At 50.6% G+C, this 112349-nt stretch carries 121 protein-coding genes, 1 pseudogene, 3 riboswitches and 1 other annotated feature (2 of these 126 only partly in view); of the genes and pseudogenes, 42 read left to right on the top strand and 80 right to left on the bottom strand.

Annotated elements, in window-relative coordinates:
- The 19 genes from folD to EIZ37_RS03460 all read right to left on the bottom strand — a co-directional run.
- Positions 1–31, bottom strand: the beginning of a protein-coding gene (gene folD / locus EIZ37_RS03550; protein WP_235827878.1) for a bifunctional methylenetetrahydrofolate dehydrogenase/methenyltetrahydrofolate cyclohydrolase FolD. Its footprint begins 824 nt before the window's first position; 31 of the gene's 855 nt are visible here — the first part of the coding sequence; the start codon lies at positions 29–31; its stop codon lies beyond the left edge, outside the window.
- A gap of 274 nt (positions 32–305) precedes the next feature.
- Positions 306–1259, bottom strand: a complete 954-nt coding sequence (locus tag EIZ37_RS03545) for a Kae1-like domain-containing protein (protein ID WP_134683176.1) — start codon at positions 1257–1259, stop codon at positions 306–308.
- Between the two features lie 13 nt (positions 1260–1272).
- The gene (gene nusB / locus EIZ37_RS03540) at positions 1273–1680 is read right to left on the bottom strand and encodes a transcription antitermination factor NusB (protein ID WP_134683175.1); all 408 of its coding nucleotides are present in this window, start codon (positions 1678–1680) and stop codon (positions 1273–1275) included.
- A 14-nt stretch (positions 1681–1694) separates the two neighbouring features.
- Positions 1695–1907: a DUF2273 domain-containing protein gene (locus EIZ37_RS03535; protein WP_134683314.1), complete on the bottom strand. Its 213-nt coding sequence runs from the start codon at positions 1905–1907 to the stop codon at positions 1695–1697.
- A gap of 20 nt (positions 1908–1927) precedes the next feature.
- Positions 1928–2494 carry an alkaline shock response membrane anchor protein AmaP gene (gene amaP / locus EIZ37_RS03530; RefSeq protein WP_134683174.1) on the bottom strand — a complete coding sequence of 189 codons (567 nt, stop codon included), beginning with the start codon at positions 2492–2494 and terminating at the stop codon, positions 1928–1930.
- Between the two features lie 130 nt (positions 2495–2624).
- Positions 2625–3047: an Asp23/Gls24 family envelope stress response protein gene (locus EIZ37_RS03525; protein WP_134683313.1), complete on the bottom strand. Its 423-nt coding sequence runs from the start codon at positions 3045–3047 to the stop codon at positions 2625–2627.
- Positions 3048–3115: 68 nt separating this feature from the next.
- Positions 3116–4471, bottom strand: coding sequence for an acetyl-CoA carboxylase biotin carboxylase subunit (accC, locus tag EIZ37_RS03520; RefSeq protein WP_134683173.1), 1356 nt, complete (start codon positions 4469–4471; stop codon positions 3116–3118).
- Positions 4472–4487: 16 nt separating this feature from the next.
- Entirely contained in the window at positions 4488–5009 is a 522-nt protein-coding gene (gene accB / locus EIZ37_RS03515; protein WP_134683172.1) for an acetyl-CoA carboxylase biotin carboxyl carrier protein, read from the bottom strand.
- A 267-nt stretch (positions 5010–5276) separates the two neighbouring features.
- Complete coding sequence (locus EIZ37_RS03510) at positions 5277–5921, bottom strand: SpoIIIAH-like family protein (RefSeq protein WP_134683171.1); 645 nt, start codon at positions 5919–5921, stop codon at positions 5277–5279.
- 12 nt (positions 5922–5933) lie between these two features.
- A complete protein-coding gene (spoIIIAG, locus tag EIZ37_RS03505; protein WP_134683170.1) occupies positions 5934–6569 on the bottom strand; it encodes a stage III sporulation protein AG in 636 nt (211 codons plus the stop codon).
- A 38-nt stretch (positions 6570–6607) separates the two neighbouring features.
- Complete coding sequence (gene spoIIIAF / locus EIZ37_RS03500; RefSeq protein ID WP_167568654.1) at positions 6608–7261, bottom strand: stage III sporulation protein AF; 654 nt, start codon at positions 7259–7261, stop codon at positions 6608–6610.
- Positions 7262–7270: 9 nt separating this feature from the next.
- On the bottom strand, positions 7271–8476 hold the full coding sequence (gene spoIIIAE / locus EIZ37_RS03495; protein WP_134683168.1) for a stage III sporulation protein AE: 1206 nt from the start codon (positions 8474–8476) through the stop codon (positions 7271–7273).
- Between the two features lie 43 nt (positions 8477–8519).
- Positions 8520–8909: a stage III sporulation protein AD gene (spoIIIAD, locus tag EIZ37_RS03490; protein WP_134683167.1), complete on the bottom strand. Its 390-nt coding sequence runs from the start codon at positions 8907–8909 to the stop codon at positions 8520–8522.
- A 14-nt stretch (positions 8910–8923) separates the two neighbouring features.
- Entirely contained in the window at positions 8924–9127 is a 204-nt protein-coding gene (gene spoIIIAC, locus EIZ37_RS03485; RefSeq protein ID WP_134683166.1) for a stage III sporulation protein AC, read from the bottom strand.
- Between the two features lie 15 nt (positions 9128–9142).
- Positions 9143–9661: a stage III sporulation protein SpoIIIAB gene (spoIIIAB, locus tag EIZ37_RS03480; RefSeq protein WP_134683165.1), complete on the bottom strand. Its 519-nt coding sequence runs from the start codon at positions 9659–9661 to the stop codon at positions 9143–9145.
- Complete coding sequence (spoIIIAA, locus tag EIZ37_RS03475; RefSeq protein WP_134683164.1) at positions 9649–10611, bottom strand: stage III sporulation protein AA; 963 nt, start codon at positions 10609–10611, stop codon at positions 9649–9651. Before spoIIIAA ends, spoIIIAB begins: the two co-directional genes overlap by 13 nt.
- Positions 10612–10788: 177 nt before the next feature.
- Positions 10789–11280, bottom strand: a complete 492-nt coding sequence (locus EIZ37_RS03470; protein ID WP_134683312.1) for a CD1247 N-terminal domain-containing protein — start codon at positions 11278–11280, stop codon at positions 10789–10791.
- Positions 11281–11371: 91 nt separating this feature from the next.
- Positions 11372–12382: an NADPH dehydrogenase NamA gene (gene namA, locus EIZ37_RS03465; protein ID WP_134683163.1), complete on the bottom strand. Its 1011-nt coding sequence runs from the start codon at positions 12380–12382 to the stop codon at positions 11372–11374.
- A gap of 106 nt (positions 12383–12488) precedes the next feature.
- Positions 12489–12752, bottom strand: coding sequence for a YqhV family protein (locus EIZ37_RS03460; protein ID WP_134683162.1), 264 nt, complete (start codon positions 12750–12752; stop codon positions 12489–12491).
- Between the two features lie 161 nt (positions 12753–12913).
- Between EIZ37_RS03460 and comA the strand changes: the two genes are divergently transcribed.
- From comA to EIZ37_RS03445, 3 genes are read left to right on the top strand one after another with little or no spacing between them, the layout of a single operon-like run.
- Entirely contained in the window at positions 12914–13738 is an 825-nt protein-coding gene (gene comA, locus EIZ37_RS03455; protein ID WP_134683161.1) for a phosphosulfolactate synthase, read from the top strand.
- On the top strand, positions 13729–14445 hold the full coding sequence (locus EIZ37_RS03450) for a 2-phosphosulfolactate phosphatase (protein WP_134683160.1): 717 nt from the start codon (positions 13729–13731) through the stop codon (positions 14443–14445). The genes comA and EIZ37_RS03450 overlap by 10 nt, the downstream gene beginning before the upstream one ends.
- 35 nt (positions 14446–14480) lie before the next feature.
- A complete protein-coding gene (locus tag EIZ37_RS03445) occupies positions 14481–14951 on the top strand; it encodes a DUF441 domain-containing protein (RefSeq protein WP_134683159.1) in 471 nt (156 codons plus the stop codon).
- Here the strand turns inward: EIZ37_RS03445 and EIZ37_RS03440 are convergent.
- The 5 genes from EIZ37_RS03440 to EIZ37_RS03420 all read right to left on the bottom strand — a co-directional run bounded on the left by EIZ37_RS03440 (position 14902) and on the right by EIZ37_RS03420 (position 18160).
- On the bottom strand, positions 14902–15240 hold the full coding sequence (locus tag EIZ37_RS03440; protein ID WP_134683158.1) for an antibiotic biosynthesis monooxygenase family protein: 339 nt from the start codon (positions 15238–15240) through the stop codon (positions 14902–14904). The genes EIZ37_RS03445 and EIZ37_RS03440 overlap by 50 nt on opposite strands.
- Positions 15241–15463: 223 nt before the next feature.
- A complete protein-coding gene (gene efp / locus EIZ37_RS03435) occupies positions 15464–16021 on the bottom strand; it encodes an elongation factor P (RefSeq protein WP_134683157.1) in 558 nt (185 codons plus the stop codon).
- A gap of 42 nt (positions 16022–16063) precedes the next feature.
- Positions 16064–17137 carry a M24 family metallopeptidase gene (locus EIZ37_RS03430; RefSeq protein WP_134683156.1) on the bottom strand — a complete coding sequence of 358 codons (1074 nt, stop codon included), beginning with the start codon at positions 17135–17137 and terminating at the stop codon, positions 16064–16066.
- A 39-nt stretch (positions 17138–17176) separates the two neighbouring features.
- Positions 17177–17626, bottom strand: a complete 450-nt coding sequence (aroQ, locus tag EIZ37_RS03425) for a type II 3-dehydroquinate dehydratase (RefSeq protein WP_134683155.1) — start codon at positions 17624–17626, stop codon at positions 17177–17179.
- A 69-nt stretch (positions 17627–17695) separates the two neighbouring features.
- Entirely contained in the window at positions 17696–18160 is a 465-nt protein-coding gene (locus tag EIZ37_RS03420; protein ID WP_134683154.1) for a YqhR family membrane protein, read from the bottom strand.
- Positions 18161–18292: 132 nt separating this feature from the next.
- Here EIZ37_RS03420 and EIZ37_RS03415 point away from each other — a divergent pair, with 132 nt between their 5' ends.
- Together EIZ37_RS03415 and EIZ37_RS03410 are read left to right on the top strand one after the other, a co-directional pair.
- Positions 18293–19234, top strand: coding sequence for a DUF1385 domain-containing protein (locus EIZ37_RS03415; protein ID WP_205683773.1), 942 nt, complete (start codon positions 18293–18295; stop codon positions 19232–19234).
- 33 nt (positions 19235–19267) lie between these two features.
- A complete protein-coding gene (locus EIZ37_RS03410) occupies positions 19268–19597 on the top strand; it encodes a hypothetical protein (protein ID WP_134683153.1) in 330 nt (109 codons plus the stop codon).
- 40 nt (positions 19598–19637) lie between these two features.
- Here the strand turns inward: EIZ37_RS03410 and EIZ37_RS03405 are convergent, their stop codons facing one another.
- Together EIZ37_RS03405 and mntR are read right to left on the bottom strand one after the other, a co-directional pair.
- A complete protein-coding gene (locus tag EIZ37_RS03405) occupies positions 19638–20573 on the bottom strand; it encodes a patatin-like phospholipase family protein (protein WP_134683152.1) in 936 nt (311 codons plus the stop codon).
- Between the two features lie 139 nt (positions 20574–20712).
- Positions 20713–21141 carry a transcriptional regulator MntR gene (gene mntR, locus EIZ37_RS03400; protein WP_134683151.1) on the bottom strand — a complete coding sequence of 143 codons (429 nt, stop codon included), beginning with the start codon at positions 21139–21141 and terminating at the stop codon, positions 20713–20715.
- Between the two features lie 184 nt (positions 21142–21325).
- On the opposite strand from mntR, the gene EIZ37_RS03395 reads away from it, so the two are divergent.
- From EIZ37_RS03395 to dat, 4 genes are all read left to right on the top strand, one after another.
- Complete coding sequence (locus EIZ37_RS03395; RefSeq protein ID WP_134683150.1) at positions 21326–22339, top strand: hypothetical protein; 1014 nt, start codon at positions 21326–21328, stop codon at positions 22337–22339.
- 97 nt (positions 22340–22436) lie between these two features.
- Positions 22437–22802 carry an ArsR/SmtB family transcription factor gene (locus tag EIZ37_RS03390; protein WP_134683149.1) on the top strand — a complete coding sequence of 122 codons (366 nt, stop codon included), beginning with the start codon at positions 22437–22439 and terminating at the stop codon, positions 22800–22802.
- Positions 22803–22897: 95 nt separating this feature from the next.
- A complete protein-coding gene (locus tag EIZ37_RS03385) occupies positions 22898–23959 on the top strand; it encodes a flavin-containing monooxygenase (RefSeq protein WP_134683148.1) in 1062 nt (353 codons plus the stop codon).
- Positions 23960–24109: 150 nt separating this feature from the next.
- Entirely contained in the window at positions 24110–24964 is an 855-nt protein-coding gene (gene dat / locus EIZ37_RS03380) for a D-amino-acid transaminase (protein ID WP_134683147.1), read from the top strand.
- A 266-nt stretch (positions 24965–25230) separates the two neighbouring features.
- Here the strand turns inward: dat and EIZ37_RS03375 are convergent, their stop codons facing one another.
- From EIZ37_RS03375 to EIZ37_RS03360, 4 genes are all read right to left on the bottom strand, one after another.
- A complete protein-coding gene (locus EIZ37_RS03375; RefSeq protein ID WP_134683146.1) occupies positions 25231–25503 on the bottom strand; it encodes a YiaA/YiaB family inner membrane protein in 273 nt (90 codons plus the stop codon).
- Positions 25504–25693: 190 nt separating this feature from the next.
- Positions 25694–26524, bottom strand: a complete 831-nt coding sequence (locus EIZ37_RS03370; protein ID WP_134683145.1) for a lipoate--protein ligase family protein — start codon at positions 26522–26524, stop codon at positions 25694–25696.
- A 93-nt stretch (positions 26525–26617) separates the two neighbouring features.
- A complete protein-coding gene (locus EIZ37_RS03365) occupies positions 26618–27517 on the bottom strand; it encodes an SDR family oxidoreductase (RefSeq protein ID WP_134683144.1) in 900 nt (299 codons plus the stop codon).
- A 123-nt stretch (positions 27518–27640) separates the two neighbouring features.
- Entirely contained in the window at positions 27641–28177 is a 537-nt protein-coding gene (locus tag EIZ37_RS03360; protein ID WP_134683143.1) for an NAD(P)H-dependent oxidoreductase, read from the bottom strand.
- Between the two features lie 245 nt (positions 28178–28422).
- Between EIZ37_RS03360 and EIZ37_RS03355 the strand changes: the two genes are divergently transcribed.
- Entirely contained in the window at positions 28423–28809 is a 387-nt protein-coding gene (locus tag EIZ37_RS03355; RefSeq protein WP_134683142.1) for a winged helix-turn-helix transcriptional regulator, read from the top strand.
- Between the two features lie 44 nt (positions 28810–28853).
- Here EIZ37_RS03355 and gcvPB read toward each other — a convergent pair whose 3' ends face one another.
- Genes gcvPB through gcvT form a run of 3 tightly spaced genes read right to left on the bottom strand, consistent with a single transcriptional unit; the run spans position 28854 to position 32790 of the window.
- Positions 28854–30323 (bottom strand): aminomethyl-transferring glycine dehydrogenase subunit GcvPB, encoded by a 1470-nt coding sequence (gcvPB, locus tag EIZ37_RS03350; protein WP_134683141.1) that lies wholly within the window; start codon positions 30321–30323, stop codon positions 28854–28856.
- A complete protein-coding gene (gcvPA, locus tag EIZ37_RS03345) occupies positions 30316–31668 on the bottom strand; it encodes an aminomethyl-transferring glycine dehydrogenase subunit GcvPA (protein ID WP_134683140.1) in 1353 nt (450 codons plus the stop codon). Before gcvPA ends, gcvPB begins: the two co-directional genes overlap by 8 nt.
- A gap of 15 nt (positions 31669–31683) precedes the next feature.
- A complete protein-coding gene (gcvT, locus tag EIZ37_RS03340) occupies positions 31684–32790 on the bottom strand; it encodes a glycine cleavage system aminomethyltransferase GcvT (RefSeq protein WP_134683310.1) in 1107 nt (368 codons plus the stop codon).
- 182 nt (positions 32791–32972) lie between these two features.
- Positions 32973–33103, bottom strand: a riboswitch (glycine riboswitch).
- A riboswitch (glycine riboswitch) is annotated at positions 33104–33198 on the bottom strand.
- A gap of 220 nt (positions 33199–33418) precedes the next feature.
- Here gcvT and EIZ37_RS03335 point away from each other — a divergent pair.
- The 4 genes from EIZ37_RS03335 to EIZ37_RS03320 all read left to right on the top strand — a co-directional run bounded on the left by EIZ37_RS03335 (position 33419) and on the right by EIZ37_RS03320 (position 39623).
- On the top strand, positions 33419–35164 hold the full coding sequence (locus EIZ37_RS03335) for a DEAD/DEAH box helicase (protein WP_407921111.1): 1746 nt from the start codon (positions 33419–33421) through the stop codon (positions 35162–35164).
- Positions 35165–35206: 42 nt separating this feature from the next.
- Positions 35207–36289, top strand: coding sequence for a YqhG family protein (locus EIZ37_RS03330; RefSeq protein ID WP_134683138.1), 1083 nt, complete (start codon positions 35207–35209; stop codon positions 36287–36289).
- Positions 36290–36428: 139 nt separating this feature from the next.
- Positions 36429–37289, top strand: coding sequence for a hypothetical protein (locus tag EIZ37_RS03325; protein WP_134683137.1), 861 nt, complete (start codon positions 36429–36431; stop codon positions 37287–37289).
- A gap of 172 nt (positions 37290–37461) precedes the next feature.
- Positions 37462–37679 (top strand) — a binding site (T-box leader).
- An 81-nt stretch (positions 37680–37760) separates the two neighbouring features.
- Positions 37761–39623, top strand: a complete 1863-nt coding sequence (locus EIZ37_RS03320) for an arginine--tRNA ligase (protein ID WP_134683136.1) — start codon at positions 37761–37763, stop codon at positions 39621–39623.
- Between the two features lie 66 nt (positions 39624–39689).
- On the opposite strand, the gene mgrA is transcribed toward EIZ37_RS03320, so the two are convergent.
- The 8 genes from mgrA to EIZ37_RS03280 form a co-directional block, all read right to left on the bottom strand.
- Entirely contained in the window at positions 39690–40697 is a 1008-nt protein-coding gene (mgrA, locus tag EIZ37_RS03315) for an L-glyceraldehyde 3-phosphate reductase (protein ID WP_134683135.1), read from the bottom strand.
- Between the two features lie 141 nt (positions 40698–40838).
- Positions 40839–41093, bottom strand: coding sequence for a YkuS family protein (locus tag EIZ37_RS03310; protein ID WP_134683134.1), 255 nt, complete (start codon positions 41091–41093; stop codon positions 40839–40841).
- Between the two features lie 26 nt (positions 41094–41119).
- Entirely contained in the window at positions 41120–41281 is a 162-nt protein-coding gene (locus EIZ37_RS03305) for a YqzE family protein (protein WP_134683133.1), read from the bottom strand.
- A gap of 206 nt (positions 41282–41487) precedes the next feature.
- Entirely contained in the window at positions 41488–43341 is a 1854-nt protein-coding gene (locus EIZ37_RS03300) for a stalk domain-containing protein (protein WP_134683132.1), read from the bottom strand.
- Between the two features lie 145 nt (positions 43342–43486).
- Positions 43487–44251, bottom strand: coding sequence for a LamB/YcsF family protein (locus EIZ37_RS03295; RefSeq protein WP_134683131.1), 765 nt, complete (start codon positions 44249–44251; stop codon positions 43487–43489).
- 131 nt (positions 44252–44382) lie between these two features.
- A complete protein-coding gene (locus tag EIZ37_RS03290; protein WP_134683130.1) occupies positions 44383–44733 on the bottom strand; it encodes a YlbG family protein in 351 nt (116 codons plus the stop codon).
- Between the two features lie 50 nt (positions 44734–44783).
- Positions 44784–45245: a YlbF family regulator gene (locus EIZ37_RS03285; RefSeq protein ID WP_134683309.1), complete on the bottom strand. Its 462-nt coding sequence runs from the start codon at positions 45243–45245 to the stop codon at positions 44784–44786.
- Positions 45246–45780: 535 nt separating this feature from the next.
- Positions 45781–47691: a hypothetical protein gene (locus EIZ37_RS03280; protein ID WP_134683129.1), complete on the bottom strand. Its 1911-nt coding sequence runs from the start codon at positions 47689–47691 to the stop codon at positions 45781–45783.
- Between the two features lie 50 nt (positions 47692–47741).
- Between EIZ37_RS03280 and EIZ37_RS03275 the strand changes: the two genes are divergently transcribed.
- Positions 47742–48164, top strand: coding sequence for a protease complex subunit PrcB family protein (locus tag EIZ37_RS03275; protein WP_134683128.1), 423 nt, complete (start codon positions 47742–47744; stop codon positions 48162–48164).
- A 155-nt stretch (positions 48165–48319) separates the two neighbouring features.
- Here EIZ37_RS03275 and EIZ37_RS03270 read toward each other — a convergent pair whose 3' ends face one another.
- The 4 genes from EIZ37_RS03270 to EIZ37_RS03255 all read right to left on the bottom strand — a co-directional run bounded on the left by EIZ37_RS03270 (position 48320) and on the right by EIZ37_RS03255 (position 51456).
- Positions 48320–48748 (bottom strand): hypothetical protein, encoded by a 429-nt coding sequence (locus tag EIZ37_RS03270; RefSeq protein ID WP_134683127.1) that lies wholly within the window; start codon positions 48746–48748, stop codon positions 48320–48322.
- 46 nt (positions 48749–48794) lie between these two features.
- Positions 48795–49490, bottom strand: coding sequence for a thermonuclease family protein (locus tag EIZ37_RS03265; RefSeq protein ID WP_235827877.1), 696 nt, complete (start codon positions 49488–49490; stop codon positions 48795–48797).
- A gap of 352 nt (positions 49491–49842) precedes the next feature.
- Positions 49843–50886 (bottom strand): MerR family transcriptional regulator, encoded by a 1044-nt coding sequence (locus tag EIZ37_RS03260; protein ID WP_134683125.1) that lies wholly within the window; start codon positions 50884–50886, stop codon positions 49843–49845.
- Positions 50887–51012: 126 nt separating this feature from the next.
- Positions 51013–51456 carry a CBS domain-containing protein gene (locus EIZ37_RS03255; RefSeq protein WP_134683124.1) on the bottom strand — a complete coding sequence of 148 codons (444 nt, stop codon included), beginning with the start codon at positions 51454–51456 and terminating at the stop codon, positions 51013–51015.
- Between the two features lie 187 nt (positions 51457–51643).
- Between EIZ37_RS03255 and EIZ37_RS03250 the strand changes: the two genes are divergently transcribed.
- On the top strand, positions 51644–51994 hold the full coding sequence (locus tag EIZ37_RS03250; protein ID WP_134683123.1) for a YugN family protein: 351 nt from the start codon (positions 51644–51646) through the stop codon (positions 51992–51994).
- 88 nt (positions 51995–52082) lie between these two features.
- Positions 52083–53228, top strand: a complete 1146-nt coding sequence (gene ftsW / locus EIZ37_RS03245) for a putative lipid II flippase FtsW (RefSeq protein ID WP_134683122.1) — start codon at positions 52083–52085, stop codon at positions 53226–53228.
- A gap of 83 nt (positions 53229–53311) precedes the next feature.
- On the opposite strand, the gene EIZ37_RS03240 is transcribed toward ftsW, so the two are convergent.
- Positions 53312–53650 (bottom strand): Asp23/Gls24 family envelope stress response protein, encoded by a 339-nt coding sequence (locus tag EIZ37_RS03240; protein ID WP_134683121.1) that lies wholly within the window; start codon positions 53648–53650, stop codon positions 53312–53314.
- 93 nt (positions 53651–53743) lie between these two features.
- Positions 53744–55381: a thiamine pyrophosphate-binding protein gene (locus EIZ37_RS03235; protein ID WP_134683120.1), complete on the bottom strand. Its 1638-nt coding sequence runs from the start codon at positions 55379–55381 to the stop codon at positions 53744–53746.
- Between the two features lie 127 nt (positions 55382–55508).
- Between EIZ37_RS03235 and sleB the strand changes: the two genes are divergently transcribed.
- Complete coding sequence (gene sleB, locus EIZ37_RS03230; protein WP_134683119.1) at positions 55509–56258, top strand: spore cortex-lytic enzyme; 750 nt, start codon at positions 55509–55511, stop codon at positions 56256–56258.
- A 59-nt stretch (positions 56259–56317) separates the two neighbouring features.
- Here the strand turns inward: sleB and EIZ37_RS03225 are convergent, their stop codons facing one another.
- Positions 56318–56572, bottom strand: coding sequence for a hypothetical protein (locus tag EIZ37_RS03225; protein WP_134683118.1), 255 nt, complete (start codon positions 56570–56572; stop codon positions 56318–56320).
- Between the two features lie 179 nt (positions 56573–56751).
- On the opposite strand from EIZ37_RS03225, the gene cax reads away from it, so the two are divergent.
- Positions 56752–57795 (top strand): calcium/proton exchanger, encoded by a 1044-nt coding sequence (gene cax, locus EIZ37_RS03220; RefSeq protein WP_134683117.1) that lies wholly within the window; start codon positions 56752–56754, stop codon positions 57793–57795.
- 18 nt (positions 57796–57813) lie between these two features.
- On the opposite strand, the gene EIZ37_RS03215 is transcribed toward cax, so the two are convergent.
- A complete protein-coding gene (locus EIZ37_RS03215; RefSeq protein ID WP_134683116.1) occupies positions 57814–58104 on the bottom strand; it encodes a YlaN family protein in 291 nt (96 codons plus the stop codon).
- 107 nt (positions 58105–58211) lie between these two features.
- On the bottom strand, positions 58212–59168 hold the full coding sequence (gene glsA / locus EIZ37_RS03210) for a glutaminase A (RefSeq protein WP_134683115.1): 957 nt from the start codon (positions 59166–59168) through the stop codon (positions 58212–58214).
- 116 nt (positions 59169–59284) lie between these two features.
- On the opposite strand from glsA, the gene EIZ37_RS03205 reads away from it, so the two are divergent.
- A complete protein-coding gene (locus EIZ37_RS03205; RefSeq protein ID WP_134683114.1) occupies positions 59285–59791 on the top strand; it encodes a molybdopterin-binding protein in 507 nt (168 codons plus the stop codon).
- A gap of 44 nt (positions 59792–59835) precedes the next feature.
- Here the strand turns inward: EIZ37_RS03205 and nadE are convergent, their stop codons facing one another.
- From nadE to EIZ37_RS03160, 9 genes are all read right to left on the bottom strand, one after another.
- On the bottom strand, positions 59836–60672 hold the full coding sequence (gene nadE / locus EIZ37_RS03200; RefSeq protein ID WP_167568652.1) for an ammonia-dependent NAD(+) synthetase: 837 nt from the start codon (positions 60670–60672) through the stop codon (positions 59836–59838).
- Between the two features lie 6 nt (positions 60673–60678).
- On the bottom strand, positions 60679–61326 hold the full coding sequence (nadD, locus tag EIZ37_RS03195; protein ID WP_134683112.1) for a nicotinate (nicotinamide) nucleotide adenylyltransferase: 648 nt from the start codon (positions 61324–61326) through the stop codon (positions 60679–60681).
- Positions 61327–61347: 21 nt separating this feature from the next.
- Positions 61348–62820: a nicotinate phosphoribosyltransferase gene (locus tag EIZ37_RS03190; protein WP_134683111.1), complete on the bottom strand. Its 1473-nt coding sequence runs from the start codon at positions 62818–62820 to the stop codon at positions 61348–61350.
- A 27-nt stretch (positions 62821–62847) separates the two neighbouring features.
- Complete coding sequence (locus EIZ37_RS03185) at positions 62848–63402, bottom strand: cysteine hydrolase family protein (protein WP_134683110.1); 555 nt, start codon at positions 63400–63402, stop codon at positions 62848–62850.
- Positions 63403–63413: 11 nt separating this feature from the next.
- On the bottom strand, positions 63414–64172 hold the full coding sequence (locus EIZ37_RS03180; RefSeq protein ID WP_134683109.1) for an NUDIX domain-containing protein: 759 nt from the start codon (positions 64170–64172) through the stop codon (positions 63414–63416).
- Between the two features lie 163 nt (positions 64173–64335).
- Positions 64336–64473 carry a sporulation histidine kinase inhibitor Sda gene (gene sda, locus EIZ37_RS03175; protein WP_134683108.1) on the bottom strand — a complete coding sequence of 46 codons (138 nt, stop codon included), beginning with the start codon at positions 64471–64473 and terminating at the stop codon, positions 64336–64338.
- Between the two features lie 223 nt (positions 64474–64696).
- Positions 64697–65425 (bottom strand): divergent polysaccharide deacetylase family protein, encoded by a 729-nt coding sequence (locus tag EIZ37_RS03170; RefSeq protein WP_235827883.1) that lies wholly within the window; start codon positions 65423–65425, stop codon positions 64697–64699.
- Positions 65426–65826: 401 nt separating this feature from the next.
- Positions 65827–68091 carry an Ig-like domain-containing protein gene (locus EIZ37_RS03165; protein WP_134683107.1) on the bottom strand — a complete coding sequence of 755 codons (2265 nt, stop codon included), beginning with the start codon at positions 68089–68091 and terminating at the stop codon, positions 65827–65829.
- Positions 68092–68166: 75 nt separating this feature from the next.
- Entirely contained in the window at positions 68167–69372 is a 1206-nt protein-coding gene (locus tag EIZ37_RS03160; RefSeq protein WP_235827876.1) for an MDR family MFS transporter, read from the bottom strand.
- A 130-nt stretch (positions 69373–69502) separates the two neighbouring features.
- Here EIZ37_RS03160 and EIZ37_RS03155 point away from each other — a divergent pair, with 130 nt between their 5' ends.
- On the top strand, positions 69503–70390 hold the full coding sequence (locus EIZ37_RS03155; RefSeq protein WP_134683106.1) for a LysR family transcriptional regulator: 888 nt from the start codon (positions 69503–69505) through the stop codon (positions 70388–70390).
- 11 nt (positions 70391–70401) lie between these two features.
- Here EIZ37_RS03155 and EIZ37_RS03150 read toward each other — a convergent pair whose 3' ends face one another.
- Positions 70402–71067 (bottom strand): phosphatase PAP2 family protein, encoded by a 666-nt coding sequence (locus EIZ37_RS03150; RefSeq protein WP_134683105.1) that lies wholly within the window; start codon positions 71065–71067, stop codon positions 70402–70404.
- The gene (locus tag EIZ37_RS03145) at positions 71068–71520 is read right to left on the bottom strand and encodes a YaiI/YqxD family protein (RefSeq protein ID WP_134683104.1); all 453 of its coding nucleotides are present in this window, start codon (positions 71518–71520) and stop codon (positions 71068–71070) included.
- A gap of 92 nt (positions 71521–71612) precedes the next feature.
- On the opposite strand from EIZ37_RS03145, the gene EIZ37_RS03140 reads away from it, so the two are divergent.
- Positions 71613–71927, top strand: coding sequence for a hypothetical protein (locus EIZ37_RS03140; RefSeq protein ID WP_134683103.1), 315 nt, complete (start codon positions 71613–71615; stop codon positions 71925–71927).
- An 81-nt stretch (positions 71928–72008) separates the two neighbouring features.
- Here EIZ37_RS03140 and rnz read toward each other — a convergent pair whose 3' ends face one another.
- Positions 72009–72959, bottom strand: coding sequence for a ribonuclease Z (rnz, locus tag EIZ37_RS03135; protein ID WP_134683102.1), 951 nt, complete (start codon positions 72957–72959; stop codon positions 72009–72011).
- A gap of 122 nt (positions 72960–73081) precedes the next feature.
- Here rnz and EIZ37_RS03130 point away from each other — a divergent pair, with 122 nt between their 5' ends.
- Genes EIZ37_RS03130 through EIZ37_RS03120 form a run of 3 tightly spaced genes read left to right on the top strand, consistent with a single transcriptional unit; the run spans position 73082 to position 75673 of the window.
- Positions 73082–74077, top strand: coding sequence for an ABC transporter substrate-binding protein (locus EIZ37_RS03130; RefSeq protein WP_134683101.1), 996 nt, complete (start codon positions 73082–73084; stop codon positions 74075–74077).
- 5 nt (positions 74078–74082) lie between these two features.
- A complete protein-coding gene (locus EIZ37_RS03125) occupies positions 74083–74886 on the top strand; it encodes an ABC transporter ATP-binding protein (protein ID WP_134683100.1) in 804 nt (267 codons plus the stop codon).
- The gene (locus EIZ37_RS03120) at positions 74867–75673 is read left to right on the top strand and encodes an ABC transporter permease (RefSeq protein WP_134683099.1); all 807 of its coding nucleotides are present in this window, start codon (positions 74867–74869) and stop codon (positions 75671–75673) included. Before EIZ37_RS03125 ends, EIZ37_RS03120 begins: the two co-directional genes overlap by 20 nt.
- A 48-nt stretch (positions 75674–75721) precedes the next feature.
- Here EIZ37_RS03120 and EIZ37_RS03115 read toward each other — a convergent pair whose 3' ends face one another.
- Together EIZ37_RS03115 and EIZ37_RS03110 are read right to left on the bottom strand one after the other, a co-directional pair.
- The gene (locus EIZ37_RS03115) at positions 75722–76669 is read right to left on the bottom strand and encodes a tetratricopeptide repeat protein (protein ID WP_134683098.1); all 948 of its coding nucleotides are present in this window, start codon (positions 76667–76669) and stop codon (positions 75722–75724) included.
- A gap of 69 nt (positions 76670–76738) precedes the next feature.
- Complete coding sequence (locus EIZ37_RS03110) at positions 76739–77119, bottom strand: ATPase (RefSeq protein ID WP_134683097.1); 381 nt, start codon at positions 77117–77119, stop codon at positions 76739–76741.
- A 228-nt stretch (positions 77120–77347) separates the two neighbouring features.
- Between EIZ37_RS03110 and yhfH the strand changes: the two genes are divergently transcribed.
- From yhfH to EIZ37_RS03090, 4 genes are all read left to right on the top strand, one after another.
- On the top strand, positions 77348–77479 hold the full coding sequence (yhfH, locus tag EIZ37_RS03105; RefSeq protein WP_134683096.1) for a protein YhfH: 132 nt from the start codon (positions 77348–77350) through the stop codon (positions 77477–77479).
- Positions 77480–77657: 178 nt separating this feature from the next.
- Positions 77658–78086, top strand: coding sequence for a DUF2621 domain-containing protein (locus tag EIZ37_RS03100; RefSeq protein ID WP_134683306.1), 429 nt, complete (start codon positions 77658–77660; stop codon positions 78084–78086).
- A 65-nt stretch (positions 78087–78151) separates the two neighbouring features.
- Positions 78152–78385: a hypothetical protein gene (locus EIZ37_RS03095; RefSeq protein WP_134683095.1), complete on the top strand. Its 234-nt coding sequence runs from the start codon at positions 78152–78154 to the stop codon at positions 78383–78385.
- A 179-nt stretch (positions 78386–78564) separates the two neighbouring features.
- Positions 78565–79347 (top strand): SDR family oxidoreductase, encoded by a 783-nt coding sequence (locus EIZ37_RS03090; protein WP_134683094.1) that lies wholly within the window; start codon positions 78565–78567, stop codon positions 79345–79347.
- 14 nt (positions 79348–79361) lie between these two features.
- Here EIZ37_RS03090 and EIZ37_RS03085 read toward each other — a convergent pair whose 3' ends face one another.
- Complete coding sequence (locus tag EIZ37_RS03085) at positions 79362–79928, bottom strand: DUF502 domain-containing protein (protein WP_134683093.1); 567 nt, start codon at positions 79926–79928, stop codon at positions 79362–79364.
- A gap of 111 nt (positions 79929–80039) precedes the next feature.
- Between EIZ37_RS03085 and EIZ37_RS03080 the strand changes: the two genes are divergently transcribed.
- Both EIZ37_RS03080 and EIZ37_RS03075 read left to right on the top strand, forming a co-directional pair.
- Positions 80040–80873 carry a sulfurtransferase gene (locus EIZ37_RS03080; RefSeq protein WP_134683092.1) on the top strand — a complete coding sequence of 278 codons (834 nt, stop codon included), beginning with the start codon at positions 80040–80042 and terminating at the stop codon, positions 80871–80873.
- A gap of 6 nt (positions 80874–80879) precedes the next feature.
- Positions 80880–81662, top strand: a complete 783-nt coding sequence (locus EIZ37_RS03075; RefSeq protein ID WP_134683091.1) for a DUF817 domain-containing protein — start codon at positions 80880–80882, stop codon at positions 81660–81662.
- Between the two features lie 171 nt (positions 81663–81833).
- On the opposite strand, the gene EIZ37_RS03070 is transcribed toward EIZ37_RS03075, so the two are convergent.
- Both EIZ37_RS03070 and EIZ37_RS03065 read right to left on the bottom strand, forming a co-directional pair.
- Positions 81834–82274: a Dps family protein gene (locus tag EIZ37_RS03070; protein WP_134683090.1), complete on the bottom strand. Its 441-nt coding sequence runs from the start codon at positions 82272–82274 to the stop codon at positions 81834–81836.
- Positions 82275–82422: 148 nt separating this feature from the next.
- A complete protein-coding gene (locus tag EIZ37_RS03065) occupies positions 82423–84027 on the bottom strand; it encodes a peptide chain release factor 3 (protein ID WP_134683089.1) in 1605 nt (534 codons plus the stop codon).
- A gap of 192 nt (positions 84028–84219) precedes the next feature.
- Here EIZ37_RS03065 and EIZ37_RS03060 point away from each other — a divergent pair, with 192 nt between their 5' ends.
- The 3 genes from EIZ37_RS03060 to EIZ37_RS03050 all read left to right on the top strand — a co-directional run bounded on the left by EIZ37_RS03060 (position 84220) and on the right by EIZ37_RS03050 (position 88276).
- The gene (locus EIZ37_RS03060; protein WP_134683088.1) at positions 84220–85740 is read left to right on the top strand and encodes a carboxypeptidase M32; all 1521 of its coding nucleotides are present in this window, start codon (positions 84220–84222) and stop codon (positions 85738–85740) included.
- Between the two features lie 189 nt (positions 85741–85929).
- Positions 85930–87162, top strand: a complete 1233-nt coding sequence (locus EIZ37_RS03055) for a DUF5050 domain-containing protein (protein WP_167568649.1) — start codon at positions 85930–85932, stop codon at positions 87160–87162.
- Positions 87163–87280: 118 nt separating this feature from the next.
- Positions 87281–88276 (top strand): phosphotransferase, encoded by a 996-nt coding sequence (locus tag EIZ37_RS03050; protein ID WP_134683086.1) that lies wholly within the window; start codon positions 87281–87283, stop codon positions 88274–88276.
- Between the two features lie 43 nt (positions 88277–88319).
- Here the strand turns inward: EIZ37_RS03050 and EIZ37_RS03045 are convergent, their stop codons facing one another.
- Positions 88320–90143 carry a bifunctional homocysteine S-methyltransferase/methylenetetrahydrofolate reductase gene (locus EIZ37_RS03045; protein ID WP_407921110.1) on the bottom strand — a complete coding sequence of 608 codons (1824 nt, stop codon included), beginning with the start codon at positions 90141–90143 and terminating at the stop codon, positions 88320–88322.
- Between the two features lie 97 nt (positions 90144–90240).
- On the bottom strand, positions 90241–93696 hold the full coding sequence (gene metH / locus EIZ37_RS03040) for a methionine synthase (RefSeq protein WP_134683084.1): 3456 nt from the start codon (positions 93694–93696) through the stop codon (positions 90241–90243).
- A gap of 164 nt (positions 93697–93860) precedes the next feature.
- A riboswitch (SAM riboswitch) is annotated at positions 93861–93959 on the bottom strand.
- A 188-nt stretch (positions 93960–94147) separates the two neighbouring features.
- Here metH and EIZ37_RS03035 point away from each other — a divergent pair.
- From EIZ37_RS03035 to argS, 4 genes are all read left to right on the top strand, one after another.
- On the top strand, positions 94148–94249 hold the full coding sequence (locus EIZ37_RS03035; RefSeq protein ID WP_134683083.1) for a YjcZ family sporulation protein: 102 nt from the start codon (positions 94148–94150) through the stop codon (positions 94247–94249).
- Between the two features lie 166 nt (positions 94250–94415).
- Positions 94416–94601, top strand: a complete 186-nt coding sequence (locus tag EIZ37_RS03030) for a hypothetical protein (RefSeq protein WP_134683082.1) — start codon at positions 94416–94418, stop codon at positions 94599–94601.
- Between the two features lie 134 nt (positions 94602–94735).
- The gene (locus tag EIZ37_RS03025; protein WP_134683081.1) at positions 94736–95221 is read left to right on the top strand and encodes a hypothetical protein; all 486 of its coding nucleotides are present in this window, start codon (positions 94736–94738) and stop codon (positions 95219–95221) included.
- A 377-nt stretch (positions 95222–95598) separates the two neighbouring features.
- Positions 95599–97311 (top strand): arginine--tRNA ligase, encoded by a 1713-nt coding sequence (gene argS, locus EIZ37_RS03020; protein ID WP_134683080.1) that lies wholly within the window; start codon positions 95599–95601, stop codon positions 97309–97311.
- Positions 97312–97355: 44 nt separating this feature from the next.
- Here the strand turns inward: argS and EIZ37_RS03015 are convergent, their stop codons facing one another.
- Positions 97356–97757: a hypothetical protein gene (locus tag EIZ37_RS03015; protein ID WP_134683079.1), complete on the bottom strand. Its 402-nt coding sequence runs from the start codon at positions 97755–97757 to the stop codon at positions 97356–97358.
- A gap of 162 nt (positions 97758–97919) precedes the next feature.
- Here EIZ37_RS03015 and EIZ37_RS03010 point away from each other — a divergent pair, with 162 nt between their 5' ends.
- Positions 97920–98441, top strand: coding sequence for an acyl-CoA thioesterase (locus EIZ37_RS03010; RefSeq protein ID WP_134683078.1), 522 nt, complete (start codon positions 97920–97922; stop codon positions 98439–98441).
- On the opposite strand, the gene EIZ37_RS03005 is transcribed toward EIZ37_RS03010, so the two are convergent.
- On the bottom strand, positions 98436–99293 hold the full coding sequence (locus tag EIZ37_RS03005; RefSeq protein ID WP_134683077.1) for a deoxyribonuclease IV: 858 nt from the start codon (positions 99291–99293) through the stop codon (positions 98436–98438). The genes EIZ37_RS03010 and EIZ37_RS03005 overlap by 6 nt on opposite strands.
- Positions 99294–99384: 91 nt before the next feature.
- Between EIZ37_RS03005 and EIZ37_RS03000 the strand changes: the two genes are divergently transcribed.
- Positions 99385–100026: a DUF1361 domain-containing protein gene (locus tag EIZ37_RS03000; protein ID WP_134683076.1), complete on the top strand. Its 642-nt coding sequence runs from the start codon at positions 99385–99387 to the stop codon at positions 100024–100026.
- A gap of 64 nt (positions 100027–100090) precedes the next feature.
- A pseudogene (locus EIZ37_RS26305) lies at positions 100091–100842 on the top strand (SDR family oxidoreductase).
- A gap of 671 nt (positions 100843–101513) precedes the next feature.
- Here EIZ37_RS26305 and EIZ37_RS02985 read toward each other — a convergent pair.
- The 9 genes from EIZ37_RS02985 to EIZ37_RS02945 form a co-directional block, all read right to left on the bottom strand.
- Positions 101514–101969 (bottom strand): GNAT family N-acetyltransferase, encoded by a 456-nt coding sequence (locus EIZ37_RS02985; RefSeq protein ID WP_134683073.1) that lies wholly within the window; start codon positions 101967–101969, stop codon positions 101514–101516.
- Positions 101966–103114, bottom strand: coding sequence for a GDP-mannose pyrophosphatase NudK (gene nudK, locus EIZ37_RS02980; RefSeq protein WP_134683072.1), 1149 nt, complete (start codon positions 103112–103114; stop codon positions 101966–101968). Before nudK ends, EIZ37_RS02985 begins: the two co-directional genes overlap by 4 nt.
- A gap of 174 nt (positions 103115–103288) precedes the next feature.
- Positions 103289–104347: an HD-GYP domain-containing protein gene (locus tag EIZ37_RS02975; RefSeq protein ID WP_134683071.1), complete on the bottom strand. Its 1059-nt coding sequence runs from the start codon at positions 104345–104347 to the stop codon at positions 103289–103291.
- Positions 104348–104508: 161 nt separating this feature from the next.
- Positions 104509–104823: a hypothetical protein gene (locus EIZ37_RS02970; RefSeq protein ID WP_134683070.1), complete on the bottom strand. Its 315-nt coding sequence runs from the start codon at positions 104821–104823 to the stop codon at positions 104509–104511.
- A 96-nt stretch (positions 104824–104919) separates the two neighbouring features.
- Positions 104920–106443 (bottom strand): solute symporter family protein, encoded by a 1524-nt coding sequence (locus tag EIZ37_RS02965; protein WP_134683069.1) that lies wholly within the window; start codon positions 106441–106443, stop codon positions 104920–104922.
- Between the two features lie 171 nt (positions 106444–106614).
- Positions 106615–108147, bottom strand: a complete 1533-nt coding sequence (locus EIZ37_RS02960; protein WP_134683068.1) for a solute symporter family protein — start codon at positions 108145–108147, stop codon at positions 106615–106617.
- Positions 108144–108494 carry a DUF485 domain-containing protein gene (locus EIZ37_RS02955; RefSeq protein WP_134683067.1) on the bottom strand — a complete coding sequence of 117 codons (351 nt, stop codon included), beginning with the start codon at positions 108492–108494 and terminating at the stop codon, positions 108144–108146. Before EIZ37_RS02955 ends, EIZ37_RS02960 begins: the two co-directional genes overlap by 4 nt.
- 150 nt (positions 108495–108644) lie before the next feature.
- Positions 108645–109406, bottom strand: coding sequence for a LytR/AlgR family response regulator transcription factor (locus EIZ37_RS02950; RefSeq protein ID WP_134683066.1), 762 nt, complete (start codon positions 109404–109406; stop codon positions 108645–108647).
- Positions 109403–111169 carry a LytS/YhcK type 5TM receptor domain-containing protein gene (locus EIZ37_RS02945; RefSeq protein WP_134683065.1) on the bottom strand — a complete coding sequence of 589 codons (1767 nt, stop codon included), beginning with the start codon at positions 111167–111169 and terminating at the stop codon, positions 109403–109405. The genes EIZ37_RS02950 and EIZ37_RS02945 overlap by 4 nt, the downstream gene beginning before the upstream one ends.
- Positions 111170–111348: 179 nt before the next feature.
- Between EIZ37_RS02945 and asnB the strand changes: the two genes are divergently transcribed.
- Positions 111349–112349: the 5' portion of an asparagine synthase (glutamine-hydrolyzing) gene (gene asnB, locus EIZ37_RS02940; RefSeq protein ID WP_134683064.1), read on the top strand. 844 nt of this gene lie beyond the right edge of the window; 1001 of the gene's 1845 nt are visible here — the first part of the coding sequence; the start codon lies at positions 111349–111351; the stop codon falls past the right edge of the window.

The raw sequence follows: 112349 nt of genomic DNA, 5'->3' as shown, positions 1-112349 counted from the left end.
CGACTTCTTTTCCACTCAGTATGGTTGCCAAAACGGCTCCTCCTCCACTTCGTTTGTCTGTCCTTAGTCTATCGGAAAGCTGCTGTCGGTGTAAAGGCGATTTTCGGATTTTCACCGCTTTCATTCCATTTTTAGGGAAATATTTGACAAAACGTTAAGAAAAAAGCTGCCCCGCTCAGTCATGCTTCTGACTTGGAACAGCCAACCAAATGCCATTTTTCTAGGGAGTGAACTTGGCAAACACTTAGCTCTTTCGTAAGGAAAGACCTATGACCGCTCAAGTCGATTTTCCTGTTTTTTACACATTATGTATGGTGCTGCATCCAGCCCAACATCGCGACCCCGTAGGCATTATCGCCCGAATAGACCGGATCACAAAAGAAGAGCTTGGCACCGACAGCCGGATGTTCCAAGCGCTTGACCAGCCGCTCTCGGATGTACTGATTGGCTGCAACACCACCCACGATCAGTATTTCCTCAGGATAGCCCGCTTCCCGCGCATTGCGCAACACTTTTTCCAACGTATTGGCGATGCATTGCTCCGTAGCACGCGCGATCTCCGCAGGCCTCACCTGCTTCTGCGCAATGGTACGCAGCAACGAGGCTTCTGGTCCGGAAAAGCTGAACGTCAGATCTTGCACCGAGGAAGGCACACGATATTCACCGACTGCCGATTGAGCCAGCTTCTCCAAAGCCGGCCCTGCCGGAAACGAGAGCCCGAGCGCCACGCCAACACGATCAACCAGCTGACCGGCATGTAGATCCTGGGTTCCCCCAACTTTCTCGATCGCATAGCCATGCTGCTGTCTGGTACAGAGCAGCAATTCGCTGGTCCCTCCGGATAGATGGACCGCTAGGAAACGATCCTGCTTGGGCTTTTCCACGGATGTGTATTCACCCGCTGCGATGTGACCTTCCTGATGTGTCGTCAAGTACAAGGGCACTTTTTGAAACACGGACAGCGATTTTCCGAGTCCTTCCCCCACTTTAAACACCGGCATATAGGAGCCGTCGACCGGACGCGGCTTTTCACTCGCACATACGCCGACAATCTCCCATTCGGCTAGGGACATCTCCTCACTCAGCTCCGGGAGATTCATGACATGCTGAAAGACGGCTTCCGATTGCTGCAGCCCGCGCTTTCCCTCCTTCACGCGAAGCAGGCGTTTCGCTTCTGCTACAATCTGTCCGTCTTTTGTGGCGAGACATAAGGATGTACGGTAATTGCTTGTATCGATTCCCAGTATTACCTTTGTCATGGCTGCCCCCTTTTTACGCTTCGGGGGTTTCCATGGCTTGCAAATAGCTGGACAGGACGCCATTTACAAAACGGTAGGATTGATCGTCGCTAAAGAGCTTGGCCAATTCAATCGCTTCGTTCACGACGACTTTCTTCGGAATTTCTTGTTCATACATCAGCTCGAAAAAAGCCAACCGCAAAATCGCCCGGTCTACATTGGCAATCCGGTCGAGCTGCCAGCCGCGCAAATATTTGCTGATTTCCTGATCGATTTGCGGAAGATGCGACAAGGTTTCTTCGATGAGCCGCTTCATATATGCATTGTCGGCTCCTTGCTCCTCTTCCATCACCATGGAAATGGCATCTTCCAAATTTACTTCTGCCATGTCAATTTGAAACAGGCACTGTACTGCTTTTTCCCGTGCTGTTCTGCGTTTCATGTCCGTTTCACCTACTATTTAAATTTCCCAGGTAAAATGCGATCCAGGATGTCGCGTAAATCTTCTTTATGGTCCAGTTTCCGACCGAGATAAAATCCGGTGGAAATAAAGACGAGAAACACAAGCGTATCCCAGAAGCCCACCAGCAAATACAAAAGCCCAAAGAAAAAACCGGCAGCCACTCCCAGTAGTTTCCCCTTATGCTCCCATAAAATCTCCCACATCATCGATTTCACCTTCTAACCTTCTACTCTACCCGTCTGGTGCGGATGGAAGCCTGTTCGGAATTCGCTACTTCAGTCACGACAACTGCCACCTCGGTGATTTCTACGCCCGCGATTAATTCTACCTGTGTCTTGACATCACTCTGCAGCTTGTGCGTCATTTCCGGAATCGGCGTCTCTCCGTCGACCGATACGCGAAGGGAAATGATGTTGCCGCTCTCCAAAGCCTTCACGGCCGTTTTCAAATCACGCACGCCTTTGACTTTGCGAGCAGTGCGTTCTGCAATCGTTTGGATCGTTTGCAGCGTAATATTAATTTCCCCAAATTCGCTGCGTTGGCGAATTCCTTTTTCCGTTTTCGGTTTGCGGTAGGAAAACGCGCTGAAAAAGAAGCGCAGACTGATGATCAAAAAGATGATCGCGACAACCAGATAAGGGATATTGGGACCATACCCGGTATAGATCTGCTGTACAAGCGCTTGGGCATATGAAGAAGGGATGACTTGCAAGGCAAGACCGATGCCTGCAGCGGATAGGATGATTAATGCAAAACTGTAGAGGGTCAAGATAAAACGGTCAAACAAGTTCATTCTTCTCTCTCCTTCGCCAATGGGCTCGAAAAGAAGAGCCGCCTTTCAAACGTCTCTCATATGAGGAAAATGCCCCCGGGAAGTGGGGGCATGATCAATCATAGGAAACGGACTCGTCGGGAGGACACCTCTACCGGACCCGATGATACTCCTCTGCTGCTGAAGCCGGTGCTGGCTGCGCTTTTTCTTCCGCTTTCAGCTCCACATCGATGATATGTACATTGACTTCAACCACCGACAATCCGGTCATGCTTTCAATTGCGTTGCGTACGCTGTCTTGAATGTTGCGCGCTACCTCCGGAATGCGGTGACCATATTTCACAATAATGGATACATCCACAGCCGCTTCACGGGAGCCAACTTCCACCCGTACCCCGCGCGCAATATTTTTTCGACCTAAACGTTCAGCTATATCTCCAACAAAACCACCGCTCATATGGGCTACGCCTTCCACTTCGGAAGCGGCCATCCCCGCGATGACTTCCAATACTTCGGGAGCGATTTGGACCTTACCAAGTTCGGTTCTCTCTAAGTCTGGAGTAAACTCTTCCATCATTCGCACCTCCCACTGGATTTACCTTCCATTATACCAACAGCCCTCTTGATTTACAAATGGCGAGACTACTGCTCATCCAGCTTCAATTCATACGTATCCAGGAATTTCGTATCGAAATGGCCGCTGATAAACACTTCATGCTCCATCATTTTCCGATGGAACGGGATCGTAGTCGAAATCCCGCCGACCACGAATTCATCAAGCGCACGCTTCATGCGGTCAATCGCTTCCTGGCGTGTTTTTCCCCATACGATCAGCTTCGCAATCATCGAGTCGTAATAAGGAGGAATGGAATATCCGCTGAATGCCGCGCTGTCCACCCGCACCCCAAACCCGCCTGGCGCCAAATATTCGGTGATGCGCCCAGGGGACGGCATGAAGTTTTTGGCAGGGTTCTCCGCATTAATCCGGCACTCAATCGCCCATCCGTTCAGCTTGACATCCTCCTGGGTAAAGGAAAGCGGATGTCCGGCTGCGACCATGATCTGTTCTTTGATCAGATCGATGCCTGTCACCAGCTCTGTGACTGGATGCTCTACCTGGATACGCGTATTCATTTCCATGAAGTAGAATTTGCCGTATTTATCCAGCAAAAATTCTACAGTTCCTGCTCCGTGGTAATTTACCGCTTTGGCAGCTGCCACAGCCGCTTCGCCCATTTGTCGGCGCAGTTCTTCGCTGAGCGCAGGCGATGGAGCTTCCTCGATCAGCTTTTGGTGGCGGCGTTGGATCGAGCAGTCGCGTTCTCCCAAATACACCACGTTGCCCTGCTTGTCACCCATCACCTGAATCTCTACGTGACGAGGGCCTTCCACGAATTTCTCCAGATACACGCCTGGATTGCCAAAGGCTGTTTTCGCTTCATTTTGCGCCTGGCGAATCGCTTTTTCCAGGTCTTCATCATTGACGGCAACGCGCATGCCGCGTCCGCCGCCGCCTGCTGTCGCCTTCACCATCACCGGATACCCAATTTCCCGGGCGGTTTGCACCGCTTCCGTGATGCTGTCGATCAGTCCTTCCGTTCCCGGAACGGTCGGCACGCCAGCCCGTTTCATCGTATCCTTCGCCGTCGATTTGTCACCCATTTTCGTAATGGACTCCGGATCTGGTCCGATGAAGGTGATATTACAAGCCGCGCAAATTTCCGCAAAGTCTGCGTTTTCCGCCAAAAAGCCGTAGCCTGGATGCACGGCATCCACCCCGACCTTGGTCGCGACACTCATGATATTGGCCATATTGAGGTAGCTTTCCTTGGAAGCTGTAGGGCCAATACAGTATGCTTCGTCAGCGAGCTTCACATGCAGCGCATCGCGATCGGCCTCCGAATAAACGGCGACCGACTGGATGCCCAGCTCCCGGCACGCGCGGATAATGCGGACAGCGATCTCGCCGCGGTTGGCAATCAATACCTTTTGAAACATCCCGCATTCCTCCGTTTTACTCTGGTTTGACCAAGAACAGCGGTTGGCCATACTCGACAAGCTGACCGTCTTCTACCAGCACTTTTACGATCTCGCCTGTTACTTCCGCTTCGATCTCGTTGAAGAGCTTCATCGCTTCCACGATGCATACAACCTTGTTAGGCACCACTTGATCGCCTGGTTGCACATATGCCGAAGCGCCTGGCTCTGGAGAGCGGTAGAAGGTTCCCACCATCGGGGAAACGATTTTATGGAACGCGCTTTCGTCCACTTTTGCTTCTGCCGGAGCTGCCGCTGCTGGAGCTGGCGCTGCCGGTGCAGGAGCCGGTTGTACTTCTGGTGCCGGTGCAGCCGCAACAGCAGGTGTCGCTACTACAGGTGCAGCAGCTTGAAATACGGCAGGAGCCGGCATTGCTGCCACTTCTGCATTTGCTTTTTTGATGGTCACTTTGGAACCATCCACTTCCAATTCAAACTCATGAATAGTCGATTGATCGATCAATTTGATAATTTCACGGATCTCATGAATCTTGAACACAACAAGCACTCCTTTGTCTGTGATTGTGATGGGTCACACCATGATCTCCAAGCTTTTGCTGGATCAGTAGGAGAAAATAAGAGCAGGTCATAAAGAAAGCTTTGCTCGATCAGGCTCTTGGCGCAGCCTTTGCGTGGCAAGTCCTTCTTTTCGACCAACATAATCATGGTAGCGGTTTGCCAGCACAACGTCAAGAAAGGATTTCCTCTCTTGACTTGGAGCACAAGGGAGAAAATCCTTTACCATCCTTCCCTAAAACTACTTATTTCATAATGCTTTGTACTGAACAGAAATATTTTTTCCGGGGACATTCAAGTGTTGCTTCACTTGAGCGATAATATCCACGACTTCTCCTGCTTCCAATTTATCCTTTTGCACAATCACGGTGACCTTATCTTTCAGTACGGATACCACCGCGTCTTTGTAGCCGCTAGCTTTCAGCATTTCTTCCACGGTAATCGTAGCCTGCTGAATGGTAGACAGCTCCTCGTGTCTCGCTTTCGCCTCCGCTACCGCTTGCGGGGTTGCCTCCGGATTCATCATGACCTGCATTTGCTCATCTTTTTCCTTTTCAATCATGGTGTCGCGATTCATTTTATATCCGGTGAATACATCGTTTGGTGTATCAGCCAAGACCGCAGCCTCTTGCTTTTCGGTACCTGTCGCTTGCTCTTCCGTGCTGGCTGTCGGTGTTTGCACGGTGATTGGCTGATTGTCCGTACCTGTCACTGCTCCTGCCGGTTGCTCGCTTTGCTTGGTTTCCACGATTACATTCGGGAATTCATCTACTTCCGTCTGCTGCTGCGATACGGACAGCTGATCTTGCGGCCCTTTCACCAGGTAATATCCGGAAAGCACGACCATCACTGCCAACATTGTCAAAAGCCATACTGTTTGTTTGCGTAATACCATTCTCATTACCCCCTAGCCTTTTTTTGGCAATACCGAAATTTTGTACATCGGCACTTCAAGTGCCCTTTGGATCGCTTCCGTAATCCACAACTTGACTTGGCTGTTGTCAGCCCCTTTCGCTACCACGACAACCCCCCTTACTTTCGGCTTCAAAGTTTTCAGGACGACAGGTTGTTCCTGCTTGCCGGAAATGATAATGGTCTCCTCATTGCGGGATTGCTCGCTTTGGTTGCGCGTCGCCTTCTCTTTGTCTGTTTCCTGAAGGTTGGTCGAGTGGGTCTCGGTATTCTTCTCCACGACAAGCTCGGGTGTGGAATCCAGATTGACAAATACCTCGACCTCCCCGACACCGACAACCGTCTCCAAAATATCCCGCAGTTGGGTCTCGTAGCGGTTCTCGTATTCGGCAATGATGTCATTTTGGCTTGACGGCCCCAATGCGGTAACGGCAGGAGGGTCACCGCCGTTTGCTTGGGTGACATCCGCACTATCTCCGAATCCGATCGGCACGTCCGGTTCTACCCGCAAAAAGTCGGTTACGATCATCAACGCGATCCCTATCCCGAGAAGCACGATCACGTAATGGATCGGCTTCAGCTTTTTTTCAGATCCATCGAGCTGCAACGCCTTTTTTAAGAAAGAAAACATCGTTTCACCTCTCCTCTGCCCGCCGCCAACATTTGCTTTTACTTGCTCTTTGTGTCTCGGATCACTTGCACCTGGTCTGCCTCAATGCTCCAATTTTGCGCAAGCCATTTGGCCATTTGCATATCTTCTGCTCGCAGCTGCTGTTGACTGTTCGATGCGGAATCTACCTGCGGCTTTTCTGATAGATTGATTGACACTTCCTCAATTGGTCTGATCACCTGCACGGACTCTTCTTCACCGGCTCCTTTACTGCCCGCTTCTGCCATGGTCAGCGTGATTTGCTTGATGACCGGCGCCTCCGGGTTATCTCCGGCAATTTGTACATCAACCGCGGCGGGCTCCTCCCCATACGTTTCTTTCACTTGCAGGCGAACGGCGGTTTCAATCTGCTGCTTCATATAGGACGTGACCTGCTGCGTTTGCTGGCCCATCAGCTTTTTGGCCAAAGGCTGCCAGTCTGCTTTGGTCGCGTTTTGAAAGTCTTCCTGATAGCGGCTCAGCTTGAAAGCCAATTCGTCCTGGGATAGATTGAAGATCGAGAATACAGGTGTGAGTATGGTCAGGAGCAGGATAAGACCCATCACCATTTTCACGTACCGCTGCATGCTGGTATTGGGCAGGATCAGATCCAGAAAGGCAGCGAGCAATACTAGCAGGATGATCTTTTTCAACCATATGTTTAGCCAGTCCAACTCATTCACCTACCGCACCATCATCGATATATTTCCGGCTGCTATGATAATCGTGACCGCCAAGAAGAACATCAGACCAACCGTAGCGAGTGCTGCAAAGACGAATAACAAGCTTTTCCCGATGGTCCCCAGTGCCGAAATGATCGGGCTGTTCCCCAAAGGCTGCAATACCGCGGAGGAAAGGTTGTAAATCAAGGCGATGACCAAAATCTTCAGGGCAGGGAAAGCGCACAGGATCAGCAGGATGATGACTCCAGCCAAACCAATCGCGTTTTTCACCAGGAGGGACGCGCTCAGCACCGTGTCCGCTGCATCCGAGAACATCCGCCCTACGATCGGGACAAAGTTGCCGGTCACGTATTTGGCCGTTCGCAGTGTCACACCATCCGTGACGGAAGCGGTCGCACCCTGAATGCTGACTACCGCCAGAAAGATGGTCAAAAAGGAACCGAGGGCACCCATCGCGATGTTGCGCAAAAGGCTGGCCAGCTGCGTCACCTGGTACCTTTCCGAAAACAGGCTGGCAATGTAGAGCATGGTTGACAGGAACAGCAGAGGGAATACGATCGTCGAAATCAAAATGCCGCTTGTATTGATCATGAATATGATCAGCGGATGAAACATGGCTGCCGAAGCCAGATTCCCGACCGATGCCAGCAGCGCCACAACCAGGGGCAGCATCGCCAGCATGAAGTCGGACATATCGGTAATCGCCTCCTGGGCATAGGTGATGGCGACATGGAAGCTGTTGATCGCCAGCACCATCAGGACCAGATAGGTAATGGCATAGGCGACAGTGGTGACCGTATTTCGTTCAAACGCATTCTGCATCGTCTCCAGAATCATGGCGAAAACGGTGATGATAATGATCGAGGTCAGCAGCTTTCCGTTTGTCCATATTTCATGCAGGATGAACTTGAGCATGCCTTTAAAGATCCCGGTGATGCTGATTTCCCCATCCTGCATCAACAGCTGGACAAACCCGGGAGATTTGATGTCCGGGAGATACCCTTTGTACTCCGCTAGCGTCTTTTGCCAGAATTGCTCGACCGAATCGATTTGCAGATTCTCAACCTGCTGCTGGACAAGCTGATTAATCGGGCCATCCCTCGCTTGACTCGCTTGATCGGGGGCTTGCTCGGCGGTGGCGGCCGACGGTGCATAGACCAGCATGATGAGAAAGATGAAGAAAAAGTACCGACCTGCACGCGACATCGCCCTCCTCCTTTCCGACTTGTGCAGCATGATTTGCTGCTTGTTACGCTGGCAATAATCCGATGACGGTCTCGATGATGATCTGGATGATCGGAACAGCCATCACGAGAATCAGCACCTTTCCTGCCAGCTCGATTTTCGAAGCAATCGCACCTTGTCCGGCATCCCTGGTCATCTGCGCGCCGAACTCCGCGATATAGGCGATCCCGATGATCTTGAGGATCGTCTCAAGAAACACCATGTTCAGGTCTGCTTGTACCGCAAGCTTTTCCAGAATTCGAATGACTTCCGCCACCTTGTCGATCAGGAAGTAAAAGATGATCGCGCCAGCTGCCACAGCCAACAAAAAGGCAAACATCGGCTTCTGTTCCTTGATGACCAGAGCAAGGATGGTCGCTACCAGCCCAATTCCGACGATTTGCACGATTTCCATCGGAATCCCCCTTCCTAGTTGAACAGAAAGACGCGTTTCACCTCGGAGAACAAATCACCCAAGTAATGGGCGACCATGTACAGCACGATGATGAATCCAACCAAGGTGGCCCAGTGGGCAATATCTTCTTTTCCTGACTGCTTCAAGACGGTTTGAATAATTGCAGTGATAAATCCGACTCCGGCAATCTGAAAAACGGGAGTCAAGTCAAAATCCACGGTGAACACCTCGCTTTACAGCATCAGGATGACGACTAACAATCCACCCAAGAACCCCAGGCTTTTGAACATGTTTTCGTATTTGCCCTGCTCCTGCCTAGCTTCTTCCTCGACACCCCGCAGGTGGGTCATGGCCAGCCGCAGATGCTTTTGCTGGTCTTGTCGATCCGAGCTACCCAAGACAAAGCCGAGATTCAGCAGGATGTCCTTTTCCGTCTTGCGCATCGCGCTCTGGGTCCAATGCTTCTCGATGGCTTTTTGCCAGCATACCTGGGTGGGCTCAGCATCCTCGGCGACTAGATATTCCGCTGAGGTTAGAAAGATTTTTCCAACTTCACCCGATACACGGTAGCCGATTTTGACGAAAGCTTTATGCAAGGTCGTGGCCCCGTATACGATCTCGGTCTCAAGCATTTGCAGGGCGATCAGCAAGGTGCGCAGCTGCAACGGGCGGAGGGCATAATACCGGCCCATATGCCACCCAACCATGGAGGCGGAAAAGAGGATGATGATCGAGCCGATCAGCTTGACCATGCGACACTCTCCTTTCCGACGGGAGACAGAGAGCTGTCATAAATGCCTTGTATCGTTCCCGCTCCTTGTGCCCGATTCAGAACCAGGTAGCGGCTAAAGGCCCCATGCTGGATCAGCTTGCCGATCATGGGGCGCTGGACGATCTCCTTCAAATCGGCTCCGTGCGCAGAGCAGATGACCGATACGCCGGCATGGATGGCTTCCCAGATCGCCTCACCGTCTTCCGTGCGGCCGATCTCATCCACGATGACCACATCGGGAGACATCGAGCGGATCATCATCATGATGCCAATCGCTTTCGGGCAAGCATCCAGGACGTCCGTCCGCGGGCCGACATCTCGCTGCGGCACTCCATGGAGACTGCCGGCCAGTTCCGAACGCTCGTCCACAATCGCCACTTTCCTGCTGGATGACCATTCGTTCCCGTAGCTGAGCGAGCGCGCGATATCTCGCAGCAAGGTCGTTTTCCCGCATTGCGGCGGTGAAATAATCAGCGTGTTGTGAATTTTCCCTTGCTCAAGCAGGAAGGGAAGCACTTTTTGCGCTGCTCCCTTTTTTTCTCGTGCAATCCGTATATTAAAACTGGTAATGTCCCGTATGCCCTTGACTTCTCCCTGCTCCAGGACTACCTTTCCCGCGATGCCGACGCGGTGTCCGCCAACAACGGTAATGTAGCCGCGTTTCAGTTCCTCTTCCAATGCGTATAACGAATGCTGGCTGATCTGATTGAGCAGCTTGCCCACTAGCTCTTCCGTCACGATCCATCCTTGTCGTACATTCGCGGTCAGTTGTCCCGTCGGAGTCACATAACTCGCTTGCTGCCCGTACCGGACCTCCAGTGGTTGATTCTGGCGTAACCGTATTTCTTCCACATGGTTAAGGACAGCTGCTGGCAAGGTGTTCATTATCGAGCGAATGGGGGCAGGCAAGATGGCGATCACTTCATTCATAGTGCCTTTGACACCTCCTCATCCCAAGCCTCGTGTTGTCCACGCGACTTACACTCATCCTATGCGGAAACGGACGAGTATTATGCCATCCTGGCCGAAAAAAGCAATAGAAAAAAGCGTTTGCTGCTCGCATCTGAAGCGAAACAGCAAACGCCTGTCGAAAGCCAAGCTTTTCGATTAAGTTGGATTGATCGGCGCACAGTCGTCCCAAGTAGGCTCGATCACATAGTGCTGGTACCCTTCATGATCTTTTCCTTCATGCAGAAAGATCACTTCCTGGCAAGAGGGGCACTCGAATTCATAGGAAGTTTCAAACTCATCTTCGTTTCGGCGTTCATCGTAAATGAATGCATCCTCACTGTCATCCAGGTCATAGTATTCTTCCAGATCGTCTTCATCGACCACTTCGTACAGCTCGTCATCATCCTCGTAAAGCAACAGCTCCAAATCAGCTAGGTCCTCATCCACCGCTTCCACATACGACTCTGCTTCTTCCATTCTGGCATCGAGCGCAAGCATCTCTCCATACATGTCATCCAGAATTTGGATGACTTCGGAAAGGATCTTTCCTTCTCGAGTGCTCTCCTCGATTTCCAGACCATCAGTCAAGCCACGCAAATATGAAATGCGCTTTTCCAACGTTTCCACTGCTTGCCCCTCCTTTACCATACTCACTGATAGGATTCCTCCAAAAAGGGACGGCTACTTATGGAAAACAAAAGAAAAGCAAAAAAATCGGTGAAACAGGGTGGAACACCTGTTAAAATGCCCGTGCGTACTGTTTTGGCACTTGGAGTTCGACACCCAGCTGTTTTGCCGCGTGTATCGGCCAATATGGATTACGCAGCAGCTCTCTACCCAGGAAAACGAGGTCTGCGCGTTTGTTTTGGACAATTTCCTCCGCGAGCTCTGGTGTTGAAATTAACCCGACGGCTCCAGTCAAAATACCCGCCTCTCGACGAATTTGCTCACTAAAGCCGGTCTGGTAGCCGGGATAATCGTTGATCCGGAATGGAACCACACCACCGGATGAAACATCGACCAGATCGACATCGTTATCCTTCAACAATCGGGCGAGCGTGACCGTATCCTCTACATGATGCCCTCCCTCCGCATATTCCTCAGCGGAAACACGAACAAATAATGGCCCATCCCATACGCTACGGGTCGCAGCTACGATTTCCAGCAAAAAGCGCGCTCGGTTGTCAAATGTGCCGCCATATTCATCATCCCGCTGATTGCAAAGCGGCGACAAAAATTCATTGATCAAATACCCATGTGCGGCATGTATTTCAATCACGTCGAAGCCCGCCTGCATCGCGCGGACAGCGGCCAGCCGGAAGTTTTCGATTACGCGGGCGATACCGTGGCGATCCAGTGCCTCTGGAACGGTGTAATCGGAAGAAAACGCGATTGCGGATGGAGCGTCGTGTGCACCGCGAACCGTTGACTTTCTGCCAGCGTGGGCCAGCTGGATGCCTGCTTTTGCCCCGTGTCCATGAATCTGTTTGACGATTTCAGCCAGCGCTTGTGCCTGCTCGTCATTCCAGATCCCGAGGTCCTGCTCTGTGATTCGTCCATTTGGCTGTACGGCGGTCGCTTCCAGTATCAAGAGACCCGCACCCCCGATCGCTCTTGTCGGATAATGCACGCGATGCCAATCATTGGCCATACCGTCTTCCCCCGCCGAATACTGGCACATAGGAGACATGACGATCCGGTTTTTCAGTTCCAGATTTCGAATTTGTATGGGTTGAAACAGTTTGCTCATCTTTATCCACTCCCTATTTTTCTCCTATCATAAAACTTTCCCGAAAAAAAACAAAGAAACCGCTGCACTTTGCAACGGTTCACCAATCCATTTTTACCAGGCAGCACTACTGCCTTGCCCCGATATATATGCACAGCACACCTGTAAAGATCCATGTAATTTTCCACATGCTGATCCGATCCGCCATGCCTACCAGACCAATTGTTGTCGTCAGCAGGAGAACAAGCGGACCTACCAGAGCCAGTCCCGAATTGATCACCAGCGCTTTTTCCACTTGATTAAATTTTAGGATCAGCAAGGCTGCAATGATTTCGATGCTTCCCGACATAAGCCGCAATGACGCCATGCCGATGATCGCTTTTTCCAACATGTCCTTATGTCCCCTCCCTTAGGATCACTCTATGCCTGTACAAAAAAAAATAGTCGCGCTTTTCGACCTGTTTTTAGGCGAATGCCTAGCGAGTGGAAAATCACGCCTACTCCCCTTGCCGACATACAATGTACCAAATGCCCAGGAAATGAGGAGTCAACATGCGAGGAAATGAAACTGCATTTTGGCCAGAAAGCTGGATGGATCCATCTTTTCAGCGTACGACAAAGCCCCGCCGCACAGGTTTGTCCATGGTGATCGACAAAGGTTTGGGGTTGCATGCCTTTCAAGATCTGCTGCAGCTCTCCTCTCCTTATGTGGATGTATATAAGCTCGGATTTGGTACGTCTGCCCTGTACCCCTTGGATGTATTGCGAGCCAAAATCAGCCTGGCGCGGGAATACGGAATCGAGATCATGCCGGGTGGCACTTTCTGTGAGGTTGCTTGCAAGCAAACTTCCTTTGATACGTATCTGGAACGTACCTTGGTCCTTGGGTATAATGCGATTGAAATATCGGATGGGACCTTTCCCTTTTCCCGCGAGGAGCGCGACCGCATGATTTCCATGGCAGCGGAAGCAGGATTGACTGTCTATGCCGAATTCGGCAAAAAAGCGGAAGGCTTTACAGCTGAGCTGGATGAACTGGTTGGCACACTGGAAGCAGATCTGCAAGCAGGGGCTTCCTATACGATTGTAGAAGCCCGCGAAAGCGGAAATGTAGGGATTTTCAATCAGTGCGGCGAGGTGGACGACGCTTTCCTGCGAGAAGTCGTTCATGCTTGTGGGGTCAAGAGAGACAAATTGATCTGGGAGGCTCCGCAGAAGAATCAGCAGCTTGCCTTGCTGCGCACGCTTGGGTACAACGTCAATCTGGGGAACATCGCCACCACCGATATTTTGTCGGTAGAAGCGTTGCGGCGTGGTCTGCGGGGGGATACTGCCTTTGAAGTAATCGCAGAGAGGAGCAAAAACTCATGCGGCTAGAGGTGGTGCCTACCGTCGGCGAGATCAAGCTCGAGCAGATTTCCAATCGGGTGGTCATCGTCATTGATGTCCTCCGCGCTTCCAGTACAATCGTCACCGCCCTTCACCAAGGCTTCGAAGCTGTCATACCGGTAGAAACCGCAGGTCAGGCCCTTTCCTTGCGCAATGAAGCTTCCATTTTGGCAGGAGAACGATATTGCAAAAAGCATCCGTCCTTTGACTTGAATAACTCGCCGACTTCACTCTTTCAGCAGGAATATGGCGGTAAACATCTGATTTTGAGTACAACCAACGGCACTCGTGCGATTCAAAAAGCGGATCGCGCACATGCCGTGCTGATCGGGTGTCTGCTGAATGCAACTTCGTGTATGAAGCACGCGCTCACCTACCGTCTCGACATCACGCTCTACTGTGCCGGAACACGTGAGGAATTTGCGCTGGAGGACGGCTTGGCTGCCGGTCTGATGATTGAAATCGCCAAGCAGTCCGTCCCGCAAGCACAGATATGCGACCTTGGCGAGGCGCTGCATGCCACCTATCTTCAGCTTGCACCGAAGCTCCCGGAGCTGTTAGCCGATACGACAACCGGCAAACGTCTCGTTCGCCACCAGTTCCAAAAGGACATTTTGTTTTGCGGCCAGATTGACTTCTGCACAATCGTTCCCACGGTGAAAGAGGGGCGCATACTCCGACACCTTGTCTCATAGAGTGATAGGAGACTAGGGACAGGGGTTCGATACGTATGGCATTTATGAATGGAGAAGTGATGCTCGTCATCCTGATTGTCATCGGGCTTGTAGGCCGCTCACCGATTATTGCCACCGCCGCCAGCATCCTTTTGGTACTGAAGCTGACCTCCCTGGAGCGCTTCTTCCCAACCGTTGAGCGACGCGGTCTTGAGCTTGGGTTATTATTTCTGACCATATCCGTACTCGTGCCATTCGCCAATGAAAAAGTGACATGGAAGGACATCACCCCTCTCTTCACGACAGTCATTGGCGTATTGGCCTTGGCGGGCGGCGCCCTGGCAACTTATATGAACGGAAAAGGCTTGGATGTATTGCGGACAGAACCGCACATCATTGTTGGACTCGTGATCGGATCCATTTTGGGCATCGTGTTTCTGCGCGGCATCCCTGTTGGACCGTTGATGGCAGCTGGCATTACAGCGTTTCTGATGAAGGTGTATGAGTGGTTTGGGGGGCGCTGGTGAGACTTACCTGCTCGAAATGTTCCACAGTAGGAAAAGGTTCATAATAGTGATGCAGCAGCTGTTTCCATTCCTGATATTCTTGGGAACCACGAAAGCCTATGGTGTGATCTTCAAGCGTTTCCCAGCGGACAAGCAGCAGGTATTTGCCCTTTGCCTCCATACACCGGTGAAGCTCGTGGAGGATATACCCCGGCATGGAAGAAATGATGGCGGATGCCTGCCGGAAAGAATCTTCAAAAGATTCTTCTTGTCCTTCTTTTACTTGGAGCATGGCCGCTTCTAAAATCATCGAAATCTCTCCTTTTTGTTTTTGTTCAAACACGGTGGTGGCGGAAGGGAAGAGTAAACATTGTGCACACCCCCCGCGATTTGCTGCGGAGCGACCAGTCCCCCCTACAGCGGGGCGTAGAATGAAGCGGCGTTTCGAAACATGCTCTCCCGCCGCAGCCCCTAAATAAGTTGAAAAAAACCTTGGCTCTCGTGGGAAAGCCAAGGTTTTTGTGTGAGTTTCCTTATGCGCGGGAAACGTATGCTTCTGTGCGCGTATCGATGATGAGCTTGTCCCCTTCGTTTACGAAGAGAGGTACGTTTACAACGAAGCCCGTTTCCAAAGTTGCTTTTTTGGTCACGTTAGAAGCGGTGTCGCCTTTCACGCCTGGTTCGCATTCTGTTACAACGAGTTCCACCGTATTCGGCAATTGGATACCGATGGTTTCTCCGTTGTATTGCATGATTTGAACGTTCATGTTTTCTTTCAGGAAGCGCAATTCACGTTCGATTTGTTTGGAAGTGAAGTTGAGTTGCTCATACGTTTCCGTGTTCATGAACGTATACTCGTCACCGCTGTTGTACAAATATTGCATCGTGCTGGTTTCAATACGAGCTGGGCTTACTTTTTCACCGCCGCGGAAAGTCATTTCCGTTACGTTGCCGTTACGCAGGTTACGCAGCTTGGAGCGTACGAATGCAGCGCCTTTTCCAGGTTTTACGTGTTGAAATTCAAGTACGGTATAGATGTTTCCATCCACTTCGATGGTCAGGCCAGTCCGAAAATCGTTAACAGAAATCATGATAGTCCTCCCAAAAAGATCAATAAACATTCCTAGTATAAATTAGACAGGCAAAATGAGCAACTCTTTCGTCGACTGCGTCAAAATTTCACAACCGTTTTCCGTGATCAGTACATCATCCTCGATGCGCACGCCACCAAGATCGCTGATGTAGATGCCCGGCTCTACCGTGACGAGCATTCCTGGCTGCAGAACGGTTTCGCTCACCGCGGAAAGATTCGGCTGTTCATGGACCTCTACGCCCAAGCCGTGTCCCGTGCTGTGTCCATATGCCGCTCCATATCCTGCAGCCGCGATGATATCCCGCGTCAAGGCATCGCCTTCTTTTCCGGTCATCCCCGGTTTGATATGGTTCACACAGTTCAGCTGCGCGCGCAGGACAATGTCGTAGATTTCCCGCATTTTGTCGCTTGGTTCGCCCACGCTAACCGTACGGGTGATGTCAGAGTTGTATCCTTTGTATGCGGCACCAAAATCAAGCGTTACCATCTCGCCAGCCTGAATGACTTTTTCACTCGCCCGACCGTGCGGAAGCGCTCCGCGTACACCGGACGCTACGATGGTTTCGAAGCCCACGCCGGTTGCCCCTTGCTTGCGCATAAAAAACTCCAGTTCGAGCGCCACATCGATTTCACGAACACCCGGACGGATAACATTGAGCACATGAGCAAACGCATCATCGGCAATTTTTACTGCCTGCTTGATGATTTCCAGCTCGGAAGCATCCTTGTAGATACGCAAATTCTCAATCATTCCGCTTGTCGGTACCAGTTCGACGGAAGAGAAAGCCTCTCTCCATGCTTCAAAGGTACCTAGCGTAATCAAATTCTTTTCGACTGCCAGGCGCTTTACGCCCAATTTTTGCAGCTGTTGTCCGATCGCCTCAATGGCTTTTCGCTCATTATTCACCACTTGAAAAGCAGGAGCCTCTGCAGTCGCTTGGTCGATATAACGGAAGTCCGTGACAAATACCGCTTCATCCTTGGTGATGATCGCCCAGCCTGTCGACCCCGTAAACCCACTAATATAGAAGCGATTCTCCATGTTTTCCGTGATCAATGCGTCTAATCCTTGCTCAGCTAACGCTTTGCGCAAACGTTCCAATCTCCCTTGCATATGCCTCCCCCTTCTGCTCTCTTGAGCAACGCTTCGTTGCTACGAACGATTTTGCTGCTCGATTTTACGTACTAACGCTCGCACTGCCCATTCATACCCGTCCGATCCCAAACCGACGATCTGGCCAACCGCCACCGGTGCGATGACGGAATGATGCCGGAATGGCTCTCGTGCATGAACGTTGGAAATATGTACTTCAATAACCGGAAGTGAAACGGCAGCAATCGCATCACGCAGTGCATAGGAATAGTGTGTAAAGGCACCCGGATTAAACACGATGCCCTGATGCACACCCTTGGCTTGGTGAATGGCATCGATCAGTACGCCCTCGTGATTGGATTGTACATGCTCCATCTGAGCGCCCAGTTCACGCGTCACTCCTTGCAGCCGCAAGATGATGTCGTCCAACGTTTCACTACCATACACACCTGGCTCGCGTTTTCCCAACAAGTTGAGATTCGGACCGTTAAGCACTAATAAGGAGACCATGTTTTCGTTTCCCCCGGCAAAATTTTTTTCTCTGCCATTTTACCATAGAGAAGAAAACATTGGATAGGACTATTCCTCCTCCGTCTTCTCTGCCAATATCGTCATGCCGATAAACAGCCCGAAGGACAGAAACCAGGCCAATTCCGTGCTGATTGTGCCTTCCTGCCAATTTCCCATCCGAAAAAAGAACCCAAACACAAGGAACATGCCAAAGCCATATACGAGCCCTCCCCACCAGAGCCTGATGCGCGATACGAATAAGGAATAGATCGCGGCAGCCCCTGTAGCCAACAGGAACACGGTAATGATACCGACGATCGTACCGAGAAAGTTATGTTCCCCCCATAGGCCCAAGAGCGGACGTGAAAACGAGCGATTACTATAAGGCGTGAAGCCTAGAAAATGAGCGATCATCCGTAATATCCCCCACATGACTGTGCCCCAAAATCCAACCTCGACAATTTTCCGCCAGGCCTTTTTTTCCCTGGTTTCTTTTTTCTCACTGGCATCATATCTGGACTGTGCCGTTTCCATTTGCGATCACCTCTTCCCTAGTATGTTCCCTGCTCTTCGTTTTCAGTTATGATCCAGTCGGTTTCCTATGATCTGCTTGTAGCGATTAGCCTTACTTTACGCTAGAATAGAAGGTAAGGAAGGTGATCTCAATTGTCGCAACCAAATACGCCCGCGTACGGCGGTCAAGCCGTCATCGAAGGAGTCATGTTCGGCGGTAAATCCGTCACGATCACGGCCATACGCAGAAAAAATCAGGAGATCGAATATTTCGAGGCTCCCAGAGAAGACAAAAAATGGGTCGCCCGTTTAAAAAAGATTCCGTTCATCCGTGGGATCGTTGGATTGATTGATGCCAGTGCAAACGGTGCGAAGCATTTAAATTTCGCAACGGAGAGATACAGCATGGAGTCCGAGGACGAGTCAGCTGACAGCGGACCATCCCGCCTCACCCTGATTCTTGGCGTCGCAGTGGTCGGCGTGCTTTCGTTTCTCTTCGGGAAATTCGTCTTTACCTTGGTTCCCGTATTTCTTGCCGAATTTCTTTTGGGCAGATGGGTGCCGCCGGGCATTCCGCAAAATCTGGCGGAGGGCGGCTTTAAAATCCTGCTGTTGCTTGGTTACATTTATGTGATCGCACAAGCCCCTTTGATCAAACGGCTGTTCCAGTATCACGGGGCCGAGCATAAAGTGATTAACGCGTTTGAAGCCGGGGTAGAATTAACAGTAAAAAATGTGCAGAAGTTTTCTACATTGCATTATCGTTGCGGCAGCAGCTTTATCATCTTTACCGTCTTGGTCGGGGTCGTTGTCTATTCTTTTTTCAGCTATGACAGCCTTTGGGAACGCGTGATTCAACGGATTCTCCTCTTGCCTGTCGTCATGGGGCTTTCCTATGAAGTGCTGCAATGGACGAACAAGTTCAGAGAAACTCCGGTGCTTCGCTTCCTTGGCTATCCTGGACTCTGGCTGCAAAAAATTACAACAAAAGAGCCGGATGACAGTCAGGTAGAAGTCGCGATCGCATCCTTCCAAAGAATGCGTGAACGCGATTCTGCCTTGTCCAAGCAAAAAGAATTCGCCACGACTGGATAACGCAAGCATATTGTAACCTCAGAGGTGAGATCCATGAAGAGCCGTGTTCATCCGTTTTTTGGCATTCTGATTCTTCTCGCGGTGATCGGATTTTTCCGGGAGCTGATCGAAAATCCGATTAACCTTTTGGTCATCATTGGTCTATCCGCTCTCCTGTTTTATCTCGTCAATAATTACATGAAAAGCGGTCGATTTCTTCCCGGGTTTCAGTTAAAGAAGCCGAAGCAGCCGACCAAAATGACGAAGAGCGTGACAAGGAAAACCGGCCATTCACCTCGCAAAGAAAATCCGTTTCGTGTGATTGAAGGAAGCAAGGGAAAAACAAAGGAAAACAAAGAAAAAGAACCAAAGATGTACCAATAAGGAAGCAGGCTGCTTGAGCACTTTTGCCAGGCAGCCTTTTTTATACGAAGTTCCGTTTTGGGCCATTCGGATTTCGAAACTCGGTCACATACCGTTGGAAATCCCACTTCTGCAAAAAACATCTCGCTGCCTTTTTCCCCGATTGGAACAGTTTTTCCCGCACTTTTCCGGAAAGTTTGAACTGGGTCGTTTTCACACCAAGCGTATGCACAAAAATTGTCCGGACTGCATGCGCCCTCTGCACATACATACGGTCGTGGGCTTCTAGCATTGTTGCTACGAGCGCCTTACTAAAGCTGAACAGACCCGTTACTTTCGTATAGTCCATATCAATGGTTTCATCGTGCAGCCGAAATCCGATCGTGGGCCACCTCGGGACCCCTTCTACATCAAACAGCCATACGGGAAAATTGCTGAGCAGCCCGCCGTCGACGATATAATGAAGGTTTTTGTTTTGCTTGAGCAGCACGGGTTGAAAAAAGTAGGGGATGGATGAGCTCATCCGGACGGCACGGGCGATGGGAAACGAAAGGGGATCAAGACCAAAGGAAGGAAGGTCATCAGGAAGGATTAGCATTTTGCCTCCGGTGATGTCAGAGGCAATGATTCGCAATTTTTCCGGGGGCAGGTCGCCAAAGGTCGATACACCTTTGGCACGCAGCAGGGATTCGACCATCTGTTCAAAAGGATTGCCCGGGTACAGTCCCTTTTGCCGGCACAAATTGTATACCGGCCCAGCGAGCGGAATACGCCCCCAGCCTGTGCGTTTCAAAAAGGCGAGATAGTTCATGTCCATGAAAATCCGATACAATTCTTCACTGCTGTAACCGGCTGCAACCAAGGCAGCAACTACCGAGCCTGCGGAGGTCCCAGCCACTTTCTCCCAGACATAGCCTGCCGACTCCATCTCCGCAAGCGCACCGATGAACGCAATTCCCTTTACCCCACCGCCCTCAAATACTGCGTCGGCTTTCACTGTAACGCCTCCCTATGCCAGGATGAGTCGATCAATTTTCTTCCATTTTATATCGGGAGCTTCCTCCAGGAAAATAGGGTGTGGTTTGACTTTGTGCAAAAAACATGAAAACGAAAAAAGCCGACCCATTGGCCAGCTCTCATTCCTCTTTCTGTTCTTCTTCTCTTTTGATCCGCTGCAGCTCTTCCACCCTGCTCGGATCCGCTTGGAGGTAGTTCACCAAATACCCGAGACAATTGATGGATTCCCAGCTCAGGTGGTGCTCAATTCCTTCCACATCCTGATAAATATGTTCTTCATCGACCCCAATCAATCGAAGAAAATCCTCAAGTAAACTATGTCTGTCCACGAGACGCTTGCCGATTTTTTTCCCTTTCGAGGTAAGTACCAGCCCTCGATATTTTTCATATACCAAATAATTGTCCTTATCGAGCTTTTGCACCATTTTGGTGACAGACGAAGGGTGTACTTCAAGGGCTTCAGCGATATCAGAGACACGGGCATAACCTTTTTCTTCAATCAAGCTGTAAATTCGTTCTAAATAGTCTTCCATACTTGGAGTTGGCACGCTCATCCCTCGTTTCAAACCCTTTCTTGCTAAAAAGCCATAGCTGCACCTAAAAACGCATGTAAATTCATAATACCGTTTTCTTAGGACGGGTTGCAAGGGAAAGATGCATCAATTCCTGTGGTTCTGAACAAGCCACCTTCCATCATAGACTTGTACCAAGTTGGAAAAAGGATGATGGCTGATGAACAGAACGGTCTGGCAAATTGCGGCAATCTATTCAGCCTCCGCCCTGGGCGTTTCCTACCTGGGAGGAGCGGAGTGGTTGCGATTCTTCTCCTTTTACGGTACATGGGGGCTCATCGGAATCGCCCTCGGCACCATCGGACTTACGTGGCTTACAGACAAGACCATACTCATGGCGGTATCTCATCACCGTACAACTCTGGACCGCTTTCTGGCTCTGTTAGTGGGGGAAAAAGCGGCTCCTACCGTAACGTTTCTGCTATACACGCTGATTCTCATATACGCAGGTCTTTCTGTAGGAGAAACTGCCGCATTGCTTACACGGGACGCTACTTTTGCCCTGTTGCTGTTGATTGGCGTCTTTGCCTCTGCCTGTTTGCTGCTGCGCATTCCACAATCCCGTTTGATCTCCCTATTCACCTTTCTTTTCATTGTCGCCCTTTCCATACTGATCATGCTTTTCCTGCTGCAGCCCCATGTGCCGCTGCCGAGTCTCGCCTATCAATTGAACGCGAATTGGTTCCTGTATGCATGCTTTTATGTCGCCTTCCATTATGTGTTTCAGCTGGTGATTTTATTTGCCCAGATCGGTCAAGAACCAAAGCTGGCGACATTGCGCAGCGGCATCTGGCTGGGAGGGGCACTGCTACTATTGCTGGTCGGACTGGGCAATCTGAACATTCTCTCCCATTGGCATGAGGTGAACACGAGCAGCCAACCGCTCATCCAGATCCTGAGCCAATTTTCGACTATGAGCAAATACGGTATATGGATTCATTCCTTCCTGCAGCTGTTACTGTTGCTGGCTTTTTGGTTCTATGGCTTGGCAGCTCCCCTTGCCCAAAAACATGATTTGCGCCATACACCACTTTATCTGCTGTTTGCGGCGACCGCCTTGGTATTTTCGCCACTCCCCTTCTTTAGCCAATGGTACAGCATGATCGTTTATGCGATTACGACCTATGCCGGGATCGCTCTGCTCTTCCTTTTGCTCTGGAAACGGTCCAAATAAGAATCTTTACAGTTTTACCTTACACGAGTCTTTGTTTCCTTGTTCAAAACGTTTTATAATGGAAAGGTACTAGGAAGTGTGAGGTGATCGAAAGCCAATGGAAGAGAATAAAACAGATGTATGTGAGATCCAATGCGTAGATGAAAGCAAAGTCCTTCATCTTAAGCCGAAAATGAAAGAAGCAGATGGAGTGGCCAAAATCTTTAAGGCATTGGCTGATGATACCCGCGCGAAAATCATTTATGCGTTGGCCCTGGAAGATGAGCTGTGTGTATGCGATGTTGCCAACATTATCGGCAGCACGATAGCCAACGCATCTCATCATCTTCGCTTGTTGCGCACCATGGGTCTGGCAAAATATCGGAAAGAAGGCAAGCTCGTCTACTATTCACTCGATGACGACCATGTGCGCCATTTGATATTGACAGGTGTAGCCCATGCCCAAGAGCATGAAAACAACTAGCCTCGCAGAAAATTTGCGAGGCTTTTTCCTACCTCTAACATTCAAACAATTGCTTTAATGTTATAATGTAAACAAAAAAAGGAGTGTTGCACGCGATGAACATCTATGACGTGATTGTGATCGGAGCCGGCCAGGCAGGACTGGCCATGAGTTATTATCTGCAGCAAGAAGGCCTCTCCTTTTTAGTGCTGGATCAGCATCAGCAGGTAGGAGAAAGCTGGCGTCGCCGCTACGATTCCCTCGTCCTCTTCACGCCACGGACCTATAGCGGCTTGCCCGGACTGCCCTTTCCCGGAAATCAAGATGAGCTGCCGACAAAGGACGATGTCGCTCACTATTTGCAATTGTATGCAGCCTATTTCCAATTCCCTATACGACACCAGCAAACTGTTATTTCTGTCACCCTGCAGCGCGGAACGTATCTCGTGAAAACAGATGCAGCGGATTCTTATCTGGCAAAGCAGATCGTGGTTGCAACCGGTCCTTTTCACCGCCCGCTTGTACCATCATGGTCAAAGCGCTTAGCCTCCTCTATCAACCAGCTGCATACCAATGAGTTTCGCAATTCTGCTCAGCTTGTCGATGGACCAGTCCTGATTGTCGGGGCTGGCAATTCGGGTGCACAGCTGGCTGTTGAGCTCGCGGCAGAGCGTCATGTCTATCTCGCCTTCGGGCAAAATCGCGCTCATTTCCCCCTCATTCTCTGGGGAAAGAATCTGTTCTGGTATCTGGATAAGCTCGGGTTTTCAAACATCACGATCAATTCCAGGCTGGGCAGATGGCTCGCTGCAAAGCCCGACCCGATATTCGGGTACAAAGAGGAAATCAAGCAGCTGATCGCACAAAACCGTATGACGATTAAGCCTCGCGCACGATCTGCAAATCATGACAGCGTTCACTTTACCGACGGCAGCCAGCTTTCCGTCCCCAACATTTTATGGGCAACGGGTTATCAACCCGACTATACGTGGTTGGATGTCCCCGGTGTGCGTAATCCTGATGGCAAACCTATCCATGATCGCGGAGTCACTCCCCTCCCCGGCCTATATTTTTTAGGATTGCCCTGGCAATACCGTCGTTCCTCCGCTTTATTGGGCGGGGTGGGTGCGGATGCCGCTTATTTATCCGAACAAATCCGTCACCATTCTTCTTCGTGAAAAATCACAAGCTCGGACGTGTTCTTTTCATCAATGCTACAGCAATGACGCTCTCTCATTGACCCTGACAAGTTCATCTGCTATCTTGGAGAAAACCACTATGCTTCATTTTTCAAATGTGGACGCTGACATGCATGAGGAGGACAAACCATGTTGTACGTAGATGGGAAATGGGTAGAACCGGGTGAAGCCGTTATTCAACCTGAGGATCGCGGATATAACTTCGGTGATGGTGTCTATGAAGTAGTACGTATCTACCAAGGACAGTTCTATCATTGGGATGGCCACATGAAAAGGCTGATTCGCAGTGCAAAAGAGCTGCACATGACATTGCCATGGTCTGAAGAGGAACTGCACGCCATCGGGCTCGAACTGCTGAAGAAGAATCAGATTGGCTCTGCGGATGATGCCATTCTCTATATGCAAGTTACGCGTGGTGCTGCCCCTCGCCAGCACGACATTCCCACTGGAGACATTCGCCCTGTCTTGATGGCGTTTGCCCGTAAAAAAGAGCGCCCGCTGCATGATCTGCAGCATGGGATCACGGCCAAATTGGTGGCTGACATCCGCTGGCTCCGCTGTGATATCAAAACGTTAAACCTGTTGGGAGCTGTTCTCGTCAAACAAGAAGCGAAAAACGCAGGCGCTGCGGATTGTATCCTGCATCGCGACGGCATCGTAACCGAGTGCAGTGCAGCCAATCTGTTCGCCGTTAAAAATGGCGAGCTGTACACCCACCCTGCCAACAACCTGATCCTTCACGGCATTACTCGTCAAGTGATCATCGACTTGGCAAAAGAAAACGGGATCACCGTGCATGAAGAACCATTCACTACAGGCTTTGCGCAAGAAGCTGACGAGCTGTTCCTCTCGGGAACGACGACAGAGGTCATGCCGATCATCACCGTTGATGAAAAGCCAGTTGGCACTGGACAAGTAGGCCCTGTTGTCCGCAAGCTGCAAGAGCTGTTTGAAGCGAACATCAAGCAATCCGTAAACGTATAGGTGGATGTCTCGTAACCTCGCATTCTAGATAAGAAATTCCATTCATTGGATCGCGATCAAAAATAAAAGGCAGCGGCATTTATGGACTCAACCAGTCCGACATGCCGCTGCCTTTCTTGCGTTTTTATCCATTTTCCCTTCCATGTGAGGTGGATCAGTTGTCGAGTTTATCCTTTTTATTACGAAAGAAAAAAGCCAGCAGAAACACAATTGACGTGTTTTCCGCTGACGTAAGCAAACCGTTCATGAACGAAGGTGACACTCCACTATTCGGTTTTCTGATTTCTTTGCCGTTTTTCTTCCATTTCGGCGCTATACAATCCTACTCCGGCGTTCTTATCATCTTCCTGATTATCCCGAATAGTTTTTTGCAGAACAAAGGAGGACATGACCAAGAATAAAGCAGTGACTGCATAATATCCTTTTACTGGCAAGGTAGCATCCAATGTATAAATACCAATAAACATCGCTAAAAAAGCCAAAACGAATGATGCCCATGCCATAAACGTAAATGCTTGTGTATTACGCCGATGTTTCATAATTTGTGTTTTCCCCTCTTTTCCCCTGTCATCATTTGGATGTTACCATGAAATTTCTATTCTGTTAAGATCAAACATTTTTTGAACAGCCAACCTGTAAGAAAATAGGAGGAGGATTCGCCCTCGGACAGGCTTCGCGTAAACGAAAAGCTCTCGGGATACCGTATCCTGAGAGCTTTCTACCAGAAACCTATCTGCGGAAATTCCATTCATGAGTGGAATAACGCTCACGAGCCAGCTGCTCGGCCAATTCCCACTCCTCGTCGGTCAGCCCTTGCTCGATCAGCTCAATGCCTAACCCGGACGCGAAGCCTTTGCGGAAAGCTGCCACCGCTTCCTGCAGGCTGACGGGAGTCGGACTCACATCATTGATCGTCACCGCTTTTTGCCGGAAGCTGTCCATCATGCGCTGCTTGACCCGATCGGATGGGAACTTCAGCAGGGAGAACAGCAGCTCGACATCCATATCCAGCAGGATAGAGCCATGCTGCAAAATGACGCCCTTTTGCCGCGTCTGCGCGCTGCCCGCCACTTTCTTTCCCTCTACGACCAGTTCATACCAGGACGGTGAATCAAAGCACGCGGATGAGCCGGGAGAGCTGTATTTTTCCTTTTCTTCCTCCGAGGCCAGCGATACCATCTCGGCTTGCAGCCCCAATGCTTGAAACCCATACAGGAGACCGAGACTGATCACTTTATACGCTTCTGTCACGCTGGATGGCATCTGTGGATGCTTTTCCGATACGATGACACTGTACGTAAGCTCCTTATCATGCAGGACGGCCCGGCCGCCGGTTGGACGCCGGACAAATCCGATTCCTTGTCTCGTCACTTCTTCCGTGTCGATTTCTTTTTCCGCTTTTTGGAAATAACCAATGGACAGTGTCGCCGGATTCCAAGTGTAAAAGCGTACGGTTGGCGGTACTTTTCCTTCGCTATGTGCCGTAAGAATTGCTTCATCAATCGCCATGTTCATATCCGGTGACATTGCGTCACTCATTATAAATCGCCATTGTTCCATCGAACGTCCCTCCTCTAGCACTAGTCCATTGTACGCCTTCTGAGATTGCCGTACAAGATGGAACCGCTAACGGGAGTGCCGCTCGGTTACACCTCAAGACCCGACGATGTTTCCACCGTTTACATGCAGCACCTGTCCTGTCACATAACTGGAATCATCGGAAGCCAAATAGACATAGGTAGGTGCAAGCTCGAATGGTTGACCTGCCCGCTTCATCGGCACGTCGGTTCCAAATCTCTTGAGTCTTTCCTCAGGAAACGTTGCGGGGATAAAGGGGGTCCATATCGGTCCTGGAGCTACAGCGTTCACGCGAATGCCCTGTTCAATCAATGACAAGGACAATGAACGCGTGAATGTTACGATGGCTCCTTTTGTAGCGGAAAAGTCATTCAGTAGTTTTTCACCGTCGTATGCGGTGACCGAAGCGGTATTGATGATCGCGCTGCCCGCAGCCATATGGGGGAGCACTGCTTTGGTCATGAAGAAAAACGAGAAAATATTGGTACGGAATGTGTCCTCAAGCTGGCCTGCGGAAATATCAAGCACACTTTTCTGCGGGTATTGCACCGCGCAGTTGTTCACCAAAATATCTATTCGTCCAAACGATGCAACGGTTCGGTCAACTACTTCCTTTGACGCATGCTCATCGCGAAGATCGCAGGCAATCGGCATGCAATTTCTGCCTAACTGCTGAATCCGCTGTCTCGTCTCCTCCGCATCCACGGTTTCATCCAAGTAAGCGATGACGACATCTGCCCCCTCTTTTGCGAAAGCGATGGCCACAGCTCTCCCGATACCGCTGTCTCCCCCCGTGATAATAGCCACTTTATCTTTTAATTTTTGCGAGCCCACGTAAAACGGATTATCGGCAATCGGCCTGGGCACCATCACATACTCAAAACCAGGTTGGCGATCCTGATGCTGCGGGGGAAAGGTATTCGGGACCGTCTTGCATTCGGTTTCAAACGAATAATACGGATAGCCGGGAATCACAGTACTACCTCCTCCATTCCATCTATCTAGCCCAATGTATTCCATCTCTTTTTGGAAGGTTCTCTTGAGCCAGCGTCAGGAATGAAGAACAAAATGGATGGAGAAAGCGAATATTCAGTTGGTTCACTGGCCGCGAGCAAGCGCGTACACTGAGCTTTGTATATGCTCGACATATCGTTTTGCTTCGCTCGGCAGTTCCGCCTGAGAAGGCCCATAACTTACAAATGCGGGCAAGAAGGTACCGTTGCAACGGGTAACGGTTGCTTGGAACGGTCTTAGATACTCGCTCATCGTAAACCAGTTGTGCCCTCCAGCCCGATATACGTTTTCGCCGCCTCCGGTCGTTGTCGCCACGATAAACTCTTTTCCTTTCAAATGATCGCCCCCGGGTCCGAATGCCCAGCCATGTACCATCACATCGTCAAACCACTTTTTCAGGAGGGGCGGACAGCTGTACCAGTAGAAGGGAAATTGAAATACAATGCGATCGTACTGAAGCAGCAGTTGTTGTTCTCTTTCTACATCAATCTGCCAATCCGGGTACTCCTGATACAGATCACGCACCCGCACATCAGGGAGCTTGCTTACCTCATTCATCAACGCTTTGTTCAAGACAGAATCCGCCAGATTTGGGTGTGCAACTATCACCATAATTTTCATGACCATCGTCCTTTCTTTTTTTGATGCTGTGTCAACACACCCTCATTATTCGAAAGAAAGCAGATGCTGCCAAGTACGCAGTTTCTTCATACTATGTACGGCTTTTTGTACCATCAATGCATGTTCATAGTACGAAAAAACGTACTAAGTACGAAAAAGAATCGTACTTTTCTGTATTCGGATACTCTGCTAAAGTTGCCATAGGGAATATTCCCCCATCATCTTACAGGTTGGGAGTTGAAAGCATGCCAGAAAGAGCTGACGATTCAGGAAAACGAGAGGGTATTTTAGCAACTTTGCATGTCATCGGCGGAAAATGGAAGCCACTCATCTTGTTTATCCTGTTGCACGAGGGCACGAAACGCTTTGGCGAGTTGAGACGCTCCCTTCCCAATGTTACGCAGGGCATGCTGACCAATCAGCTTCGCGAGCTGGAACGCGACGGCCTTGTTGTACGCCGTGTCTATCAAGAAATCCCTCCGAAAGTGGAATATGAACTGTCTGATCACGGCAGGTCATTGGGAACGGTATTAACCGATATGTGCAGCTGGGGCTATCATCATCTCGATTACATGGAAAAAGCGGATTCAGCTAGAGATATCGAAGGATCTACACAAATGAAAAAAGGATAGGGCAGCAGAGAATAACCCCTGCCGTTCTATCCTTTTCTTTACATTTATGCCTCTGGTTGATAACGCAAGATTGGTTTGCGTGCTGCCGTGGCTTCGTCCAGACGTTTCACTACCGTCGTATGTGGTGCCTCCTGTACGATTTCCGGCGTTTCTTCACATTCACGCGCGATTTGCAGCATGGCTGCGATGAATTCATCCAGTGTTTCCTTGGTTTCGGTCTCGGTCGGCTCAATCATCAAGCATTCATCCACGATCAATGGGAAGTAGATGGTTGGCGGATGGTAGCCGAAATCCAGCAAACGTTTGGCGATATCCAGCGTACGTACACCCAGCTTTTTCTGGTTCACGCCGGACAGTACGAATTCATGCTTGCATACACGGTCAAATGGGAGTTGGTAAGCGCCTGCGAGCTTGCGCATCATGTAGTTCGCATTCAGCACCGCATATTGCGATACTTTTTTCAGGCCGTCTGCTCCCATCGTGCGAATGTACGAATACGCCCGCAGCAGGATGCCGAAGTTGCCGTGATAGCCTTTCACGCGGCCAATCGATTGCGGTACATTGGTTTCCCAATAATAGGTTCCATCTTCGCGCTTTGCCGCGATCGGCGTTGGCAGGAAAGGCTCGAGAATCTTTTTCACGCCGACTGGTCCTGCACCTGGACCTCCGCCGCCGTGTGGTCCTGTAAAGGTTTTATGCAAGTTCAAGTGCACGACATCAAAGCCCATGTCGCCTGGACGGGCAATTCCGAGAATCGCATTGGCATTGGCACCGTCATAATACAGAAGCCCGCCAGCTTCGTGCACAATTTGCGCCATCTCGACGATATCCTCTTCAAAAAGCCCCAGTGTATTCGGGTTGGTCAGCATTAGCGCTGCCGTATCAGGGCCTACTGCTTCACGCAATGCCTGGATGTTCACGAGACCTCTCTCATCGGAAGGGATCGTTACGGTATCCAAGCCAGCCACTGCAGCAGATGCCGGGTTGGTACCATGAGCGGAGTTCGGTACGATCACTTTCGTCCGGTGATGCTCTCCACGGCTTTCATGGTATGCACGGATCATCATCAATCCGGTCCACTCACCCGCTGCACCAGCAGCAGGCTGCAGGGTCACTGCGTCCATGCCCGTAATTTCCGCCAAGTCCTGCTGCAGATTGTACATCACTTCCAATACGCCTTGCACCGTTTCTTCCGGCTGATGCGGATGAGTCAAAGCAAAGCCTGGGTAGCGTGCGACATCCTCATTGATTTTTGGATTATATTTCATCGTGCAAGAACCGAGCGGATAGAAGCCGTTGTCTACCCCGTGATTGCGTCGGGACAGCTCGGTATAGTGGCGAACAACTTGAAGCTCGGATACTTGTGGCAGCTCAGCCGGTGTCTGACGGATCAAGTGGTTTGGCAACAGACTGGCGACGTCTGCCTCCGGTACGTCCAGCTCCGGCAGGCTGTAGCCAACACGACCTGGTTTGCTCAATTCAAAAATGAGTTCTTTTTCTTTTCCATTAGCCACGCACGATCACCTCCAGTTCATTTGCCAATGCCTCGATTTCCTTCTTGGTGCGCAGCTCGGTTACCGCAAGCAAGGTATGGCCAGCAAGCTCCGGATAATCTTGGCCCAGATCATAGCCGCCGATAATCCCTTTTTCCAGCAGTTTTTTATTTACTTCCACAACCGGTTTGTTCACTTTGATCGCGAATTCATTGAAAGATGGCGCTGTAAAGGTAATCTCCAGCCCTTTAGCCTGCAGTACCTGCTTGGCATAATGCGCTTTTTGCAGGTTCATCATCGCCATCTCTTGTACGCCTTGCTTGCCGAGCGAGCTCATCGTGATCGCGGCAGCCAACGCCAGGAGCGCTTGGTTGGAACAAATGTTGGACGTGGCCTTTTCGCGGCGGATATGCTGCTCGCGTGCTTGCAGGGTGAGAACGAAGCCGCGCTTGCCGTTTTCGTCCTTGGTCTGACCGACGATGCGTCCAGGCATTTTGCGCATCAGCTTGGAAGTAGTGGCAAAATATCCGCAGTGCGGACCGCCGAAGGAAGCCGCAATCCCAAACGGCTGCATGTCACCCGCGACGATATCTGCCCCCAGCTTGCCCGGTGCCTCGAGAATGCCCAAAGCCAAAGGATTGGAGGATACGATCAGCAAAGCGCCCTTGGCATGTACGATCTTTTCAATCGCGGCCAAATCCTCGATATTGCCAAAGAAGTTCGGGTATTGGATAATCACCGCTGCGGTCTCTTCATCAAGCATGGCTTCCAATGCTGCCAGATCGGTCACGCCTTCACTGTTATAACCGATTTCCTGCAATTGCACGCTTTGGCCGTACGCGTATGTTTTCAGCACACCGCGCGCTTCCGGATGTACGGCACGAGAAGTGATTACTTTTTTCTTGCCAGTGTGGCCAGCTGCCATCATCGCTGCTTCTGCGAGAGAAGTCGCACCATCGTACATGGAGGAGTTGGCTACTTCCATGCCCGTCAGCTCGCAAACCATGGTCTGGAATTCAAAGATCGCTTGCAGCTCGCCCTGGCTGATTTCCGGCTGATACGGTGTATACGCCGTGAAAAACTCGCCGCGCAGCAGCATGTGGTTGACCACGCTCGGTGTGTAGTGCTGGTACACACCCGCGCCGAGGAAATTCACATGGGTGCTGAAATTGACGTTCTTTTGGGCCAGTGTTTGAAAGTAGGTCACCAACTCGGGTTCAGATAGCGATTGAGAGATTTGCAGTTCTCCTTGAAAACGCACTTCTTCTGGAATATCGGTAAACAGATCGTCAACACTGTTGATCTCAAGGAACTCAAGCATCTCGCGTTGATCCTGATCCGTCATCGGCAAGTAACGGTATTTCACGTGGGTATTCCTCCTCTATGATTTTTGCGGACGTTTATAGAAAGGTGTTGCAACCACTTTGGCGCGCAGGCGTTTTCCGCGAATTTCCACTTCCACCTCAGTATCCAATCCGGTGTAAGCCGCTTGCAGCAGCGCTAAGCCGACGTTTTTCTTCAATGTCGGGGATTGCGTCCCTGTCGTTACTTCACCGATGCGCTCGTCTCCCACGTATACAGGATAATGGGAGCGGGGGATGCCGCGATCGATCATTTCAATCCCTACCAGCTTGCGCGGTGCGCCATTTTCCTTCTGCTCTTTCAATACTTCTTGCCCAATGAACGGGATCGTTTTATCCGTTTTCACCGCAAAGCCGATGCCTGCTTCAATCGGGGTGATGTCTTTGGAAAGCTCCTGCCCGTATAGCGGGAGGCGTGCTTCAAAGCGAAGCGTATCGCGTGCGCCCAGACCGCATGGGAGCAGACCTTCTTCCTTCCCTGCAGACATTAATGTATCCCACAACTCGATCGCTTTCGCCGCATCAAGGTAAATCTCAAAGCCGTCCTCACCGGTATAGCCGGTGCGTGACACCAACGCCGGGATTCCTGAGATGTCTACATTACGGCGAAAACGGAAGACGCCGATTTCAGACAAATCGCTGTTCGTGAGCTTTTGTAAAATCTGCACTGCCAGCGGTCCCTGGATCGCAATCTGGGCAGTCTCTGGTGAAACATTGGTAATTTGCACATTGCCAGACAGATGCTCCTGCATCCAGGCGAAATCCTTGTCAATGTTGGAGGCGTTGATGACCAGCAGATAATGATCATCTTCGTACTTGTACACCAATAGATCATCCACTGTACCGCCATCGGGATAACACATGGCGCTGTACTGTGCTTGCCCCGCAGCCAGCTTTGACACATCGTTGGTGGTCAGCCGCTGCAGGTATGCCAGGGAGTCCGGTCCTTTTACTTCTACTTCCCCCATGTGCGAAACATCAAAGAGTCCCGCTCTCGTGCGGACCGCCTCGTGTTCTTCTGTGATGCTGGAGAATTGAACAGGGAGATCCCAACCGCCAAAATCGATCGTCTTGGCGCCATATTTGGCGTAGACGGGGAACAACGGGGTTCTTTTCAAATCCGACATCTCATACACCTCCAACAATTTATCCATCCTTACCTTCCCCGATTGCATCCAACCTGAAACGGTCATGACCGTTTCAAGACCGCAAGCGGTCACATCCTCTTCCATGTAAAACGTCGAGACGTTTTTTACACAGAAAAAAAGGACAGCAAGAAGAAAGATGAATCATATCGCTATGATCCCTTTTCTTCTCCTCTGTCCTTGGTACCTGAGAGTTACCTTCTCAATCGCGGAAACGGGGCGGTGATGCTCCCTTTTTTCTGCCGATCGTACAAGTTTCCCCTTTGGTGGCTCATTCGAGCGCTCTCCAGAGATGCGTCCGGTAGAGGTACTTTTGCCTGAGAGATTCACCGGTTTACGGCTTGCTCCTTCGGCGCCACAGCTGTCGTGGTCTCTCCCTGCTACCATCATTCGCGTGTATGTACATAACTTTTCCCTAGTGCTGCATACTAGAATGAGAAAACTTGGGCTTGCTCTCTTTCGCGGATGCTTGGATCAAAGCCGTCTTCCTCATTCATCTTTATCCTACCATGCCGGAAATCGATTGAAAATACAATTTTCTAGTTTTCTCAGCAAAATCTTAATGATAATTTCATCCAATGTAAAATTGTATGCGATTTATGCGCTTTCAATGCTTTCTTTTGATCCTTCTCAGAAAGGACGATTTGTTTTGACGAACATTCCTGTTACTTTCGACAAAACCTGGCTCCCTTCTTTTACCGAACTCATACAGCAGGACGGACCTTGGCATAAGTGGGAGCTGTTCCAATTGGCGATCGAAGCCGAGGAAGCGAAAGCCGTATCCGACTTTGATCAGCTGCAATGCCTGAAATACATGTCCAATCTGCAACCGTTCCCCCACCAGCTGCAAACAGCGGAACGGGTACTAAATGAAATGCGCGGCCGCGCCATCTTGGCCGATGAAGTGGGGTTGGGAAAGACAATCGAAGCCGGATTGATCATGAAGGAATATATGGTTCGCGGACTGGCCAAAAAGATTTTGATCCTGGTACCCGCCTCGCTTGTCATTCAATGGACGAAAGAGCTGAACCAAAAGTTCGGCATTCCTGCCGTTGCCCAGAAAAAGGAGTATATGTGGCGCCAATATGATGTCGTGGTAGCCTCGATCGATACCGCCAAACGCGACCCGCATCGACGCCACGTGCTGGACATCGAGTACGACATGCTGATCATCGACGAAGCGCACAAGCTGAAAAACAAACGGACACGGAATTACCAATTCGTCAAAGAGATCAAGAAAAAATACTGCCTGCTGCTCACCGCAACTCCGATCCAAAATGAGATGGATGAGGTGTACAACCTGATCAATCTGTTGAAACCCGGACATCTTGGCCACAGCAGCAGCTTTGCCAGTACGTATGTAGAAGGAAAACGACAAGCGAAAAACAATGAAAAGCTGCGGGAAGAGATCGAAAAAGTCATGATTCGCAACAAGCGCAGAGATGGTGGCATTCACTTCACACCGCGCCGCGTACAGTCGGTACCGATCGAGCTCTCCCCTGAGGAAATGGCTTTGTATGAAGGTGTGACCAGCTTCGTCCGCGAGCATTACCGTTCGGAAATGGGGACCTTCAACTCGCTCGCCCTCATCACTTTGCAGCGGGAGGTATGCTCCAGCCGGGAAGCGGCCTTCATGACGCTCTATAATATGTATCAACGCACACCGGAAGACTCTCCGCTCCGCCCTTCCATCCTGGAGCTGGTGGAAATGATCAAGAAAATCGAGACCCATTCCAAAGCCGCCAAAACGGTTGAATTGATCAAGCAAATCAATGACAAGGTGATCATCTTTACCGAATACCGCGCTACACAAAATTACCTGCAAAAGTATTTAAGCGAACACAATATCACCTCGGTTCCGTTCCGCGGCGGTTTTAAACGAAGCAAAAAGGATTGGATGACCGACCTGTTTCAAAATCGCGCACAGGTGCTGATCGCTACTGAAGCGGGCGGCGAAGGGATCAATCTGCAATTTTGCAATCAGGTGATCAATTATGATATGCCCTGGAATCCGATGCGGGTCGAGCAGCGAATCGGACGCGTCCATCGGCTCGGCCAAGAGCGCGATGTCTTCATCTACAATCTCTCCACATCGGGTACGATTGAAGAGCATATCCTCAATCTCTTGTATGAAAAAATCGATCTGTTTGAAATGGTCATCGGTGATCTCGATGACATCGTCGAACGGCTGCATTTGTCCAACAGTCTCGAAGAAAACCTGATCAGCATTATCATGGATTCCCACTCCTCCAAAGAAATGGCGCTGAAATTGGACAATATGGGACAAGCGATCCGTACGGCGAAGGCTGCAAAAACCCGATCGAGCCTGCTGCCAGAAGCGGTTCATGGGCCCTAATCAGATGAACCCTTTTCACTCGTTACAAGGAGGAATCTTGCCGTGAATCAACAAGAGGTGCGATCCTACATCGAGCGGTATTTCGCCGCTTTTTCCACCCATGTCGTCGAAACGCATCCGCATTACCTCACCGTGAAACTGCCCGTAGAAGTCGACAAGGATATCGGGAATCGTCCCTTTTACTGGAGCTGGGTCGAAAAAATGAATCTCCCCTACCAGCCCATGGTTCTCACGTTTATCTTCCAACCCGATCAGGTCGGTACGGACATCCGTGGGGAGCAGATTCATTTTGGGGCCCAGCGCTTGCAGCAAATCTTTCAATCGGCGGCTAACCATGGCCGCTTCGTGTGCATGTACGAACATCACCCTGCCATGCTGAGTGCTCTCGGCCCAGGGGCGCGCCGTTCCAACCCGCTCACTCCATGGCTGGGGCTCAACGTAAAGATCTCCTTGATTTGCGATAAAAAGAAAGATCTGCTCCTCTATTTGGGGGTGAATCTTTATCAACCAAGAGTGGTGCACAACTTTTATCCCTTTTTGCAAAGACTCCAGCTGCAGCCGTCCATACCGGCTTATTACTATACGCAGGCGCAAACAATCAGCCTTGGCCAAGCAGTAGGCTTACTGGAACAGGAAATCAACCGGGTGATTCAACAGCAGGACAGCCGCTGGGCGACGGAAGCTCGTGAACGGCTGCATGATGAATTGGAGATTTTGGAGGCGTACTATGCCGAGCTCGCTTTACGTGAGCAAACAAAAGACGAAGCAGAGCAATCTGACGAAACAGAGGAGGAAGCTGTCAATATCCCCGTGGAAGAAGCTGTCGACGAAAATCGTCTCGTTGTAGAGTGCCCGGAAGACAAGGTTGTCGAACCGGTTGCGCTTCCCACAAGCATTGACGAGGTTCGCGCAGGCGGCGGAAGGCTCCTCGACTTTTTGCGTGCGCATTCCATCCCGGAAACACCCAAATCAAAGATCAATCAAGGCGAATGGAAAAAAAGCACGCCACAGGAAGAAAAGAAAAGGCGGATGGAAGAGCTTCGCTGGCAGTATGAACCCCGCATCGAAGTAACCATGATCAATGGGGGGATTTTTTATCTCCACAATATGCCCCCCTTTCATTGAGAGAAAAAACAGGGAAACCGATGAAATATGTAAAACAACAGCGAGAAAAAAACATAGCTTCCTGACAATAAGCAACAAATCTTTCTGGTGTGGCAAGGATAGAATGGTAGGTAGTACGGAGCAAGGATGGTGAGTGAGCTTGATACGTTTCACAATGCTACTGCTTCTCTTCACACTGCTGCTGCCGGCAACCGCCCCATCCGCCATAGCGAAAGGTCCATGGGACGATCAACTGCAGCAGGACATTGCCCAATGGATGCGTACCATCAGCGCGCAGGATGCAGGGTTTGCCTCCTGGAGAAATGCCACGCCTACGGTAAGAACGCTTGGGACCAATCAGCATCAATGGCTGGTTACCTTGACCACGCAGGGGAAGGAAGTCGGTTACATGGTCGTGGCCGAACTCCCGGAAAAAACGGATAACAAAAATACAGCCGATGCTCAAAAGTTTGTTTTTGTCTTGCTCGAGTATGGCTCTGGTGAATACCTACTGTTTGATGAAACGCTTGCGCCGCCTGACGAAGATGCCGTTCCCGTCTATGACGGCTTCTCCTCCTTTTGGAAAGTGAATAAAGAGAAAGTGACCCACTATATCGATGCCAAAACCGGGGAGCGCTACCCAACAACGTTTCAGCCTGATCCGGAAATGATCGTGCGCATGGATCCACGCGATTTGGCAACCGCCGAAAAACGGCTGGTCCAGCAGCGCAGCTTCAGCAGCGTCGAAGAGAATCCGTTTGATCACATCGATTGGCTGCCAGCTGCCTTGGCAGAACCACCTACTCGTACAGCGGTCTCCTGGAAAAGCCTCATGGATCGGCAGGAGCCACGGTCTGCTGTGCTGACCGTCTCCCTGTTCCACGATCAGGTCACTTCCCCTTTTTCCATCGGTTCTGTCCATGTCTGGAATGAAGATGTGGCGTATGTCGGAATCTGGAATGAAGGACTCCGCTTTTTGCCTTTTTCCTATGCCAGCGAGGTAGGGCGGATTGTCAATTAGCGCGGGAACAGCCAGTCAAAACACTCGTCATTCGTGTTGGACTGGCTGCTTTTATTTACCTATCCCTATTCCTTGGGTTCATAGTCCTGGTATGGACGACTTCTTTCTATGCGTTTTTTTCCATTTCCTGTTGATTTTCTACCCAATTGGATATACTATCTTAGAAAATACTGCAAATTCAATGACTGGGATAGTAACTGCTGAGCAACGTTCAAGCGAGCCGGGTATGGTGTGAGCCGGTACAAAGTCAGCATGTGAAGCGCACCCATGAGATTGACTTCTGAAAGATTGAGTAGGAAGTCACGGCAAAGACCGTTATCTGATCGAGTGGTTAAACAACAGTTTAACAACAAGAGTGGTACCGCGAAAGCATCAGCCTTCGTCTCTTTATGAGATGAAGGCTTTTTTGCGATTGCAGGAACCCCCCGCTATCTTGCGAGTGCTGCACCAACATTGTAAGGAGGAGTTTTCATGATTAGCCAGTCGATCCTCAGGGGTATCGAAACGTCTACGAAACGTTTGTTTCACGAGCTCGGCCTCCCATATCCTGATGACTTGAACATGAATGTCGAACAACCAGCTCATATGGAACATGGCGATTACTCCACCAATATCGCCATGCAGCTAGCGAAACGATTGCGGATGGCACCCATGCAGATTGCGCAAATGCTGAAAGAGAATCTGGAGCAGGACGGACACATCGACCGCTTGATTCGAAATATCGAAGTAGCCCCTCCTGGTTTTATCAATATGCACGTGGACTGGGGACAATGGGCGCAGCGTGAATTTCGTCTGCCTGCGAGTTCGAAGGAAAAAGTCGTCATTGAACACACATCCATCAACCCAAATAAGTCTGCTCACATCGGGCATTTGCGAAACTCATGCATTGGCGATACGCTCGTACGGCTTTTGAAGCGAGTCGGCTACAACGTGGAAGTGCATAATTATATTGATGATTTGGGAAATCAGCTAGCGGATACAGTGGTCGGTCTATGGAATGTCCCCCATAAACAAGAGCACACACGTTTTGGCGATTTCTGTTGGGAGATTTATTCACAGGTAAATAAGGAATATGAACAAAATCCGCCGCTCATCGAGCAAAGAACCAATGTCCTGCATGCGCTGGAGGAGGGAAATGAGAATCTATCCTGGTTCGGCTTGCTTGTCGCAGAGCGCATCGTCCGGGAGCATCTCGCTGAAATGGGCGAATTCGGAATCCGCTATGACTTGCTGGTATGGGAAAGCAATATTGTCAGAGAAGGCTTTTGGGATGCGGCCTTCCATTTATTGAAACAGACCTCCCATTTTTATCAGGAAACATCCGGAAAGCTGGAAGGATGCTGGGTACTCAAGCAAGCTTCCTCCGAAAAAGAAGATCGTGCTGCCGAACATCAGTTCGATAAGGTGTTGGTTCGTTCAAACGGAATTTTGACCTATACGGCAAAGGATATTGCTTATCATCTCTGGAAATTTGGATTGCTCCAAAAAGACTTTCGGTATCAGCCCTTTTCAGAGGGCATATGGTCAACCCATCACGCGGGAACTGACCGCTCTTTTGGGAATGCGGATATGGTCATCAATGTCATCGACTATCGACAGGAATATCCGCAAGCGATGGTCAAACAAGCGCTGACGGTTTTAGGTTATCCCCAGCAAGCAGAGAAACTCCGGCATGTCAGCTATGGCGTGGTCTCACTGAGTCCATCTGCTGCAAAGGAGCTAGGGATTGATACCTCTGACGGCAAAGCTTCCTACGCGATGTCCGGGAGACAAGGCATTGGGATCAAGATATCGGAATTGCTTGATCTCATGGAAAGCACGATCGAAAGCAAACGTTCTGAAAAGCAAGGTCTCTCGAGCAGAAGTATCGCGGCGGCAGCCATCCGTTATTACCTTCTCCGCTTCAGCTTATCAACCGAAGTCGTGTTCGATATCCAACAGGCAACCGAAACAACCGGAAATTCCGGGGTATATGTGATGTACGCTCATGCCCGCGCCGCCAATATTTTACGGAGAGCTGAAGATGAATGGAATCTGAAACCAGAGGCTCCTCGGGAAATCAATGAGATGGAAAAAGCAGAGCACGCCTTGCTGCGGCATTTGGCGAACTGGCAGGATACACTTTTCACTGCAAGCAACGAGTTGTCGCCAAACGTGATATGCACCTACGCTTTTGAGCTCGCAACCCTGTTCAACAACTTCTATGCATCCTGCCCCATTTTGAAAGCACATGATGAGAAGAAAGCGTATCGACTTTGGTTGACCTTGCGCTTCAAAGAAACAATGAATGATGCCTTATCCGTGCTTGGTATGCCTGCTCCTAACCGCATGTAAAAGAAAAAAGAAACCGGGTGAGTGTAGTGGCTCCCCGGCTTTCTTCCCGTATCGATGCGCGATTGATTAAAGCGATTGGTTGGCCTTCATGATGATCTCGTCAATTCGTGTCAGTTCTTCGCTTGTAAACTCCAGATGATACAAGCTGCCAACAGCGTCTTCGATTTGCGAGACCTTGCTTGCCCCAATTAATGCAGAGGTAACCCTGCCTCCCCGCAAAACCCACGCCAATGCCATCTGTGAAAGCTTCTGCCCTCTCTCAGCAGCCAGCTGATTCAATTGCCTGGCTATTTCCACTCGTGCCTCACTAATATCCTCCGGACGCAAAAATTTGCTTTGACCCGCAGCACGGGAGTCCGGAGCGATGCCTTGGAGATAACGGTCGGTTAATATCCCTTTTTCCAGTGGTGAAAAGACTATCGAGCCGATTCCCTCTTCCTCCAATACATCCTGAAGACCGCCCTCTATCCATCTGTTGATCATGGAGTAATTTGGCTGATGAATCAGGCAAGGGGTTCCCAATCTTTTTAAGATTTGCGCAGCTTTCCGGGTCTCTTCAGGCTTATAATTCGAAATCCCCACGTATAACGCTTTCCCCTGCCGGACAATGAGATCCAATGCAGCCATCGTCTCCTCCAGCGGCGTGTCCGGATCCGGCCGATGATGGTAAAAAATATCCACGTACTCAAGACCCATCCGCTTCAGACTTTGATCGAGGCTAGCAATCAAATTTTTCTTTGAACCCCACTCCCCGTATGGCCCGGGCCACATGCGGTACCCTGCCTTTGTGGAGATGATCATCTCGTCTCGGTAAGGGCGGAAATCGCTATGCAGCATTTTTCCGAACATTTCTTCTGCTGAACCAGGAGGGGGGCCGTAGTTATTAGCCAGGTCAAAATGGGTAATGCCCAGGTCGAACGCTTTTCGGAGCATCGCCCGTCCATTCTCATAGGAGTCGCTTCCACCAAAGTTATGCCAAAGCCCTAATGAAATAGCGGGGAGCTTAACACCGCTATTCCCGCAACGGTTATAGATCATCGAGTCGTATCTGGATGCGAGCGCTTCATACACCATGCCACCAGCCTCCTTTTCTATATAAGGTTCATTATAGAGCATGGGCGCATACCATGGTGATTTCAGGCATAAAAAAAAGGCAGCGAAAATCGTGCCTTTTTTCCATTCGCAGAATGCTGCTCTTCCAGAAACCACAGCCTCTTAGCGGTGATGATCAGGCGAGCAACGTATATTGACTTCATGAAACACTTCATTCGCCGTCATTCCGTGCGCATTGATCACAGGTGCTCCTGTGATTTGTTTGCTCTGGTCACTCATAAAATTGACATCCTGACCTGTAATGACGACCGCATCCACCAGCTGTTGCCAGTTTCCCAAATCAACCACATCGTATCCGTTGTCGCGAAGCATTTTTCTCACGGCTGTCAATGAGCCTTCTACAGCAACTCTCGGCATACGCTACCTCCCTGTGTGTTCGGCGATTATTTACGCAGGAATAGTTTTATGGACATCGGAATCGCGCCAAACCAGCGCGAGGTCCATCCTTCTTTCGGGGGCTTCCGTTTTTTCCGTTCCTCAACGGGGGTTTCCATGTACTCGACAAACCATTTCGTCAAGTATTTCAGATAATCTTGAAAGGACATGGCGCTCTCTCCTTCCTTCGTGCGCAGGCACCTGGAGAATCATACACCCATTAGTCTCTCCGGAAGAGCGATAGTTCAACCATGCCCAATCCAATTTTCACTTTTATCCATGCACCCGGATTATGCGGGCCGCCACCAACCCTTACCGAGTGGTTCACGGTCCCTAATCGGTTTCACGAGAATAAGTTCCCCCGTTTTTGCAGCCCTTACTCTTTGTTATTTTGGACCATGATCGAAATCGTATGCGAATCCGCATTGTATTCCGTCCGGTAGCGGAGGACATCCCGAAAAAGCTCCATGGGCACCATCGTCCGATCTTTGATTTCGGTGACCGGCCTGGTCAGTTGGTATGTCTTTTCCCCCAAGCGAACCTGGCTGCTGCCATCCTGGAGCCACAGATCATTTGCTCCTGCGCGCAATCGGATCGCTTGCTTTTCCTCGGACCAGTCTATCCGATAGCCAAGCTTTTCCATCACTTCGCGCAGCGGCAGGTAGACCGTGCCTCCATGCTCACGTGCGGGAACGGTCGGATAGAAGCTCATGCCATTGAGGACGGTATCCACGTAGTAGACGACCGAGGCAGGAGAGAGTCCAGCTTGGTTCGGCCGCTGGATATTCGGGACAAAGTAAGCTGCTTCTCCGCGCAGCGTTTGTCCCAGCGCCTGATCCAAATGCTCCGGCCCGATGATCTTTCCATGGTAATCGCGCTGCACCCGTTTTAGGAACGCAGCAAATTTTTCATCGCCGATTTGTCTGCGCAAGGCATCGTACATGGTCGCCCCCTTGGCGTACCACGTCCAGGAAAATTCATCATTGGTCGCAAATTGATGCAGCTGTTTGGCTAGCTTCCCTTGCGGATATTGCCGCGCCAGTTGCTCTGCCTCCGCATGATACTTTTTCAGGACACTGTCTGCAGAGGCTTGTCCATACCGCTTTAGGTTGTAATAATACACACTTAGCTCAACCAGCCCTTCGTCTACCCAGCCTGAGGAGGCCTCCAGGGTACCGACACTGTTATACCACCACAAATGAGCGACCTCATGCGGCAGCCAGTGATCGACCGAATGATCCGCAAACAAATTGCGGCGGAATATGGCTAGATTGGAATACTCCATGGCGTGCGTAAACGTATTCGTTTCCGCGATGGCCACATGCGGATACGGCAGGGAACCAAATGTCTGGATATATACCGGAAACACTTCTTCGGCAATCGCTTTGATCCGTTTGATCTGCTCTTTGCTGGTCGATGCGATATCTACCTGCAGATTCGGCTCAAAGGTAATCGTCTCCACTTGATACAGCGGACTGCCGACCAGGGAAAAATTCAAAATGTGCTTCGCTTTGTAACGGAGCTCCTGCCGTCCATCGGCAACCTTGCGCTCCTCCCCTTTTCCCCAGGAGGTAACCCATTTGTATCCTTCCGGCGAGGAGAAGGTCACATCGTAATCGCCAAAATGATAGACGAATGGATCGCCGAAGCTGCCGCGCTGCGGAGGCTCGTACCAATATCCCTGTTGATTCAAGGCGCCCAGCATCGGGTACCAGTTGGTCAATGTCCAAATATCATCACGAACGCCAAAGCGCGTTCCACCCCGAGGCACGTTCGTTTCAAAATCAATGGTCAAGGTTGTCCGCTTTTCATTCGTAAAACGATTCGGAAAAACGATCACCGAGTTTTTCCGTTGAAAGGAGAGCGACTGATCTTTGTGGCGAATGGATGTGATGGCGGTCGGACTCCACTGATAGTCATATAAAAAAAGCCGCAAATCCGTCGTCTGCGGATTGTCAAAGGTAAGCTGCATGCTCCCTTTAATTTTCGCTTCATTCGTCAGCAAAGAAGCCTTGATCGTATAGGTCGGGTGCAAATCCTTCACATAGGAAGGCAGCGGCGGGTCATAAGCGAACGGATCCGCTCCTAATTGCTGCGGTTGAGATGCTGCCGGAAAAGTGGATGCAAACCATTGCTCGATCTGCGGCCACTTGAGTACGATTCCTGCTCCTCCGAATAGCAGCAGCAACGTGATGCAAATCAGCATGCTTGTTTTCTGGATTGTATTCATGCGAACTCCCTAGCTAGCCAGACTTTTCTCTACACATTGTAACAAATTTCGCATGGTCATTGTAGAAATATGCAGAAACTTCTACATGAAAAAAGCTGCCCGCTCCGCTTAGCGGATACCAACAGGCAGCCATGCTTCTCATTCGTCACGCGTATGGGACTGCGGAAATCTCGACATCATTTTGTTTGGCCCATTTATGTAGATCCATCAAAAACGGAATGACATCCGCGTTTTCACAATGCACACACAGTGTATCCGCAGCCAATTCGAGCATGCTGCCGTCCACCGTACGAACCATCTGTTCCAGCACTAAGCGGCTGGCCTGCTCCATCCGTTCCTCCTTGCTGATCAGGACGCTGCCTTCAAGCTCACGCGGGGCCAATCGCCCATTAGGCAGATAGGCACGATCCGCGAAGACCTCCTCCGCAACGACCAAGCCGTGTTCCAACCCGACATGCACGATTGCACTACCGGACAATGCATACAGGGTTAATTCCTCATCTACATCGGCAATGGCTCGAACGACAGCCTCCGCCAATTCGGGACGTTCGGCCGCTTCATTATAAAGGGCTCCATGCAATTTGACATGATGAAGCCTTCCTCCCAGAGCACGTGTCATACCATGCAGAGCAGATACTTGATACAATACGATATCATAGACCTCATTCAGGCTAAGATTCATCGAACGACGTCCAAACCCTTGCGCATCGGGATAACCTGGGTGAGCACCAATCATGACACCGTGTTGCAGCGATGCCTCCAAGATCCGGCGAATGTTATGGGGATCTCCAGCATGCAGGCCGCAGGCCACATTCACAGAGGTAATCCATTTTAAGATGCCCAAATCTTCGTTCATGCGAAACCGGCCGGTTGCTTCTCCCAAATCACAATTGATATCCAATCTGCTCATTGTACTCCCCTGCCTTTTGCTATCAAACTTTTTGTAAGCGCATACATTTTTGTGGTTGTTTTTGTCTTTTAAGCATAACACGTTGGTATCGTAAGAAAAAGAAAAAGCTGCCAGTTCCGGCAGCTTTTTCCCTAACGTACGCTTCCTACTTCCGCATTGCTTGCGCGGGCGCTTTCCATCAAGCTATCCGCCAAGGCAATCAGCTGATTTTTTTCTTGCTTGTAGTCGTATTCCTTCGCCTTATCCGGCTTGGCGTTATTATACTCCACCGGAATTTCATGGCGATGGGAACGCTCGATGCGGGTAACAAACGGAAGCCGCTCCATGACCCGAATGGCTTCATCGATCTCCGCTGCGTCCACATACATGGAGACGTAGTTCAGCCGTTTGGAAATGTAGTGGATCGAGCCGAATTTACGCAAATTTTTTGCCATGCGTGCATGCTTGATCCATACTGCTACGCCTAATCGTTTATCCCTCATGCTACTTTACAATCCCCTTCCCACTGACGAATGCATCTGTTCCTTTGGCCTCAGGATGTTTTCTTTTTCTTGATGCTGCAGCCGCAGCTTCCTCCCGTGCCACATCCGCCTGCTTTTGTCTCCAGGAACGGGTTGTTGCTTGGGACCTTGATTGTATGGGAGACAGAATCAGCGATGGTGCGGCTCACTTGATAAAGCAAGTTGTCCAAAGCGTCCTCTGCGCGTTTAAATGCTTGTACGGTGTCAAGCATCTCCAATGATCGCTTCAGCTGACGAACTTCTGTCGAGATTTTATCGAAGTCGGGGTGATATTTCCCGAAACGTTGCACATCTTCATAGGCTTCCTTCTTTTTTTCAAAAAGCGCCAGCAGCTCCTGAGCCTGCGCATCCTCTTCCATGCGCTTTTTCGCTGTCAGGTAGGCTTCCACCTCGCTGGATTGATTTATCATTTGTGATAATTCATGGGATTCCATGATCAATTCAACCATATCAACACTTTCTACTGTTTCAATCACTTGCTTGACCCCCTTTCAGGCGAATAGGAACACGCCTTTTCTAATTGTATCAGAAAGTATAAACTTCAAAGCTATTCATCCTGATACAACGTGAAAAACTTCCTCTAAAGAAGGACTCGACAACTTCTTCGAGCAGCTTCTCATAAAGTTTTTTCTTATTGTATCAGAATGTATAAACGTCAAAGCTGTTCATCCTGATACAACGTGAAAAACTTCCTCTAAAGAAGAACTCGACAGCATCCTCGAGTAGCTTCTATGAAGTTTTTCTTATTGTATCAGAATGTATAAACGTCAAAGCTGTTCATCCTGATACAACGTGAAAAACTTCCTCTAAAGAAGAACTCGACAGCATCCTCGAGTAGCTTCTATGAAGTTTTTCTTATTGTATCAGAATGTATAAACGTCAAAGCTGTTCATCCTGATACAACGTGAAAAACTTCCTCTAAAGAAGAACTCGACAGCATCCTCGAGTAGCTTCTATGAAGTTTTTCTTATTGTACCACGAAATTGACAAATTTGTTGCAGTTTCGTATTAGAGATAAGCTGGAAGGACAATTTGGGCGCGGTGAATCTCTTCCAGCCTGCATGTTTTCTTCTTTCGTCCAGTATCGATGGTGACCACCCAGTAGCCCATCTCTACCTCCAGACGCTGTGGAATCCCCTTCCACTCTTCGCCATTTTTTTGTTCGATACGCAGCTCCAAGCCCAATTCTACCGCACGTCTGCATAGATCACGCAAGGTTTGCGGATGATACGTCTGATAATGGCTCGTCCACATTTTCGGCAGAGCACGCAATGCTCCGAGACTTTCCTCTGGATCCGGAAACGTGTTTTCCACCTGGTAGCCGGCTGTCTCCCGTTGATCCGAAAAGAGTCCGACTGCCTCTCTTTCCGCTTCCTGATGCTGCTTCGCTTTTTTTTGGATCACGCCTTCCGACAGTATGACCTCATACCCGCATCGCCGCAGAGCTGCTGCGAGCTCCTTTTCGGTGTCAGGCCGGATCAGCACATCCGTAGAGGAGATTCGTTCTCCGAAATAAGGGAGCAACATGGGGATTTCCATCATCTCCTCGAGCATGTGCGGCTCGGCGACGCGTACGCGGATCACGTGTTCAAAATGGATTTGTTTCGCCTTTTCACTCCACCGCCGCAGCAGCTCGGCCACCTCTTCCGGGATCGGATAGGCAGAGCCTTCCTGCAAAAAGGCGTATGCTTGCTCCCAGCTGGAACCCTGAGAGAGAAACGTGCGCAAGCGCTGGGAATCGAGCTCAGCTTGGATCCATTCTCCTGAAAATGACAAATTCGCAATCTGACTGAGCTGCCATAATTTTTGCAAAGAGACCAGAGGGGGTACAATCATTTGTCCTGTCGGCTGAACGTACCAACCGTCCTCCGATGCCCTGCGTGTAAGCAGATTCCATCTCCAGTAAAGCTGGTTATCCCGCTCCCCTAGCTGGATCCAGCCTAGTCCAAGCAGCGGGTGCAGCCAATGATTCAGCAAGTATTGCAGGGCTTCATCAGGCACTGAAAAGCCGAGCTGGCGCAGGTGGTCAAGACCAGCCTCTACACTTTGCCATCCTTCTCCTTCGATTCTCTTCATCCGATAAGCAAATGCTTCCAGCCAAGTCTCGGCAGGAAGGTAGGTATCCACGATGAGCTGCCACTCCCGACTCCAGCGAATCGCTGCAGGCAGACCCAGCCATTCGTCTACCCGGTCTGCGACGAGCAGTAGCCGATTGTCCTCCATACGCAAAAGTCCCATCCGTAAAGCCAGATCCAGCATGATCGCGGTCTCCGGTTGATAGCTTTCGTGGATGGCCGGAGAGAAATAGCGGTAGAACCATTCTTCCACATGAGCATTCTGCAAGGAAAATCGCTGCTCCAGCTTTTGCAGCATCCGGCGATGAATCAATTTCTTTTGGGTCAGGGGAATCTCATGCTCCCTGACAAATAATAAAAGCCCAAAAAGATCCAGATGAATCCCCCTGCCCGATGCGATATAATAAGAGAGCGCTTGAGATTCCATCACAGAAACAGGCGTATTTTCTTTGTACGTATCACTTTGATGACCAGCCATCAAGATTTCTCTGATCTCTTGAGGCATGATATAGCCGACTTCACTCCATAGCTTACGTACTGTTAGAATAAAGCCGATTCGGCGCAGCCGTGTCAATCCGATCCCGTATCGCACCTGATGATCGGCAGCAAAACGGTCCCACTGTTTTTTCGTAAAAAAACCAAGGGGAGCCTGCAAAAGAAACAGACGAACCACAGCCTGCTCCGCCTCCGAACAGGATTGCCACAATTGCTCCACATAGGCTGTATCTGTCAACCGACTCGGCAGATCCAACTCACTGCGAAACCCCAGTCGCTGATCTTGCTCCGCCAGCATCTTGTCTTTGGTGGATTCCGACAACATCAAAAGCCCATTGTGTATACGCATTTGTTTTCACCTCAACTAAAAAACATAACGGAATCGGAGGGATCATCCTTATGAACTCCATTTTTTCTATTTTGTTATCGATGACGGTAGCTTTGTTTGGCGGCGCTGCTGGAATGGGAGAAGAGAATCCGACCCCACCTGCAAAAGAAGCTCCGGCCCATGCTTACGATATCGTGCCTGCTCCTTACTCGGATTCGATCAAGCAGGCATTGAATGAAATCCGCACAAAAGGCGGTTTCAAAACGATCCACGAAAACGGGAAATCCTATATTGTCATCAGTGCCGGTCAACGGCCAACCGGGGGCTATCAATTAACGGTTACAGACGTACGCAAGCAGGCAGATGGTTCCTGGCTCATCCAGACGGCTGTGAAAAAACCAGCCCCTGGGCATATGGTAACACAAGTCTTGACCTATCCAACCATTGTCATTGCCCTGCCTGATGCCCAAGCAAACGTATCCGTACAATTCTAATCGGATTAGAAAAAACTTGGCTACGCCAAGTCTTTGGCGGAGCTTAGTTGCTCTAATGTCGATGAGAATTTTATAAATTCTTTTCGACTAAAAACGGACGAAAAGCAGAGGCTTGGACCTCTGCTTTTTTTGGTGTCCATCTATGATGATCCAGCCTATTTTACCTCAATGGCAAACGACTGTTTCACACCATACGAATCGTGATTATTATGGGCCAACTCGACGACAACCTGATGCTTTCCTTTGGGAATATCCTTATAGATGTAATTGTTGTCAAAAATCTTCGCCACTTTTTTGTCATCCAGATAGAGATGAACATGCCCTTCCCCATCCCGGTTTTCCTTCCCCATATTTTCCAAGGAAAAACGGAAAGAAGTCACGGTCAATTGCAGATGCAAATCACCATCATGCAGCGTATGACTCACTTGCAAGGTGGGCTTGGCTTTTTCGCTTACTGGGCTCACCTGCTCGACGGGCTGCGACTGTGTGACAGTGGCGGTATGCTGTGCATACAAATATACCTCTACACCGACAAGAACGGCAAGCATCGGTAACAGGCTCAGCCATTTCTTTTTTGGAATCATCGGGAACAACTCCTTTGGAATCTTTCTTTCCACTTTGTAGCATTCCCTATTTCCGTTTTTCTATTCCATACCGTTTTGGTGCGCGAAATCCTGCTGCGCGTGCTTCCTCCTCGGTGGAAAACCACACTTCTGCTTTTGTTTGCTCATAGCTCGGCGAATCCGGCGTATGGTAGATTTTCTCTCCATTTCGCGTGATATTCCCTTTGATGCGCTTTTCTCCGTTGGCTCCCTGATCGGTGGCGTTCTTCTTTGTGGATGACGGCTTCCCTGCGGAATTGACATTCTTTTTGCTTGTGTCATCCGCCCATAATCCGCGTTTTTCCTCACGTGCCTGCTTCATCGCCGCTGCAAATTGTTCGGAAAAGGCTACATTTGGCGGGATGGTCAGCGTCTTTGCATACCCTTCCTCGATCAGCTTGCGATTGACAAAGGTACCATCCGGCAAGTACACATACGCCAGCAGACGCTTATATTTATCACGAAGCTGTACATCGAACTGCAAGCGTACCTTTTTGCCTTCCAACAGCTGCTTGGTATAGGAGCTTGCTTCTTTGGCATACGGTTGGACGGGAGTATTCGGCTTCACGCTTTCCGGCGTATCGACGCCAATCAAGCGGACGCGTTCTCCCCCTTCCATTTCAAAGGTATCGCCATCCACCACGCGGATGACGTTCGTTTCCATGCTTCCATTTGCCTGCAGTCCTTCTTTCGCACCACAACCGGCCAGGACAAGCAGTGCCATGAAAAAAACACACCATAAATGAATGAACGACTTGCAGCTATGTAATTTCATGGTGGACATCCCCTTCGCTTGCTTTCACGCTTTGCGCAAAAGCCGCTTTAAAAAAAGTAAAACGACCCGATAATGAAGGTCGTTTTCGCTTACCCCTATCCTACCATCAGTCTCGATCATTCAGCAAGAAAAGAAGAACTACCACTACAATAATGATCCAGATCAGCTCATCGTTATCACGGTTAAAATCCAAAAAGCCCATGAGAGATCCTCCTTTCCGTCTCGCTACAGCCTATGCACACACCTCGGCCGATGTCATGCGAAGACGGGCCTAAAATCGCGAAAAAGAGGATCTGTTTGCTTATCCCTGGGCACAAAGAAGATGGACATACGTAGTGAGCTTCTCGGCTTCTGTGGAAAATCCGAGTCTGGTGAGCTCCTGCAGAAGCACGCTGCGGTCTGCGTAATATTCGTCCTCGATTTCCCGGATGGTCTCGTCCAAGCCAGCTTCACGCAAGCTTGCCACATGCGCTTCACGGGCGGAATGGTTGATAAACATGAAGTCGGCAATCGCCAATCTGCCTTTGGGCTTTAGCACACGCTGAAATTCGCTCAAAGCCAAAAGCTTCTGCTCGTCGGTCAGATGGTGCAGAGCGTAGCTGGATACGACAAAATCAAACGTATGATCCAGATAAGGGATCGCAAAAAAGGTCCCCAGCTTCGTTTCGACCGCCGGATTTTTCGCTTTGCAAAGCTTGAGCATTTCCCTCGACTGGTCAAAGGCGCACATGGCAATGCCGCGATCACAAAAACGCTTGGCAAGGTTTCCTGTACCCGTGCCGGCGTCCAAGCCTTTTTCTCCTTTTACAGGGGCGATACGCTCCACAACCTGCTCCAGTACTTGCTCATATTTCTCATGCGGGAGTCCATGCTGCGCTTGACCCACAAGCTCATCGTAATGGGGGGCTAGCTGGTTGAAGTTCCAGCGGTCCACCCAATCTTTCCTCGTTTGCCGCAACCGTTTGTTGGCCTCCGCCAATTCAAACATAGAGGATGGAGCCAATTGGCTGTCCTGCTTCAGACGGGTGATCATCGTCTCGGTCGTATGAATCACATTTTTCATTTCAATCCAGCGGTCATACATATAAGCGCGCTGCAGCTCCAAATAGGCAAGCAACGATTCCTCTTCCTGATCGAGTCTTTCGAGCAGTCCTTTAATGTCTTCAATCGGCATCCCCACCTCACGCAAGGAAATCACCGTTTGCAGACGCCATGCATCCTCCTCGCTGAATGTACGGTATCCGGAGCTTTCCTCTTTTCGCGGTCGGATCAATCCCTTTTCTTCATAAAATCGAATCGCGCGGGGGGTGATTTGCAGACGTTTTGCCATTTCCCGAATATGCATGATCGGTTCTTTCTCCTTGTCAATCCCTGTTTTGCCCTTAATCTTAAACCTTTCCGTAACGTGAATGTCAATCCACACATAAAAAAACGACCTGACGAATTCGCCAGATCGTTTGAATCGATCTCATTAGTGACGAGAAGCAGGCTCCGAGATTTCATACAGGGCCTCGCTCGCTTCATCATGGTGCACTTGGCGTACAGCCATGTCACCGATCGCCACAATGCCGACCAGCTTGCCGTTTTCAACTACCGGCAGACGGCGCACTTGATGCTGTGCCATGATGCGTGCTGCTTCATCTACTGTCATCTCAGGTTTCCCCAAAATGATGTCGCGGGTCATTACTTCGCTGATGGCCGCAGAGCCTTCACGTTTTTCAGCCAACCCACGAATGACAATGTCACGGTCGGTAATGACCCCGATCACGTCGTTCTTCTCATCGACAACCGGAATGATCCCTACGTTCCAATCGCGCATTTTCACGGCTACTTCATACACATTATCCTTCAGCGTCACCGTCGCCAAATCTTTTGTCATGATTTCACGCAATGTGCGGTTTTCCACTTGTGCCATGGGGAATCTCCTCCTTTACTGATGAACGTTCGTATTGTTTCCTCTCTCCGGTGCTTTCATGCATGGGAAATTGCCACGGCGCTTACTCACATATTCATTGCACTAAATCGTAAAACCTACTATCATAAGAAAGTGAAAGTTCTTCGTACATACGAAAGATCGACCTAGTTTCAAGGAGGAAGACTAAATGGTAATCAAGGAAACAGGGATCGGCAACAAAGAAGCATTCCTTTCCGATCTCGATCATGTCATGACTGAATTGGGATTCATCCGCTGGGCCTGGGATTACAACCATGCTACATACGATTGCAAATTCGAGGATAAGGCAAACGCTTACTACCTGCGTGTGGAAGGCAACGCGGTGAAAGGCAAGCTGGAGGATCCTCACACGCTTCTGAAGCTGGAAGAGCCTTATATGGGCAAAGGGGTATTCCCGCATGGACTGGAATATGAAACACCTGTTCCAGATCATATTTTGCAAGCCGCAAAACGAAAGCTGCAAATCCTTGCTGACAAACTGTCCCATCTGAGCGCGTAAGTCACACTCAGATCGGCGAATACTGGACTCACTACCAGACAGAGAGGAGCTACACCCTCTCTGTTTTCCATAGGAGGGATTTTTCTCCATGAAAACGCGCGGCGTGCCCGATTTTGTTCTGCTTATTTTGACCGCACTTCTGCTAGGCATCGGCGTGACGATGGTGCTTAGTGCCAGTTCGATTTATGCGTATACGGGCGTCTATACGTCCCGTGGCTGCGGGATTTGCAACGGGGACGAGCTGTTCTTTGTGAAAAAACAGATTATGTGGGCCGTGCTCGGGATTATCGCGATGCTGGTTGCCATGAACATTCCGTTTTCTTTTTATAAACGAAATTTTCGCTGGATCGTGGTAGGCAGCTTTGTCTTGCTCCTGCTCGTCCTGGCGGTTGGATCGGAAGGAAAAGGTGCGCAATCATGGTTTAAATTGGGCGGCGCCAGCATCCAGCCTGCCGAGATAGCCAAGCTTGGCATCATCCTTTATTTGGCCGCAATCATTGACAAAAAAGGCGACCGGTTCCGGCAATTCAAGTCCGGTTTGATCCCTCCGCTTGTGGTCACCGGCATCTTTTTTGTGCTGATTGCCATCCAGCCTGACCTGGGTTCGGCAGCAGTCCTGCTGGGTACCGCCGCTCTGGTCATGATCTGCGGCGGAGCGAGGATCTCCCATCTGTTCATGCTGACCGTACCGATCGGCAGCTTGTTTTTGGCAAGCTATGTGACGCTGTATTCCCACGCTTTATCTCGTTTGACGACCTTCATGGATCCATGGAGCGATCCGATGGGAGCCGGCTGGCAATTGAAGCAATCCTTGTTTGCCCTGGCGCATGGCGGTCTCTCGGGAGTGGGCTTTGGGAAAAGCGTGCAGAAATATTTGTATTTGCCGGAAGCTCACACCGACTTTATTTTTTCCATCATTGCCGAAGAGCTTGGTTTTATCGGAACCGTCCTGTTTTTACTGTTGTACATCCTGTTTCTCCTGCGCGGCTTGCAGATTTGCTTGCGCTGCAAGGATACCTTTGCCACGTTGGTTGGAGTAGGCATTGTCTCTATGATCGGCCTGCAAGCCCTGATCAACATCGGCGGGGTAACGGGGGCATTGCCTTTGACAGGGGTTACCTTGCCCTTTATCAGCTACGGCGGTTCTTCGCTGTTAATCACTTTGGTTTCCACAGGGATCTTGCTGAGTGTCTCCAGGGAAGTCAGCAAACAAAAAGCAGCAGCGAATGCGTAAATTCGTTTTAAAAGCCGTAAACACGAAAAAACGGTCAGTCACCCGATCCGGTGCTTCTGACCGTTTTTTCTTTTTGTTTTTCCTCATGCCAAAAATTCCACCCTGACATCGACCGCAACGACAGGGATTCCGGTCAAATGCTCGACGTCCGCCTTTACTTTTTTCTGCAACTCTCGGCAGGCCTGATCAATCTTAGTGCCATAACGCGTGCCAACGCGCAGCTCCAAGGTGATCTCTCCTTCCTCCACCTTGACCGAGATGTTTTTCCCTGACTGCTGAGCCCCTGTAAGTCGTTTGGCAATATCTTGATACAGATTGCCCGCCTTCAAGACAATTCCCGTTACCTCCTGCGCAGCCAATCCCGCAATCACGGCGACCACTCCATCGGCTACGCGGATTTCCCCTCGATTCCATTCCTCCATGCAAAGCCCTCCTCCGTCAGGCTACGATACATTCGGGACTGCGCCGCAGTACGGTCCACCGCCAATGTTCTCTCTATTTTCATTATAAGCATATCAGGCTTGGGTGTGAATCAACAGCTGTTTGTTCAAAGGATCAAGGGTCGGTGGAGTGGTCTGGACTTCTACCAAGGCGGGTTTTCCAGCCTGTAATGCCGTCTGCAGCCCCTCTTCCAATTGGCCCACATCATTGATGCGATAGGCATGTATGCCGCAAGCTTCGGCAAGCTTGAAAAAAGACGGATTCATCATCGAAGTGGCAAACGGAGTCATGCCAGCACGCTTCATTTTCACCTCTTCCAGCCCCAGTCCATGATTATTCAAGACAATCACCGTAATTGGCAGATCATATTCGACCATCGTCATCAGCTCACCGAGGGTCATCATTAATCCCCCGTCCCCGACAATGGCTACGACCTGCTTATCGGGAGCCGTCAGCTTGGCTGCGATCGCAGCTGGCAGCCCAAATCCCATCGTCCGCCATTTCCCCGAAAACAAAGGGACCTGCCCTTCCGCACGAAAGGCTCGGTTGAACCATATCGTATGCTCCCCTGTATCGAGGGTGACAATGGCGTCTGTCTCCACCAGCTGGTCGAGGGCTGTCATGACCTTCTGCGGCTTGACCCGCTCTTCGTTTGTCTGCGCGGTCTTTTCCTCGAGTTCTTTCATCCCTTCCTGATGAAGGGCATGAATGACGTAGCGCCAGTTTTCATCGGGTTCATACGCCTGCAGCCGATCCTCCAGGAATAAAACGGCTTCCTCCAAATTTCCGCGAACCGGTATCAGCTTTTCTGCCGCATGAAAGGATGACAGATTTTCATCGATTTGAATGATCGTTACATGAGCAGGGATGTACGAGCGCGGAAACCAGGTGGCGCCAAAAATCATAAGCAAATCAGCCTTGGCCAACGCCTCCAGCCCTGCATGATTGCCTCCTTCACCCAAGCCGCCTAACACCTGCGGATGCGAGCTTGCAATCGCTCCCTTTGCACCCAGCGACAGAAGGATGCCGGCCCCAAGCTTTTCTGCCAAGCGTTGGACAGACGAAATGCTCGACCTCGCGCCAACCCCGCACAGTATCATCGGTTTGCGGGCGCTGCGGGCGATTTCCGCCGCTTGGCTGGCCGTAGTCCGATCCAGCCGCACCGCCGAGTGAAGCGCAGGCAATGCGGAGATCACCGGATGATTCGTTTCTTGTGCCCATATGTCCTGACATACCGCGAGATGGGTGACCCCTTTTTGCTGCGCAGCGGTCATGTATGCCTTGTGCAAAACCTCTCCGATGGCACGCGGATCGGCCACTACCGTAGAGAAATGGGAGATCGGTGTGAGCATGTTTTCCTGCTGTACATACTGCTTGTATCCGCCGCCCAGCTTGTAGCTCTCGATTTGGCCGGTAATCGCGATGACCGGAACATGGTCTGTGTGCGCATCCGCCAATCCGTTCAGCAAATTGACGAAGCCAGGTCCGCTTGTCGCTGTGCATACAGCCGGCCTTCCTGTCAGCTTTGCCTCTGCAGAAGCCATCATCGCGGCAGACGCTTCATGCCTGCACTGGATGAAACGGATATCCATTTGTTTTCCGAGGACATCGAGCCATGGCAAAATGGCATCGCCTGCCACCCCGTATATGCGCCTGATTCCCCATTCCCGAAGCTGTTCCGTAATAAAAGCCGCGACTGTTTTTGCCTGCATGCGTAAGCCCCCATTCTTCATCCTATCTGAGGTTCATTTTGTTCAAATCGCCAACATTTTACACCAGCCATCATGGCGGAAATGGGCACAATAAGTCCCAATGAGACCAGTTGAAGGAGGCATTGGCATGAAATCGAGAAAAATCATGTATCTGTTTGTTTCCGTCTTGTTGATCGTTGCTGCCGTGTTCGCCATCGGGGCTCCTCAAGAAACCGATGCGTTCAGCAAAAGTATTGTGAAACAAGGGGCAACCGGTGCAGATGTGCGGGAGATGCAATATCGCCTGAAGCACCTTGGCTTCTACACCGGGCCTGTCAATGGGAGCTTTACGACACGTACCTACAACGCACTCCGCAACTTCCAATATGAGTTTGGTCTCAAAGTCGATGGCATACTGGGCAGCAAGACGAAGCTAAAACTGTACAACGCTACGAAAAATTACCGTCCGACAGCCGAAGACTTAGGAAAAGCGAATGCGGGGAACGCTTCTACCGTCAAAACCGAGAGTGCAAGGGGCGGGTATTCGTCCAATGATGTGCGCTTAATGGCCAACGCTGTTCATGGTGAAGCACGCGGGGAGCCGTATGTGGGACAAGTAGCCGTAGCCGCTGTTATTTTGAATCGCACGCACAGCCCTGGTTTTCCTGATACTCCGGCAGGCGTGATCTTTGAGCCGAGGGCCTTCACTGCGGTAGCGGATGGGCAAATATGGCTCACGCCCAACGCGACATCGAAGAAAGCCGTACAGGATGCGATCAAGGGATGGGATCCAACCGGCGGTGCGATCTACTACTTCAACCCGGATACCGCCACATCCGCCTGGATCTGGAGCCGGCCGCAAATCAAAAAAATCGGCAAGCATATCTTCTGCCGATAGAGAACCCGCACGAAAAATTGGCACGCTTGGATGATCAAGCGTGCCGTCTTCTTCCTTCGTTATTTTTGATTTTGCATATGCTGCGCCATCTTGACAAAACGTTCTTCACTTTCGGTGGTGCCGCAAATGCCGCATTGCACCAGGAAGGAATCGCCTTTGTAGGGCTGGTGAAACGCATCCAATTGCTCCTGCGCCACCTCGGTTACCACCTCTCCTGTCTGCGGATTGAGTCGCACGTAATGCGGAGTCTGTTCAATGATCGTAAAACGCATACGATTCGATTTACAGGTTGGGCAGAGATATGGTTGTGTCAATGTTTGTGCACCTCCACGACAAGTCTCTTACCTTTCTAGTGTGTCTTAAGACGCTTGTACTATTCCGACTTCGGGACTCCCTGCTCGTTTACTTGAAAATTACGTGACATTTTCTGCTTGTTTTTGTAAACTAAATACCATGCTAAAAGTGCTAATAAATGGTAATTGAGGTGAACTCATTGAATCAGCGTTTGTTTTTTACCCTGATCGGTGCGAGCTTGATCTTGGCCGCCTATACCCACTTTTTTACTCACAATGAATTTCTCAAGTTTGGCGCCGCTGCCCTTGCTATCGTTGTACTGGCAGCATGGCTGGGCAAATCGACGGAAAGCGTGGCCCATTATGCGGGAGACCGTGTCGGCGGTTTTCTCAACGCGACCTTTGGGAATGCCGCTGAGTTGATCATCGCCTTTTTCCTTGTGAAAGAAGGACTCTTCGATATGGTGAAAGCCTCTATCACCGGCGCGATTATCGGGAACATGCTTTTGGTTCTCGGCTTGAGCGTTCTGTGCGGAGGACTCAAATTCAAGGAACAGACCTTTAACGGGCGCCTGGCCGGACACAACTCTTCCCTGATGATGCTGGCACTGGTGGCTCTGTTTATCCCCGCCGTTTTCATGCAGGGATTGGAGACGCCGAAGATTAATACATTAAGCGTCGTGATCGCTGTCATTTTGATCATCGCCTATATTCTCTGGCTCATTTTCTCCATGATGACGCATAAAGAGTTTCTCTCGGATATCGAGCCGCATGATACAGAAGCCACCTGGTCCAAGGGCGTATCGATCCTCATGTTGACATTGTCAACGATCTGTGTGGCTTTTGTTTCCGAATGGCTGGTACATAGCGTGGAAAAAGTTTCGCACGATCTGGGTTTATCTGAGCTTTTCGTCGGGGCATTCGTGATCGCGATCATTGGTAACGCTGCCGAGCACAGTGCAGCGCTTCTGCTGGCGATGAAAGGGCGCATCGGTGCTGCCGTGGAAATCGCCATCGGTTCCAGCTTGCAGATTGCTCTCTTCGTAGCTCCAACGCTTGTCCTGATCAGCCTGCTCTTCGGCAATCCGATGAACATCGTGTTTACAACCTACGAGCTTGCAGCGATAGCGGTAGCTACCTTTATCACGATCTCCATTTCCCGGGATGGTGCCACCAACTGGTATGAAGGTGTGCTGCTTCTAGGTGTCTATATCATTTTGGGTACCGCATTCTTTTTTGCATAAAGAAAAGCGAGGGATTGATTATCCCTCGCTTGCTTGTTTTTGTTTCTCATATAATTCAGCCAGCTTGCGTTCAAGCTCATCGAGAATATCCCGACCAACCTCATCTTCGATCAACCCTAATCTCACAGCAAATTCCACTTCACGGGAGAGGCCGAACATCTGTGTATCCAGCACCTCTTCATACAATGGACATTGCGGCATGGTGAGGTTTTCCATCTGTACATCAATCAGCTTGTATATCTTATCCGCATCGGCTCGCAACAATGCTAGTGCCTTATTTTCCAAGTCGGGAATACTTAATTCTGCCAAAACCTATCCCTCCGTTTGCCACATCCTTATCTTCCATAGTACGCGATTGTCGCCTATTTGAAAAGAGGAAGTGACCTGCCTAGCTGCAATTCGATATGTACGAACCGTTAAAAAATGCTGAGATTCCACAGATTGGACAGCTCTTGAAGCAATTTTACCCCTGCCAGCGAGTTTCCTTTTTCATCGAGGCCGGGGCTGTAGACGCCGATCCCCATCTGCATTGGGACCGTTGCCATGATTCCTCCCGCCACCCCGCTTTTCGCCGGGATACCTACCTGGATGGCAAATTCACCAGAGGCATTGTACATCCCGCATGTCACCATGAAGGTCTTGCAGATCCCCGCAATCCTTTCATCTATCAGTCTTTCACCCGTTACGGGATGAGCGCCGTCCGCTGCCAATACACTGGCCATCCATGCCACATCTTGGGTATTGACCTCGATCGAGCAATGGCGAAAGTAAAAATCGAGCGTATCCTCGACATCGCCTGTCAACACTCCGCTGTCCTTCATGAAATAGGCAAGAGCGCGATTTCGATTGGCAGAATTTTTTTCCGAAAGATAGACGGCATGATTCACACAAATCTCTGGATTCCCCGTCATTTTACGCAGCAGGGAAAGAATCCGCTCCGTTCTTTCTTCACAGCCATTGCCCTTGACCATATCGCATACAACGATTGCCCCGGCATTAATCATCGGATTCAGCGGCTTGTGCGGCTTAATCGCCTCCAGTTTCATGATTGAATTGAATGGATCTCCGGTCGGTTCCATCCCCACTCGCGAAAACACATATTCACATCCGTGATCAGCCAATGCGATGGCGAGTGAAAAGAGCTTGGCAATGCTTTGCAGGGTAAAGCGAGTTTGCGTATTCCCTGCTGCAATCACGCTGCCATCCATGAGCACGACGGCTGCACTCAGGTGGTTCGGATCGCTTTTGGCTAATTCCGGGATATAGCTGGCTACTTTGCCTTCTTTCACATGCCGGGAAGCTAGAATCACCGCTTGCTCCAGCTGTTCTTGATAGCGCTGTTGAATGTGTTGTTTCGTCTCGATTCCGGTCATCGCAGTCCGCCTTCTCATATCGTCTTTGGTGCACTTGGTTCTGACTTTTCGTTTGCGGTGTCCGCACAGGTACAGTACAATAGGACTGGCATCGTTTGGAAAGGGAGGAATCAAGCATGGCTGATACCATTTTATTTAAAGGAGCAGTCTCCTTTGCGATAACACTGGACCCCAGTGTCTGGATTTTCGATGAGCGCAAATTTGATCTGCAAACCTATCAAGGTGAGGAATTGCAGGATATTTTCGACGTGAATGATAACTTGGAAGGTACCGGTTCCCAATGGGATAAAGAATTGAAAGAAGGAGCCACACCCCCATCCGAGAAAAAAAGCATGATCGAGCAGCGAAAGGCCCTGCAAGGTGACTACGGGATGCGGCTTGCCCCGTTCATCGAAAACGCACAGCCAGCCCCATCTGTGACGAGCATGCGCATTTGGCGCGAACATGGCGAACCAATCACACTGCCGCTTGCTGACGCGAAACGTGCATTTTTACAGTTCGCCAAGGAGGGGAAACCGATTCGGGAAGGCGGTCCTGCCCTCTTCTATTTACCGGAAATGTGGAGGGAAAAAAAGCCGGCCATCGATCATATTGTGGCTTTTGAGTTTCTGGAACATGCATAAAAAGGGACGGAGAATCAGCTTTGGCTGAGACTCCCTCCCTTTTTTTATGATTTCCACCAATTTTCAAAAACGGTCAGCACCGGACGACGCTTATGCTCTGTCTTCAAATACCAGTTCTCAATTTTTTGTCTGCTTTCATCCTTTACTTCTTTGCCTTCGAGATAATCATCGATCTCCTCGTACGTGACGCCAAGCGCTACCTCGTCGGGGAGCTGCGGCTTGTTTTCCTCCAGATCCGCTGTCGGGGCTTTGCGGTACAGATGCTCAGGGCAGCCAAGCAGCTGCAAAAGCTGTTTTCCCTGCCGCTTGTTCAAGCGATAGATCGGGGCGATATCGCAGGCGCCATCGCCAAACTTCGTAAAGAAACCGGTAATGGCCTCCGCAGCATGATCCGTCCCCAGCACAACGCCTTTGTACATACCTGCCAGTGTATACTGGGCTTTCATCCGCTCACGGGCCTTTTCATTTCCCTTCAGAAAGTCAGAAACCGGTTGCCCAGTCGCCTCTTCCATCGTCTTCACACTGGCATCCACAGCCGCTTTGATATTCACCGTCACGACCAGACTAGGCTGGATGAACTTGATCGCGTCCTGGCAATCGTCCTCATCCCGCTGCACGCCGTAGGGCAAACGCACAGCGATAAACTTGTATTTATTCGATCCCGTCTCGGCGTTCAGCTCATCGACGGCGATTTGCGCAAGCTTGCCTGTCAGTGTGGAATCCTGCCCGCCTGACAAGCCAAGCACCATCGATTCCAGAAACGGATGAGCCAGCAAATATTCTTTCAAATAGTCAACAGAACGGCGGATTTCCTCTTGCGGATCGATAACCGGCTTTACTCGCAATGCTTCAATGATTTCACGCTGTAAATCTGTGATCATATCCATCTATCTCCTATCCAATGCAGATTGGTATAACCGATGCTCCCGAATGTAATGGTAGCAGGTATCCGGGAGTAAATAACGAGGTTCGCCCCCGCGCGCAAACTCTTCCCGGATATAGGTGGAGCTGATCTCCATCGCCAAGCCTTTGTCGATCAGGTGAAAGCGCGTGCCATCGTCATGGTTGCGCAATAAAGGGCTTTGCGAGATGGCTTTGAGCATATCGATGCCTTCACGCGCCATGACGATGAATTTGTTTTCGGCAATCAGCTCTTCCCGATGCTTCCATCTGCGCGATGGGTCTGACGGGTGATCGATATCATATAGCAGATCAGCACCCATAATAAAATACAGATCGTCCTCAGGAAATTTTTGCTTAAAGTAGCGCATGGTGTTTGCCGTATAATACGTCCCGTCCACGTTATCCATCTCGTAGCGGTCTGCACAAAACTTCGGATGATCTTGAATGGCCAGCTGCAGCATGTTCCACCGGTGCTCCTTGCCGGTCTGCAGCTCTTTATCCGTCCGCTTATCCGAGCACGGCAGAAATATCACCAGATCCAGCTTGGCGCGATGCGCGATGGTACTCGCCGTCCAGAGATGCACATTCGTGATTGGATCAAATGATGATCCGTAAATTCCGATCTTCCTCATACCCTGCCCCCCAGCATCGGCCTATTTACGCTTGGCCACCTGCTTGCGTACCTCTTCCATATTTTTCATCTTATTATCCCAGCATTTCTGGCTGAGGTCGACCGGATATTCCTCCGGATTCATCGTGCGCTTGTATTCTTCCCATAGGAGATTTAAATTTTGTTTGGCGAACGCCTGAATCTCGTATACATCCGGAAAATCGTAGACGACCCGGCCGTCCACAATCACGTCATGGTGCAGCTCTCTCGCTTCAAAATCCGTGACAAACTTGCTGATAAACGTATGGATCGGGTGAAACATTTTCAATTTCTCTTCCTCTTGCGGATTTTCATCTTCCATCGCGATATAGTCGCCTTCCGAATGATGATTCATCTGGTTGATGATCCGATAAACCCGCTTTAGTCCCGGCGTTGTTACCTTTTCCGGATTGGCGGAGATTTTGATCGTGTCTACCATTTCACCCTGATCGTTTTCGATGGACACCAGTTTATACACCGCTCCCAAGGCAGGCTGATCATAGGCGGTAATAGCTTTTGTTCCGACTCCCCATGCATCGATTTTGGCTCCCTGTGCTTTCAGATTCAGAATCGTGTATTCATCTAGGTCATTGGAAGCAAAAATTTTGGCCTCTGTATACCCCGCTTCATCCAAAAGCTTGCGCGCTTCCTTCGACAGATAGGCCATGTCGCCGCTATCAAGCCGAATCCCCGCAAACAGATGGGCGATGTCCAGCTCCTTCACGACCCGGATCGCATTCGGGATGCCGGAGCGCAGCGTATCGTACGTATCTACCAGAAAGACACATGCCTTGCCATGCTTTTTCTGGGACATGGCGTATTGGGTGAAAGCCCGATATTCATCTCGGTATGCCTGCACCAGCGCGTGGGCGTGGGTGCCGGATACTTTCAGGCCGAATCGTTTCCCGGCGCGTACGTTGCTGGTGGATTCAAAGCCGCCTATCACCGCTGCGCGCGTCCCCCACAGCGCCGCGTCCACCTCGTGGGCCCGCCGCGTTCCAAATTCCATCACCGGAGCGTCTCCTGCCACTTGTTTGACGCGGGAAGCTTTGGTTGCAATCAGCGTTTGGAAATTGATGATATTGAGGATCGCCGTCTCGATCAATTGCGCTTCGGCAAGCGGTGCCTCGATCCGCAAGATGGGTTCATTGGCAAACACCATCTCCCCCTCGCGCATCGATCGGATCGTCCCGGTAAAGCGCATGCCGCTCAAGTACTCCAGGAATGCCTCGTCGTACCCTAGTTCATCCCGCAGGTAAGCGATATCGCTCTCGGTGAAGGAGAAGCTCCGCAAATAGTCGACGACCCTTTCCAATCCGGCAAACAAGGCATAGCCATTGCCAAAAGGAAGCTTGCGGAAAAACACTTCAAACACGGCTCGGCGGTTGTGCATCTGATCTTCCCAATAGGTTTGCGCCATATTGATCTGATACAGATCGGTATGCAACGCCAAGCTATCATCTTTGTATCGAGTCATTGTGGTCAGCCTCTCTCTTTTTCCAAATTATAGCACAGTTGCTCCCAAGCATCCTGTAAAGTGTCCAAGCGCCCATTCATGTCCAGCCTGATTGAAGCTGGCGACTGCTTTTTCGTGGATTACGATCGAAAAGCCTCGGTTGTACGCATCTACCGCGGTATGCAGCACGCAAATATCGGTGCACACGCCTACCAAATGGACCTCGGTGATGCCGCGTTCCCGCAGTCTTATTTCCAGATCGGTCCCTGCAAAGGCACTGTAGCGTGTCTTATCCATGTAGTACACATTTTCTTTGTCCTTATGCTGTTCGTAGACTTGCTGCAATTGCCCATACAGATCCCTTCCGGCTGTACGGGCAATGTTATGCGGCGGGAACAGCTTCGTCTCCGGATGATAGGGATCATTTTCATGATGAATGTCTACAGCAAACACGACATAATCACCTTGTTGAATCGCTTCACTCGTCAAGCGGACAATCTCCTCTTCAATCGCCTGCCCCGGCTTTCCGCAGGTCAGAGCCCCTGCATCCGCAACAAAATCAAAGGTATAATCAATGTTAATCAGCGCTTTCATCGTAAACATCCTCCTTTTTCCTACCGGTAAATGGACTTGACCAACTCATAGTCATTAAATCGATACAGCTTAGCCGGCCGTGACGAATTGCGTTGGGTCGTTTTTGCCTGGCCATCCTTCTCCAGGACGACCTCGATAAAAGGCAACTTCTGCGCCTTGGCAAAAAAGGCAGGCTTGCTTTCCACTTGCGGGTCCTGGACAACTGCCAGAATGACGCTTTGCAGTTCCGATATCGTGAATTCAGGCGGCAGAAAGCTTCGTGCCAGCGTCGTCTGTACCATGTCCCGCTTGATCCATTCCATGGCTTCCTCAATGATTTCACGATGATCAAAGGCAAGCGAGAGCTGACATACCTGGTCAACGGAAAACAATTCTACTTCTTGAGCATCATCGGCTGCCTGTCTGGCTTCCAAGTAATCATTCGGAACAATGGCATAATGCGCGTTGGATATAATCCATCCTCGCGGGTCCCGCCCAGGCTTGTCGAATACGCCAAAGTGCTTGACGTGAAACCCATCGACGCCTGTCTCCTCCTTCAGTTCGCGCAAGGCAGCTTCATAAGCGGTTTCATGCGGCTGAACGAATCCGCCCGGAAGTGCCCATTTGCCTCCTTCCACATTGGGCTCGCCTTCTGCATTCAGCTCGGTTCGCTTGATTAGCATGAGTTTGAGCGTCGGCTTCTCATCATTCACAATTGTGAATACAGCAATATCACTGGTGTAGCCATCTGGCGTACGATATTTTTTGATTGGTGTCTGATTAGGGATTGATGACTCCATGGCTTACCACCTCTTTCGAACACAGCAATTACTAATTAATGAATCATTAATTACTTTATACTCCATCATGTAAATATTGTCAATCATTCTTTTGCACGGATGGACAGTACACAAAAAGCCCCCCAAAAAGGGAGGCCATTACCAGTTTCACTATCTTTTATTTTTATGCACTTGCTCCTGCGACGAAGAGGTTCCGTCTCTGCAGTTCCTGATGGAGCAATTCGATGAAGGCTTCTTCCAAACGCAAGTCGATTGCTCGATGATATACGTCTACCAGCATCTGATCGCTTAAGTACCGCATGTTCCTCACCTCCGCCACTTGATGTGATCATTGTAGCATGGAGCATCCTATCGAACAACCGTTCCAGTATCCACAAGCCGTGTGGAAATCGTGTGAGTAACATGTGGGCAACCTGTGCACAAAAAGGAAAAAACCACCAGTTGCAGTGTGGATTGTATTTGCATAATTATCCACATAATGTCGGTATTTGTCGAAAAATTGTTGCTAGATTGCTAGTTTTTCTTTACTCAATCAGTGTAGACAACGGAACAATCACTGCGTCTTGCTTGATGCGTTCAATATAGTCGCGCAGCACTCGTGCGGTTTTCTTTCCGGGTGGCCCTACGTGTCCGATGGCAATACATACACGCTGCTTATCGATGTTCTTGCACAAGAGTTCCATCTGCTTGCGAATATGTTTTGTTGTATATTGATCGTCCAAAAACAGGCTGTTTTCGAGAAACGGTACTCCTTTCTCCTGCGCGAGCAAAGCAGCCACACTTTTCGAGGTCGTTCGACTGTCCAGATAGAACAGCCCGCGCTCCTTGCAGACCTCCATGATGATGCCCATTACCCGCGGATCTGCGGTGGCTTTTGAGCCCATATGATTGTTGACACCGATTGCAAAAGGGACATCGTCAATTGCTTTGTTGACCCTGCTGCGTATCTCTTCATCGGATAAATCCGTTGTAATCGCGCCCGGTCCCAGCCAATGCTTTTTCCCTTTTCTCGGCTCCATGGGCAAATGGACGAGCACCTCATGCTTCTTTTCATGCGCCCAGATCGCGTCCCTTTGTGTTGTGGGCAAAAATGGCATAACCGCCACCGCCAACGGGATGGACATGTCCATCATTTCTTTTGTTCCCGCCATATTATTGCCAAAATCGTCAATTACGAAAGCCACTTTTTTGATCGGCTGAGCCAATCGGACGCCACCTGGGTCCACTTCCTGCGGGCTTGCCTGAATGGGCATGCTCGAGGCACCAATCACGATCAAAACGGACAGCATAAGGATGTGACAAATCTGTCTCTTCACCAGAACACCACCTATTTGAACAAGGTTTCCATAGTATGTTCCAAAATGAAAGAGGAAAACAAAAAAGCCTACCGCGAATGCCGCGATAGGCCTGCCCTGCTATATATTTAATGAATGGATATGCGCACAATTTCCGTGATGACCACCATCGCGAAAACCGCGAATCCAACTGAGCTTGTTACGAACAACCATTTTCGCAAATTGCCCTTTTCCTCCATTTTATCCCTCCCCTTCCCGTTGATTGTGACTAGGCATCTACCTATTATACGGAAGAGGGGAGAAAAAAGTTACAATGTACAGCCCTATTTTTACGAACACGACAAGGCAATTTTGTGTCATCACCGTTTGGTTTGAAACAAATAGGCCATGTTCTTCTTCATGGGGACACCTGCGGTTGAACGAAGGCCAGTCGTCATTTTGACGTAATAGATGGAGCCGGACTTCAAAGATTTGCGAGGGTTCACAAACAAACTGCGTTTATCCTTTGAAAGGGAAAGGGTTGTTTCTACCCGCTTCCCGCTTTCATCCTCCAGCCAGACATGTTTGCTTGTGACTGTTTTAGCGTCCATCGCCTTGCTGAAGCCGATCTCGATTGTTTTGTAGATCGAGATCTCGTTCCCAGCGGGCTCATACATCTCAAAGCCATCCAGGGAAGCTCCTTTCCCTGTGCCTGCTGTAAACCTGGTCAGCGGCAGATTGCGATAAAAGAGCGTGTATGTCTCTCCTTTTTCCCAGGATCGTTCCGGCTTGATCGTCCAGGTTTCCGTTTGTCTTCCGGTATGCGATACCTTCACGGACAACGTTTTCCCTTTGCTATTCACCAGGGTAAACTCGCTTTCTTTTACCGGTACGGTATCATCTGCATCGACCTGCAGTGTGATGGGCGCGGTTAGCGCGACGTTCTGCTCATTCCAGGCAGGGGAAAGCTCCTCCAGCCAACCGGTGCCCGTTTTGCTTGGCTTATTCTCTTTTCGTGTCGACGACGTTCTTTCCAGCCACAGCTCATTCCATTGGTACGTTTTCAAAGCAGCAGCCAAGCCGCCGTTATCCAAGACAGACTGCCAGGGCATCGTCAGATCACCAGCTTGCAGATACAGATTGCGCCCATCAGCCTTCCTCGCATTTTCCTGCAAGCTGGCGGCATCGTTTTCCAGCACTTCTGCCAGGGACACACGTTCGTCAAGGACCGCGACCATATAGTGTCCCGCCGCCCAGCCTGTCCCATTTTTATATTTGAGCTGATACCACTCATAGCCATCGCGTTCACTCGGACCTTTCAGCACAACTCCCCGCTCCTTGGTCTTCATCGATCCAATGACACGACCACTGAGACCGCCGCTTTGTCTCACATTCAGCGACTGCGTTAGTCCCGATACTTCCACGGTATCGCCGACCTGGATGTCTCTTCGCCGGGTATCTTCCCCTGTAACATGAATCGGCAATGGTGTCTTGTAGCTCGTTCTTCCGGATGGAACCGTCGTGGCTGGAATCAAAGCCTTCGGAATTTTCGTGATCGTCTGGCCAAAATAATCGTGCGCGAACGCATACACATTATCTTGATAAGCGGCTGTTTTCCTGAATTTATTCGGGATATTATGCGGATTATTGTACATGGACCAGCCGTTATACGCCCAAACGGCAAAATACCAGCTTTCCATCTCATCCTTATCCATGCTGCCAATCGCAGGCAGTAAGGATTTTGTATAGGAACGCTTGTCCAGCAGTACTTGCGCCCCCGCCTCAATGTTGTAGCGGATATCCGTTTTCAGGCGCTGTTGGTCATAGCTCCACTGATTGGTCAGCTGCATGATGCCAATCCCGCCATCAAAGCTGATCAACGGATTCCCGTTCGCATCAAACTGCCGCCAGGTGCTTTCCTGCCAGGCAATGGCTTTCAGCAGAGCCGGCGGGATTCCGTACTTTTGAGCCACGTCCTCCAGCATCTCTTCGATTTCATACATCGGCGGGTTTTTATTGCTCCCCGCCTGAGCCGACAGCCGTGTTTTTCTGTTGTCTACCGTCTTCTTGGCAAGCATGCGCCAATTGCGATTTCCCCATCTTTCCTCTACGCGACGGGATGGAAAGGCATTGGCGTCGCCAGGTTCAAAGACAGAGTAAGTGAGAAACAATCCCTCCTCGCGCAATTCCACACTGCCTTGCGGGTAGTCCTCGGATTGATAGCCCAGTGATGGCCGGACACCGCCTCGCAGCAGCCAATACTGCATGGTACCGCCTGAAGCATCTTCCTGCCAGACGATGATCAAGTCGCGCTGCCCATCATGGTCCGCATCCCCTTCCCACGCCTGAATCGGATGATAGAACAAAGGACCCGTTTTTTTCCACAGCGAATGCGCTGAACCACTCAAGATCATCTGATAACGATCCCCTGCCTGTTCCCACCGCAGAGTCTCAATCGTATTTGCGTTTCCATCTACCTCTACTTGCGCCATCGCCCTTTGCAGCAGCGGGATCTCACGAGGAGCCGCTTCGCTCGCTTGCCCTGCTTGTACGGGTGCGACGCTTAGCTGCGTAAGCATGGCAAGGCTTGTCGCCCAGCCTAGAACCTTTGTGCACGGTTGCTTGGTTAATCGTCGTACGTCCACGCGAATAACTCCTCTCTTGCTGTCTCGTTCTATTTACATTGGACGCAGAAGCAGACAAATGGTTGTGCTCTCTGTCTAGAAATCTTGTCCGGATACCCGCAGGCGCAGCTTCGTTTCCATCCGATACAGCAGCCAGGCGACGCTTCCTCCGATGAGCAGGCAAACCGTCCAAGGCATCCACGACATCTCCAGCGAGTTTCCCATATCATAGACCCACCCGCCTGCGACCTGCCCAAACGAACCCCCGATCGCCAACGCGTAACCGTTAAATCCGTAGTAAGCGCCCAATAGATCGCGGGGAGCCAAGCGCGGGACCATATCCACCAGCAAAGGAGCAGAAATCATGGTGCCCAAGGCAAACAGAAATGCATCCAACACAAAGAGCAAGAGGGAATCCGCAAAGCTTAGCAGGAAGAGTCCTATCCCCATCACCAGCGTCCCTAATCCGATTAATGTCAAGCGTTGATGAAAGCCCTGCAGCCAGTTCACCACTTTCATCTGCAGCAAAATGATGAAGATGGACACAGCAGACAGCACGATCCCCACGGAGGTCTGATCCTTCATGACATCCTGCACGAGCTTCGGGATACAGAGAAACAGCTGCATGTAGAGATAATAGTAGCCGATCAAAATGAGTGTATACTGTACGAAATGCCGATCCTTCACGACGACAGCCATGCTGTTCAGCACACCGCCGCGGGCGTTTTGGGCGGAAATCGGCGGAACACAAAACAGCGTCATGAGTGCATTCGCGTAGAACAATCCCCCTGCAAATATCGATAGCCAGAAAAAATCAAACATGGACAATGCCGTACCCACGATTTGCGAGCCGACAACACCGACATTGGAGAGCACATTTTTCAACGCAAACACATCTTTGCGTATCGACTCCGGTGTCAGTACGGCAAAGGCAGCGGAAAACGCAGGCTCAAACAGCGAGCCGCCCAAGCCGGAGAGTATGGCCGCCACAAAAAAATGCCAAGTCTCGGTACAAAAAGCAAACATGGCAAAACCTGTTGCCCGTATGGCCATTCCCAGCACCATGGTGCCTTTGTAGCCAAACAGGTCAGCAATGATCCCGCCCAGAAACGCAAAGCCCTGCTGCGAAAATTGCCGGACTGCCAGCACGAAGCCCGCCATCGCCAATGTCCAACCGATGCTGCCTGTCAGATACAGCGTCAGATAAGGCACCAGGGCATAGAAACCCATATTCATCAAAAAAGAAATGGCCAACAACAGTTTTACCGACGGTGGCATTTCCTTCCACAATTCCCGTTTCACTTGGTTCCCTCCACTTTTTCTCGCTTCTTCTCTCTTTGAGATACAAACAGATTAATGAAAGCGGTATAATCTGAGAAACGATGTTTTTTGCAAACAGTAATGAAAAAAATGCATAAGAGGCGGTAGAAGCATGGAATTTGAACAGTTACGCGCGTTTTATGTATTAGCGCAGACTAAAAATTTTACAAAAGCAGCAGAAATGCTCCACCTTGTCCAATCTACCGTGACCATGCGCATCAAGCAGCTGGAAGAACGAGTGGGGAAGCCGCTTTTTATTCGCGATAAACGCAGTGTGGAAATTACCCAAGCCGGCCTCACGCTCCTCCCCTATGCCGAGCGGATTCTGAAGCTGGCCAATGAAGGATTGAATGAGGTGAGCGCCCTCCATCCTTATGAAGACTATTTGTCGGTCGGCAGCCTCAATTCTATCTGGACGTTCATTTTGGAGCCGATCCTCAAGGAATATCACACCCGCTATCCGCAAATCGCGATCCGTACCAAGACCGGGCATTCGTCAGATGTGGTGCAGTACTTGATGGATAATCTCGTCCAGGTCGGTATCATCTATATCCCGCCTACCCTCCCCAATTTCGAAGTGATCCCCTGCTATGAGGATGAGATCATCCTGATCGGGGCCCCCGATCACCCCGTCAGCAAACTGGGGCAGATCGATGCGAGTGAGTTGGCCAGCTTGCCTTTGATCTACATGCAGTGGGGATCTCCTTTTAACGACTGGATACGCGAAGCATTGCCAAGCAATTACGTCCCCAAACTGCAGGTGGATAAAGCGGAGCTGGCGATCGATCTGGTAAAAGAAAAAGTCGGCGTCGGTCTGGTCATCCGCTCCTCTGTCAAACAAGACCTGGCGTCAGGGACCTTGCAGGAGATCGAGATCGTTGGCAACAAACCGCCCAAACGCTCTGCCTATATCGTCCTGCCAAAAGAGAAAAAGAAAAAACCCAGCGTCGAGAAATGGCTGGGCCTCATGAAAGAATTTGGGTATCAAGTTGAACGATAAAGCCGGGGAACTTATGCCGGAACCCCATGGATAGGCGTTCTCCACCGGAGCAACGCCTTTTCGTATGCGTAACGGGTCACAAAGTACCAAGATAGCCCAAATGCTGCTCCAACGGCGATATCGCTGAAATAGTGGACACCGAGGTAAACACGGCTAAGACTAACGCCGATGACCAACACATACAAGAATGCTACGATCCAGCTTGCACCCGCTTGCTTGTCATTTCGTTTGATCTGGTAAGCCAGCATGATATATAGCGCACTGCTGATCATCGCATGGCCACTCGGCATGGAATAAGAAGAAGGAAGCTCGATCAAATTTCCGTCTGCCGGGCGCGGGCGATCAAAGATTAGTTTGGCAAGCTCATTCAAAATTTCCGCTCCCAACAAGGCCATCAGCAGAAACATGGCTTCCATTCGCGTCCTTTTCCATATCGCAAGCGCAACGAGCAAAACGCCGATCGGAATCAAGCCTTCCGAACCTCCCAAATGGGTAAGGGCACTCATGAAGGATGTTAGCCACTCGGTACGGATCAAGGCCATCCAAGCAAATGCCTGCTGATCGAAAATTGCAAATCCGCCCGTCAGATAAGCGATGACAAGCATCGCTCCAACCGCAAACAAAAGAGCCGCCCATAACAAGGAGCGCTCAGGAGATTTTGCTGGTCCGAACTGCATCTAGGTCTTCTCCTCCTTTGCCATCAGCTGCCGCAGGGATTCAGCAAATCGTCTGTCATCCTCCGCTGTCCGCGCAGCAGGTCCTTTTGTCCTGCCGCCTCCCCGACGGTAGCGTGCTTTTTCGTTTCGCACTTCTAACTGAAAAACGATGTTTTCTTGATCAAAGATGAAGCCATGAGGCGTAAGCGCCTTTGCCTGTTTCCCCAGGATCATCGCAGCCAAACCGATGTCTTGTGTGACCACAATATCTCCTGGCCGAACATCGTTGGTGATTTTCATATCGACTGCCTGCGGCTCCGCATCCACCGTGATATGGTGCGGCCCCGAAAGCTGATGATTGAAGCTGGCATACGTCATGCATATCCATCCATATTGCCCGGACAGCTGTTGGGCAACCGCAAGAGCTTGCTTGGGACAAGCATCAGCATCGATTAACAATCTTTTTTGTGACATGGCGTACGCTCCCAGGTGTAAATTTGGAAAGCTGTAGTATACTCATCCCCGCTCGTTTTTTGATATGATGGTAGGGAGAGGAGAGGAGCAACGTGCGGTACCAATTCATTTATGATGATCGTCTGGGCATTCGCCTCCCGGAGCTTCCCTACAGATGGGAAGAATATACGGCAGACGAGCAAAGCCTTATTTTGCTGGAATGGGAGGAAATTCGCTCAGCCATTCCTGACCGAATCATCCAACTAGAAGATCAAATCAATCGCAAGCAGGCACAGCTGTCTGACGAAGATGACTTCCCGACAGCCTGCCAATTGGTCAACGACATTCACGATCTGGCGAGCATCATCAACGATCTCAACATCTGGTTTCGCATCCAGCAGGACGTGGATACCAAGATACATGCCTAACCTGACCTGCACGGGTGAACCGTGTGGGTTTTTATTTTGCGGTTGTCGCGATTCGTCTCTCCATTATAGCAGGTTTTGCGCCTATTCTCCTATCAATTGGCGCATCCGCTTGACCTCATGGCTGGAAAAGTCCTCCGCCAGCTCCGTCTCGGGAAAGACTTCCCTTGCCTCTGCCAGCAAGTCTTCCATGGAGAGCCCTTCGTCACTTTCATAGCGCGGACTGAAATGCGTCAACAAGAGCTGGTTTACATTCGCCTGTTTTGCTGCCTGTGCGGCTTCGCGTGCTGTAGAGTGCCCTGCTCGTCTCGCCAAATCAGCCTCCACATGGGCGTAGGTCGCTTCATGAATCAATACGTCCGCATCGGCCGCAAGCTCAATGATCGCCTGGCAGGGACCCGTATCTCCACTGTACACCACTTTGCGTCCGGGAATGTCCGGCCCGACAAAATCCCGTCCGCAGACTACCCGCCCATCCGGCAGCGTGACGCTCTCCCCTTTTTTCAACTGTCCAAAAAGCGGACCAGCCGGAATTCCTGCTTGCACCGCCAAATCCACGCGGAACGCGCCCGGTCGCGCTTTTTCCTCCACAGCATACGCATACGCAGGGACACGATGCGCTACAGGAGCTGCCCTGACGATCATCTCCTCGTCTTCAAAAACAACGCCCGGCGACACGATATGAATCGAGAGCTTGTACTGCAAATGGACCGGGCTGACCGCCATAATTCCCTCCACATATTCCTTGATCCCAGGTGGCCCATACAATTCTACCGCGGATTCCCCGCCTCCGCGCAGCGAACGGCTGGCCAAGAGACCGATCAAGCCATAGAGATGATCGCCGTGCAGATGCGTGATGAAGATTTTCTCCAATTGGCTCAGCTTGACCGGTGCACGCAAGATCTGATGCTGCGTGCCTTCCCCGCAATCAAACAGCCACCACTTGGCACGCTGGGTAAATCGCAGAGCAATTCCGCTGACATTTCGCTTGGTGGTGGGGGCTCCTGAGCCGGTTCCCAAAAAAGTAATGATCATAATCTAACATTCACCTCAATTTACAGGTTTTTCAAGTCACACTTTTCTATGTGCTAGGCATTCACCCTTTTTTTTGTGGGCGCATACGTTACATCAGACGAAATCGCCTGGGAGGGATATCAATGAAACGAGCGCTAACCCTGGCCCTCGCAGCCAGTGTGGGGTTTATGACCCTGCTGGCAGGCTGTGGAGGATCAGGCAGTGAAAAAGTGCGCATCGGCGAAGTAACCCGTTCGCTTTTTTATGCACCTCAGTATGTAGCCATTGAAAAAGGCTTCTTCAAGGAAGAAGGGCTGGAGGTCGAGTTGACGACCACTTGGGGCGGCGACAAGACCATGACGGCTCTCTTATCCGATGGAATCGATGTGGCTCTCGTCGGATCGGAAACGAGCATCTATGTCGATCAACAAGGCTCGACTGATCCCGTGATCAACTTTGCCCAGCTTACCCAAACCGATGGGACCTTTTTGGTATCCCGCAAAAAAGTCGACAATTTTTTGTGGGATCAGCTGAAAGGCAGCGTCTTTTTGGGGCAACGCAAAGGCGGCATGCCGCAAATGGCTGGGGAATTTACGTTGAAAAAACACCAGATCGATCCCCATAACGACCTGCAGCTGATTCAAAATATCGAGTTTGCCAATATCTCTTCCGCTTTTGCCTCCGGTACCGGTGATTATGTACAGTTGTTTGAACCTACCGCCTCCCAGTTTGAAAAGGATGGCATCGGTCATGTCGTCGCTTCATTCGGTACGGAAAGCGGAAAGCTCCCCTATACGGTCTTTATGACCAAAAAAAGCTACATCGATAAAAATGCGGAAACGATCCAGAAGTTTACCAATGCGGTCCATAAAGCTCAAAAATGGGTAGCGAGCCAGCCACCTGAAGAAACGGCGAAGGTGATCGCCCCTTACTTCAAGGAAATTCAGCCAGATATTCTCGCCAGCTCCGTGAAGCGTTATCTGGAACAAGGCTCATTTGCCTCCGACCCCATATTGGATGAAGAGGAATGGAACAATCTGCAAAATATCATGGAAGAAGCGGGTGAGCTGAAGCAGCGGGCAGATTATCAGAAATTGGTCAACACCGCCTTTGCCCAAAAAGCAATCGAAGGGAGGTAATGACAGTGACTCAGCTTTCCTCTTCTCCTGCCAAGATCGAACTTTGTAGTGTTACGCATCTCTATGTGACCTCCACTCGCGCCTTTATGGCGATCAAAGGCATCGACTTGCGGGTAGAGGAAGGAGAATTCATTTGTCTCGTCGGACCGAGCGGCTGCGGCAAGACAACGATACTCTCCTTGATCGCCGGCTTGGAACGTCCAACCGCCGGCAAGGTGCTGATCGAAAATCAGGAAGTCGTTGGAACTTCACCGCGAGTCGGTTATATGCTCCAGCAAGATTACCTCTTCAACTGGCGAAGCATCGAGGAAAATATCTTTCTCGGGTTGGATATCCAAGGCATTCGCAATCAAGAAACAGAGGAATATGCCCTTCATTTATTGGAAGAGATGGAGCTGGCGGATTTTCGCAAATCGTATCCGCACCAGCTATCTGGCGGCATGCGCCAACGGGTTGCCCTGGTACGCACACTTTCCTGCCAGCCTGAAATTCTCTTGCTGGATGAACCGTTCTCGGCATTGGACTATCAGACGAAATTGAAGCTGGAAGATTTGATTGTCGCCACGCTGCGCCGTCATAAAAAAACGGCGATCCTCGTCACCCACGATCTGTCGGAGGCCATTGCGATGGGCGATCGCTTGTTTATCCTTGCCCGCAACCCTGGCAGAATCAATCGAGAAATCATCATACCTGAGAGAATCCGCGAGCCATTGCCGTTTCATGCCAGAAATCAGGAAGGCTTCACCGATTTGTTCAATCAGGTATGGAAGGAAATGGAGGGACTAACCGATGCATCCAGAGGAGATTAACCGGATCCACCGAGGCTACCTCCGCAATGAGCGCAAGCGAACGATCTATGTGATTCTCACCCAGCTGATCATCTTTGTTGTCTTTCTCCTGCTGTGGGAATGGCTGGCGCGGATCGGTGTGATCAACGTCCTTTTGTTCAGCTATCCTTCAAAGGTGTGGGCCCTTTTTTGGCAGCAGCTGGCAGACGGCAGTATTCTCCCGCACATTGGCATGACGGTCATCGAAACGATCATCGGATTTATCCTGGGAACGCTCTTGGGAACCTTGATCGCGATTGTCATCTGGTGGTCTCCCTTCCTCTCACGCGTGCTCGACCCTTATCTGGTCGTCGCCAATAGTATGCCAAAAGTGGCACTTGGGCCGCTCCTCATAGTCGGCTTGGGTCCCGGGTTGCTATCGATCATCGCCATGGCCTGCGCCATCTCCGTGATTATTACCACGATCACGATCTACACCAGCTTCAAGGAAGTAAACGAAAATTATATCAAAGTGGTCCGAACGCTTGGCGGAAACAAATGGCAGATCTTCATGCTGGTGATTCTTCCAGCTACCATCCCCTCGATCGTGTCTACCTTGAAGGTGAATGTCGGCCTTTCCTGGGTAGGGGTGATCGTAGGAGAGTTCCTGGTTTCCAAGCAAGGCTTGGGCTATCTGATCATTTACGGCTTTCAGGTATTCAATTTTACCCTGGTCATGGTCAGCGTCGCGATTATTGCGGTCGTAGCCACCCTGATGTATCAAGGAGTTGCCATCCTTGAGCGAAAGCTGACCAACCAGTTTAAATAGATAGAGAAAAGGAGCACGCGTACCGGGCGTACTCCTTTTCTCGCATGTTTACCAGAACTTCCACCATGTTTTTTTCGCAGTTTCGGCTGTTTCTTTTTCCTGTGCTTCCGCAGATGTCTCAGCGACTGAGGCATCCGCCGAGATTCTCTTAACAAATTGCTCCACCAGCGGACGGTATTCTTCTGCCACATGCGGCTGCATGTCCCGCAGGATGGCCAAGGCCTTGTCTTTTTGATCCGTTGTCATCAAGGCATTCGCGTAATTGAATCCGGAATACGGGAAGAGGAACGTCGGAGACCAATACTGTTCGGCGATCTGAATCAGCTGGTATACATATCCGGCTTGTCCCAATTCTCCGGTAACGGCAATGACGACCGCCTCTTTTTCCGGACAACGCTCGATGGCTTCCTTATACCATTGCATCGACTTCAGCAAATTTTCCTGTAAATACAAGCGTCCCAGCAAAAATTGCGGCCGCCATGCCCCTTCGTGTTGGGCAAGCTGTTCCAAGCGTTTGAACAGCTCCTCTTGCTGATTGGCTGCCTGAAAGCTTTGGACATACATATCCAATCCATTTTCATTGTTCGGATCTTTCTGCAAGCCCTCTTCCAGCGTCGCAAACGCTTTTTGCTGATCACCTTCGAACGCATAGATTTTGGCCAGATTGGTATGGGCCGCTCCTGAATGCGGGAACCGCTCCAGGCATGACTCCAACAGTGCTTTCGCCTCATGAATCTCACGAGCCTGCAAATGCACGACAGCCCGGAAGATGAGCGCAGATTCGATCGGCCCATACAGCTCGATCAGCCGGTCCGCCGCGACAGCCGCATGCTGCGGAAACTGGTCCCGCACCAATTCCATCGCAAACTGGCGCAATTTATCCTTGTCATCCCAATACATTTCCAGATTGTAGGGAATGATCTTCTTTTCGTACTCCTCACGGGAGATCTCGACCCGGTGACCGAACTCATTCGTAAACTCGATATAATCGGACATGTAACCCTCACTTTCCGCAACAGTCAGCCCCATCTAGCGAAAGCTGATCGACTTACCTTCTCACGGCTGTTAAATCCATGCTTTTATGTTTACCTTGCGAATAAATTCTTCTGGTGTTTCTTTGACAGCTTCTTTATTCTCTTCATCGGTCAATTCTTCCTGCATCCCCATCAACTGGCGAAATAGCGCTTCATTGCGGGTAGCCAAGGCATGGTCGAGCAATGCTTCACGCTGTACTTTTTCCGCTTCCTGCTCCAGCAATTTCTCCTCCAAGGCAATATCTGCTTCCACAATCGGAAAATGCTTATCGATTTTCGGAATGCGAACGACCCATTCAAACGCGCTGTCCGGATTCCGGTCACGACCAATCAAATACGCATGTTCGCCAATCGGATAACCCTGTTCAAAGGAGTCGGAAACTAGTATGACACGTTGGCCAAGTCTGAACATCAGCGGTCAACTCCTTTCCTTGTCATTTCTATCTCTGCCTATCCGCTGTTTTTCGGTTTACTTCTTATATTACTCATTGTAGCACCGCTTGGAAAGAGAATAAACCTTCAGGCTGCCCATATGGAAGCCCGAGAAGCTAAAAAATACACTTTCTGTACCATAACAATTTGTGGATTTTTTTAAATTGTTGTAATACAATAACAACAAGTAAACCGAGGAGGGATTTCCATGATACCAGTGTCCGTCTTTTACCGTAATCTGCCGCTGAAAACCTGCGTCAACTGTGGATGCACGCTGGAGGAACAGCATGAATCCTACCTGCATGAGTGTGAACGCTGTATGAATGAGAAAGAAGAATAACAAAATGACTTCCTGCTACCGCCATTCACCTTTGTCATGTTGACAAAGGTTGAAAATGGCGGTTTTCTTTTGCAACATGCAACCGTTTCTTGTTGCTTCGCAAAAAATCGGCTACACTGTTTGTGGAAGAACTATGGATCACGAGGTGTAGATAAGAACAATGACAGCTACTTCTGATATGTCACTTGGCTTTTCCCTGTTTATCATGGCTTGGATGTTCATTCTGGTTGGACTGTTTGCCATCGGCGGCTACTTCATGTTTCGCAAGTTTTTAAAGTCTATGCCGAAAAATGATGGAAAGTCCGATTTGGATTGGCAGGATTATTATATTGATCAGACTCGGCATCTCTGGAATGAAGAGACACTTGCCTTCTTGAATGAATTGGTGGAACCCGTACCGCAGCTTTTCCGGGATGTCGCCCGACGAACCATCGCCGGCAAAATCGGACAGCTCGCGCTGGAGGAGAAAGCTTCCACCATCACTACCGAATTGATTATTCGCGGCTACATCTTGGGAACTCCCAAACGTGATCATAAATTTTTAATCACGCACCTGAAATCGAAGGAAATCAGCCTTACCCCCTATGAAAAATATTTGAAGGCCTGAAAAAGAAACTAATCCCCGTTCCGTTCGTAGATACAGATAGACTGAAAACAAGGAGACAATGAAGCATGAAGATTCTACTTCTCATCCTCGGCATTGGCTTGTTGCTTTTGTTTGTGATCATCGGCATCGGGGTCGCGATCTTGAAAAAAGGGGCCAAATTCTTATTTGGGGGCGGGCATCACCGTCGTTATACAAGCAGCGGCGGTTGGAAAAATCCAATTCACCCTGGCGGACATCATACATTCGGACATGGTCACTACCGGAAGCGTCGCTCCAGCCATAGCTTTTTTAGCAGCTAATGCAAAAGCCACAGGAATCAACCCTGTGGCTTTTTCTGTATCAAGAAGTATAAACTTCACGACGAATCAACCTGATCCCGAATGAAAAATTTCCTTTTACAGAAGGACTCGACAAGTTCTTCGAGAAGGCTTCTATTGAAGTTTTTCATACTCCCTTCCATGAAAGGATTGTGAATCAGATGACAACCAAACCGATGCTGGGCAAAATCGCCATCATCACCGGTGCGACCCGCCAAAATGGAATCGGTGCCGCTATCTGCCGGGCGCTTGCCGAGGCGGGCTGTGACGTCTTTTTTACATACTGGCCAACATACGATGCGACGATGCCCTGGGGCGTTCGCAGCGAAGATGCCCTTCAGCTGGCAGAGAGCATCAATGCCAGCGGTGTGCGATGCATCGGCCTTGAACTGGACCTGAGTGCACCCGGAGCCCCCCAGCGCTTGCTCGAAGAAGTGTCCGCACAAATGGGCGAGCCCTCCATCCTTGTCAACAATGCCGCCTATTCGACGACGACGACCTACGCCGACATCACGGAAGAGGAAATCGACAAACATTATTGGGTCAACACACGCGCTCCGATCATGCTCAGCTCCCTGTTCGCCCAACGCTTCAACGGCAAAAAAGGCGGCCGAATCATCACGATTACCTCCGGCCAAAACCTCGGGCCCATGCCAGGTGAAATCGCCTATGTGGCGACAAAAGGCGCTCTAGCCGCATTGACAGCCACCTTGGCGGCAGAAGTGGCCGAAAAAGGCATCACGGTCAACTGTGTCAATCCAGGGCCAACCGACACGGGATGGATGTCCGCGGAATTAAAGGAAGAGCTGCTTCCCAAGTTCCCTTTTGGAAGAATTGGCTCCCCCGAAGATGTCGCCCGCCTGGTTCGCTTTTTGGCCAGCGAGGAGGCTGCGTGGATCACGGGGCAACTCATCCATTCCGAGGGAGGATTTCTGCGCAGGTAAAGGTCTTGCTTTTCCTACTTTCCAGAAACCCCGCCCGATACCAAGAACGCCATAGCCTCTGAGCTTTCCACATCCAAAGGCTGCACCTGGGAGCTGGGGAAAATCAGCAAATTCCCTGCAAAATTGTACGATTGCGGAAAATAGACGGCAACATGGTCCTCCAGCCCGTAAGCATCCATACTCTCTCTGGTTATAAAGCCGATCGCTTTTGCTTCCCCGTCAGGCGTCAGCCTCACCAGTACCGGCTTATCAAAGCTCTTTTTCTCACCGACAAACGCGCCGATCAGATCCTTGATCGATGTGTAGATCAGCTTGATAAACGGGACTCGCTCAAACAATGAATCAACAAGGGACAACAACCCTCTGGTCAGCACATTGGAAGCCAGAAACCCGATGACGGTGATCAGCACAATGGTGACCGCAAAGCCGAGTCCCGGTATCGTCAGGAAGCCCAAGCCGGGAAACGTCGAGCCCAGAAAGCTGTCCACAGTCACGAATACCTTATACAGCACATAGATGGTCACTGCCAGCGGAATCACATACAGAAGACCTTCCAAAAAATACCTTGCGATTCGTTTCACGAAATTTCCTCCAATGATCCTATCGATTGTCTTTTCAATCTATTGTATCGCAGCTATCTGTCATCTGCTATGATGAATACGTCAACAGCCTAACGGAAAAGGGGGATTTGTATGTCCAGCAAGAATCTCGTCTCTGCTGCATGGTTGAAAGAACATCTGCACGATGCCAATCTGGTGATCGCTGACTGCCGTTTCACATTAGGCAAGCCTGGCCAAGGGCTCTCCGAATATATCAGCTCCCACATTCCAGGCGCCCTCTACTTTGACTTGGAACAGGATCTGTCAGCGCCCAAGGATGTTCATGGCGGCCGTCATCCGCTTCCTGCTGTAGAGACGCTGGAAAAGCTGTTCTCTGAAGCAGGAATTGATGAGAATACGGTCGTCGTTGCCTATGACGGACAGGATATGTCCAAAGCTGCCCGCCTGTGGTGGACGCTCCGCTATCTCGGGCACCAAAATGTGTATGTACTCGATGGCGGGTTTCCTGCATGGCAAGCAGCTGGTTTTCCCGTAACGGATGAAGTGGTTCACCCCACCCAACGTGTTTTCCGAGCCGTACCGCAGCCTCAGATGCTCGCTGATCTGGAAGAAGTGCGCGCCAAACAAGGAACGGTCTCCCTCCTCGATTCCCGCGCCGGTGAACGTTACCGGGGAGAAATCGAGACGATTGACAAAAAAGCCGGCCACATCCCTGGAGCGGCACACTGCTTCTATATGGAAAACCTGCGTCCCGATGGCACTTTTCTCCCCGCGGAGGAGCTCCAGAAACGTTTTGCCCCACTCCGTGACGAAAAAGAAATCATCGTGTACTGTGGGTCTGGCGTGACCGCTTGTGTCAACATCCTCGCGCTGCACGAGGCAGGTCGGACGGATGCCAAGCTGTATGCAGGCAGCTGGAGCGATTACTGCTCCTACGAACTGCCCGTCGCTACTGGCGAGAAATAGTCAGTAATGTCCCTGAAAAAAGCCTTTGGACAACTCCTCTATTTCGGCTATCTGGAGGCCATTTCCTGTATCTTTCCCGTCTTTATCTTTGCGGCGCTCGGGCTGTCCAAGCTGATCACGATCCCCGGCTTGCCGCGCTATGATTTGCTGCTGCTGCTCTGTCTTTGCATGCAGGTCTGGATGGTGCGAAGCGGTCTGGAAACCCGGGACGAGCTGAAAGTCATCACGATCTTTCACCTGATCGGATTAGCCTTGGAGCTGTTTAAAGTACATATGGGTTCGTGGTCTTACAACGAGGAAGGGTACAGCAAAATAGGGGGAGTACCGCTTTACAGCGGGTTTATGTATGCAAGTGTCGCAAGTTATTTGTGCCAGGCTTGGCGCAGGCTGGATGTTTCCATTACGGGCTGGCCGCCCGCTTATCTGACCGTTCCGATTGCCGCTGCGATCTATCTTAATTTTTTTACCCACCATTATGTTTGGGATATTCGCTGGGTGCTTACTGCCGCCATCTTTCTGGTTTTCTGGCGGAGCGTGGTGCATTTCCGGGTCGGCGCCGAGCATTACCGCATGCCGGTAGCCCTATCTTATTTGCTGATCGGATTTTTCATCTGGTTAGCTGAAAACATCGCCACCCTGCTGGGAGCCTGGCAATATCCAAATCAGCAGGCTGGCTGGCAGCTCGTTCATCTCAGCAAAATCAGCTCGTGGTTTTTGCTGGTGATTGTCAGTTTTATCATTGTGGCACAGTTGAAGCAGCTGAAATCGAGCCTGCAGACAAGAGCATAAGGAAACGACAAAAAGCGGTTGGACAGGAGGATTCCCTGAACACCGCTTTTTTTAGGCTGGCGAGCTCCTATTGTGATGGCATGAGAAAGGTCGGAAGGCTTTGCCTTCATGTTTCTCCAGCGATAAAAAAGCAGTCCCGTATTTTCAGGACTACTTGTGATGACTTCCTCTTCATTTCCCCAAAAAGGACTGCAGCATCCACACATGCTTCTCCAGACTGGAATGAATCGCGAGCAGCATATCGCCAGTCGTCTCATCATCGACTTCCTCGGCCAGCTTCATCCCATCCTTCAATTCCTGAATCATGATGCCAAAGTCATGCACGGTGATTTCCACCATTTGTTCTGCAGATTCGTTGCCCTGCGCTTCTTTTACAGAGGCTTGCTCCAAACAGCCGCGCATGGTGGCTACGGGTTGTCCACCCAACGCCAATAAACGCTCTGCCAGTTCATCAATATGTAAGGATGCTTCCGTGTACAGCTCTTCAAATTTGGCGTGCAGCGTAAAAAATTGCGGTCCTTTCACATACCAATGAAAGTTGTGCAGTTTGACGTACAAGACCGTCCAGTTGGCTATTTGCTTATTCACCGTGTCCATTAATGCGGATGACATTGCGGAAGACCTCCTTTTTTCAAGTTCCTTCCTTAGTGTACCCGGAATGGTTTCCAACTTGTGTGGGAAACGTCACAAGAAGCCATAAAAATACCCAGAGCCAAAAAACGGTCTGGGTAATTTGCCAATCTGGTCATGCCAGCCATCCTTACGACTCGAGCTTACGCAGCCCCAAGGAGCTTTCATGGAATTTGATCGAGCTGTATTTATCCTGCGCAACACGCAGCTGGTACTCACTTTCAAACAGCATCACCGGACGATCGTAACGGTCCCGCACGGTTTGACTGCGCTGCATCAGGCTGTCAATCGTAGCTTTGTCGCCATCGATCCATCTGGCGATTTGGTAAGGCATGCGCTGCAGCAGGATGTCGACGCCGTACTCCGCTTTGAGTCGGTATTCCAACACCTCGAACTGAAGCACCCCGACCACGCCGAGGATCAGCTCATCCATCGGGGACGTGCGGAAAAGCTGTACGGTACCCTCTTCCGTCAATTGCATGATCCCTTTTTGGAATTGCTTGTGCTTCATGGCGTCTTTCACAGTCACCTTGGAGAAAAACTCCGGCGAGAAGTGCGGCATTTCTTCATATTCGAATTGCTCTCCCACCGTCAGCGTATCCCCGATCTGGAAAATGCCCGGGTCGAACAAACCGATCACATCGCCTGCATAGGATTCCTCGACGATTTCCCGATCCTGCGCCATGAATTGCAGCGGCTGGGCCAGCTTGATGTCCTTGCCCAGGCGTACATGCTTGACGGACATGCCCCGTTCAAACCGTCCCGAGCAGATGCGCAGGAAGGCGACACGGTCGCGGTGAGCCGGATTCATATTCGCTTGGATCTTGAAAATAAAGCCGGAAAACGGTTTTGTATAAGGATCGATCAAGCCTTTTGTGCTTTTCTTCGCTGATGGCGGCGGCGCCATGGTCAGGAAGTTGTCCAGGAACGTCTGCACACCGAAGTTGTTGATCGCACTGCCGAAAAATACTGGAGACAGCTCGCCCTTTTCGATCAGCTCAGGGTCATAGGCATCCCCAGCGACATCCAACAGCGATACCTCATCTTGCAGCTGCTGCCACAGCTCTTCTCCGACGCGTTCCCCGATCAACGGATCATCCGGACCGCTCACGTCAAAAAAGCTGATTTCTTCGTGGTTGCTGCCGCTCTCGTAGAGCTCAACCCGCTTTTTGACACGATCATACACGCCGCAGAAGCGATTTCCCATCCCGATCGGCCAGTTCATCGGATAGGAGCGGATCCCGAGAACGCGCTCGATTTCCTCCAGCAGATCGAAGGTTTCCTTCCCGTGTCGATCCAGCTTGTTGACAAAGGTGAAGATCGGGATGCCTCTCATCCGGCATACCTTGAACAGCTTGATCGTCTGGGCCTCGACCCCTTTGGCCACGTCGATGATCATGACGGCGGAGTCTGCTGCTGTCAGAGTCCGGTACGTGTCCTCACTGAAGTCCTGGTGACCAGGGGTATCCAAAATATTGATATGATGACCGCGATATTCAAAATCCATGGCACTGGACGTGACCGAGATTCCGCGCTTTTTCTCGATTTCCATCCAGTCGGAAGTAGCAAACTTGGAATTTTTCCGCGCTTTGACCACACCCGCTTCACGGATAGCCCCACCGTAATAGAGCAGCTTCTCCGTCATCGTGGTCTTTCCCGCATCCGGGTGGGAAATGATTGCGAAGGTGCGACGTTTCGCAATTTCTTGTTCCCAGGCTGGGTTATGTTGACTCATTTCGTAGCCTCCGATAACTATCTAAGGTATTGACAGCTCATTATTCAGTACGATTATACAGAGAAATGCGTGCAGGCGAAAGTGGAAAGACAAAAAAGAGCAAACTGGAAATTTCTGTGGCACTTCGTTATAATCGAATCAAACTGTTAATTGTAAAAAAATTTTGATCAATTGCTTGCAAGGAGGTTTTTCATGTCGACTACTGCTCTGGAACAGCGCGTTACGACGTTTCGTGAATATGTGAAGAAAATGGTTAGCTATAACCAAGCGCTCTCGGTCTTGCACTGGGATATGCGCGTCAAAGCACCCCGCAAAGGAATGGATGCGCGCTCTGAAATCATCGGTGTACTGTCTGGGGAACATTTCAAGCTGTCTACCTCCCCTGAGCTCGAAGAATATCTGCAGTCTTTGAGTGAACCAGCTACATATTCCGAGCTCGATCCGGTGACACGAAAAATCGTGGATGAAGTCAAAAAGGATTTTGATCGCAGCAAAAAAATCCCGCCTGACCGTTTCAAGGAATTTGTCATCCTGACTTCGCAAGCGGAAACCATGTGGGAAGAGGCACGTGAAAAAAGCGATTTTGCCATGTTCCGCCCGTACCTGGAAAAAATCGTTGCCTTCCAACTCGAGTTTCTCGACTACTGGGGCGCGACAGGAACGAAGTACGACACCCTCCTCGATATGTATGAGCCAGGCATGACCGTCGCCCAGCTGGATCAGATGTTTGCCACCTTGCGTGAGAAAATCGTGGCCCTTGTGTCCGCTATTGCGGATTCGCCGAACAAGCCGGATGTCAGCTTTTTGACGAAGCATTTTTCCGAAGCGGAGCAGGAGGCATTCAGCCGCTTTATCTTGGAGAAGATCGGCTACGACTTCCAGGCTGGCCGTCTGGACCGCAGCGTGCATCCGTTCTGCACATCCTTCGCTCCAGGTGACGTGCGCATCACCACCCGCTTCCACCCGAACGACTTCCGTACAGCGCTTTTCGGATGCATTCACGAAGCTGGTCACGCGATCTATGAACAGAACATCAACCCGGATCTGCTGGGCACGCCGCTTTGCGACGGCACCTCCATGGGGATCCATGAGTCTCAATCCCGCTACTGGGAAAACATGGTCGGACGCAGCCTGCCATTCTGGAACCATTTCTACGGCGATCTGACCAAACAGTTCCCGTCCCAGTTTGCGGGTGTATCCGTGGACCAGTTTTACCGTGCGATCAATAAGGTGACGCCTTCCTTCATCCGCGTAGAAGCAGATGAATTGACGTATAATCTGCACATCATGATCCGCTATGAGATCGAGAAAGGCTTGATCGATCAAACATTGAAAGTTGCCGATTTGCCGGAAATCTGGAATCAAAAAATGAAGGATTATCTAGGCATCGTGCCTGCCAATGATGCGGAGGGTGTCCTGCAGGATGTTCACTGGTCCGGCGGCAGCTTTGGATACTTCCCTACCTACTCGCTCGGCAACGTATATGCGGCCCAATTCGCCCATACCATGCAGAAAGAAATCAGCGGCTATGACGAACTGATCGCAAACGGTGATTTCGCTCCGATCCGCCAGTGGCTTTCCGCCAAGATCCATCAGCATGGAAAACTGAAAACGCCAAACGAGCTGCTTCAGGATATTACAGGTGAACTCACCAATGCCAACTATCTGGTAGCGTATTTGGAGAACAAATATAAGGCGATTTATCAACTGTAGACCCATATAGCTTCCGAATGGCCTGGCAGATCCTGCCGGGCCATTCCCATTTTTTGGCGAATGTTCAGATCGCACAGAAGCCTGTAAAATTAGGAAAAAAGGCCGAATATTGCACATCTACTGGCAAAGTGTGCTACTATTAAAGGTGAGGCTACAAAGAAGTAAATATCAATCGTGGGAGGAAAAATGATGAAACCTTTCTATCAGTCATTTCGTGTGACTTGTCTGGCCCTCTCGCTGATGGTTGGTGGCGTGGCAATCAGCCAACCTGCGTTTGCGGCTCCGACTTCCGTCATCGATGACAATTACGTGTATTACACAAAAGATGGCAGCGGAATTTACAAAAACAAAATCGGCGGAAAAGTGAAAGAAACGAGATTAACCGATGATAAAATCTACGGTGACATCTACGTGGATGAAGATTGGATTTATTACATGAACATTACGGATGTTCCGACTGTTTCCGGCCAACCACAAGCTGGTTATGTCTATAAAATCAAGACAAACGGCACGGGCAAAACCCAGGTAACCCAGGACGTTGTCTCCTCTTTTGGCTATTCCAAGGGTAATATCTACTACAGCTACCTCGGCAAGAAAAACGCGGATGGCACCATCACAAGAAACCCGGACAAAATCTACCGCGTGAACAAGACCGGCGGATCGAAAAAAGAGATCTTGGCGGAAACCAGCTACCAGATCCAAGTCGATGGCAACTACATCTACTTTGTCAATGAAGACAAAGACAGCGATCTGTACAAAGCCAAAACCGATGGCAAGAGCAAAAAAGCTGTGAAGAAAGACCTGCCGATCGCAAGCGGCGAGCATGGTTTCAAAGTGTACGATGATTGGATTGCCTTTTTCGAAGAAGGTGATTCCACTCCACAAATCATGACCACTTCCGGCAAAGATGTGCAAGAGCTTGAAGAAGGCGCGGACGTAGTCGGTTTCTACAAAGATGATGTCTACTACGTCGAGGATGGCACTTTGTACAAAAAAGATGCAGAAGACGATGACAGCGACGAAAAGGATGTAGCGGATCTGCCTCCATCCACAGTGGACATCCTCGCTTATGATGTGAACGAAGAAGAGATGATCATTGAAAAAACTGATGGCACAGCCGTACGTCTCTCCTTCGATGACGATTATGATGACGAATACGGTGAATTGAAGATTAAAAAATTGACATTGGAACCATCTGATATGGAGATTGAAGATGGCGATTCCGATGATGTCAGTCTGGTAGCTACCTACTCCAATGGAGACAAGGAAGATGTTACCGAGCTCGCGACATGGACATCGTCCAAACCTTCTGTCGCAATCTATGCGAATGGAAAAATCAAGGGACTCAAAAGAGGTTCCGCCACCATTAAAGCTTCCTACGGCGGAAAAACCGACTCCATCAAAGTAAAAGTAACACGTTAATTTCAGGATCGCACAGGCTGTTTCCATGGTTGAAAACATTGGAAACAGCCTGTTTTTTTGTATCAAGACGGGTCCACCCTTAGTAAGATGATAGGAAGCATCTTCTGGGAGGTGCACCATGCTTGAACCTCTGCTGCGCCAGATACATCTGGAATACGGACTGAAAATCCAATCCTATGAAGTCATCCGCGATACCCCAAAAACCATGGTGATCCATCTGAAAACCGATCGCGGCTCCTTTTTTGCCAAGACGATGTACATACAGGAAGACCGTCAGCATTTTATTCTGAGTGCAGAAGCGCATTTACGGGACTGTGGAATTTTCATTCCCCCCCTTGTACAGACGCTCAAGAACGCCCCTTTTATCGAATGCAGCGGCAACCTGTTTTATTTGCAGAAGGACGTGCGAGGCAACCCCTACTCGCTTAAGTCCCCCAATCAGATGCGCAGAATCGGCGAGCTGCTGGGCCAGCTCCATGCCTCTTCGGTCGGCTTGCTCTCCTCATCGGGGGAACGCTATAACGGGGCGCTGCGCTGGGAACATGAATACGAGACTGACCTGAGATCCCTGCAGCGTTGGTATGAACAATTTGCTGATTCAGCGAAACCGAAGATTAAGCTGCTGCGGCAGCACCTCCCCTATTTTTTACATGTGGGTCAGGAAATGCATCAGCTTCTGGGGGAATCCTCTTTTTTTCAAGAGTGGAAGGAGCGTCCCGAGCATCTGCATCCCCTGTGTCACGGAGACTTTCATATGGGCAACGTCATCAAAAGTGAGAATCGCCTCTATGTCATTGACTGGGAGGATGTGCGTTACGACTACCCCTCCAAGGATCTTTCGCGGCTGTTGTATACGTACATGCGCAGGTATAACGGATGGAATCGGGAAAAATGTGAAATGCTTTTCCGTGCTTACTTCAAGAAAAATCCGATGAAAAAACGAGAAAAAGCCCTGCTCTACCAGGACTTGGCTTTCCCCCATATTTTTGAATGGTTTCTCAGACGCAAACAGTATACAACCATGAGTTATCAACGGGTTTCCCTCTTCCTGAAAAGCGAACGAAGCAAAACGGACTATATGCGCAAACAGGCAAAAGCTCGCGTCATCCGTTAACGATCGCGAACTTTTGCCTTTTCCGTTTAAGGGGGTTGCTTCATCAGTGCAATCCTACAAAGCGATGGGGGTAATCGGCTCTTCTTTCCGAAGCAGTGATTTGATGGACGTATTCGGTCAATTCCACGCTCATCTGATAATAGTTGAATGGGGTAATCAAATAGATTCCATTGAAATGACGGACCGCCACATCCAGTAATTCCTTTGCCATCGCAATGCCTTCCTGTCTGCCCGCCTCACCCTGCAGATGCTTCATCCTGGCCAGCGCTTGCGGCGACAGCTTGATGCCAGGCACCTCATTATGCAGGAATTCCGCATTGCGCCAGCTGGTCAAAGGCATGATCCCGATAAATACGGGAATCCCGATGTCTTTTGTCGCGTGATCGATCAGCTCGATGGTTTCCGTATCATAGACAGGCTGGGTCATCACATAATCGGCGCCAGCTTCGACCTTTCGCTTCAGCCGATCAATGGCCGCTTCCATCTTGCGCACATGCGGATTGAACGCGGCTCCGACCGTGAACTGCGCTTTTTGCTTCAGCGGACGGCCAGAGAAGGATATCCCTTCGTTCAATTGCTTGATCATGCGAATCAGATCGAAGGAGGTGACATCAAAGACAGAGCTTGCGCCGGGCAAATCGCCAAAGCGGGATGGATCCCCGGTCACGACCAGCACTTGATCGATTCCCAAAGCATGCAAGCCCATCAAGTGCGACTGCTGTCCGATCAGATTGCGGTCCCGGCATGCGATGTGGACGAGCGGATCGATGCCATATTGGCTTTTCATGATCGCGCCCAGAGCCATATTGCTCATCCGCACGTTGGCCAAGGAATTATCCGCCAGTGTCACCGCATCCGCGCCCGCCTGATGAAGGGCACAACAGCCCTGTAAAAATTCATCGACTTCCAAATCTTTCGGCGGATCAAATTCGACGATGATCGTGTGTTTGTCTTTCACCTGCTCTACGATCGTCGGACGCTGTCGCTGTCTTACGCTCTGGATTGACACTACGCTGCGTTCCTGCATATCCGTCAGCGGATTGGTCCGTTCAACCGGTTCCAGGTCTTCCAATGCACCGACCATCGCCCTGATGTGCGCGGGTGTCGTGCCGCAACAACCGCCGATCAGCCGCACTCCCTGCTCACGCAGACGCAGTGCTCCTTCCGCGAAATACTCCGGTGATGATTTGTATGCGTACTCCCCATCGGACAGACCTAACCGCCCCGCATTCGGAAAGGCCGACAGCAGCACATCCTCAGGCGTGATCGTTTGTTCAAAAGAGCGGATCACTTCGGCTGGACCAAGCCGGCAATTGATCCCAACCACATCGGCTCCGGCCTGCTTGATCTGCCGAAACGCATCGCTCAACGTATAGCCGTCCCGGGTACGCCCTACTTCCAGAGTGGCGAGCTGGGCCACAATGGGCAAATCGGTCAATGTGCGCGTGACCTCTACGGCCAGCTGCAGCTCCTCCATATCGAGAAATGTCTCCAGCAAAATCCCGTCCACGCCAGCATGCAGCAAAGCCGTGGCCTGCTCTTCAAATTGATCCCGATACTCATCCAGTGGCTGGTTCCGTACACGTCCGGCAATAATGGAGCCAATACTGCCCACGACAAACGCTTCATCCTGCGCGGCCTCTTTCGCAATGGTTACCGCAGCCCGATTAATCCGCGTCACTTTGTTTTCCAGCCCATATTTGGACAGGCTGTCACGGTTGGCGGCAAACGTGTTTGTTTCCAACAATCTTGCACCCGCATGAAAATAAGCCTGGTGCACATGGTAGATGACTTGGGGATTGGACAGGCAGAGCTCCTCGAAGCTCACCCCCACGGGAACGCCCATTTGATACAATTGGGTCGCCATCGCCCCGTCTCCGACCAAAATATGGTTCTCCAAATGCTGTCTAAGATCTCTCTTCTCTGACACGATACTCCCTCCTCTCCGCTAAAAAACACGCTGCTTATGATTCGATTACAGCCGGCGTCGCGTTAAAATAACGTGCCTCCGGATGAGCAAATACCATCGCGGTGACAGACGCTTCCGGATCCATCATGAATCCTTCTGTCAGCTGCACGCCGATATCTTCAGGCTTCAGCAAACGGAACAGCTTTTCCTGATCCTCCAGATTCGGGCATGCCGGATAGCCGAAAGAAACGCGAATCCCGCGGTAGCGAGCACCGAAGCGTTCCAGCATGGTCATCTCGGCAGGATCCGGAAAGCCCCAGACATCCCGCATCACATGGTGGATCCGTTCCGCAAAAGCTTCCGCAAGCTCCAGCGCCACCGCCTGCAGCACATGGGAGCGCAAGTAGTCCCCCTGCTCCTTTAACCGGGTCGCCTGTTCGCGGATGCCATGCCCCGCTGTTACCGAAAGGAAGCCAACATAGTCCATTTCCTTGCTTTCCACCGGACGGAGGAAATCGGCGAGGCAGAGGTAGGGCTCCTCTGGCTGCCGGGGGAAGCTGAATCGTTCCAATACGCGTGAATGGTCGCGCGGGTCATAGATGAGAATATCGTCACCGTCAGCTTGCGCCGGGAAGAACTGGTACATGCCATGCGCCTTGATCAGATCCTGCTCCCGCGCCTCGCGCAGCAAATCCTCCACCACGCCGTACAATTCCGTTACTTTTGGATCCCCCTCTTCCAGCAACCGATCGACATTGCCCCTGACCCCGAGATGCTTGCCTAACAGCATCCGCAGATTGAGATACGGGTGCAAATGGCCAAGCGGGTAGTTGCGAAGCACATGGCGCTCGGTATCCGGCGGGAGCATGACGGGAGCGGTACGGCTCACCGCCGAGCGCTTGGGCGCAGCCTTTTTGGTATCGACACTTTGCCCCTGCTCACTCTTTTCTGCCTGCAGCGCAGCCAGCTGCCGCTCCTGCTCCTCCTGCAGCGTCTTGCGCTGCTCCGGGTCCATCAGCTTGTTGGCAAGGTCCAGGCCATCCATGGCATCCTTGGCATAGAGCACGATCCCTTTATACTCTGGTGCGATCCGATTAGAAGTAAACTTGCGGGTCAGCGCCGCACCCCCTACCATCATGGGCACATCGATTCCTGCTGCCTTCAAGTCCTGCGCTGTGATGACCATCTGCTGGGCCGATTTCACCAGCAAGCCGGATAGTCCGATAAAGTCCGGCTTTTCTTCCCGGCATGCCGCAATCAATTGTTCAGGCGGTACCTTGATTCCAAGATTGACGACCTCATAGCCATTATTGGCCAGGATGATTTCCACCAGGTTTTTGCCGATGTCGTGCACGTCCCCTTTGACGGTCGCCAGCAGAATTTTTCCTTTCGCACTGGTCTCCGACTTTTCCATAAAACCTTCCAGAAAAGAGACCGAGGCTTTCATGACTTCTGCGCTTTGCAAGACCTCCGCTACGATCAGCTGGTTTCCGTTGAAGAGACGGCCGACCTCTTCCATCCCTGCCATCAGCGGACCGTTGATGATCTCCAGCGGTGCGTACTTTTCCAGGGCAGCCTGCAGATCCGGAATCAAGCCATCCTTGGAGCCTTCGATCACATAGCGGGCCAAGCGTTCCTCCAGCGTGAGGGTGGACATGGCCACCTTCGCTTCTTTTTTCTTTTCACGATAAAACGCGGTGAATTCGGCGAGTGTCTGATCATTCGTATCAAAAAGCAAGGCTTCGGACAGCTTCCGTTCTTCCTCCGGGATCGAGGCATAGCGCTCGAGCTTCTCCGAGTTGACGATGGCATAATCCAGCCCGGCTTTCGTCGTGTGGTAGAGGAAGACGGCATTCAATACCTCCCGGCCGGCCCCCGGCAAGCCAAAGGATACGTTGCTCACACCGAGGATCGTTTTGCATTCCGGAAAAGCTTCCTTGATCAGCCTGATGCCTTCGACTGTCTCCAGCGCGGATCCGATGTATTGCTCATCACCGGTACCGACCGGGAACACGAGCGGGTCGAAAATAATGTCCTGCGGGTTCACGTTGTATTCGTTGACCAAAATATCGTAGCTGCGTCTCGCCACAGCGAGCTTTCGTTCCCGCGTGATTGCCATGCCCTCTTCGTCGATCGTCCCGACGACCACTGCAGCACCGTATTTATGAATCAAGGGGACGACTTCGGCAAAACGTTCCAGTCCGTCCTCCAGATTGATCGAGTTGATAATCGCCTTTCCTTGCGAGTAAGTAAGCCCGAGCTCGATGACGCGCGCATCAGTCGAATCGATCATGAGCGGCGCTTTGACCTTTTTGCTGACGAATTGCAGAAAGCGGTCCATATCGGCATACTCATCACGGTCAGGATCCGCGAGACAGACGTCGATGACCTGGGCTCCGCCGCGCACTTGTGCCCGCGCGATATCCGAAGCTTCTTCATAGTGTCCGGCCGCGATCAGATCTCGAAACTTCTTCGATCCGATGACATTCGTGCGTTCCCCCACCAGCAACGGGCGATTGTCCTCTTCCACGTACACAGCTTCGATACCGGATACGGCACTGAATGGTTTGCTCGAGGCTTGGCGCGGCTTGTAATGTTTCAAAGTCTCTGCCATGGCCCGAATATGCTCGGGTGTCGTGCCGCAACAGCCACCCGCGATGTTCAGCCAGCCCTTTTCGGCAAAGCCGGCCATTTTGGTTGCCAGTCCCTGCGGAGATTCGTGATAATGCCCGTTCTCATCAGGCAGCCCTGCGTTGGGGTAGCAGCTGACCCCACAATGAGCCAGATCCGATAGCGTGCGCAGATGGTCACGCATGAATTCAGGTCCAGTCGCACAGTTCAGTCCGACGCTGATCGGCTTCAAATGCTCGATCGAAATGTAAAATGCTTCAATATTCTGACCTGCCAGCGTGGTTCCCATCGGCTCGATCGTTCCGGAAATCATCACCGGGACTTCTTTCCCCAACTCCGTAAACGCTTGGCGTATCCCGATGCCCCCTGCCTTTACATTCAACGTATCTTGAGAGGTTTCCAGCAGCAGCACATCCGCGCCGCCCAAAAGCAGTCCCTTGGCTTGCCGATAGTAAGCCTCGACCAGCTGCTCAAAGGTCGCCCCACCAGTGAGTGACAACGTTTTGGTGGTAGGTCCCATCGAACCGGCTACGAATCGAGGCCACTCCTCTGTGGAAAAGGCATCCGCTGCCTCTCTGGCAATTTTAGCGGAAGCGATATTGAGCTCGATGTCACGTTCTGCCACGTCATATTCAGCGAGTACCACGGAGGTGGCGCCAAATGTATTCGTCTCAATAATATCTGCACCGGCTTCCAGATACTTTTGATGAATCTGGAGGATGACATCAGGACGGGTTACACTCAACAGTTCGTTACAGCCCTCATATTCCTCTCCGCCAAAATCAGCTGCGGTCAATTCTGCTTGCTGCAGCATCGTCCCCATCGCGCCATCAATAATCAAAATTTTTCGTTCCAATTGTTCCAGGAAGCTTCTGCCCATTTCCCCAACCCCTTCTTTCGCAACATTCTGACACCCGTATGTGATCGGATTCCTTAGCATTTACACATGTTTGTTCCATTCCTTTAGGATCCGTTCAGACCTGCTAACGTAAAAAATCCTCTTCGACAAAAAACGAAGAGGATTACGCGTAAAGTCCGCACATCCTCTTATCTTTCAAAGCAGATCGCTTTGCTGGAATTGGCACCTGATCACCGGTTGCCGAGGCTTCATAGGGCCAGTCCCTCTGCCTCTCTGGATAAGAGAAAAGCTTACATATGTAGTTTGTGGTTTGAAAGTTATCTTAACACCCGTTATCCCCCTCGTCAAGAAAAACTACCCAGCTTACGTAAGACGCCTCCTTCGCCTATTTTTACACGCATAGGTCATTCGCCCACAACAATCTGTACAGAAGTGTATAGACTGTAGCATAGCTGAAAGGAGGCGAACCAATATGAGTACTTCTTATTCCGGAAACTTTTTCAACGATAACTTTGCGCTCGTTCTGGTTCTGTTTATTTTGCTGGTTATCGTAGGCGCTGCTGAAGACTGCTAGTCATGAACGGGAGCCGATTCCAAAGGCTCCTTTTTTTCTGCGCGAAAACTGACGAGAAAAAGTGCGAATCCCTCGATAGATTCCGACAATATCCACAGCAGCTATTCGCTATACTTGGATTTGTAAGCAGGACATGTCTTGGTGGCATTGCAGGGAGGGTATCACAATGAAAGTGACCATTAACGGTATGGTGATTGAGGGAACTCCACAGGAAATCACATTTTTCCTGGAAATGAATCAGCTGTATCCGGATTCCCGGCCATCATTCAGACCCGTTCTGGACAAACACATCCCTGCCGCCGACTATCTGCATTACCAAGCCATCAAGAAAGTCACCAGCGTTCGCAAGTAACCCATTTTCAACATTCGCCGCCCCGGAAAAGGGAACTCTTTGCAGCATACACGCGAGCCTTCGCGCGTTGCCAAAAAGAGTTCCCTTTTGTTATGGTTAGATTGTTGAAGATACACTGCGAAGGAGCGACCTACATGGAGCCTATTCCCTCTTCCCTGAAGAAAAGCGAATTTCTAGAACGACTCGAAACCGTTAAACATATTGCTTCCACCGATTTTGAGACTTATGCTGTCGTGAAGGAAAAAGAGTCCGGCCAGCATTACCTGCACTATTCCTTCACTCATATCAATCTGTCGGAAGGCGGCAGGAAGTATGCGTACGAACACTTTCTCCCCCTTTCCTCAGATGATGTGCTGGGAATCATCTTCGGCGAGCAGCCGTACACATTTCCCGATCACTGGCTGAATCCCTATTACCGCAGTGGTTCGGATGACCGAATGATGTGGTTTGATCCTCGGGAAAATCATCAGCTGGAAGATGACGCCAAAACAGAGCAAGAGATCCTGTCCAAGCTCCAGTCGTTCAAGCAAGCCTGGAACGAAGCCGATGATCCCGAAGAGCTGACGCGGAAATTGCTTGGCGAAATCGACCAAATGATGAAAAAAGAAAAGGATCAGTAGTTGCATAGCCCCTGCACGCTCCGGTATAATAAATGCCAAATCGCCGATAAGGAAAGTACCCTTCTGTTGAAGCCAAAGCGAGCCGGGGATGGTGGAAGCCCGGAGCAGATCAGCAAGGAGAAACGCACCTTGTAGATGCAGCCGGAAGCTCCTTTTTCAAAAGGATTGTGTATGGCAAGCCGGGTAAGCCCGTTACAGCTCGCAAAAGCGGCACCGTGTCATGGAATCACGGGGCAAGAAGAGTGGCACCGCGGGAGTAACCAATACCTCTCGTCTCTTCCCTATCGGAGAGATGAGGGGTTTTTATTTTGCAACTTAGGCTCCGCCAAAGACTTGTCGTTGCCGAGTTTTTTTAACCAGAAAGGATGACCAAACCAATGAGTTACAAGCAGCAAGTAGCCGAGAAAATCACGGCTGTCCTCGATACGCTGGGTGTCGAAGGATTCAACCAGGAAAAAGTAGAAAGCATGCTGGAGACTCCACCAAATCCGGCAATGGGGGATATTGCCTTTCCTTGCTTCCAATTAGCAAAAGCACTGCGGAAAGCACCTCCGCAAATTGCCCAGGAGCTGGCGGAACAAATCCAGGGAGCGCCATTGCGCGAGGTAAAAGCGATGGGCCCGTATGTCAACGCCTTTTTGGATCAGGCCATTGTCGCGCAACAGGTCGTAGAGACGATCCTCACCCAAGGCAATACATACGGCAGCCGCAACGTAGGCGAAGGTCGCAAGGTACCGATCGACCTCTCTTCTCCCAATATCGCCAAGCCTTTCTCCATGGGGCATCTGCGCTCAACCGTTATCGGAAACGCGATCGCCAACATCATGGAAAAGCATGGCTATCAGCCGGTACGCATCAACCACCTTGGTGACTGGGGCACGCAATTCGGGAAGCTGATCGTCGCGTACAAGCTCTGGGGAGACGAAGCAAAAGTCAAAGCAGAACCCATTAAAGAACTGCTGGCTCTCTATATTCGTTTCCATGAAGAAGCGGAAAAAGATCCTTCCCTGGAAGATCAAGGGCGTGAATGGTTCAAAAAGCTGGAGGATGGCGATGAGGAAGCCAAACATCTCTGGCAATGGTTCCGTGATGAATCCTTGAAAGAGTTCATGAAGATTTATGAGCTGATGAACGTGTCCTTTGATTCCTTCAATGGGGAAGCTTTTTATAATGACAAGATGGATCGCGTAGTCGCTCTTTTGGAAGAGAAAGGCTTGCTCACGGAATCGGAAGGCGCCCAAGTGGTTTCCCTCGAGGAATATGACATGCCGCCGTGCCTGATTAAAAAGTCCGATGGCGCAACGCTGTACGCTACCCGTGATTTGGCTGCAGCCCTCTACCGCTACGAGAACTACGAATTTGCCAAAGCGATCTACGTCGTGGGCAACGAGCAGCGCCTCCACTTCCAGCAGCTTTACAAAGTGCTGGAAAAAATGGGCTACGAATGGTCGAAGGAGATGTATCACATCCCATTTGGCATGATGCTGAAGGACGGCAAGAAAATGTCCACCCGGAAAGGGAAAGTCGTCCTGCTGGAGGAAGTGCTGTCGCAAGCGATTGCGGATGTGCAAAAAGTGATCGAGGAGAAAAATCCTACCCTCGAGAATAAGGAAGAGGTAGCACGTCAGGTCGGCGTCGGCGCGGTCATCTTCCACGACTTGAAAAACTACCGTCTCAATGATATCAACTTCTCCTGGGAAGAAATGCTGACCTTTGAAGGGGAAACCGGGCCATACGTGCAGTATACCCATGCTCGCGCTTGCTCGCTGCTGCGAAAAGGCGAATACGCAGGCGGTAATGTAGCATGGGCGGAAGGCGCGTTGGACAGCAAGGAAGCATGGGCCGTCATTACCTTGCTCAATCACTTCCCTGAAGTAATCGACCGCGCACGCGAAGAATTTGATCCTTCCCAGATCGGAAAATACGTGATCGATTTGGCGCAGTCGTTCAATAAGTTCTATGCCAACGTGCGCATTCTCGCAGAAGAGCCGGAACTGAAGCAAGCGCGCCTGCATCTGGTGGCGGCGGTCGTCGTGGTGCTGAAAGAAGGCTTGCGTCTGCTCGGTCTGAAGGCTCCAGAGGAAATGTAAGAGCAAAGAAACTAAAATCAAAACGTAAAAAAGCGGATGTCTGGTTACTCAGACACTCCGCTTTTTCTTTTGGCGAACCACGCATCGGCCAACTGCTTCACCAATTCCTTTGGCAGCGACTGCGGCGCTGTCACTTCATTGCCCGATCCGTCGACGGTACGATACAGCAAGGCTTTATCATTGTCAGGATCCGACTTGGTTTCCAGGGTTTGTCCCGCAAGCTCCCCTGCTTTTTGCCATTCCAGCATCATCACTTGATATTCAGCCGGCGCAAGCTCGATGTATTCATCATTGGGCAGGTCAACCACTGCATACCCATCATGCTCGATATCCGCTTCAAACACGTTGCCGTTCGCATTTTCATAGAGAGCCAGCTCTCCAGGCTCGTTCAGGTTTTCGGCAATCTTGGAAAAATCCTCGATCGTCACTTTGATTGTACGCTTCATGTCTTCCCCTCATTTTCCTCGATGATTTACGCTATCCACTCTACCATGTTTCCCCTGTTCTTGCCACCGTAAGTCGGCAGCGAATACCTGCCGCGGCTTGGTGAAATAATCATCTAGATCCCTTTTTTCTGAATCCCGCTGCATTAGAAAGGAGTCTTTCTCGTGAATGACGTAGTGAGATACGTTCGCGAATCACGTACATACAAAGCCAGCCACGTACTCCCCCCGGACGCGAATATCCATAACACATTATTTGGCGGACTCTTGATGTCGCATATTGACGATGTGGCCTCGCTGTCCGCCACCAAGCATGCCAAATTTCCCGTCGTGACCGCCTCAACCGATTCCGTCGATTTCCTGCACCCCATCCGTGTCGGTGATGAAGTGTCGCTGGAAGCTTTTGTGACGTGGACGCATCAGACCTCCATGGAGATCTTCGTCAAAGTGCTTGCGGAGGATCTGCATACTGGTGAACGCAAGGTTTGCGCCACGTCATTTCTGACGTTTGTCGCACTCGGTCCAGAGGGGAAGCCGATCCCCGTACCGAAAATCATACCGGAAACGGAAGAAGAAAAGTTTCTGCACCAGAGTGCACCCGAGCGAGCGGAATCACGGAAAAAAAGGCGATCACACAGCAGGCAGCTTGCCGAAATGTTCGGCACACGGCGTCCCTGGGAATCATAGGGACGCTTTTGTATTTGCGATAAATCGCTCCTTTACCCATGCAATTTCCTTTTGATGAGATTCCCCTGCCGGATGCGGTGTTTCCAATACGCATGGGAGCTCCCGGAATTCGGGAGTCTCGAAGACTTCCTGAAAGGCCGCTTCCGGAATATGCCCCTTGCCAATGTTGGCATGACGGTCACGCCGTGAACCTGTGGGATGCATCGAGTCATTCAGATGAATTGCTTTCACATGCTTCAAAAATCCAAGCTCCCTTGCTTTCCTGGCCACAGGCTGCCAATCGGTACCGTTCCACATCCCGCTGGCAAAGGCATGACAAGTGTCCAAACAATAACCGACCCTTTCAGGCTGTGCGAGCAATTGTCGGATTTGCACCAGCTCCTCGATGGTCATTCCCATCGAATTGCCCTGCCCCGCATTGTTTTCGATCAACAGCAGCGCAGCCCCCGTCCATTGCCCCAAAATATCATTCACCATCCGGATCATCTGCTTATAGCCAAATAACGGATCCTCCACCTTCCCCTTGTATTGCCCGAAATGGACGACCAGTCCGATGGAACCGCAGGCATTCGCGATTTCCAAATCATTGATCACAGAGCGAACCGTTGCCTGATACAGGTCCGGATCATCTACGGACAGATTGGTCGGGTACGGGGTATGCGCGATCGATACGATACCGTTTTTTTCGCAAAATTGTTTGCAGGCTGCTGCATCCCTGTGATCAAATGCTTTTACAGCCAGGCTCCGGGGATTTTTGGGGAAATATTGAAACGAGCTTGCTCCCATCTCCCATGCTGCTCTAGCCGCTCCGGCAAAACCGGAACGTATGCTTACATGGCAACCGATCTTCATCAGCACCCTCTCCTATCCGCAGCTCTTTTCAGGATAGTTTTTCCAATTCCCCTTGTGATATGCTAGTTTCTGGATAGAGAGGAGTAGAAGCATGGTAAAAAAACTGTTTATCGCACTGCTGTTCGCCACCATTCTGAGCGGCTGTTTACTGGCCTATCGGTATCATATGTCCGGCACGATCACGTACTTCTGGCTGTTCTTCCCCAATTTGTTTCTTGCCTGGATCCCGTTTTGGGCCGCGTGGTTCATTCATTGGAGGGTCCACTCCTCAAAACGTCACCGGCTTTGGTTGCTGATTCCAGGCGCGATCTGGCTATTCTTTCTCCCCAACGCGCCTTACATGCTGACCGATTTGCTTCATCTGAGCGTAATCAAGGAGTCCACTCCGATTCATCTGGACTTGCTCGTCATTCTAAGCAGTGCCGTTACGGCTTATTTTCTCGGCTTTTCTTCCCTGCTTCTTTTGCAAGATATCGTGGCGGAGCGGTTCAATCACGGTTGGGGCTGGGTGTTTTCCTTCGTCGTCCTGTGGTTGTGCGGCATCGGTGTGTATTTGGGTCGTTTTTTGCGTTGGAACAGCTGGGATCTGGTCGATCGGCCTTTGCAGATCATCCTGGACGTTTTCTCAATCCTGCAGCACCATGAAGCTGCCAGTTTTGTCATCGTATTCTCCCTGTTTTTGTGCAGTACGTATGCCATTTTTTATGCAAGTACACGCATATCGAATCGATGAGCAACATTTCAAAACTCCTCCTGTGGCAATATGGAAAACAAACCAGTAGAGGAGTGTTAAGAACATGACCAGATTAAGTGGAAAGATTGCATTGGTTACAGGAGCAAGCAGAGGGATTGGACGGGGCATCGCTTTGCGCTTCGCGGCGGAAGGGGCTTTGGTTGCTGTTCATTATGGCAGAAACCAGCAAGCTGCCGAGCAAGTCGTAAAGGAGATTGAGCAAAAAGGAGGAGCAGCGTTTGCCATTGGTGCGGAGCTGAGTGATTCATCATCCAACGCTTCGAAAAGAAACGTTCTTCCACTTGACCAAGATATCAAAACGAGCATCCCCAGTGCGTTCTCTCAGTTCACAGGGATTGGCTTGCCCGCATCCATCGAAGAGACCACGGAAGAAATGTTGTTATGAGCGTGAATGTAAAGGCGCCCTTCTTCGTCATTCAGCAAGCTCTCTCGCGCCTGCGAGACGGAGGCCGGATTATCAACCTCTCTTCTGCTACGACACGAATTTCCCTGCCCGGCATACCAGCCTATAGCATGACGAAAGGCGCCATCAACACGCTGACGCTCTCCCTATCCACCCAGCTTGGCTCACGCGGAATTACGATCAATGCGATCCAGCCCGGATTTGTCGCCACGGATATGAATGCCGCTATGCTTGAGGACCCGGATGCCAAGAATTTTGGCGCTGCGTATTCAATCTTTGGACGCTGGGGCGAGCCTGCAGATATTGCGGATATAGCAGCGTTTCTAGCTTCTCCGGAAAGCCGTTGGATCACGGGGCAATGTATGGACGCAAGCGGCGGTTCGCATCTGTAATGAACCTTATGCCGATTGGTTGAATACAAATAACAAAGATTCTCCATCTATGTAAACATGGGATGGTTAGCCCATCCCCTTCCCGCGTATTTGTGGTTGCCCGCTTATCGGTACCCACCTGGTCCCGGGCTGCCATAATTCCAGTCGTTCCAGCTGCTATCGCCCTGTCTTCGGCCACGTCGGCGACGCTGTCTGATTTCAGGCGGTTCTTCCCAGCCGAGGAACGTTAGGCCAGTCAAATCGTTACGGTCAACTTGCGTATATTCTGGATATCCCCTTTCATTAAAAATATTTAATGCTACTAATCCAGTCGCCGGGTCGTAACTGAGCAGTTGTGCTACGACTAGTCCATACCCAGGAATACTGGTCCGAATATAACCTCCCTGATATCTGTTCAAAAATTGTTCCGCTTGCGGATCGGTCCATTGATAATAGCCCGGTTGTCTTGGCGGTTGTTGGCCAGGCGGTCTTCCTCCAGGTGGCCGTCTAGGCGGTTGATAAGGATACAATCGATCTCCTCCTTCAAGTGTGGGTACAGTAGTAAAATATGGCATAGATAGTCATCTTGCCCTAGTTTGAAGCCTATTTATAGGTTTTTGTCGCTGTAAGTAAAATGTCAAACGGCAGCTATCCCTCAGAAGTTCCGAGTGAATAGCTGCCGTCTCTTTTCTTCATAATTCCTTTGTCATAAATACGCTGTTCGGGTCTTCTTTGTAATCCGCGAATGGTCCACAATATTGAAAGCCAAAGCTTTCATACAGTCTTCTGGCCGGTTCGAAAGCATCCATCGGACCGGTTTCTAAACTAATCCGCCTGTAACCTCGCCGCTTGGCTTCTTCCATGATGTGTGCAAGGATCCGCCTGGAGACACCTTTTCGCAAATGTGCGGTGGCAGTCCGCATTGATTTAATTTCGCCATGACCGGGATCCAATTCTTTCAATGCCCCGCAGCCTAGTAATTCATCTTGTTCCCACGCACTCCAAAAAGTAACCTCCGGCTTTTTCAATCCCTCTAGATTGAGCGCATGTCTACTCTCAGGAGGAGATAGCAGCGCCAAGCTTTCCAGATGTTCCGTGATGAATGCCGCTACCTTGGGCCCCGTCAAATCATCTATTTTTATCATCATGAAGACCACTCCCCATATTCCGATTTCAAAATGGACATGATATGCAGCGATTCAAAGGTCTCACCGTTTTTCACACACCCTCGAAGTGTCCCTTCCAGTGTAAAGCCTTCGGACGCATAGAGGCTTTTCGCTCGAACGTTATCCACTTTTACATCCAGCCATAACCGATTGGCTCGACGTTCTGTAAATACCCACTTTTTGATGAGCCGCAGTGCTTCTCTCCCCACGCCTCTCCCTTTTTCAGCAACAACCATTCGCATCAGTTCCATGCTTTGATTGGGGTTGTCTAGTCCCGCCAGAATGCAAAATCCAACCGGACGATTCTGCTGTTGGTCCTCTATGATCAGGTGAGCAATGTCCCCCTCATGGAGTGAACGCTCGTGCTTTTCCCGATCCCACGGAATGATGAACCGTCTGTTTTCTTCCTCGGCTTCTAGCGCCAGGACATAATCCAGGTCGTCCACACCTGTACGTCGCAATAAAAGCTGCGGGTCATCGCCCGTTCCCAAACGATGAGGTCCGGCGATCATGATGTGCAATGGCTTGCCAGCGGGTTTCAGCAGTCCATGGATTTGCGCATACTGCAGCAGCAAGATTGTTTTTGCATCACGGATTTCACCGCTTTGGATCATGCCGAGCGCCTCCGCAAACGGCAGCTCCAGCACCTCGATATATTCCTGCTCCTCGGCCAACCCGCCGCCTTCCCCCACCAGCATGTTTGGAGTGTATTCCGCGATATAAAAATGCAAAATCTCCGTGACCGAACCCGGTGACATGTAGGCCTCGCCTACTTTGACAACCTGATCAACAAGATAACCCGTTTCTTCCTCGGTTTCCCGGCGGATTCTCACTTCCGGATCCTCGTCGTCCAGCAAGCCCGCACACGTTTCAATCAGCATTCCGGTCTCATTGCCGTTCAGATATGTGGGCATGCGAAATTGCTTCGTCAGCACTACGGTCTGTTTTTCCCGATTATAAAGCAGGATCGTGGCTCCGTTGCCGCGATCGTACGCTTCACGGGCATGTGTCTCCCTTACGCCATCATTTCTTTGGTATTCATAGGACACTTTTTTCAGCACATACCAGTTGTCCGATAAGATTTCTTCTTTGATGATTCTCACTTTTGGATTGTTCTGTCTATTCACTTCTCCACATCCCCTTCATCATGATGAATCTGTTTGCCCGAGGCCGCCATCACCAGTGTATAATTCTTCCATTTCCTTCTGTTTGATTCCTGCTGTGTGCGAACGATTCGATCATGAAAAAAAGCGGGCGGTGTGATAGTCTTCCACACGCTGCCCGCTTGCTCTCTATTCGATTTAGCTCAACACACCCGTGATGAAAACGGTAGGCGCCTCGCTTAAGTCCACGTCATGGATTTCATGGTCGCTATCCAGGCTGCCGCGGCCGCCTTTTTCTTTTTTTATGATCCGGACGACCGGACGAGATGGCAGCCCCCTGTTTTGCTCAATCACGACACCTACCTCGCCTGTGCTCAGCCGCAAAGAGGAGCCCGTCGGGTACGTCGCAATCGTCCGTAAAAACTGAATCACCATTTTATGGTCGAATCGTTTCTCGGCCAACGCCATAATTCTCTCACACGCCTCATACGGATGGCATGTTTCTTCCTCATGCGAGAACGGAGAAATGAGGTTATCGTACATATTGGCGATCGCCACAATTTTTCCAAAATCATGGATCTCGTCCCCCGTTAAGCCCCGCGGTTCTCCCATGCCATTCACCCATTCATGATGCTGCAGGGCGACATGGGCAGAGACAATGCTCATTTCATGTTTTTTGCGCAAAATATTAAAGCCCTTCCACGCATGGTGATCCGACTGCCCTGGATTGCTGGATGCGATATCGGTATCCTTCGCTACTTTTCCGATATCATGGAGCAAGGCACCGATTGATAATTCCTTCAACTGCTGGGTATTGTAACCCAATGCGATACCCATGACGGTGGCCATCATGCATACATTGAGCGAGTGAATAAACAATTGATTGTCATTGGTCCGGATATCCGAAATATTCAACAAAACACGGCGGTTTTTCAGTGTCTCATCAATAATTTGATTGACGGATTTCTGTACCCCGCGCAGATCGACTCCTTTTCCCGTCTGCACACAATTCATCGCTGCGGACAGATTGGCAATCGCTTCTTTGCGTGTCGTCTCCTGGATCACATCCTCCATTTTCACATCCTGGAGCAGTGGATCCTTGATGCTGACCATAGTCACGCCAAAACGCCGCAGCTTGTTGATCATGCCTACAGTCAGTTGCATATCAGCTTGCAAGAGGGTTAGTCCATCACTGGTATAAATGCTGCGAGCTAGTATATCACCTGGTTCTATATCTTCAATACTGACGTAACGCATACTCGTTTTTCCTCCAGCGTGCTTTGTCGCACCTCTTCAACCGCTACTTGATCCATTCTATCTATCATTCGACAATAATCAACATATTCCCTGCTTCTCCTTATTCTATTTCCACCATACCAAAAAAAGAAAACACCCTGGGATCGGGTGCGCTCATCCGCTTATTCTTCCAGCTTCATCATCGTATACGGATCACGGATCATACTGATCTCTTCGCTTTGCTGGGTCATTTCCAGCTTGGTCAGGACATCCTGGAGGACAGAGGCAAATACAAGCGTCAGCTCTCCCGTATTGACCGGTTGCTGAAAATAATGGCCAACCATTTCATAGCCTTTTCGTTTGTATGGTTCCGTGTTCGTGACTTGCATCGCGTCGCATAATTCATCCATAAGATCGTGAATCGCGGTGTTGGCTCGTTCATACACGTCTGGCCCAGCAGCCGTTTTCGCGTCTTGATTCTTCAGGCTTTTTGCCATGGTTGAATCCCCCTTTCCGCTCCACATAGGATAGGTCAAATCGGGATCGATTATTCCGAGACCAGTGTGCACCCAAGACTCCCACAATGGGCTAGGTCATCGGATGCCCGTATGTGTCCGCACAAGCGCTTGTTCAAACCGACGAACATCCGCCTGCTTGGGTGAACACAGACTCCCTACGATCGCTCCCAAAAAACCTAGCGGAATCGAAACAATCCCCGGATTCGCAAGGGGGAACAACGCCTCTGCTTTGATCCAGCCACTATGGGCATCCATCACGTAGGGTCCCAGGCAGACGAGGATCAGGGAGGAAAGCAGTCCGGTGATGATCCCGGTAATGGCTCCTGTGGTTGTAAAACGCCGCCAATACAACGTGAACAAGATGACGGGCAAGTTAGCGGAGGCAGCCATGGCGAACGTGAGCGCTACCAGAACGACCACATTCATGTTATGAAAGCCGATGGCCAGAATGATCGAGATGATCCCCACGCCTACGGATGAGCATTGTGCCGCCACGATCTGCTCCCTTTCCGAGGTCTTGCCTTTGCGCAGTACATTGCTGTACAAATCATGGGCGAAGGCGGAAGACGCAGACAGGACGAGGCCGGTCACTACAGCCAGGATCGTCGCGAAGGCCACAGCGGACAAATAGGCCATCAAAAATTCCCCGCCCAGCGCATTGGCCAGCATGGGGACGGCCAGATTCCCCCCATTTTCTCCATCCATGATTTGTTCCCAGCCGACAAAGACGCTCGCCCCAAAGCCAAGAAAAACGGTCATGAGGTAGAAAATGCCAACGATCCAGGTAGCCGTGAATACCGATTTTCTCGTCGACCTCGCATTCTTGACGGTAAAAAAGCGTGCGATGATATGCGGCAAGCCGGCCGTCCCCAAAATGAGCGCCAAATGAAGGGATATCGTATCCAGAGGACTGTCGAACTCATTCCCCGGCTGCAAAAATCGTTCCTGAAGCGGAGTATGCGCACTCGCCTGTTCAAACATGGCAAGGACATTCCAGCCAAATCGCGACAGCACGATCATGCTGACGAGCAGCGTGCTGGCTAACAGGAGAATCGCCTTGATAATCTGCACCCAAGACGTGGCTACCATCCCGCCAAACACGACAAAAATGGTCATCAAGCTGCCTACGATCATCACTGCATACGTGTAATCGATATCGAGCAGCAAATGGATGAGCGCTCCCGCTCCGACCAACTGGGCAATCATATAAAAAATCGTGATCGTCAATGTATTGAGCGCCACCATGCCGCGGAGCAAGGTGCTTTCAAAGCGTACGGCAATGGCGTCCGCCAAGGTGTAGGTCCCCAGGTTATGCAGAGGCTCAGCAACTACGTACAAAATGACCAGATAAGAAACCAAAAAGCCGATCGCGTAAAAAAAGCCATCATAGCCATACATCGCAATAGTCGCCGTAACACCCAAAAAGGACGCTGCACTCATGTAATCGCCGGCGATCGCGAGGCCATTTTGCACCCCATTCAACCGATGGCCCGCTGCGTAAAACTCCTGGGGATTGAGCGTCCGCTTGGCTGCCGAATACGTGATGGCCAACGTGCCGATCACAACGGCCAGGAAGAAAATGATGGTGGTTACATTCATCGGCGTCCCCCAGAATCAAATAGATTGGTTGGAAAAATTTGGTTAGATCAAGCCTTCGGCGGAGCTTCGTTGCTCTCATGCCGATAAGATATTCCTAATTTCTTAGCGAACTACAAAAAGCGGCTGAAGAATTTTTCTCCAGCCGCTTCTTGTATTCCTGCTTTGCAACGTTTATCCCTCTTGGATGCCTGTGTTGGCGCGAACGAGAATCTCTTCATATTTGGCATCCTCTCTCTTGCTCGAGATAAGGGTACCCAGAAATGCGGCGATAAAGCCAAGCGGGATCGAGATAATGCCCGGATTGGTCAAGGAGATGAGCGGATCTCCCACCAAAATCGCCTTTCCTGCTTCCGGTGCCCATACATTCGGACTGATCGCCACCAGGAAAAGGGCACTGAACAGACCCACCAGCATGCCTGTCACGGCTCCGGTGGTATTAAACCGTTTCCAGAAAATCGTGAAGATGATCACCGGCAGATTGGCGCTGGCTGCTACCGCAAACGCAAGGGCAACCAAGAATGCCACATTCAGCTTTTGCGCAAACAACGCCAGGATGATCGAAATCACCGATACGCCCACCGATGCCCATTTGGCCATCTTCATTTGCTCTTTCTCAGTCGCACTGCCTTTGCGTACGATATGACTGTAAAAATCGTGTGCGAAGGCAGAAGCTGCGGTTAACACCAGGCCTGCTACCACCGCCAAAATGGTAGCGAAAGCGACTGCAGATACAAAGGCAAACAGGAAGTCGCCGCCAATCGCTTCCGCCAAGAGCGGAGCAGCCATGTTACCGCCTTTATCTTGTGCAAGGATCGCGTCAGCCCCCACAAAAGCCGCTGCGCCGAATCCAAGGAATATCGTCATGACATAGAAGATCCCGATAATCCACGTAGCATAGACGACGGATTTGCGAGCTGTTTGCGAATCTTTTACGGTAAAGAAGCGGATGAGAATATGCGGCAGGCCTGCCGTACCGAGCACGAGCGCCAGATTCAACGATATCGTATCGAGTCCATTTTTAAACTTGTTGCCTGGATTCAGGAATCCTTCGCCAAGAGGAGTCGCTGATTTTACCTGTTCAAACATGTTCGTCACACTGAAGCCGAATTTGGCAAATACGATCAGGGAGATCACCAGCGTACCGCCCATCAGCAGTACCGCTTTGACAATTTGCACCCAGCTCGTCGCGGTCATCCCGCCAAATACCACGTAAACCGTCATCAGCACGCCGACAATCAGCACCGAAGTCGTGTACTCCAGATTGAGCAAAAGCTTGATCAATGCGCCCGCCCCTACCAGCTGGGCGATCATGTAAAAAATCGAGATTGTGATCGTGTTCAAAGCCGCTACCCCGCGCACTTTCTTATTGTCAAACCGCGCGGCGATCATGTCGGCCATCGTATATTTCCCCAGATTGCGCATTGGTTCGGCAACCAGATATAGGACTACCAGATAAGCGACGAGAAAGCCGATACTGTAAAAGAATCCATCAAAGCCGGACAAGGCGACCATCCCCGCGATTCCGAGGAAAGAGGCAGCCGACATATAGTCACCCGCGATCGCAAGGCCATTTTGCCATCCGGTCAAGCCGCCCCCAGCCGTATAGAATTCGCTGGTGCTCTTCGTCCGTTTGGCTGCCCAGAAGGTGATCCACAGAGTAATCGCCACAATGATCAAAAACAGGATAAATGCGGTTACATTCATGGGCGATTCCCTCCGTTCGCGTCTTGCTTGATTTCGTCGACGACCTTATCAAACTCCACCGATTTTTTGGTATAGAGGATGCAGAGTGCCCATGTCATGAGAAACTGGGCAAACGCAAATACCCACGCCCATGTGATCGCCCCGATCGCCGGTGTATTCAATACTTTCGAATAGGATGTCATGATGGGAAGCAGGAAATAAAACACAAAGAAGAAGATAGACCATGGAAGAATAAATGCCTTTTTCTTTTGCACCAGCTGTTGAAACTTGGACGATTTGGCGATGGCAGCGTAGTCAATCGCCGCTTGCTTTTTGGTTTCTCTTGCTGTAGAAGAAAACTGCGCCATAACGTATACCTCCCTTTCATCTACATCGATAAAAGCACAAATGAAAGCGCTTCCTTTCCGATTATAAATGGAATGTTCGAAAAATTGGGGAAGATGCGCGCATGATGTCGCAGATGATGTATGAATGGTTAGAAAGAATGCGTGAGTCCGTCAATAACCGCTGCCCTCCAAACGCTTCAACAGCTCTCGCGCATACGAACGGGAGACCGGGATCTGCGTCGGCTTGCCTGTTTTGAGCTTCAGATTGTAGGCACCGTTGAACCAAGGGACCAGCTCCGCCACATATTGAAGATTGACCAGATAGCTGCGGTGCGTGCGAAAGAACGGGTAGGCATGCAGCTTCTCCTCCAATTGCTGCAGCGTCATTTTCGACGTAAACGTTTCTTGCAGGGTATGAATTTGAATGACTCGCTCATCCCGGACAGCAAACAAGATCGATTCGGGCTCGATCACAACAAACCGATTTTGCTCCTCCAGCAGCAGCTTGGTGACCTTCGGCGCAGCGCCGGTAGACATCCCCGGTTCTTTACCGCCTCCCTGCGCAGACTCTTGCAACCGTTTACGAATGCGCTGCAGCGTTTCCTTCAAACGATGCGGTTCGGTAGGTTTCAGCAAATAATCCACCGCATTCAAGGAAAACGCATCGAGGGCATAATTCTCATACGCCGTACAAAACACAATCAACGGCTGCTGCTTGCGGGAGGACAGCATTCTGGCCGCCTGCACGCCCTCCAATTCCGGCATTTTGATATCCAAAAAAACGACGTCGGGCTCATATTCTGCCACCTTTTCCAGCAGCTCCCTGCCATTTACGGCACAGGGCAGCAGCTCGATATCGGCTTCCTGGGAAAGGTAATAAGACAGTTCTTCCCGCGCCAATCGTTCGTCTTCCGCAATCAGTACCCGGATCATTCGATTTCTTCTCCCCTTTTCATAGTGTTGTCGATCGGCAGACGGAATCGGATTTGGCAGCCGCCAAAAGGAAGATTGGCAAACTGCAGCCTAGACTCTGAGCCAAACAAGCTCACAAGGCGCTGATTGACATTGTACACGCCAATCCCGTTTCCTTCCGTGCTCGCCTGCGGGGTTTCTCCCAGCTTATCAAGCCGCTTTGGGTCGATCCCTACGCCATTGTCCTCCACGACGACCTCGATCCACCCCATCTTCCTGCGCAAGGAGATCCGGATTTTTCCGCCGCTTGCCTTCTCCCGCAACCCATGCTGGATGCTGTTTTCGATGAGCGGCTGAAAGGTGGCGGGTGGAATGAGCGCATGCTCGATTCCCGGCTCCACCTCGCATTCTACCGTGAATTGCTCTTCAAAGCGGATGCGGATGATTTCCAGGTACGCATTCAAATGGCTCAGCTCCTGCGCGATCGGGATCAGCTGGGAGGAGATCATTTTCAAGTTCAACCGTAAAAATACGCTCAGCTGGATCGTCATGTGTCTGGCCAGATCCGGGTTGATCCGAATCAAGGTCACGATGGAATTGAGGGTGTTAAACAGGAAATGGGGATGAATCTGGGCTTGCAGCATACGCAATTCCGCGTCCTTCATCAATGTGGTGATGCGCTCTGCCATCGTCAGCGTCAACTGATTCGAGATCAGATTGCTCAAACCTTTTGCCAGCACTTCCTCTACCTTGCGAATCTGCTGCGGGCGCTTGTAATACAACTTGAAGATGCCGATCGCATGCCCCGCCTGCGAGATCGGAACGATCAGGATGGCACCGAGCCCGCAATCGGGGTTTCCGCAGTGAACATGCTCCTTTCCCAGTCCCACCTGTACATTTCCCGTCAGGATCGCCCGTTTGGCCAGCGGACTTTGTATCTTTTCACCTGGCAGATGATGATCGGCCTCCATCCCGATATGGGCAAGAATTTGCTCCTTGTCCGCCACTGCGACAGCTGCTGCTTTGAGCTCCTTCAGCAAGATCCTTGCCGCGAATTGGGCCGTCTGCGGGTTCAGACCCAGCTTCAGATGCGGGAGAAGCAGCTCGGCGATTTTCAACGCACGTTCAGCCTCAAAAGCTGCGGAACGCTCCTCCTCTTTCAAGGCGACGCGGATCATCGTGGTGAAGATCGCGATGGAAATGCTGTTGGTCAATACCATCGGAATGCCGATCACGTTGACGACATCGCGGGCTGCTTCGGGCGGACTGGAGAAGATCAGGATCAGCCCCATTTGCAATATGGGCGCAAACATGCCGATGAACAGCGATTTCGCTGGAGAGATGACCCGCTCCTCGGTAAAAAAGCGGGCGACAAATCCAGCCAACAGTCCCGTAGCCGGTGCGGCCAGCGCCCCTGCCAGAGCGGCCATCCCCCCGAGGCTGTAGAGATGCGCGCCGGTGATCAGCCCCGCTCCCATCCCTACGATTGGACCGCCCAACAAGCCGCCAATCACGACACCCACGAGGCTGGAGGCAGCCAACACCTCACCGGATTGAAGGGGAAAGATCCAAAAGGACGGGACATGCTCGGTTCCCCTGACCACGACCCCGGCATACGTGCCTGCGATGCCGAAAAGCCCAAACAGCAAGGAAAAAGTGATCGCGGTATGAAAACGAACCTCCCGATCCAGCAGCTGCCGGAAAAGCGGGATGCGGGTCAAGATGAAGGTAAGCACGAGCAGACTGCCCATCCGCTCGATCATGATCAATGTTAACGTTTCCAAGTGCTGTCCTCCGCTTTGCGCTTTGCATAGAGTGAATCATTCTATTATTCAAAAAATGATGGCCAGAATCCTTTTTTCCCGGTTTCACAGTTTGCTTACAGGACGGACAGACAATTCCGCCCATTTTTTTGCATACCATGTGCTATGTTGTGATTGCCTGAAGGAAGGAATGATCTTCTATGTGTGGGATTACTGGATGGTTCGAGTGGGGAAAAGATCTCTCTTCCGAACGCAATACCATTGAAAGCATGACAAAATCTTTGACCTACCGCGGGCCGGATGCGGAAGGGTATTGGCTTGATCAGCATATCGCGCTGGGACACCGTCGTCTCTGCGTGGTCGATCCGGAGGGCGGCCGCCAGCCGATGCAAAAGCGGTTGGGCGATGTCACCTACACGCTTGTCTATAATGGCGAGCTTTACAACACGGAGGATATTCGGCGAGACTTGCTGGCATGCGGCCATCAGTTTCGGTCACATTCGGACACTGAGGTCCTGCTTACCGCATATATGGAATGGGGCAGCGATTGCCTGGAACGATTGAATGGGATTTTTGCCTTTGCGATCTGGGATGACCGCAGGGAAACACTCTTTCTGGCCCGTGACCGCATGGGCGTCAAACCGTTGTTTTACTCGCATAAAGGGAACCGCTTCTACTTTGGCTCGGAGCTGAAGGCATTGCTTGCCCATCCGGAGATTGAACCTGTTCTCGATGGCGAAGGGCTGGCTGAAGTTTTCGCCATCGGTCCTGCGCGCACGCCCGGTCATGGCGTATTTGTCGGCATACATGAGCTTCGTCCCGGTTATTTTGCCGTGGTGACGAGGGATGGTATGCGCACCAAGCCATACTGGAAGCTGCAGAGCAAGCCGCATACCGATGATTTGGAAACAACCGCTGCTACCGTACGCGAGCTTTTGCTGGATTCCATCGAACGCCAGCTGGTCTCCGATGTACCGATTGCCACCCTTTTGTCAGGCGGGCTCGATTCCAGCATCATCACGGCGGTTGCCGCGCGGGCATTTGCCAAGGAAGGACGCGGTCCGCTGCGCACCTATTCGATCGATTACAAGGACAACGATCTTTATTTCGAAGCGAACGACTTCCAGCCCAATTCCGATGCGCCGTGGATTCATCGGGTCTCCTCCTTTTTGGGAACAGACCATGTCGACTATCAGTTCGA

It is taken from the genome of Brevibacillus migulae (genome assembly GCF_004521915.1).
Lineage (GTDB): Bacteria > Bacillota > Bacilli > Brevibacillales > Brevibacillaceae > Brevibacillus_F > Brevibacillus_F migulae.
This window is presented reverse-complemented; position numbering and strand designations above follow the sequence as displayed.

Excerpts from the sequence above, each read along its gene's own strand:
- nadD (WP_134683112.1), bottom strand. The coding sequence starts at position 61,326 with ATGAGGAAGATCGGAATTTACGGATCATCATTTGATCCAATCACGAAT.
- EIZ37_RS03510 (WP_134683171.1), bottom strand. The coding sequence starts at position 5,921 with ATGGTATTACGCAAACAAACAGTATGGCTTTTGACAATGTTGGCAGTG.
- EIZ37_RS03080 (WP_134683092.1), top strand. The coding sequence starts at position 80,040 with ATGTCCAGCAAGAATCTCGTCTCTGCTGCATGGTTGAAAGAACATCTG.
- spoIIIAD (WP_134683167.1), bottom strand. The coding sequence starts at position 8,909 with ATGGAAATCGTGCAAATCGTCGGAATTGGGCTGGTAGCGACCATCCTT.
- EIZ37_RS02955 (WP_134683067.1), bottom strand. The coding sequence starts at position 108,494 with ATGGCGCAGTTTTCTTCTACAGCAAGAGAAACCAAAAAGCAAGCGGCG.
- EIZ37_RS03145 (WP_134683104.1), bottom strand. The coding sequence starts at position 71,520 with ATGTCACAAAAAAGATTGTTAATCGATGCTGATGCTTGTCCCAAGCAA.
- aroQ (WP_134683155.1), bottom strand. The coding sequence starts at position 17,626 with ATGGTCTCCTTATTAGTGCTTAACGGTCCGAATCTCAACTTGTTGGGA.
- EIZ37_RS03115 (WP_134683098.1), bottom strand. The coding sequence starts at position 76,669 with ATGTCCGATTATATCGAGTTTACGAATGAGTTCGGTCACCGGGTCGAG.
- sda (WP_134683108.1), bottom strand. The coding sequence starts at position 64,473 with ATGCGGTACTTAAGCGATCAGATGCTGGTAGACGTATATCATCGAGCA.
- EIZ37_RS03355 (WP_134683142.1), top strand. The coding sequence starts at position 28,423 with ATGCCAGAAAGAGCTGACGATTCAGGAAAACGAGAGGGTATTTTAGCA.
- EIZ37_RS03290 (WP_134683130.1), bottom strand. The coding sequence starts at position 44,733 with ATGAGGGATAAACGATTAGGCGTAGCAGTATGGATCAAGCATGCACGC.
- EIZ37_RS03000 (WP_134683076.1), top strand. The coding sequence starts at position 99,385 with ATGGTAAAAAAACTGTTTATCGCACTGCTGTTCGCCACCATTCTGAGC.
- EIZ37_RS03460 (WP_134683162.1), bottom strand. The coding sequence starts at position 12,752 with ATGTTGGAAAAAGCGATCATCGGCATGGCGTCATTGCGGCTTATGTCG.
- EIZ37_RS03170 (WP_235827883.1), bottom strand. The coding sequence starts at position 65,425 with ATGCCCATTCAGGCAAGCCCGCAGGAAGTGGACCCAGGTGGCGTCCGA.
- EIZ37_RS03310 (WP_134683134.1), bottom strand. The coding sequence starts at position 41,093 with ATGCCGAGAGTTGCTGTAGAAGGCTCATTGACAGCCGTGAGAAAAATG.
- mgrA (WP_134683135.1), bottom strand. The coding sequence starts at position 40,697 with ATGGTGTATGAAGCGCTCGCATCCAGATACGACTCGATGATCTATAAC.
- EIZ37_RS02975 (WP_134683071.1), bottom strand. The coding sequence starts at position 104,347 with ATGCGTTACGTCAGTATTGAAGATATAGAACCAGGTGATATACTAGCT.
- EIZ37_RS03410 (WP_134683153.1), top strand. The coding sequence starts at position 19,268 with ATGAAGAGCCGTGTTCATCCGTTTTTTGGCATTCTGATTCTTCTCGCG.
- gcvT (WP_134683310.1), bottom strand. The coding sequence starts at position 32,790 with ATGTCGGATTTGAAAAGAACCCCGTTGTTCCCCGTCTACGCCAAATAT.
- EIZ37_RS03055 (WP_167568649.1), top strand. The coding sequence starts at position 85,930 with ATGAAACCTTTCTATCAGTCATTTCGTGTGACTTGTCTGGCCCTCTCG.
- EIZ37_RS03250 (WP_134683123.1), top strand. The coding sequence starts at position 51,644 with ATGGTAATCAAGGAAACAGGGATCGGCAACAAAGAAGCATTCCTTTCC.
- EIZ37_RS03300 (WP_134683132.1), bottom strand. The coding sequence starts at position 43,341 with ATGAATACAATCCAGAAAACAAGCATGCTGATTTGCATCACGTTGCTG.
- rnz (WP_134683102.1), bottom strand. The coding sequence starts at position 72,959 with ATGATCATTACTTTTTTGGGAACCGGCTCAGGAGCCCCCACCACCAAG.
- EIZ37_RS03075 (WP_134683091.1), top strand. The coding sequence starts at position 80,880 with ATGTCCCTGAAAAAAGCCTTTGGACAACTCCTCTATTTCGGCTATCTG.
- EIZ37_RS02970 (WP_134683070.1), bottom strand. The coding sequence starts at position 104,823 with ATGGCAAAAAGCCTGAAGAATCAAGACGCGAAAACGGCTGCTGGGCCA.
- spoIIIAG (WP_134683170.1), bottom strand. The coding sequence starts at position 6,569 with ATGTTTTCTTTCTTAAAAAAGGCGTTGCAGCTCGATGGATCTGAAAAA.
- EIZ37_RS03260 (WP_134683125.1), bottom strand. The coding sequence starts at position 50,886 with ATGCATATTCGGGAAATGGCAAAACGTCTGCAAATCACCCCCCGCGCG.
- EIZ37_RS03470 (WP_134683312.1), bottom strand. The coding sequence starts at position 11,280 with ATGGTAAAGGAGGGGCAAGCAGTGGAAACGTTGGAAAAGCGCATTTCA.
- EIZ37_RS03130 (WP_134683101.1), top strand. The coding sequence starts at position 73,082 with ATGAAACGAGCGCTAACCCTGGCCCTCGCAGCCAGTGTGGGGTTTATG.
- EIZ37_RS03185 (WP_134683110.1), bottom strand. The coding sequence starts at position 63,402 with ATGTTTACGATGAAAGCGCTGATTAACATTGATTATACCTTTGATTTT.
- EIZ37_RS03270 (WP_134683127.1), bottom strand. The coding sequence starts at position 48,748 with ATGATTCCAAAAAAGAAATGGCTGAGCCTGTTACCGATGCTTGCCGTT.
- EIZ37_RS03265 (WP_235827877.1), bottom strand. The coding sequence starts at position 49,490 with ATGGCACTGCTTGTCCTGGCCGGTTGTGGTGCGAAAGAAGGACTGCAG.
- EIZ37_RS03090 (WP_134683094.1), top strand. The coding sequence starts at position 78,565 with ATGACAACCAAACCGATGCTGGGCAAAATCGCCATCATCACCGGTGCG.
- EIZ37_RS03395 (WP_134683150.1), top strand. The coding sequence starts at position 21,326 with ATGAACAGAACGGTCTGGCAAATTGCGGCAATCTATTCAGCCTCCGCC.
- EIZ37_RS03025 (WP_134683081.1), top strand. The coding sequence starts at position 94,736 with ATGGAGCCTATTCCCTCTTCCCTGAAGAAAAGCGAATTTCTAGAACGA.
- EIZ37_RS03375 (WP_134683146.1), bottom strand. The coding sequence starts at position 25,503 with ATGAAACATCGGCGTAATACACAAGCATTTACGTTTATGGCATGGGCA.
- EIZ37_RS03030 (WP_134683082.1), top strand. The coding sequence starts at position 94,416 with ATGAAAGTGACCATTAACGGTATGGTGATTGAGGGAACTCCACAGGAA.
- ftsW (WP_134683122.1), top strand. The coding sequence starts at position 52,083 with ATGAAAACGCGCGGCGTGCCCGATTTTGTTCTGCTTATTTTGACCGCA.
- EIZ37_RS02960 (WP_134683068.1), bottom strand. The coding sequence starts at position 108,147 with ATGAATGTAACCGCATTTATCCTGTTTTTGATCATTGTGGCGATTACT.
- EIZ37_RS02965 (WP_134683069.1), bottom strand. The coding sequence starts at position 106,443 with ATGAATGTAACCACCATCATTTTCTTCCTGGCCGTTGTGATCGGCACG.
- EIZ37_RS03525 (WP_134683313.1), bottom strand. The coding sequence starts at position 3,047 with ATGGAAGAGTTTACTCCAGACTTAGAGAGAACCGAACTTGGTAAGGTC.
- metH (WP_134683084.1), bottom strand. The coding sequence starts at position 93,696 with ATGGGCAGAAGCTTCCTGGAACAATTGGAACGAAAAATTTTGATTATT.
- spoIIIAE (WP_134683168.1), bottom strand. The coding sequence starts at position 8,476 with ATGTCGCGTGCAGGTCGGTACTTTTTCTTCATCTTTCTCATCATGCTG.
- EIZ37_RS03420 (WP_134683154.1), bottom strand. The coding sequence starts at position 18,160 with ATGGAAACGGCACAGTCCAGATATGATGCCAGTGAGAAAAAAGAAACC.
- EIZ37_RS03155 (WP_134683106.1), top strand. The coding sequence starts at position 69,503 with ATGGAATTTGAACAGTTACGCGCGTTTTATGTATTAGCGCAGACTAAA.
- EIZ37_RS03240 (WP_134683121.1), bottom strand. The coding sequence starts at position 53,650 with ATGGAGGAATGGAATCGAGGGGAAATCCGCGTAGCCGATGGAGTGGTC.
- EIZ37_RS03180 (WP_134683109.1), bottom strand. The coding sequence starts at position 64,172 with ATGGAGTCATCAATCCCTAATCAGACACCAATCAAAAAATATCGTACG.
- namA (WP_134683163.1), bottom strand. The coding sequence starts at position 12,382 with ATGAGCAAACTGTTTCAACCCATACAAATTCGAAATCTGGAACTGAAA.
- EIZ37_RS03205 (WP_134683114.1), top strand. The coding sequence starts at position 59,285 with ATGGCTGATACCATTTTATTTAAAGGAGCAGTCTCCTTTGCGATAACA.
- EIZ37_RS03305 (WP_134683133.1), bottom strand. The coding sequence starts at position 41,281 with ATGTCCTTTCAAGATTATCTGAAATACTTGACGAAATGGTTTGTCGAG.
- EIZ37_RS03095 (WP_134683095.1), top strand. The coding sequence starts at position 78,152 with ATGAAGATTCTACTTCTCATCCTCGGCATTGGCTTGTTGCTTTTGTTT.
- efp (WP_134683157.1), bottom strand. The coding sequence starts at position 16,021 with ATGATTTCTGTTAACGATTTTCGGACTGGCCTGACCATCGAAGTGGAT.
- EIZ37_RS03390 (WP_134683149.1), top strand. The coding sequence starts at position 22,437 with ATGGAAGAGAATAAAACAGATGTATGTGAGATCCAATGCGTAGATGAA.
- EIZ37_RS03100 (WP_134683306.1), top strand. The coding sequence starts at position 77,658 with ATGTCACTTGGCTTTTCCCTGTTTATCATGGCTTGGATGTTCATTCTG.
- EIZ37_RS03295 (WP_134683131.1), bottom strand. The coding sequence starts at position 44,251 with ATGAGCAGATTGGATATCAATTGTGATTTGGGAGAAGCAACCGGCCGG.
- EIZ37_RS03545 (WP_134683176.1), bottom strand. The coding sequence starts at position 1,259 with ATGACAAAGGTAATACTGGGAATCGATACAAGCAATTACCGTACATCC.
- EIZ37_RS03385 (WP_134683148.1), top strand. The coding sequence starts at position 22,898 with ATGAACATCTATGACGTGATTGTGATCGGAGCCGGCCAGGCAGGACTG.
- EIZ37_RS03110 (WP_134683097.1), bottom strand. The coding sequence starts at position 77,119 with ATGTTCAGACTTGGCCAACGTGTCATACTAGTTTCCGACTCCTTTGAA.
- dat (WP_134683147.1), top strand. The coding sequence starts at position 24,110 with ATGTTGTACGTAGATGGGAAATGGGTAGAACCGGGTGAAGCCGTTATT.
- EIZ37_RS03320 (WP_134683136.1), top strand. The coding sequence starts at position 37,761 with ATGATTAGCCAGTCGATCCTCAGGGGTATCGAAACGTCTACGAAACGT.
- EIZ37_RS03235 (WP_134683120.1), bottom strand. The coding sequence starts at position 55,381 with ATGCAGGCAAAAACAGTCGCGGCTTTTATTACGGAACAGCTTCGGGAA.
- EIZ37_RS03430 (WP_134683156.1), bottom strand. The coding sequence starts at position 17,137 with ATGCAAGGGAGATTGGAACGTTTGCGCAAAGCGTTAGCTGAGCAAGGA.
- EIZ37_RS03065 (WP_134683089.1), bottom strand. The coding sequence starts at position 84,027 with ATGAGTCAACATAACCCAGCCTGGGAACAAGAAATTGCGAAACGTCGC.
- EIZ37_RS03015 (WP_134683079.1), bottom strand. The coding sequence starts at position 97,757 with ATGAAGCGTACAATCAAAGTGACGATCGAGGATTTTTCCAAGATTGCC.
- EIZ37_RS03150 (WP_134683105.1), bottom strand. The coding sequence starts at position 71,067 with ATGCAGTTCGGACCAGCAAAATCTCCTGAGCGCTCCTTGTTATGGGCG.
- EIZ37_RS02950 (WP_134683066.1), bottom strand. The coding sequence starts at position 109,406 with ATGATCCGGGTACTGATTGCGGAAGACGAACGATTGGCGCGGGAAGAA.
- EIZ37_RS03440 (WP_134683158.1), bottom strand. The coding sequence starts at position 15,240 with ATGATTTTAGAAGCGGCCATGCTCCAAGTAAAAGAAGGACAAGAAGAA.
- comA (WP_134683161.1), top strand. The coding sequence starts at position 12,914 with ATGCGAGGAAATGAAACTGCATTTTGGCCAGAAAGCTGGATGGATCCA.
- nadE (WP_167568652.1), bottom strand. The coding sequence starts at position 60,672 with ATGATCACAGATTTACAGCGTGAAATCATTGAAGCATTGCGAGTAAAG.
- EIZ37_RS03275 (WP_134683128.1), top strand. The coding sequence starts at position 47,742 with ATGAACTCCATTTTTTCTATTTTGTTATCGATGACGGTAGCTTTGTTT.
- EIZ37_RS03120 (WP_134683099.1), top strand. The coding sequence starts at position 74,867 with ATGCATCCAGAGGAGATTAACCGGATCCACCGAGGCTACCTCCGCAAT.
- EIZ37_RS03050 (WP_134683086.1), top strand. The coding sequence starts at position 87,281 with ATGCTTGAACCTCTGCTGCGCCAGATACATCTGGAATACGGACTGAAA.
- EIZ37_RS03190 (WP_134683111.1), bottom strand. The coding sequence starts at position 62,820 with ATGACTCGATACAAAGATGATAGCTTGGCGTTGCATACCGATCTGTAT.
- nusB (WP_134683175.1), bottom strand. The coding sequence starts at position 1,680 with ATGAAACGCAGAACAGCACGGGAAAAAGCAGTACAGTGCCTGTTTCAA.
- sleB (WP_134683119.1), top strand. The coding sequence starts at position 55,509 with ATGAAATCGAGAAAAATCATGTATCTGTTTGTTTCCGTCTTGTTGATC.
- EIZ37_RS03280 (WP_134683129.1), bottom strand. The coding sequence starts at position 47,691 with ATGCGTATACACAATGGGCTTTTGATGTTGTCGGAATCCACCAAAGAC.
- EIZ37_RS03255 (WP_134683124.1), bottom strand. The coding sequence starts at position 51,456 with ATGGCACAAGTGGAAAACCGCACATTGCGTGAAATCATGACAAAAGAT.
- EIZ37_RS03360 (WP_134683143.1), bottom strand. The coding sequence starts at position 28,177 with ATGAAAATTATGGTGATAGTTGCACACCCAAATCTGGCGGATTCTGTC.
- EIZ37_RS03450 (WP_134683160.1), top strand. The coding sequence starts at position 13,729 with ATGCGGCTAGAGGTGGTGCCTACCGTCGGCGAGATCAAGCTCGAGCAG.
- EIZ37_RS03060 (WP_134683088.1), top strand. The coding sequence starts at position 84,220 with ATGTCGACTACTGCTCTGGAACAGCGCGTTACGACGTTTCGTGAATAT.
- yhfH (WP_134683096.1), top strand. The coding sequence starts at position 77,348 with ATGATACCAGTGTCCGTCTTTTACCGTAATCTGCCGCTGAAAACCTGC.
- spoIIIAB (WP_134683165.1), bottom strand. The coding sequence starts at position 9,661 with ATGGTCAAGCTGATCGGCTCGATCATCATCCTCTTTTCCGCCTCCATG.
- EIZ37_RS03070 (WP_134683090.1), bottom strand. The coding sequence starts at position 82,274 with ATGTCATCCGCATTAATGGACACGGTGAATAAGCAAATAGCCAACTGG.
- EIZ37_RS03535 (WP_134683314.1), bottom strand. The coding sequence starts at position 1,907 with ATGATGTGGGAGATTTTATGGGAGCATAAGGGGAAACTACTGGGAGTG.
- argS (WP_134683080.1), top strand. The coding sequence starts at position 95,599 with ATGAGTTACAAGCAGCAAGTAGCCGAGAAAATCACGGCTGTCCTCGAT.
- spoIIIAA (WP_134683164.1), bottom strand. The coding sequence starts at position 10,611 with ATGAATGAAGTGATCGCCATCTTGCCTGCCCCCATTCGCTCGATAATG.
- amaP (WP_134683174.1), bottom strand. The coding sequence starts at position 2,494 with ATGAACTTGTTTGACCGTTTTATCTTGACCCTCTACAGTTTTGCATTA.
- EIZ37_RS03335 (WP_407921111.1), top strand. The coding sequence starts at position 33,419 with ATGCTTTCTTTTGATCCTTCTCAGAAAGGACGATTTGTTTTGACGAAC.
- EIZ37_RS03445 (WP_134683159.1), top strand. The coding sequence starts at position 14,481 with ATGGCATTTATGAATGGAGAAGTGATGCTCGTCATCCTGATTGTCATC.
- accC (WP_134683173.1), bottom strand. The coding sequence starts at position 4,471 with ATGTTTCAAAAGGTATTGATTGCCAACCGCGGCGAGATCGCTGTCCGC.
- glsA (WP_134683115.1), bottom strand. The coding sequence starts at position 59,168 with ATGACCGGAATCGAGACGAAACAACACATTCAACAGCGCTATCAAGAA.
- EIZ37_RS03370 (WP_134683145.1), bottom strand. The coding sequence starts at position 26,524 with ATGGAACAATGGCGATTTATAATGAGTGACGCAATGTCACCGGATATG.
- EIZ37_RS03005 (WP_134683077.1), bottom strand. The coding sequence starts at position 99,293 with ATGAAGATCGGTTGCCATGTAAGCATACGTTCCGGTTTTGCCGGAGCG.
- EIZ37_RS02985 (WP_134683073.1), bottom strand. The coding sequence starts at position 101,969 with ATGATGATAAAAATAGATGATTTGACGGGGCCCAAGGTAGCGGCATTC.
- EIZ37_RS03035 (WP_134683083.1), top strand. The coding sequence starts at position 94,148 with ATGAGTACTTCTTATTCCGGAAACTTTTTCAACGATAACTTTGCGCTC.
- EIZ37_RS03045 (WP_407921110.1), bottom strand. The coding sequence starts at position 90,143 with ATGGCGACCCAATTGTATCAAATGGGCGTTCCCGTGGGGGTGAGCTTC.